This is a genomic window from Thiohalorhabdus denitrificans, assembly GCF_001399755.1.
Lineage (GTDB): Bacteria > Pseudomonadota > Gammaproteobacteria > Thiohalorhabdales > Thiohalorhabdaceae > Thiohalorhabdus > Thiohalorhabdus denitrificans.
Genome location: NZ_LJCP01000014.1, coordinates 225268 through 336570, shown reverse-complemented (window position 1 = coordinate 336570; position 111303 = coordinate 225268). Strand labels below are relative to the sequence as shown.

General features: G+C 69.2%; 105 protein-coding genes, 2 tRNA genes and 1 other RNA gene (2 of these 108 cut by a window edge). 71 read left to right on the top strand and 37 right to left on the bottom strand.

The annotated features are described in order from the left end of the window. The 3 genes from AN478_RS13305 to AN478_RS13300 all read right to left on the bottom strand — a co-directional run. Positions 1–410 carry the 5' end (the start) of an NADH-quinone oxidoreductase subunit 5 family protein gene (locus AN478_RS13305; RefSeq protein WP_054967128.1) on the bottom strand. The gene continues 1270 nt to the left of window position 1, outside the view, so the window shows 410 of its 1680 coding nt (coding positions 1–410); its start codon is at positions 408–410; its stop codon lies off the left edge, out of view. A gap of 434 nt (positions 411–844) precedes the next feature. Beyond that, positions 845–1360, bottom strand: a complete 516-nt coding sequence (locus tag AN478_RS14035; protein ID WP_143004015.1) for a hypothetical protein — start codon at positions 1358–1360, stop codon at positions 845–847. A gap of 60 nt (positions 1361–1420) precedes the next feature. After that, positions 1421–2563, bottom strand: coding sequence for a class II fructose-bisphosphate aldolase (locus AN478_RS13300; RefSeq protein WP_197289215.1), 1143 nt, complete (start codon positions 2561–2563; stop codon positions 1421–1423). A gap of 215 nt (positions 2564–2778) precedes the next feature. Between AN478_RS13300 and AN478_RS13295 the strand changes: the two genes are divergently transcribed. The 15 genes from AN478_RS13295 to AN478_RS13225 all read left to right on the top strand — a co-directional run bounded on the left by AN478_RS13295 (position 2779) and on the right by AN478_RS13225 (position 18861). Further along, positions 2779–3789 (top strand): LysR family transcriptional regulator, encoded by a 1011-nt coding sequence (locus AN478_RS13295; protein WP_054967093.1) that lies wholly within the window; start codon positions 2779–2781, stop codon positions 3787–3789. A 246-nt stretch (positions 3790–4035) separates the two neighbouring features. Further along, a complete protein-coding gene (locus AN478_RS13290; RefSeq protein ID WP_054967092.1) occupies positions 4036–5451 on the top strand; it encodes a form I ribulose bisphosphate carboxylase large subunit in 1416 nt (471 codons plus the stop codon). A gap of 51 nt (positions 5452–5502) precedes the next feature. Beyond that, positions 5503–5847, top strand: coding sequence for a ribulose bisphosphate carboxylase small subunit (locus AN478_RS13285; RefSeq protein WP_054967091.1), 345 nt, complete (start codon positions 5503–5505; stop codon positions 5845–5847). A 45-nt stretch (positions 5848–5892) separates the two neighbouring features. Continuing rightward, positions 5893–8235, top strand: a complete 2343-nt coding sequence (locus AN478_RS13280) for a CsoS2 family carboxysome shell protein (protein ID WP_231627423.1) — start codon at positions 5893–5895, stop codon at positions 8233–8235. 15 nt (positions 8236–8250) lie between these two features. Then, positions 8251–9786: a carboxysome shell carbonic anhydrase gene (locus tag AN478_RS13275; protein WP_074471166.1), complete on the top strand. Its 1536-nt coding sequence runs from the start codon at positions 8251–8253 to the stop codon at positions 9784–9786. Then, positions 9786–10034 (top strand): carboxysome peptide A, encoded by a 249-nt coding sequence (locus AN478_RS13270; RefSeq protein ID WP_054967090.1) that lies wholly within the window; start codon positions 9786–9788, stop codon positions 10032–10034. The genes AN478_RS13275 and AN478_RS13270 overlap by 1 nt, the downstream gene beginning before the upstream one ends. Further along, the gene (locus AN478_RS13265) at positions 10034–10321 is read left to right on the top strand and encodes a carboxysome peptide B (RefSeq protein WP_054967089.1); all 288 of its coding nucleotides are present in this window, start codon (positions 10034–10036) and stop codon (positions 10319–10321) included. Before AN478_RS13270 ends, AN478_RS13265 begins: the two co-directional genes overlap by 1 nt. Positions 10322–10384: 63 nt before the next feature. Beyond that, positions 10385–10699, top strand: a complete 315-nt coding sequence (locus AN478_RS13260) for a BMC domain-containing protein (RefSeq protein ID WP_054967088.1) — start codon at positions 10385–10387, stop codon at positions 10697–10699. A 152-nt stretch (positions 10700–10851) separates the two neighbouring features. Further along, positions 10852–11163 (top strand): BMC domain-containing protein, encoded by a 312-nt coding sequence (locus AN478_RS13255; protein ID WP_054967087.1) that lies wholly within the window; start codon positions 10852–10854, stop codon positions 11161–11163. Positions 11164–11237: 74 nt separating this feature from the next. Continuing rightward, the gene (locus AN478_RS13250; protein ID WP_054967086.1) at positions 11238–11714 is read left to right on the top strand and encodes a ferritin-like domain-containing protein; all 477 of its coding nucleotides are present in this window, start codon (positions 11238–11240) and stop codon (positions 11712–11714) included. Positions 11715–11718: 4 nt separating this feature from the next. Beyond that, positions 11719–11988 (top strand): hypothetical protein, encoded by a 270-nt coding sequence (locus AN478_RS13245; protein ID WP_054967085.1) that lies wholly within the window; start codon positions 11719–11721, stop codon positions 11986–11988. A gap of 85 nt (positions 11989–12073) precedes the next feature. Next, positions 12074–12400 (top strand): hypothetical protein, encoded by a 327-nt coding sequence (locus AN478_RS14030; protein ID WP_054967084.1) that lies wholly within the window; start codon positions 12074–12076, stop codon positions 12398–12400. 149 nt (positions 12401–12549) lie between these two features. Then, the gene (locus AN478_RS13235) at positions 12550–14118 is read left to right on the top strand and encodes a proton-conducting transporter transmembrane domain-containing protein (protein ID WP_054967083.1); all 1569 of its coding nucleotides are present in this window, start codon (positions 12550–12552) and stop codon (positions 14116–14118) included. A 29-nt stretch (positions 14119–14147) separates the two neighbouring features. Next, positions 14148–16685 carry a YbcC family protein gene (locus tag AN478_RS13230; protein ID WP_054967082.1) on the top strand — a complete coding sequence of 846 codons (2538 nt, stop codon included), beginning with the start codon at positions 14148–14150 and terminating at the stop codon, positions 16683–16685. A 115-nt stretch (positions 16686–16800) separates the two neighbouring features. Beyond that, on the top strand, positions 16801–18861 hold the full coding sequence (locus AN478_RS13225; protein WP_054967081.1) for a SulP family inorganic anion transporter: 2061 nt from the start codon (positions 16801–16803) through the stop codon (positions 18859–18861). Between the two features lie 130 nt (positions 18862–18991). On the opposite strand, the gene AN478_RS13220 is transcribed toward AN478_RS13225, so the two are convergent. The 5 genes from AN478_RS13220 to AN478_RS13200 form a co-directional block, all read right to left on the bottom strand. Continuing rightward, positions 18992–21322, bottom strand: a complete 2331-nt coding sequence (locus AN478_RS13220; protein ID WP_054967080.1) for a nitric oxide reductase activation protein NorD — start codon at positions 21320–21322, stop codon at positions 18992–18994. Between the two features lie 62 nt (positions 21323–21384). Further along, positions 21385–21768: a GxxExxY protein gene (locus AN478_RS13215; protein WP_054967079.1), complete on the bottom strand. Its 384-nt coding sequence runs from the start codon at positions 21766–21768 to the stop codon at positions 21385–21387. A gap of 53 nt (positions 21769–21821) precedes the next feature. Then, complete coding sequence (locus AN478_RS13210; protein ID WP_054967078.1) at positions 21822–22643, bottom strand: CbbQ/NirQ/NorQ/GpvN family protein; 822 nt, start codon at positions 22641–22643, stop codon at positions 21822–21824. A 190-nt stretch (positions 22644–22833) separates the two neighbouring features. Next, positions 22834–23190: a ribulose bisphosphate carboxylase small subunit gene (locus AN478_RS13205; RefSeq protein WP_054967077.1), complete on the bottom strand. Its 357-nt coding sequence runs from the start codon at positions 23188–23190 to the stop codon at positions 22834–22836. 80 nt (positions 23191–23270) lie between these two features. Further along, on the bottom strand, positions 23271–24689 hold the full coding sequence (locus AN478_RS13200) for a form I ribulose bisphosphate carboxylase large subunit (protein WP_054967076.1): 1419 nt from the start codon (positions 24687–24689) through the stop codon (positions 23271–23273). Between the two features lie 191 nt (positions 24690–24880). Here AN478_RS13200 and AN478_RS13195 point away from each other — a divergent pair, with 191 nt between their 5' ends. Together AN478_RS13195 and AN478_RS13190 are read left to right on the top strand one after the other, a co-directional pair. After that, on the top strand, positions 24881–25831 hold the full coding sequence (locus AN478_RS13195) for a LysR family transcriptional regulator (protein WP_054967075.1): 951 nt from the start codon (positions 24881–24883) through the stop codon (positions 25829–25831). A gap of 340 nt (positions 25832–26171) precedes the next feature. Beyond that, a complete protein-coding gene (locus AN478_RS13190) occupies positions 26172–26510 on the top strand; it encodes a hypothetical protein (protein WP_143004016.1) in 339 nt (112 codons plus the stop codon). 58 nt (positions 26511–26568) lie between these two features. Here AN478_RS13190 and AN478_RS13185 read toward each other — a convergent pair whose 3' ends face one another. Together AN478_RS13185 and AN478_RS13180 are read right to left on the bottom strand one after the other, a co-directional pair. Continuing rightward, the gene (locus tag AN478_RS13185) at positions 26569–27132 is read right to left on the bottom strand and encodes an NUDIX hydrolase (RefSeq protein WP_054967073.1); all 564 of its coding nucleotides are present in this window, start codon (positions 27130–27132) and stop codon (positions 26569–26571) included. 16 nt (positions 27133–27148) lie between these two features. Then, a complete protein-coding gene (locus AN478_RS13180; protein WP_054967072.1) occupies positions 27149–27763 on the bottom strand; it encodes a hypothetical protein in 615 nt (204 codons plus the stop codon). A gap of 360 nt (positions 27764–28123) precedes the next feature. Here AN478_RS13180 and AN478_RS13175 point away from each other — a divergent pair, with 360 nt between their 5' ends. Together AN478_RS13175 and rnz are read left to right on the top strand one after the other, a co-directional pair. After that, the gene (locus tag AN478_RS13175) at positions 28124–28597 is read left to right on the top strand and encodes a CopD family protein (protein WP_054967071.1); all 474 of its coding nucleotides are present in this window, start codon (positions 28124–28126) and stop codon (positions 28595–28597) included. A gap of 7 nt (positions 28598–28604) precedes the next feature. After that, complete coding sequence (gene rnz / locus AN478_RS13170) at positions 28605–29531, top strand: ribonuclease Z (protein ID WP_054967070.1); 927 nt, start codon at positions 28605–28607, stop codon at positions 29529–29531. A gap of 48 nt (positions 29532–29579) precedes the next feature. Here rnz and AN478_RS13165 read toward each other — a convergent pair whose 3' ends face one another. The 5 genes from AN478_RS13165 to AN478_RS14785 form a co-directional block, all read right to left on the bottom strand. Then, complete coding sequence (locus tag AN478_RS13165; RefSeq protein ID WP_082433105.1) at positions 29580–30572, bottom strand: alpha-L-glutamate ligase-like protein; 993 nt, start codon at positions 30570–30572, stop codon at positions 29580–29582. Position 30573: 1 nt separating this feature from the next. Further along, positions 30574–32088, bottom strand: a complete 1515-nt coding sequence (locus AN478_RS13160; protein WP_054967069.1) for an inactive transglutaminase family protein — start codon at positions 32086–32088, stop codon at positions 30574–30576. An 11-nt stretch (positions 32089–32099) separates the two neighbouring features. After that, positions 32100–32966, bottom strand: a complete 867-nt coding sequence (locus AN478_RS13155) for an ATP-dependent zinc protease family protein (RefSeq protein ID WP_054967068.1) — start codon at positions 32964–32966, stop codon at positions 32100–32102. 458 nt (positions 32967–33424) lie between these two features. Then, complete coding sequence (locus AN478_RS13145; RefSeq protein ID WP_054967066.1) at positions 33425–34204, bottom strand: slipin family protein; 780 nt, start codon at positions 34202–34204, stop codon at positions 33425–33427. A gap of 3 nt (positions 34205–34207) precedes the next feature. Beyond that, positions 34208–35611 (bottom strand): NfeD family protein, encoded by a 1404-nt coding sequence (locus AN478_RS14785; RefSeq protein ID WP_269434450.1) that lies wholly within the window; start codon positions 35609–35611, stop codon positions 34208–34210. A gap of 182 nt (positions 35612–35793) precedes the next feature. Here AN478_RS14785 and AN478_RS13135 point away from each other — a divergent pair. The 5 genes from AN478_RS13135 to recR all read left to right on the top strand — a co-directional run bounded on the left by AN478_RS13135 (position 35794) and on the right by recR (position 39040). Further along, a tRNA-Ser gene (locus tag AN478_RS13135) sits at positions 35794–35883 on the top strand. A gap of 71 nt (positions 35884–35954) precedes the next feature. Continuing rightward, positions 35955–36051, top strand: an RNA gene (ffs, locus tag AN478_RS13765) — signal recognition particle sRNA small type. 83 nt (positions 36052–36134) lie between these two features. Then, positions 36135–37856: a DNA polymerase III subunit gamma/tau gene (gene dnaX, locus AN478_RS13130; RefSeq protein WP_054967065.1), complete on the top strand. Its 1722-nt coding sequence runs from the start codon at positions 36135–36137 to the stop codon at positions 37854–37856. 23 nt (positions 37857–37879) lie between these two features. Continuing rightward, positions 37880–38209 carry a YbaB/EbfC family nucleoid-associated protein gene (locus AN478_RS13125; protein ID WP_054967064.1) on the top strand — a complete coding sequence of 110 codons (330 nt, stop codon included), beginning with the start codon at positions 37880–37882 and terminating at the stop codon, positions 38207–38209. Positions 38210–38434: 225 nt separating this feature from the next. Next, positions 38435–39040 carry a recombination mediator RecR gene (gene recR / locus AN478_RS13120; RefSeq protein WP_054967063.1) on the top strand — a complete coding sequence of 202 codons (606 nt, stop codon included), beginning with the start codon at positions 38435–38437 and terminating at the stop codon, positions 39038–39040. A gap of 118 nt (positions 39041–39158) precedes the next feature. Here recR and AN478_RS13115 read toward each other — a convergent pair whose 3' ends face one another. From AN478_RS13115 to AN478_RS13090, 6 genes are all read right to left on the bottom strand, one after another. Continuing rightward, positions 39159–39524 (bottom strand): YkvA family protein, encoded by a 366-nt coding sequence (locus AN478_RS13115; protein WP_054967062.1) that lies wholly within the window; start codon positions 39522–39524, stop codon positions 39159–39161. 11 nt (positions 39525–39535) lie between these two features. Continuing rightward, positions 39536–39745, bottom strand: a complete 210-nt coding sequence (locus AN478_RS13110; RefSeq protein WP_054967061.1) for a dodecin — start codon at positions 39743–39745, stop codon at positions 39536–39538. A 52-nt stretch (positions 39746–39797) separates the two neighbouring features. Next, positions 39798–40448, bottom strand: a complete 651-nt coding sequence (locus AN478_RS13105; RefSeq protein ID WP_054967060.1) for a vWA domain-containing protein — start codon at positions 40446–40448, stop codon at positions 39798–39800. Then, positions 40445–41953: a hypothetical protein gene (locus AN478_RS13100; RefSeq protein WP_176758703.1), complete on the bottom strand. Its 1509-nt coding sequence runs from the start codon at positions 41951–41953 to the stop codon at positions 40445–40447. Before AN478_RS13100 ends, AN478_RS13105 begins: the two co-directional genes overlap by 4 nt. Positions 41954–42352: 399 nt before the next feature. Then, complete coding sequence (locus AN478_RS13095) at positions 42353–43195, bottom strand: universal stress protein (protein ID WP_054967058.1); 843 nt, start codon at positions 43193–43195, stop codon at positions 42353–42355. After that, on the bottom strand, positions 43188–45611 hold the full coding sequence (locus AN478_RS13090) for a Lon protease family protein (protein WP_054967057.1): 2424 nt from the start codon (positions 45609–45611) through the stop codon (positions 43188–43190). Before AN478_RS13090 ends, AN478_RS13095 begins: the two co-directional genes overlap by 8 nt. 167 nt (positions 45612–45778) lie before the next feature. Between AN478_RS13090 and AN478_RS13085 the strand changes: the two genes are divergently transcribed. Continuing rightward, positions 45779–47773 carry a cation:proton antiporter gene (locus AN478_RS13085; protein WP_231627422.1) on the top strand — a complete coding sequence of 665 codons (1995 nt, stop codon included), beginning with the start codon at positions 45779–45781 and terminating at the stop codon, positions 47771–47773. An 86-nt stretch (positions 47774–47859) separates the two neighbouring features. Beyond that, positions 47860–48567, top strand: a complete 708-nt coding sequence (locus AN478_RS13080) for a rhodanese-like domain-containing protein (RefSeq protein WP_176758704.1) — start codon at positions 47860–47862, stop codon at positions 48565–48567. Positions 48568–48600: 33 nt separating this feature from the next. Here AN478_RS13080 and AN478_RS13075 read toward each other — a convergent pair whose 3' ends face one another. From AN478_RS13075 to AN478_RS13065, 3 genes are read right to left on the bottom strand one after another with little or no spacing between them, the layout of a single operon-like run. Next, positions 48601–50952, bottom strand: coding sequence for a Tex family protein (locus AN478_RS13075; protein ID WP_054967055.1), 2352 nt, complete (start codon positions 50950–50952; stop codon positions 48601–48603). 22 nt (positions 50953–50974) lie between these two features. Further along, entirely contained in the window at positions 50975–52360 is a 1386-nt protein-coding gene (locus AN478_RS13070; RefSeq protein WP_054967054.1) for a sigma-54-dependent transcriptional regulator, read from the bottom strand. Beyond that, positions 52353–53828, bottom strand: coding sequence for a sensor histidine kinase (locus AN478_RS13065; RefSeq protein WP_054967053.1), 1476 nt, complete (start codon positions 53826–53828; stop codon positions 52353–52355). Before AN478_RS13065 ends, AN478_RS13070 begins: the two co-directional genes overlap by 8 nt. Before the next feature lie 202 nt (positions 53829–54030). On the opposite strand from AN478_RS13065, the gene AN478_RS14175 reads away from it, so the two are divergent. From AN478_RS14175 to trxA, 6 genes are all read left to right on the top strand, one after another. Beyond that, the gene (locus AN478_RS14175) at positions 54031–54465 is read left to right on the top strand and encodes a hypothetical protein (RefSeq protein ID WP_176758705.1); all 435 of its coding nucleotides are present in this window, start codon (positions 54031–54033) and stop codon (positions 54463–54465) included. 36 nt (positions 54466–54501) lie between these two features. Further along, positions 54502–54948, top strand: coding sequence for a DUF4168 domain-containing protein (locus AN478_RS13055; protein ID WP_143004017.1), 447 nt, complete (start codon positions 54502–54504; stop codon positions 54946–54948). A 39-nt stretch (positions 54949–54987) separates the two neighbouring features. Next, the gene (locus tag AN478_RS13050; protein ID WP_054967050.1) at positions 54988–55224 is read left to right on the top strand and encodes a hypothetical protein; all 237 of its coding nucleotides are present in this window, start codon (positions 54988–54990) and stop codon (positions 55222–55224) included. Between the two features lie 260 nt (positions 55225–55484). Further along, complete coding sequence (locus AN478_RS13045; protein ID WP_054967049.1) at positions 55485–56324, top strand: M48 family metallopeptidase; 840 nt, start codon at positions 55485–55487, stop codon at positions 56322–56324. A gap of 98 nt (positions 56325–56422) precedes the next feature. Next, positions 56423–56911: a cytochrome c gene (locus AN478_RS13040; protein ID WP_054967048.1), complete on the top strand. Its 489-nt coding sequence runs from the start codon at positions 56423–56425 to the stop codon at positions 56909–56911. Between the two features lie 203 nt (positions 56912–57114). Further along, complete coding sequence (gene trxA / locus AN478_RS13035; protein ID WP_054967047.1) at positions 57115–57495, top strand: thioredoxin; 381 nt, start codon at positions 57115–57117, stop codon at positions 57493–57495. A 218-nt stretch (positions 57496–57713) separates the two neighbouring features. Here the strand turns inward: trxA and nadA are convergent, their stop codons facing one another. Further along, positions 57714–58790: a quinolinate synthase NadA gene (gene nadA / locus AN478_RS13030; RefSeq protein WP_054967046.1), complete on the bottom strand. Its 1077-nt coding sequence runs from the start codon at positions 58788–58790 to the stop codon at positions 57714–57716. Between the two features lie 126 nt (positions 58791–58916). Between nadA and AN478_RS13025 the strand changes: the two genes are divergently transcribed. The 4 genes from AN478_RS13025 (at position 58917) to AN478_RS13010 (ending at position 62000) form a co-directional block, all read left to right on the top strand. Beyond that, the gene (locus AN478_RS13025; RefSeq protein ID WP_054967045.1) at positions 58917–59900 is read left to right on the top strand and encodes a glutathione S-transferase family protein; all 984 of its coding nucleotides are present in this window, start codon (positions 58917–58919) and stop codon (positions 59898–59900) included. A gap of 118 nt (positions 59901–60018) precedes the next feature. Further along, positions 60019–60453 (top strand): BON domain-containing protein, encoded by a 435-nt coding sequence (locus AN478_RS13020; protein WP_054967044.1) that lies wholly within the window; start codon positions 60019–60021, stop codon positions 60451–60453. A 13-nt stretch (positions 60454–60466) separates the two neighbouring features. After that, positions 60467–61453, top strand: a complete 987-nt coding sequence (locus tag AN478_RS13015) for an alpha/beta hydrolase (protein WP_143004018.1) — start codon at positions 60467–60469, stop codon at positions 61451–61453. A gap of 58 nt (positions 61454–61511) precedes the next feature. Continuing rightward, complete coding sequence (locus tag AN478_RS13010) at positions 61512–62000, top strand: DUF3015 domain-containing protein (protein ID WP_054967042.1); 489 nt, start codon at positions 61512–61514, stop codon at positions 61998–62000. 160 nt (positions 62001–62160) lie between these two features. On the opposite strand, the gene purB is transcribed toward AN478_RS13010, so the two are convergent. Continuing rightward, positions 62161–63528, bottom strand: a complete 1368-nt coding sequence (gene purB, locus AN478_RS13005) for an adenylosuccinate lyase (RefSeq protein ID WP_054967041.1) — start codon at positions 63526–63528, stop codon at positions 62161–62163. A 100-nt stretch (positions 63529–63628) separates the two neighbouring features. On the opposite strand from purB, the gene AN478_RS13000 reads away from it, so the two are divergent. Together AN478_RS13000 and AN478_RS12995 are read left to right on the top strand one after the other, a co-directional pair. Then, positions 63629–64993: an alanine/glycine:cation symporter family protein gene (locus tag AN478_RS13000; protein WP_054967040.1), complete on the top strand. Its 1365-nt coding sequence runs from the start codon at positions 63629–63631 to the stop codon at positions 64991–64993. A gap of 220 nt (positions 64994–65213) precedes the next feature. Further along, the gene (locus AN478_RS12995; protein ID WP_054967039.1) at positions 65214–66854 is read left to right on the top strand and encodes an alpha-D-glucose phosphate-specific phosphoglucomutase; all 1641 of its coding nucleotides are present in this window, start codon (positions 65214–65216) and stop codon (positions 66852–66854) included. Between the two features lie 99 nt (positions 66855–66953). Here AN478_RS12995 and AN478_RS12990 read toward each other — a convergent pair whose 3' ends face one another. Both AN478_RS12990 and AN478_RS12985 read right to left on the bottom strand, forming a co-directional pair. Then, a complete protein-coding gene (locus tag AN478_RS12990; protein WP_054967038.1) occupies positions 66954–67466 on the bottom strand; it encodes a hypothetical protein in 513 nt (170 codons plus the stop codon). Between the two features lie 220 nt (positions 67467–67686). Then, positions 67687–69903, bottom strand: coding sequence for a PAS domain S-box protein (locus tag AN478_RS12985; protein WP_054967037.1), 2217 nt, complete (start codon positions 69901–69903; stop codon positions 67687–67689). Positions 69904–70555: 652 nt separating this feature from the next. On the opposite strand from AN478_RS12985, the gene AN478_RS12980 reads away from it, so the two are divergent. Both AN478_RS12980 and AN478_RS12975 read left to right on the top strand, forming a co-directional pair. Further along, positions 70556–70972: a hypothetical protein gene (locus AN478_RS12980; protein ID WP_054967036.1), complete on the top strand. Its 417-nt coding sequence runs from the start codon at positions 70556–70558 to the stop codon at positions 70970–70972. A 152-nt stretch (positions 70973–71124) separates the two neighbouring features. Next, complete coding sequence (locus AN478_RS12975; RefSeq protein ID WP_054967035.1) at positions 71125–73617, top strand: molybdopterin cofactor-binding domain-containing protein; 2493 nt, start codon at positions 71125–71127, stop codon at positions 73615–73617. A 33-nt stretch (positions 73618–73650) separates the two neighbouring features. Here the strand turns inward: AN478_RS12975 and AN478_RS12970 are convergent, their stop codons facing one another. Continuing rightward, complete coding sequence (locus tag AN478_RS12970; protein ID WP_054967034.1) at positions 73651–73929, bottom strand: transcriptional regulator; 279 nt, start codon at positions 73927–73929, stop codon at positions 73651–73653. 24 nt (positions 73930–73953) lie between these two features. Continuing rightward, on the bottom strand, positions 73954–74301 hold the full coding sequence (locus AN478_RS12965; RefSeq protein ID WP_054967033.1) for a TraR/DksA family transcriptional regulator: 348 nt from the start codon (positions 74299–74301) through the stop codon (positions 73954–73956). A 167-nt stretch (positions 74302–74468) separates the two neighbouring features. Between AN478_RS12965 and AN478_RS12960 the strand changes: the two genes are divergently transcribed. The 8 genes from AN478_RS12960 (at position 74469) to AN478_RS12930 (ending at position 85368) form a co-directional block, all read left to right on the top strand. Continuing rightward, on the top strand, positions 74469–74969 hold the full coding sequence (locus AN478_RS12960) for a DsrE family protein (protein ID WP_054967032.1): 501 nt from the start codon (positions 74469–74471) through the stop codon (positions 74967–74969). A 114-nt stretch (positions 74970–75083) separates the two neighbouring features. After that, positions 75084–75668, top strand: coding sequence for a flavodoxin domain-containing protein (locus AN478_RS12955; protein WP_074471169.1), 585 nt, complete (start codon positions 75084–75086; stop codon positions 75666–75668). Between the two features lie 146 nt (positions 75669–75814). Then, entirely contained in the window at positions 75815–76009 is a 195-nt protein-coding gene (locus tag AN478_RS14020) for a hypothetical protein (RefSeq protein ID WP_143004019.1), read from the top strand. A gap of 743 nt (positions 76010–76752) precedes the next feature. Beyond that, entirely contained in the window at positions 76753–78186 is a 1434-nt protein-coding gene (locus AN478_RS12950; RefSeq protein WP_054967031.1) for a phospholipase D family protein, read from the top strand. Positions 78187–78533: 347 nt separating this feature from the next. Beyond that, positions 78534–79154 carry a porin family protein gene (locus AN478_RS12945; protein WP_054967030.1) on the top strand — a complete coding sequence of 207 codons (621 nt, stop codon included), beginning with the start codon at positions 78534–78536 and terminating at the stop codon, positions 79152–79154. A gap of 335 nt (positions 79155–79489) precedes the next feature. Beyond that, positions 79490–80581: an efflux RND transporter periplasmic adaptor subunit gene (locus tag AN478_RS12940; RefSeq protein WP_074471171.1), complete on the top strand. Its 1092-nt coding sequence runs from the start codon at positions 79490–79492 to the stop codon at positions 80579–80581. A gap of 111 nt (positions 80582–80692) precedes the next feature. Further along, positions 80693–83869, top strand: coding sequence for an efflux RND transporter permease subunit (locus tag AN478_RS12935; protein WP_054967028.1), 3177 nt, complete (start codon positions 80693–80695; stop codon positions 83867–83869). After that, entirely contained in the window at positions 83866–85368 is a 1503-nt protein-coding gene (locus tag AN478_RS12930) for a BCCT family transporter (protein WP_054967027.1), read from the top strand. The genes AN478_RS12935 and AN478_RS12930 overlap by 4 nt, the downstream gene beginning before the upstream one ends. A 326-nt stretch (positions 85369–85694) precedes the next feature. Here AN478_RS12930 and AN478_RS12925 read toward each other — a convergent pair whose 3' ends face one another. Further along, positions 85695–86378 carry a zinc metallopeptidase gene (locus AN478_RS12925; RefSeq protein WP_054967026.1) on the bottom strand — a complete coding sequence of 228 codons (684 nt, stop codon included), beginning with the start codon at positions 86376–86378 and terminating at the stop codon, positions 85695–85697. A 141-nt stretch (positions 86379–86519) separates the two neighbouring features. Here AN478_RS12925 and AN478_RS12920 point away from each other — a divergent pair, with 141 nt between their 5' ends. The 6 genes from AN478_RS12920 to AN478_RS12895 all read left to right on the top strand — a co-directional run bounded on the left by AN478_RS12920 (position 86520) and on the right by AN478_RS12895 (position 91052). Next, complete coding sequence (locus tag AN478_RS12920; RefSeq protein WP_399354628.1) at positions 86520–86948, top strand: MOSC domain-containing protein; 429 nt, start codon at positions 86520–86522, stop codon at positions 86946–86948. Between the two features lie 84 nt (positions 86949–87032). After that, positions 87033–87743 (top strand): 2,3-diphosphoglycerate-dependent phosphoglycerate mutase, encoded by a 711-nt coding sequence (gpmA, locus tag AN478_RS12915; protein ID WP_054967024.1) that lies wholly within the window; start codon positions 87033–87035, stop codon positions 87741–87743. Positions 87744–87817: 74 nt separating this feature from the next. Continuing rightward, a complete protein-coding gene (arsC, locus tag AN478_RS12910; RefSeq protein WP_054967023.1) occupies positions 87818–88171 on the top strand; it encodes an arsenate reductase (glutaredoxin) in 354 nt (117 codons plus the stop codon). Between the two features lie 320 nt (positions 88172–88491). Then, positions 88492–88788, top strand: coding sequence for a hypothetical protein (locus AN478_RS12905; RefSeq protein WP_054967022.1), 297 nt, complete (start codon positions 88492–88494; stop codon positions 88786–88788). A gap of 78 nt (positions 88789–88866) precedes the next feature. Then, complete coding sequence (locus AN478_RS12900) at positions 88867–89541, top strand: LON peptidase substrate-binding domain-containing protein (RefSeq protein WP_054967123.1); 675 nt, start codon at positions 88867–88869, stop codon at positions 89539–89541. A gap of 11 nt (positions 89542–89552) precedes the next feature. Then, positions 89553–91052: a carboxypeptidase M32 gene (locus tag AN478_RS12895; RefSeq protein ID WP_054967021.1), complete on the top strand. Its 1500-nt coding sequence runs from the start codon at positions 89553–89555 to the stop codon at positions 91050–91052. Positions 91053–91108: 56 nt separating this feature from the next. Here AN478_RS12895 and AN478_RS12890 read toward each other — a convergent pair whose 3' ends face one another. After that, positions 91109–91663, bottom strand: coding sequence for a hypothetical protein (locus AN478_RS12890; RefSeq protein ID WP_054967020.1), 555 nt, complete (start codon positions 91661–91663; stop codon positions 91109–91111). Between the two features lie 189 nt (positions 91664–91852). Here AN478_RS12890 and icd point away from each other — a divergent pair, with 189 nt between their 5' ends. The 7 genes from icd (at position 91853) to AN478_RS12855 (ending at position 99324) form a co-directional block, all read left to right on the top strand. Beyond that, entirely contained in the window at positions 91853–93148 is a 1296-nt protein-coding gene (gene icd, locus AN478_RS12885) for an NADP-dependent isocitrate dehydrogenase (protein ID WP_054967019.1), read from the top strand. An 18-nt stretch (positions 93149–93166) separates the two neighbouring features. Then, positions 93167–93817, top strand: coding sequence for a hypothetical protein (locus AN478_RS12880; protein ID WP_054967018.1), 651 nt, complete (start codon positions 93167–93169; stop codon positions 93815–93817). 12 nt (positions 93818–93829) lie between these two features. Then, positions 93830–94771, top strand: coding sequence for a malate dehydrogenase (gene mdh, locus AN478_RS12875; RefSeq protein ID WP_054967017.1), 942 nt, complete (start codon positions 93830–93832; stop codon positions 94769–94771). An 18-nt stretch (positions 94772–94789) separates the two neighbouring features. Then, positions 94790–95959 carry an ADP-forming succinate--CoA ligase subunit beta gene (gene sucC, locus AN478_RS12870; RefSeq protein ID WP_054967016.1) on the top strand — a complete coding sequence of 390 codons (1170 nt, stop codon included), beginning with the start codon at positions 94790–94792 and terminating at the stop codon, positions 95957–95959. Continuing rightward, on the top strand, positions 95956–96834 hold the full coding sequence (gene sucD / locus AN478_RS12865; protein ID WP_054967015.1) for a succinate--CoA ligase subunit alpha: 879 nt from the start codon (positions 95956–95958) through the stop codon (positions 96832–96834). Before sucC ends, sucD begins: the two co-directional genes overlap by 4 nt. 99 nt (positions 96835–96933) lie before the next feature. Then, positions 96934–98628 carry an NAD+ synthase gene (locus AN478_RS12860; protein ID WP_082433096.1) on the top strand — a complete coding sequence of 565 codons (1695 nt, stop codon included), beginning with the start codon at positions 96934–96936 and terminating at the stop codon, positions 98626–98628. A 357-nt stretch (positions 98629–98985) separates the two neighbouring features. Then, the gene (locus AN478_RS12855; protein WP_054967013.1) at positions 98986–99324 is read left to right on the top strand and encodes a P-II family nitrogen regulator; all 339 of its coding nucleotides are present in this window, start codon (positions 98986–98988) and stop codon (positions 99322–99324) included. Between the two features lie 234 nt (positions 99325–99558). Here AN478_RS12855 and AN478_RS12850 read toward each other — a convergent pair whose 3' ends face one another. Both AN478_RS12850 and AN478_RS12845 read right to left on the bottom strand, forming a co-directional pair. Then, entirely contained in the window at positions 99559–100077 is a 519-nt protein-coding gene (locus AN478_RS12850; protein WP_054967012.1) for a nitroreductase family protein, read from the bottom strand. A 34-nt stretch (positions 100078–100111) separates the two neighbouring features. Next, positions 100112–100882 (bottom strand): outer membrane protein assembly factor BamD, encoded by a 771-nt coding sequence (locus AN478_RS12845; protein ID WP_054967011.1) that lies wholly within the window; start codon positions 100880–100882, stop codon positions 100112–100114. A gap of 76 nt (positions 100883–100958) precedes the next feature. On the opposite strand from AN478_RS12845, the gene AN478_RS12840 reads away from it, so the two are divergent. From AN478_RS12840 to AN478_RS12825, 4 genes are all read left to right on the top strand, one after another. Further along, positions 100959–101948, top strand: a complete 990-nt coding sequence (locus tag AN478_RS12840) for an RluA family pseudouridine synthase (protein ID WP_054967010.1) — start codon at positions 100959–100961, stop codon at positions 101946–101948. Beyond that, on the top strand, positions 101945–102691 hold the full coding sequence (gene pgeF / locus AN478_RS12835; RefSeq protein WP_054967009.1) for a peptidoglycan editing factor PgeF: 747 nt from the start codon (positions 101945–101947) through the stop codon (positions 102689–102691). The genes AN478_RS12840 and pgeF overlap by 4 nt, the downstream gene beginning before the upstream one ends. Positions 102692–102762: 71 nt before the next feature. Beyond that, entirely contained in the window at positions 102763–103137 is a 375-nt protein-coding gene (gene crcB / locus AN478_RS12830) for a fluoride efflux transporter CrcB (protein WP_054967008.1), read from the top strand. Further along, positions 103134–103439, top strand: coding sequence for a DUF190 domain-containing protein (locus AN478_RS12825; RefSeq protein WP_054967007.1), 306 nt, complete (start codon positions 103134–103136; stop codon positions 103437–103439). The genes crcB and AN478_RS12825 overlap by 4 nt, the downstream gene beginning before the upstream one ends. 48 nt (positions 103440–103487) lie before the next feature. Here the strand turns inward: AN478_RS12825 and AN478_RS12820 are convergent, their stop codons facing one another. Both AN478_RS12820 and AN478_RS14015 read right to left on the bottom strand, forming a co-directional pair. Beyond that, positions 103488–104156 (bottom strand): class I SAM-dependent methyltransferase, encoded by a 669-nt coding sequence (locus AN478_RS12820; RefSeq protein WP_054967006.1) that lies wholly within the window; start codon positions 104154–104156, stop codon positions 103488–103490. Between the two features lie 96 nt (positions 104157–104252). Continuing rightward, a complete protein-coding gene (locus AN478_RS14015; RefSeq protein WP_156344098.1) occupies positions 104253–104414 on the bottom strand; it encodes a hypothetical protein in 162 nt (53 codons plus the stop codon). A 99-nt stretch (positions 104415–104513) separates the two neighbouring features. Between AN478_RS14015 and AN478_RS12815 the strand changes: the two genes are divergently transcribed. Further along, a complete protein-coding gene (locus AN478_RS12815; RefSeq protein WP_054967005.1) occupies positions 104514–105134 on the top strand; it encodes a hypothetical protein in 621 nt (206 codons plus the stop codon). Positions 105135–105167: 33 nt separating this feature from the next. On the opposite strand, the gene AN478_RS12810 is transcribed toward AN478_RS12815, so the two are convergent. Beyond that, the gene (locus AN478_RS12810; RefSeq protein ID WP_074471172.1) at positions 105168–107396 is read right to left on the bottom strand and encodes a CHASE2 domain-containing protein; all 2229 of its coding nucleotides are present in this window, start codon (positions 107394–107396) and stop codon (positions 105168–105170) included. Between the two features lie 136 nt (positions 107397–107532). Here AN478_RS12810 and AN478_RS12805 point away from each other — a divergent pair, with 136 nt between their 5' ends. The 5 genes from AN478_RS12805 to tig all read left to right on the top strand — a co-directional run. Continuing rightward, positions 107533–108414, top strand: coding sequence for a PfkB family carbohydrate kinase (locus tag AN478_RS12805; protein WP_054967003.1), 882 nt, complete (start codon positions 107533–107535; stop codon positions 108412–108414). A 2-nt stretch (positions 108415–108416) separates the two neighbouring features. Continuing rightward, positions 108417–109349, top strand: coding sequence for a bile acid:sodium symporter family protein (locus AN478_RS12800; RefSeq protein WP_399354689.1), 933 nt, complete (start codon positions 108417–108419; stop codon positions 109347–109349). 113 nt (positions 109350–109462) lie between these two features. After that, positions 109463–109717, top strand: a complete 255-nt coding sequence (locus AN478_RS12795; RefSeq protein WP_054967002.1) for a hypothetical protein — start codon at positions 109463–109465, stop codon at positions 109715–109717. An 83-nt stretch (positions 109718–109800) separates the two neighbouring features. After that, positions 109801–109885 (top strand) — tRNA-Leu (locus tag AN478_RS12790). A 447-nt stretch (positions 109886–110332) separates the two neighbouring features. Beyond that, a protein-coding gene (tig, locus tag AN478_RS12785; RefSeq protein WP_054967001.1) for a trigger factor crosses the window boundary here: on the top strand, positions 110333–111303 show its 5' portion. 370 nt of this gene lie beyond the right edge of the window; 971 of the gene's 1341 nt are visible here — the first part of the coding sequence; its start codon is at positions 110333–110335; its stop codon lies off the right edge, out of view.

Here is a 111303-nt window from a genome sequence, read left to right as displayed (position 1 = left end):
ACCAGGTGCCAGGCCACCAGGAGGGTTACCAGATCGCCGGCGGCGACCATGACGATCAGCGCCGCGGTCATCAGATCCAGCAGCACGAAAAAGCGGATATAGCCCGCTTCGTCGGCCATGTAGCGCAGGGAATAGACATGGACGATGAGGCTGATCCCGGCGATCACCACGGCCATCAGGGTGCTCAGGGGATCGAACAGCAGCGTGCCCCAGGCGCTGCCCAGGGTGACCTGCTTGGCTTCCATGCCGCTCCAAGCGAGGCCGAGGGCAACGGCGGCCAGCCCGAAGGTGGCTACAACGAACGCGGTGCTCAATCGTGCACCGCCTCGGCCCAGGCGTGCGGAAAGCACTTGGATCAGTCCGGCTGAGAGGAGCGGCAGGGCCGCGGCTGCGGTAATGAGCGCTTCCATGGTTCCGGACCAGCCCCCGGTGTGCGGCATTGGCCCTCCAGGCGACTGGAGGCAAATTTCAGCCATGCCGGATCGTCTTGTTGGCTCGCCTGCCGCCCCCCCGTTGGGTTAAGGATTCGGATGCGGCCAGCGAGGGCGTCGGGGCAAGTCTACGAAGAGGGGGGGATTAGAGAACAATCGATAAATCGAATGGAGTGTATTGCAAAAAGGCTATTCTTCCGGCGTTGCGGTAGCTCCTTCGGATCCCGGCGTTCGAGTGGGGCGCCCCATTTTTTGTCGGAGCGAACCAGACTCGGTCCAGCTCGCTTCCCCGCGAACCTCCCTGGCCCGGAAAAGCCGCCCTTCTCCGGACCAAGCAGGCACCGATGGGAAGATTGCACCGCGCGTCGGGCCGCCACCGGCTGCACCGGAAAAGCGGGTTTGCGCCTGCGCGGCTATGTGGGGTTGGCGCGCAGGTAAGGCTGGGGTATCAGGCGCTTATCCGCCGGGTCCTGGGTGACGGCCATGGTGAGGACGTCCGGGTATCGGCGGGAGAAGTGCTTTAAAACATCAAGGATGTGCTGGTCGGGAGTGGCGGAAGAAAAACATGGCGCGAAAGCCCGCTTGGGATCTCCCCCCGCCCCGCGCTTCTCCAGAAGCAGGTTGAGCAGGCTTTCCAGGGTTTGTTCATCCCCTTGGGGGCCCAGATTGGCAGCTAGCCGGCAGACGTACCAGTCTCCCTCGTAGCCAAAACTTTCCTGCACCCAAGGGCCTCGAACCGGATCCCCGTTCCCCATCTCACTAAGCGAAGTAACGGTATCCAATGGCGAGGGGTCCAGCCATAGCCCGAGGAGGGGGGCATCCGGCTGCCCCGATTGGGATTGGCGCTGGCGGTACGTTAAAAACAGACTCGCAACCTGAAAAATCCGGGCCAGGGGATTATCCGTATGGGCGACCACAAGCAGGCTCATGGCTGCGCTACCGAGCCGGGGACAACCGTGGGGACACAACTAGCTGCAGAAAGGTCGCCATCACGCCAGCTTTCTCGGGGTGCGCGCCGCCACATGCTCGAGATCGGCTGTGGACGATCCCTCGGCGAAAGGCCGTTCCTGCGGATCCCGTTGTGTGCCACCGTCCCTGCCGCCGCACCGGTAATGGATCCAGATGCAGTCCTCCGCGGAGGAATGGGTACCCCCATGGGTGAAAGCGTGCCGCTCGGGGTGCTGCTGAAAGTGGCTTAGGGCTTTGGGGTGGCACAAACGCACGCGCCAGGCATAGCGGTAGGGAGCCTCCTCCGCCGCCTTGCCCCCAACCACGTCCCGAACCCCGGGAATCCCGGCCAGGGTTAGCTCGCCTTGGCTGAGCCTCTCATCCATTTCGTTTTCAGACGCCCCCGGGAAATTGCACAGAAGGATCTGCTCGGCGGCCTCCCAGGGAGCGCACTGTGCCCGCACCTCGGCGGCCCGTCCGGCGGCTCCCCAAATGCGGAGGGCTTGTTCCGCCTGGGCGGACACGGATTCGGCCACCGGGTCTTCATCCTTGGTTGGGGCTCGAAACTCGAAAACGGCCACGCCGTGCCGGATCAACCGAAGGTACTGGTCTTCGGAGAGGCCGTTCCCCGCATCGATCCCCAGGGGTGCGTTCAACTCCTTGTGGATTCGCTTGACGCGGTCGTAATCGGGCCGCCCCTTGCCGGAGCGCTCGGAATCCCGCACGCCCAGGTCCAGCCACAATCCCTCAACCCCGCTGCCCTCGACAAACCTCTTGGCCTCGGCGGGAGTGGTGACCACGTTGGTCCCTGGCTCGGCCTCCACGGAGAGACCGCAAGCGTGGGCGAGCGCGGCTATCTCCTGGGCTTGCTGGACGCTCTGGGGAAAGCTTCCTCCCGTTTCCCGCACCCGTAGCCCATTGCATCCGAGGCGGATCGCGCTGGATGCAGCCTCCCTGTCGCCGGCCACCGCGGCCTGGATGCCTACCGGCACCTGGGCATCGCGGGCGGCCGCTTCCACGGCTGGTAAGAGCAGCTTCCGTCGGTGTTCGTCCGCCGCCTCGGGGACCAGTAGCACGGGGGCCCGGTAGGCCTCCGCGGCCGCGATCACACCAACCAAGGACTCGAGGTCCGGTATGGCGAATGCGCCCAGGGCGTATCCGTGCCGGTACGCATGGGTGCGCATGTCGTTTATGTCCGTAAGGGCCATGGTCAGCCATCTCCTTGCTGGGCTGGCCGTGTCTATCCAGGGGGATGTTGGCCAGTATCCACGTTCCGGAGCCGGTCGCCGCGCCGGGGAAAGTGAGGGCTTGCAATCCCGGTCGATATGGTCAAGTATTTTGGCTCGCCCGAGGCATAAATAAAATTCGTTCTGTCGATAGATGGCATAGGTAAATATCGATGCAATCAGTCGGAAAGGACCTAGCCCGCCGGGTAACCCTGCGCCAGCTCAAGATCTTCGAGGCGCTTGCCCGCAACCAGAGCGTGACCCGAGCCGCCGAGGAGCTGTATTTGACGCAGCCCACCGCCTCCATGCAGGTGAAGAAGCTGGCGGATGCGGTGGGTATGGCGCTGTTCGAGCAGGTCGGCCGCCAGGTCCACCTGACCGAGGCGGGGAGGGAGCTCTACGAGACCTGCATCGAGGTGTTCGGCAGCCTGGAGCGGCTGGAGATGCGGGTGGCGGATATGGAGGGGCTGAAGCGGGGCACCCTGAAGGTGGCGGTGGTGACCACCGCCAAGTACTTTGCCCCACACGTGCTGGGCCACTTCAAGCAGCGGTATCCCGGCATCGACGTCTCCCTGAAGGTCTCCAACCGGGAGCGGGTGCTGGAGCGCCTGGCCATCAACGAGGACGACCTCTACATCATGGGGCAGAAGCCCCTGGAAGGGCTGGAAGTGGAGGCCGTGCCCATCGCGCCGAATCCGCTGGTGGTCATGGCTCCCCACGGCCACGCCCTGGACGGGGAGCAGGCCATTCCCCTTGAGCGCTTGGCCGAGGAGCCCTTCATCGCCCGGGAGCCGGGGTCCGGGATCCGGGAGGTGACCCAGCGGCTGTTCGAGTCCGCCGGACTGCGACCGAATGTCATCATGGAACTGAGCAGCAACGAGGCCATCAAGCACGCCGTGGCCAGTGGCCTGGGACTCTCCGTCCTGTCCTTGCACAGCCTGAGCCTGGAGGGGACCGAGGGCCCGGTGACCGTCCTGGATGTGGAGGGCTTCCCCCTGGATCGCTATTGGTACGCGGTCTATCCCCGGGGCAAGAAGCTGTCGGTGATCGCCGAATCCTTCCTGGATTTCATGGTGGAAGACGGTGCGCGGGTGGCCAGGCAAATGGAGGACCTCCTGAGCTCTCTGCCCCACGCCTCCCCCGATACAGCTCCCCGGAAGCCCGACCTGGAAGGGGGCCGGTAGGCCCGCACTTAGCCGGGCCGTCCCATCGGGGCGGCCCGTTCTTGTCCCGCCCCGTTACTGCCGCCCTTAACGCGGTCCTCCTCCCCCCTATCCCGCTGGATGCCCGCCAGCCCGCATCTCCCGTGGCTGCGGGAAATTTTTGACCCCTCTATGCGTTTCATCGACGCAATCGATTGGAATCTATTTCGGCCGATCGGCTAGCTTCCTCGTCCGGCAACCAAACCGTGGCAAGCGAGGAGTATTCCGATGGCAAGCAAAACCTACGACGCTGGGGTCAAGGACTACGCCCAGATGTACTGGACCCCGGATTACGTCCCGCTAGACACCGACCTGCTGGCCTGCTTCAAGGTCACCCCCCAGCAGGGTGTGCCGCGGGAAGAGGCTGCAGCGGCGGTTGCGGCCGAGTCCTCCACGGGTACCTGGACCACGGTGTGGTCGGACCTGCTGACCGACATCGGGTACTACAAGGGCCGCGCCTACCGCATCGAGGACGTCCCCGGCGACGACGAGGCCTTCTACGCCTTCATCGCCTACCCCATCGACCTGTTCGAGGAGGGCTCGGTGGTGAACGTGCTCACCTCGCTGGTGGGCAACGTGTTCGGCTTCAAGGCCATTCAGGCCCTGCGCCTGGAAGACCTGCGCTTCCCCATCGCCTACATCAAGACCTGCATGGGCCCTCCGTTCGGCATTCAGGTCGAGCGCGACAAGATCAACAAGTACGGCCGGCCGATGCTCGGCGGCACCCTCAAGCCCAAGCTCGGCTTGTCCGCCAAGAACTACGGTCGGGTCTGCTACGAGGCGCTCCGCGGCGGCCTGGACTTCACCAAGGACGACGAGAACGTCAACAGCCAGCCCTTCATGCGCTGGCAGGATCGTTTCGAGTTCGTCGCCGAGGCGGTGCACAAGGCCCAGGCCAAGACCGGCGAGCGCAAGGGCCACTACCTCAACGTGACCGCCCCCGACCCGGACCAGATGATCGAGCGGGCCGAGTTCGCCAAAGAGCTGGGCATGCCCATCGTCATGCACGACTTCCTGACCGGCGGCTTCTGCGCGAACACCGGTCTGGCCAAGTGGTGCCGCAAAAACGGCATGCTCCTGCACATCCACCGCGCCATGCACGCCGTGATCGACCGCAGCCCCAAGCACGGCATCCACTTCCGTGTGCTCGTTAAGTGCCTGCGCCTGTCCGGCGGCGACCACCTGCACACCGGCACCGTGGTGGGCAAGCTCGAGGGCGACCGCGCCTCCACCCTCGGCTTCGTGGACCAGCTGCGCGAATCCTTCGTGCCCGAGGACCGCTCCCGCGGCGTGTTCTTCGACCAGGACTGGGGCTCCATGCCCGGCGCCATGGCCGTGGCCTCCGGCGGCATCCACGTGTGGCACATCCCGTCCCTGGTGACCATCTTCGGCGATGACTCCGTGCTGCAGTTCGGCGGCGGCACCCTCGGCCACCCCTGGGGCAACGCGGCCGGCGCCGCGGCCAACCGCGCGGCGGTGGATGCCTGCGTCGAGGCCCGCAACCAGGGCCGCGACGTGGAGAAGGAGGCCCGCGAGATCATGACCGAGGCCGCCCGCAACAGCCCCGAGCTGGCCGCGGCCATGGAGACCTGGGAGGAGATCAAGTTCGACTACGAGACGGTGGACAAGCTGGACACCAACTAGGCCCACCGCCGGCTCGACCCGAACCCCCCGTAGCAACGAGAGGAATTCGTCATGGCGATTTCGGACGAGATGCGGGACTACCGCACCAAGCAGACCATGGAGACCTTCGGCTTCCTGGGCTCCTTTTCCCAGGAGCAGGTCTACGATCAGATCGCGTACGCCCTGGAACAGGGCTGGACCCCGGCCATCGAGCACGAGCATCCCAGCGAGGCCTTCGATCGCTACTGGACCCTGTGGAAGCTGCCCCTGTTCGGGGTGCAGAGCCTCGACGAGGTGGTGGAGGAGCTCGAGGCCTGCCACCGGGCCTATCCGGACCACCATGTGCGCCTTGTCGCGTTCGACGACTACACCCAGAGCCTCGGCACGTTCTTCGTGGTCTACGAGGCCCGCGGCTGAAAGGCCGCCCAGCTAGCGCAATCCACTCGAAGGCAGGGGTGAACCATGGCCGACCCTGAAAAGCAAACCAGCCGGAGCGGGCGCGAGGCCGCCCGCGCCCGCCGCCGGGCCCAGGCCAACCGGGGCAAGGCGGACCTGGGGCAGCCCGCGGGACGCACCGCGAGCGGGGCCGCCGCCGGCAATCCGTCGACCGCCGGGGCGCGTTCCGCCAGCGGCGGTGGTGCCGCCACGGGCGGGGCCTCCGGCACCAGTGGCAAGGAGGCGGCCAAGGCGCGGCGGCGGGCCATGGCCGAGGGCGGCAAGGCCGCTTTGAAGGAGCAGGACCGCACCCGCATCGGATCCGCTGCGGGCGGGACCTCTGAGAGCGGGGGGGCGCCCGAGGGCGGCGCCGGCAAGGAAGACTGCGGCTGCGGCTGCAAGCGGGAAGCGGAGGCCGACGGCGAGCAGGCCCCTGCCGGGGCGATCGGCAAGGAGCGCGAATCCCGCTCCGGGGGCCGGGGCGGAAGCCGCTCCCGCGGTCGGAGCCGGCGGCCGGCGGCCCAGGCCCAGGAGTCGGCCGCCCGCACCATGGCCAAGGCCAAGCGCAAGGCGCAGGCGGAACGCGGCAAGGCCGCGCAGACGCAGGGCGCCCTGTCCCCGGCCCAGGCCGCCCGGAAGGCCAACCCGGAGATGTCCGGCCGCGAGGTGGCGCGCAAGGTGCGCGAAAAGCGCGCCAAGCAGGGCGGGGCCGGCGAGAAGCCCGGGTCCAGCCGTCCCTGCGCCAAGGTCCGCAAATCCGCCTCCGCCCGGACCGGCGGGGCGGAGGATGCCTCCTGGAAGGTGGGGGCCAGCGAGACCAGCCACGGCCAGTCCGTGACCGGCACCCAGACCGGCTGGTCGGAGCACCTGACCGGCGAGGAGCCCGGCAGCTGCCGCGCCGTCACCGGTACCGAGTACCTCGGCGCGGACATCTTCCGGGAGTTCTGCCACACCGGCCCCCAGCCTTCGGTGGCCAAGGTCGGCGTCAGCCAGACTGGCCACGGTCGCCAGATCACCGGCAACGAGGTGGGCCGGGGCGAGCGGGTGACCGGCAACGAGCCGGGGACCTGCAAGCAGGTGACGGGCACCGAGTACCTCTCGCCCGAGCAGTACCAAAGTTACTGCAACACCCAGCCGGCCCCCGCGCCGTCGGTGATGTCCCATGCGCAAACCGACCATGGCCTGGGGGTTACCGGGGACCTCCCCGGGCAGTCCGCACGGGTCACGGGCGGCGAGCCCGGCGCGGATCGGGCCGTTACCGGCACCCAGTACATGCAGCGCGGTCGGGATGACGCCCCGGACAAGGTCGGCAGCAGCCAGAACCTGGGCGGTGGCGGCATCACCGGCAGCCAGGTGGGGCGCAGCGAGCGGGTCACCGGCGACGAGCCCGGCTCCTGCCGCAACGTCACCGGGGACGATTACATCGGCCGCGAGCAGTACCGCGATTTCTGCGGCACCGAGCCCGGTCGCCCGAGCGAGGAGAAGGTCGGGGTGTCGGGCACCCTGGGCGGCCACCAGGTGTCCGGCACCATGACCGGCCGCAACGCCCGCGTGACCGGGGACGAGCCGGGTACCTGCCAGGCCGTGACCGGGACCCCCTACGCCGGTGCCGAGCAGTACCGCAGCTACTGCGATCCCCGGGAGACGCAGATGGCCGCGGCGCGCCAGGCCCAGGGCGGCGGCACCCCGGGGCCGAGCGCGACCGGGGATCAGCCGGGGCTTAACGGCAAGCTCACCGGCGCGGAGGACGGCGCCTGCCAGACCCCGACCGGAACGCCGTATGTGGGCGGGGACCAGTACGCCGAGGCCTGCCCGGTGCAGGCGGCCGAGCCCCACAGCCCGGACTACCCGCAGCCACTGGATGCGCCCTGGACGGATTTCAGTGTCCAGCCGCCGGCCCATGCCGCCGACGCGGAGCCGCAGTCTTCGCGAGTGACGGGGACGAGCTACGAGCAGGGCCAGATCACGGGCGCCTTCAGCATGGCCGAAGGCAAGGTGACGGGTACCGAGGGCTTCCGCCACGGCGGGTCGGGCGGCGCCGTGCAGCCCGCCAGCCAACGGTACGCCCAGCCGCAGCCCCCGCAGGGCCCGGCGGCCCGTGAGGAGGGCCGCGTGACCGGCGAGGGCATGGACGTGGGTCCCGCCATCACCGGCGACGACTGGGACCGCGGCGAGCGGGTGACCGGCACCGAGGGCACGGCGGCCCGCCGCAACCCCAGCCGGCGCGGCCAGGCCGGTACCGCCATGCCCATGGACTGGGCCCAGAAGCGCAACGAGGACGTGCCCCTGCCCGAGAGCCCGGTTACCGGCGGTGCCGGAAACACGGAGAAGGGCGCCGGGGTGACCTACTCGGGCGGTGCCCGGGGTTAGGCGAGGGAACGGGTGATGCCCACAGGCCGAAACCGCCACAACCGGTCCTCCACCCGCCGCCCCGACGCGGGCTACGGCCGCCCCATGGAGCTGCGGCCGGAACGGGGCGAGCCCCGGGCCGCCCCGGACCGCCGAGCCCGGGTCGGCGCCCGGGTCGCCGGACACGCCCTGGTGCCGGCGGGGGACAACGAGCGGCTGCTGGCCCACGAGGCCCAGGTGAAAGAGGCCTTCGACCGCATCGAGCCCTTCCTGCGGCGGCTGTCGGCCTTGCAGCACGAGGCGGATTTCACCGACCGGGCCCAGGCCATGGCCCGCGCCGAGCTCGGCTTCGAGCTGCCGCGGCGGATCCTCGACAACGCCTGGATCCAGCAGCTGGACATCCGCCACCTGTACGCCTGGTGCGTGTTCGAGACCTACCGGGCCTACGCCGATGACTTCTACCGGCACCAGCCGCTGGCGCCGGACCCGGCGGAGGCGGACCGCTTCCAGGCCTGGCTGCAGGAGTGTGGCTTTCACACGGTGGACGTGTCGCCCTGCTCGGACGGCCGGCTGGCCCATGTAATCCGGTACGTGCTGCGCCTGCCCCACGGCCTCGTGCGGCGCAAGTCCTTCGCGGGGGCCAACTTCGACGTGGAGACGAGCCTGCGGCGCTGGGTGGAGACCGAGCTGAGCCGGTACCGGGAAGGGGCGCCCAACACGGCCGACGCGCCCACCCGTTATCTGAAGATCGCCGTGTACCACTTCAGCTCGGGCGAGCCCGCCACCCAGGGGTGCGCCGCCCACGGCTCGGACACGGCGGTGGCGGCGGCCGCCGCCCGGGACCGGCTGCGGGACTTCCAGGAGGCCATCGAGAACAGCTTCTGCTGCGGCGCCTCCATCGACCTCCTGCTGGTGGGGCTGGACACGGACACGGACGCCATCCGGGTGCATCCCCCCGACGCCGAGGGGGAGCCCGACCCGGCGCGGTACGTGGAGAGCGAGGCCCTGTTCGACCGGACCCAGGGGCTGGGCGCCGAGGCGGTGCGGGAGCGCGTCGGCGAGGAGGTGGCGGCGGTGGCCGGCGGCAGCGAGCCGGGCATGCAGCGCTTCGTCGCCGGCCTGCTGGAGAACAATTTCGCCCAGATCGCCTACGTCCGGGCCAACCACGGCGGGCGCTACGGCGACATCGGCCACAACGAGCGCTTCATGGGCGTGGGCATGGGGTTCGAGGAGGTGCAGCTGCGCAACCTCACCTATTTCGCCTACCTGCAGACGGTGGAGGAGGGCGCGCCCGACCTGGATGTGGGCGTCAAGATCTTCTCCGGGCTGAATGTCGAGCGGGGTCTGCCGGTGCCGGTGGTGCTGCGCTTCGACTACCACGGCCAGGTGCCGGGGGCGCGGGAACGGGCGGAGGCCCGCACCCGCCGGGTGGCGGAGGCCCTGCGCGGTCGCTTCCCGCGCCTGGCGGAGCAGGGCCTGCTGCACACCCTGCTGGCCGTCCGTGACTGCGCCAGAAACGGAACGCTTGAGGTGATCGGCTCCTCGCTGGAGCCCACGGGGGAGACGCACTGATGAAGATCTGCCAGGTGGAGAAGCCGCTGGTGGCCACCCACCGCATCGCCGGCCTCGAGCACCGCCACCTGCAGGTGGTCCGGGACGGCGGCTCCCAGCTGGTGGCGGTGGACGCCATCGGCTGCACCCCCGGCGACTGGGTCATCTGCGTGGGCAGCTCGGCCGCGCGGGAGGCCGCCGGGAGCAAGGAGTACCCGAGCGACCTGACCATCGTCGGGATCATCGATTACTGGGAAGAGGGCGCCTGATGGACATCCTTCGGGTGGAGTCCTCCCTGGTTTGCACCCGCCGCATCGATGGTCTTCAGAAGACCAGTCTGCGGGTGCTGGCCAACGCGCGAGGCAAGCGCATGGTCGCCGTGGACCCGGTCGGGGCCCGCCCCGGCAACTGGGTCTTTGTCGTAGAAGGTTCCGCGGCCCGGTATGCCGCGGGGGATTTCAGCGTCCTTACCGACCTGACCATCGGCGGGATCATCGACTACTGGGACACCGAGCAGGCCGACACCTCCGGCGCTCCCAAGCAAAAGGTCGGCTGACACTCGGCGTTCGGCGAGGGTATCGGGACGGGATCTTCACCAAAGCCACAGGAGAGAAGAGCGATGGCGAGCGAAACCTACGGTATTGCGTTGGGCATGATCGAGACCCGCGGTCTGGTGCCGGCCATCGAAGCGGCCGACGCCATGACCAAGGCCTCGGAGGTCCGTCTGATCGGCCGCGAGTTCGTCGGCGGCGGCTACGTCAGCGTGCTGGTGCGCGGCGAGACGGGCGCGGTGAACGCGGCGGTGCGCGCCGGCGCGGACGCCTGCGAGCGGGTCGGCGACGGCCTGGTGGCGGCGCACATCATCGCCCGTCCGCACCGCGAGGTGGAGCCGGTGCTGCCCGCCGGCGGCGGCAAGGCCCTGGAGGAAAGCTGAACGCGCCCCCAGGCGCTTGCCACGGGCTGCTGTCCCCAGCGGGGGCGCCGGTGCACCCGGCGTCTCCCAAACGGGGGGCGGTGGTTCAGGGGCAGGGAGTATGACTTGCAGCGGGTGCCCGAAGGCGCCCGAACCAACGGGAGTGGAAAGAGATGGCTAGCGAACAATACGGCATTGCCCTGGGCATGATCGAGACCCGTGGCCTGGTCCCCGCCATCGAGGCGGCCGACGCCATGACCAAGGCCTCGGAGGTTCGGCTGATCGGCCGCGAGTTCGTCGGCGGCGGCTACGTCAGCGTGCTGGTGCGCGGCGAGACGGGCGCGGTGAACGCGGCGGTGCGCGCCGGCGCGGACGCCTGCGAGCGGGTCGGCGACGGCCTGGTGGCGGCGCACATCATCGCCCGTCCGCACCGCGAGGTGGAGCCGGTGCTGGGCCAGGGCGCCAAGGCCCTGGAGGCGTCCTAAGCCCGCATCGGATCCCCGGATTGGTCTTGCCGGAAGGCAAGTCGGCGTAGGGAAACCATGGGACGGAACCAGCCATGACCAACAGCGATCCCCGCGTTCCGGGCTTCCTGGGCCGCGCCTTGAGCTTCGAACTCTCGGCCGTGCAGCAGTACATGACCCACGCCCGCCTCTCGGAGGGCTGGGGGCTGGCCCAGGCCGCCTCCACGCTGCGCCAGGAGGCCCAGGAGGAGATGGGGCATGTGGACCGCATCGTGGCGAGGATGCTCGCGCTCGGTCTCGCCCCCAATGCCTCCTTCCTGCGTCCTGTGGCCGCCGGGCGGGACCTGGCGGAGCTCCTCCGCGCCAATGTGCGCCTCGAAGGGGAGATCGTGGGGCTGTACGAGCAGGCCTACAACCATTGCGCCCGTGTCCGGGATGCGGACGGGCGGGCCTTCTTTGGCGAGCTTCTCCGGGAGGAGCAGGAGCACGCCCGCAAGCTGGAAGGCTGGCTGAACGGTCTGTTCGATTCCGCCGGGGGTCGGCGGGCGGGCTCGGGAACAACAAGGAGGTGAAGCCATGAACGAGTACTGGAGCGAAATCCAGCGGCCTCCCCGCCTGGAGGCCCGGTTCGATTTCCCGGACTACGGGACCCTGCGGGCCTTTCTCGACGAGGCCGCCGATTTCTCCGAGGAGCGGGAACTCTTCGCCGATATGAGCTTCGATCGGCATTCGGTACGGATGAAGATCCACCCGTCCTCGGACACGAGCGAGCTGACCGAGGCCGAGCGGGCCTTCGCCGCCGGCCTGGAGCAGCTGGCCCGGGATCGGCTGGCCATCGAGGGCTGAGCCCCGGCGCTCCGGGCGAGGGCACGGAACCGGGAGGCCTGTGGCCCCCTGGGGTTCAACCACGCAGTAGCGAGGGCTGCAAACCATGAGCGAGCAGGACAGCAACAAGAAAAAGCCGGCCGGCGCCTCCCCGCAGGGAGGCGGCGGCAAGGGGGGTGGATCCGGATCCGGCGGGGCCTCCAAGGGCGGGGCCGCCCAGAGCGGAGAGGCGCCCCAGGAGACCCGCAAGGCCGCCGGTGGCGGCGGGAAGGGCGCTTCCCGCGCTCGGGGACGGACCTCCGGGCAGCGGGCCGGGCAGGCAGATCCCTACCAGTCCATGCGCCGGATCCCCGTCCCGGACGCCTTCCAGGTCCACGACCGCGTGATGGCTCGGGACGCCTATCAGGTGGCTCCGCGGGTTTGGCCGGACTGATCACCAGCATCGAAAAACGTCGATGCCAGGCATGCAAAGGATCGATTAGCCAGCATACCCCCGGCCGGCCCTAGACTCCCTGCCTGGAATTCTCGGAGCCACGCATCGAGGTTCACCTCTTGCGGTAGCACCTTTCGGGGGTTGCGGAAATGACCTACAGCGCGTTGCAGGCCCCGGAGCTATGGCTCCTGCTGGCCCCATTGCAGATGGCCCTGGTCGGGCTGGTGTCGAGCCGCGTGGCCAACCGCATCCCACTGGGGATGGGACGCGCGGTGCAAGGGTCCGCCGCGCTGGTTCTGGTTTTCTGGATGGCGGCGGTTGGTACCGCCGCCAGTCCAGGTGGTGCCCCCGGCCTCCTTACCGGAGTGGTGCAGGCCGACCGGGTAACCCTGGTCATCCTGCCCCTCGTGGCCACGCTGGTGGCCATTGCCGGAGGGTTTAGCATCCGTTATCTGGCCGGTGAGGCCGAGCAGGGACGGTTTTTCCGTTGGTTGGCCCTGACCGCCGGCGGCTTCCTGCTTGCCGTGGTGGCGGGCAACATCCTGCTGTTCATGCTCGCCATGCTGGTAACCAGCACCTACCTGTACCGGCTGCTGACCTTCTACCACCAGCGCATCCGCGCCCAGATGGTGGCCCACAAGAAACTGCTGTTCAGCCGGACGGCGGACGCCTGCTTGCTGTCGGCCTCGGTGCTGCTCGCCTTCGGCCTGGGCACCCTGTCCTTCGACGGCATCGCCGCCGAGGCGCGCGCTGCCTCCGAGCTGCCGTGGCAGGCCACGCTTTCGGCCTGGCTGATCGTGGCCTACGCGGTGCTCAAGAGCGGTCAGTTCCCCTTCCACGGCTGGCTGCTGCAGGTGATGGAGGCGCCCACCCCGGTTTCGGCCATGTTGCACGCCGGCATCGTCTACAGCGGCGCCATCCTGGTGCTACGCACCCACGAGCTGCTGCTGGCCGAGGGCGCCGCGCTCACCCTGCTGGTGCTGGTGGGCCTGGTTACGGCGGTCATCGCCTCGCTGGCCATGCTGACCCAGACCGCCATCAAGAGCTCCCTGGCCTGGTCCACCGCCGGCCAGCTGGGCTTCATGCTGATGGAGCTGGGCCTCGGTCTGTTCGTCCTGGGCCTGCTGCACCTGCTTACCCACTCTCTGTACAAGGCGCATGCCTTCCTCTCGGCCGGAAGCATTGTCGATCAGCTGCGGGCCCCGGCCGCTCCGGCCAAAGGCAAGCCGGGCGCCGGTGCCTGGCTTTTGACCGTGGCCGGGGGGGCGGTCATCGCCTTCGGCATGGCGGCCATATGGGGGGTGACTCCGGCCAACGAGCCGGCGCTGATCGCCCTCGGCGTCATCCTGACTGTGGCCTCCGCCCAGCTCCTGCTGCCGGCCGGCAGCGGCCAGGTGGATGGCGGCTTCCTGGCGCGCCTGATCGGCCTGACGGTGATGGTCAGCGGCGCCTATTTCGCCCTGCACAAGGGGTTTGCGCACGCCTTCGCCGAGGCCTTGCGGCCCATCCCGGAGGCCGCCTCGACCGGGCAGTACCTGCTGCTGATCCTGGTGGCCGCGGCGTTCCTGGGGCTGTCCTTCTTCCAGAACGTGCTGATCCACCGGGACGGCCAGCCCTGGCTGCGGCGGCTGTACGTCCACTTCTACAACGGCCTGTACACCGACCAGCCGGTGGAGCGCTTGGTGTACCGGGTGTGGCCCGCCCGTTTCCGGAAATGAAGGCCAGTGATGGCAGCGGAGGGTGATCCATGACGATTCAAGAGGCGGGGCGCCCGACGGGGACCGAAACGGAATTTGACCGCGCGGTGGACGCGGTGTGCGACCGCATTCCGCCGTTCTGGCCGCTGGATGCCATGGTGGCCACCAACCCGTACCTCGGTTTCGTGGATTGGCCGTTCGACGATGCCGCCGAGTACCAGCTGCGGGTGCTGGGTCGGCCCCTGACCATGGACCGGCGGTGGCTGGCGCGGCAGCTGGACAACGGGCGCATCACCGACACGGATCTCGCCGAGGCCGGCAAGCGGATGGGCAGCGACCTGGAGCCGGCGGACGTGCGCGCGGCGGCCGCCAATCCGGCGCCGCCCGCGACCCGCTTCATGCTGTACTCGGACCTGCTGGACGAGCGCTACCGGCCGCGCTACTCGCGCTACGTCATCCAGCAGATCAGCTCCTTTTGCGCGGCCTATTACGACCTCGGCCAGGCCCAGTGGCCCATGCCCCGCTTCGGGGACTCCCTGTACGAGGCCTGGCTAGGCTATACCCGTATCGACCGCACCCCGGGCGAGATGGAGATCCGCACCGCGGCCTCTCTGGCGAAGCTGCCGGAGGCGCCGCGCGACGCCATCCGTTTCGTCCTGGAGCGCTTCGGCGTGCCGGCCGATCGCATCGAGGACTTCCTCTACCTGGCCCTGACCCGGGTGGGCGGCTGGGCCAGTTACCTGCGCCACCTGCGCTGGGAGGCGGAGCTGGCGGGCGGCCGCAACGACGACCTCGTCGACCTGCTGGCGGTCCGCGTGGCCTGGGAGTTCATCCTGGTGGACACCTGCGACCGCCCCGCCCGCACCTCCCTGTGGCTGCAGTCCCTGCACTGCCTGCCCCGGAAGCTGCGGCCCGCCCAGGCCCGGGCGCTGGAGGTGGATTGCATCCTGCAGCGGGCCCTGGAGATCGGCTATCAGCGCCGGCTGGTGGCCGGGCTGCGCGCCAGCCCGTCGCGGTCCCCGGCCCAGGCGGCCATGCCGGAGCGTCCGTTGGCGCAGGCGGCTTTCTGCATCGACGTGCGCTCCGAGGTCTTCCGCCGCTCGCTGGAAACGGTCACCAGCGAGGTACAGACGCAGGGCTTCGCCGGCTTCTTCGGGATCATGGCCGAGTACCAGCCCCTGGGCGCCGAACGGCCCAGGGCCCACCTGCCGGTGCTTCTGCCGGCGAGCTACCGGGTGTGCGAGGGGGCCGCGGGAGGGGGACCGGAGGCCTCCGACGGCCTGCTGAGCCGCCGGCGCGCGGCCGTGGCCCTGGGCAAGGCCTGGAAGCAGTTCAAGCTCTCCAGCGCCTCCTGCTTCTCCTTCGTGGAATCGGCCGGCCTCATGTATGCCCCCAAGCTGATTACCGACCACCTGGGTTTGACCCGGCCGGTGCCCGATCCCGAGGCCAAGGGCCTGAGCCGGGACGAGGCCGCCACCCTCGGTCCCGACCTGGACGGCCAATCCTGCCCCGGTGACAACGGCGCGGCGGGCCCGGCCGCCGGGATCCCGGAATCGGACCGGCCCCGGGTGGCGGCGTTCATCCTTAACGCCATGGGCCTGACCGAAGGGTTCGGGCGCTTGGTGGTGCTGACCGGCCACGGCAGCTCCACCGTCAACAACCCGCACCGTGCCGGCCTGGACTGCGGGGCCTGCGCCGGCCAGACGGGGGAGGCCAGCGTGCGCATTGCTTGCGCCCTGCTTAACGACCAGGGGGTCCGCGCCGCCCTGGCCTCCGAGCAGGACATCCAGGTCCCCGCCGAGACCTGGTTCGTGCCGGCACTGCACGACACCACCACCGACGAGGTGACCCTGCTGGACACTGGCCGGGTGCCGGCGGAGCGGGCCGAGGACCTGCACCACCTGCGCGGCCTGCTTGCGCAGGCGGGGGACCTGGCCCGCAGCGAGCGTCTGGGGCTGCTCCAGGACCGGCCGCCGGCTTCCTCCGAGGAGGCGCTCAAGGCGGTTCGCCGCCGCGGCGGCGACTGGGCCCAGGTTCGCCCCGAGTGGGGATTGGCGGGCAACGCCGCTTTCATTGCGGCGCCGCGCTGGCGCACCGCGCACCTGGCCCTCGACGGTCGGGCCTTCCTGCACGAGTACGACTGGCGGGGCGACGACGGCTTCGAGGTGCTCAACCTGATCATGACCGCGCCCATGGTGGTGGCCAACTGGATCAACCTCCAGTACTACGGCTCCACCGTGGATCCGGAGCACCTGAGTGCCGGAAGCAAGGTCCTGCACAACGTGGTCGGCGGCCGCCTGGGCGTCCTGGAAGGCAATGGCGGCGACCTGCGGGTCGGCCTGGCCAAGCAGTCCCTGCACGACGGTACCGACTGGGTGCACGAGCCGCTGCGCCTGAGCGTCTTCATCGAGGCCCCGCAGGCGGAGATGGATCGGGTCATCGCAGCCAATCGGACCGTCCACGACCTGGTGACCAACGAGTGGCTCCACCTGTTCCAGATCGCCGATGACGGCGAGGTGAGCCGGCACCTGCCCGAGGGTGGCTGGGAGCCCGCCCCGGCGCTGGGGGAAGAGGCCCCAGCCATCTAGCCAAACCCCCTACCGGTCGCCGAGCAGCCTTCCGCTACCCCGCCGGGTCGCGCCGGGGGCGAGCTGTGTGCGATGACCTGAACTTCAATGGATGACCAAGCCGCTGAGAGGACCCATGAAAGATCGTCTGGCAGGGATCCTGCCCTTTTTGAATTGGTTCCCCATGACCCGGGACAGCCTTCGCGGGGACCTGATCGCCGGCATCACCGTCGCCCTGGTGCTGGTTCCGCAGAGCATGGCCTATGCCCAGCTGGCCGGGCTGCCGGTGGTCTACGGGCTGTACGCGTCCTTCGTGCCCGTGATCGTGGCCTCCCTGTGGGGATCCTCCAGCCAGCTCCATACCGGCCCGGTGGCCATGCTGTCGCTGATGTCGGCGGCGGCGTTGATCCCGTTCGCCTCGCCGGGCAGCCCGCACTTCATTGAGCTGTCGGTGATGCTGGCCCTGATGGTGGGCGTGCTGCGGCTCGCCCTGGGCCTGTTCCGGATGGGGGTGATCGTAAACTTCCTGTCCAGCCCGGTGATCGTGGGCTTCACCAACGCTGCGGCATTGATCATCGGACTTTCCCAGCTCAGCAAGATCCTGGGTGTGCCCTTCCCGCGCACCGACTTCTACCTGCGGGATCTCTGGAACGTCTTTGCCCAGATCCCGGAAACCCACTGGGCCACCCTGGCCTTCGCCCTGGGGGCGTGGGCCGTGATCCATTTCGGGCGCCGCCTGTCGCCGAGCTTTCCCGGGGTGCTGGCCGCGGTGGTCTTGGCCACCGTGGCGAGCGCCTGGTGGGGGTTTGAGCAGAAGCGCACCGTGGCCCTGGAGCGGGTCGAGGCCCCCGAATTCGGGGCCGCGGTACAGCGCTATGCACAGCAGGAAGAACGGATACAGGCCTTTACCGACCGCCTGTCCCAGCTCAACAGTCAGCTCCGCAAGGAAACGGGCATGGTGGGGGCCGAGGGCCAGGCCAGCCGCTCCGCCCTGGAGGCGGAGGTCAGCCGGCTCAACCGCGAGCTGGCGGCGCTTAAATCCGCCAACAACGCCCTGCGCATCCGCCTGCACGAGTTCCAGCTGAGCCCGTCAGAGGCTGGTGGGGATACGGTGTTCCGGACGGTTGGCTCCGGTACGGAGGGTGGCTCCTGGCGCTTCGCCGGGGTCGAGGCGGGGGAGGTGACCCTGTCCGCCGGGGGCGCGGTGGTGGGAGAGATACCGCAAGGGCTGCCTGCACCGTCCATGCCGTCCCTGCAGTGGGATCTGATCCCGGCTCTGCTCCCTGCGGCTTTCGTCATGGCCCTGATCGGCTTCATGGAGGCCACCTCCATCTCCAAGGCCATTGCCGCGCGTACGGGAGAGCGCATCGACACCAGCAAGGAGCTGGTGGGCCAGGGCCTGGCCAATATCGCCGGGAGCTTCTTCGGCTCCTACACCGTTAGCGGCTCCTTCTCGCGGTCCGCGGTGGCGTCCCGAACGGGGGCCACCACCGGTCTGTTTGCCATCATCAGCGCCCTTGGGGTGGTCCTGGTCCTGCTGTATCTCACGCCCTATCTCTACCACCTGCCCCAGGCCGTGCTGGCGGTGATCGTGATGACCGCGGTGTTCGGTCTCATCCGGGTGAAGCCGTTGGTGCAGGCCTGGAAGGTGGAGCGCCCGTCTGCCGTCATCGGCCTGCTGACCTTCGTGGCCACCCTGTACATGGCGCCCGATCTTGCCAACGGCATCCTGCTCGGCGTGGTTCTGACCATCCTCTGGTACCTGGTCCGCACCATGCGGCCCCGCACAGAGATCGTCGCCCGCCAGCCCGATGGCACCCTGGGGGGCATCGAAGCCCACCAATTGGAGCCCCTCAGTCAGCATTTCGTGCCGGTCCGCTTCGACGGTTCACTGACCTTCGTCAATGTGGCCTATTTCGAGGACATGCTCCTCGAGGCCCTGGCGGATTACCCGGATGCCCGCGCCATCCTGGTTATCGGCAGCGGCATCAACGAGATCGACGCCACCGGTGAGGAAACCATTCGGGAGCTGGCCAAGCGCCTTCAGGACCGGGGGGTGCAGCTCACCTTCAGCAGCTTGAAGCAGCAGGTGCGCCAGGTGTTCGAGCGCAGCGGCCTGACCGAGCTCATCGGACCAGATAACTTCTTTACCGATAAGGAATCCGCGCTTAAAAATCTGCGCACAACCTATGCATGAGAAGCGGCGGCTTGTTATCCAGGGGCGGGAAGGGGCCCGTTCAGGCTCCCCATTTCAATAACGGGTAAACGGGAAAAGAAAAGCCCGGCACCTCGCGGTACCGGGCTCCTTACCGGGCCGGCGCTCCCGGTCAGGTGGTGAGGCCGGCGAACAGATCCGGCAGGCGCTCCGGCAGGCGATCCACGTGGTCCAGAACCGTGTAGCCGCCGGGGCCGAAGATCTTGCCCACGTAGTCGTCGGCCTCGCTGTCGAGGGTCAGGTTGTAGGTGAAGATCCCGCGCGCGGCCAGCTCCTCCACCGCCTTCTTGGTGTCGAAGCGCAGGTACTGCGGGTCGCGCTCGTCGATGTCGGCGGGCTCGCCGTCGCTGACCATGAGTACCAGCTTCTTGGACTGCGGCATGCGGCTCAGGTACTCCGCGGCGTGGCGCAGGGCGCCGCCCATGCGGGTGGAATAGCTGCCCTTCATGCCGGCGATGCGGGCCTTTACCTCGTCGTCGTAGGGCTCGTAGAAGTCCTTGAAGCGCTGGTACTGCACGTCGTGGCGCCCGTCCGAGGAGAAGCCGTGCACGGCGAAGGGGTCGCCGATGCCGTCGATAGCCCAGGACAGCAGGGCCGTGGCCTCCTGCGTCAGCTCGATTACCGGCCGGTCGGTGCCCGGCAGGGCCTCGTTGGTGGACTCGGAGAGGTCGAGCAGCACCAGCACCGCCAGGTCGCGGGTGTGGCGTTCCATGCGCAAGTTCACCCGGTTGTCGGGCGAGGCGCCCATGCGCAGGTCCACCATGGCCTCGATGGCCGCGTCCAGGTCGATGTCGTGGCCCTCCTCCTGGCGCTTCTTGCGCACCATCCCCTCGGGCTGCAGGCCGTCGATCATGTAGCGGATGTGGCTGGCCAGCCCCTTGTTCTCCTCGAGGATGGCGTCGAGGGCCTCGCCGTCGCCCAGGGCCGGCTTGCGCTCCAGGACGGTGACCCAGTCCGGCCGGTGGAGCTGGATCTGGTAGTCCCACTCCTGGTAGTGGTAGGGCCGGCTGATCTGCTCGCGGCCTTCTTGGTCGTTGATGCTGGTGTACTCGCTGTCCCGGAGGAACTCCGTCTCCAGGATGAGGATCTCCTCGGCGTCGTCGCCGGCGGTGGGCACGTCCAGCTCGTTCACCATCTCCATCACGCTGACCACCCGGCGCTCCTGGTGGTCGGCCGACTCGTAGCCCTTGGCCGCGCCCTCGTCGGAGCCTTCCTCGGCGAACTCCCAGCACCACTGGTTATCGTCCCGGTAAAAGGGCAGCAGTGCCTCGAGCTCGCTGGTGGACGGCGGCGTGAAGCGCTTGAACAGGCGCTTGTGCAGCTCCAGGCCTACCTCCCAACCGAGCTCCGCATGGTTGGGGTTGCGCTCCATGCGCTCCCGGAAGTTGGCCACCACCGCGGCCACGTCCTCGTCGGCCGGGTCGAACTCCGGGTCCAGGAAGGCGCGGATGGCCCTTTTGATTACCCCGGTCACCGTGTCGTCGCCGGCGTCGGCCTCGGCGAAGGGTAGCCACAGCTCATGCAGGCCCGGGAACTCCGTCGCCGCCCGGTGTTCCACCCGCGCGTCCTCGGCCAGGCCGATGAAGAAGCGCTGGGAGGTGCTGAGCTCCTGCGGCGACAGGCGCGTCGGCGTGTAGACCAGGTGCGCCGCCGCGTGGCTGGCCGCGGCCCGGTACACCAGATTGCCCTCCAGGCCCGCCACGGCGTCGTAGGCGTCCGGCAGGTGAATCACATGCTCGTCGATGTAGGGTCGGTAGCCCTCCCGGGTCTCGAAGTCCCCGGAGGTGGGGCGCATGAAGAAATCCCGTCCCCACAGCGCCCGCAGGTAGAAGTTCAGGCGGCGCTGCTGGTCGACGAACAGCACCCCGCGGCGCTCCTGCTGCAGCACCGCCTGGGAGTCGGAGGACTCCAGGGCGAAGTACTGCTGCTGGCCCTGGAAGTCCCGGGCGTAGGCCTCGGCGCCCCAGTTGGCCCAGCGCCGCAGGCCGCCCAGGGTCAGCCTGCCGAGCAGCACGTCCAGGTGCTCGAGCATGGGACGGAGGCCGCGCGGAGCCTTGCTGGACAGGCGGTGGATGAGCTGGAGGTAATCGCCCAACAGGGCGGCGTCGCCCAGGCGGCGGGCGGCCACCGGCAGGGTGGCGAACAGCAGGGAGATCACCTGCCCGGAGGCCATGGAGGAGAGCTTCATGGCCTCCTCCACGGCCTTGGGGATGATGTCCTCGCCCACCTCCTTGGCCACCGCGGGCGCCTCCTGGAGGTAGGTCTCCACCAGCTCGGAGCCCCGGCCCAGATTCTTCAGGGCCTTGGCGCCCTCCAGGTAGGCCCGCAGCCCCCCCGGCGACATGACCTGGGCGGCTTCGTGGTAGCTCGCCTCCAGGGTGTCCCGGATGTGGCTGTCCTCGGCCTCCAGAAGCTCCTGGTATTCGTCTAGATTCACGGTCATGGTTAGACCTCGGGTTCTTCAGTGGGAACCGCCAAGGACGCCAAGAACGCCAAGGCAGGCCCTTAAGAAAGCACGACCCTTTGCAGGCCCTCTTTCAGCGTTCGGGCATTGAAATTGATCAAAAGCCCTAGGCAAAGATCCATGGCTTTCAAGTAAGAAATCACTTGGGCTTTATGGATGGGGAGTAGCTTCTCCACGGCTTTCAGCTCCACGATTAGCTCTCCACCAACCAGAAGATCCAGGCGTCCTTGGCCGATACCATGGTTCTTATAACGGACCTCGAAGGCTTCCTGACGTCCGAACGGAACGCCCCGTTCGGTTAGTTCAATAGCGAGGGCCTCTTCGTACACCCCTTCCAGGAAGCCCGGACCGAGCCGCGAATGCACCTCTACCGCGGCTCCGATGGTTTCCCGGGCAAGGAAGTCGGCGCGCTCGCTGGGCTCCATACCCCGCCTTTGTCGTTCTTGGCGCTCTTGGCGTCCTTGGCGGTTGGCCCCGCCTAGAAGTAAGTCGTCACCGCCGCGTCGAGGGTATCCCGCATGTCGGCATCATCCGTGATGGGCCGCACCAGGGCCATCCGGCAGGCGTTCACCGGGTCCACGCCCTTGGTGATGAGCTGGCCGGCGTACACCAGCAGGCGGGTGGACATGCCTTCGTCGAGGCCGTGGCCGCGCAGGTTGCGGGAGCGCTCGGCGATGGAGACCAGCTTGCTCGCGGTGTCCTTGTCCACCCCGGTCTCGTGGGCCACCACCTCGGCCTCCACCTCCGCGTCCGGATAGTCGAAGTCCATGGCGCCGAAGCGCTGCTTGGTGGACTGCTTGAGGTCCTTCATGAGGCTCTGGTAGCCGGGGTTGTAGGAGATCACCAGCTGGAAGTCCGGGTGGGCCTCCACCACCTCGCCCTTCTTCTCCAGCGGCAGGGTGCGCCGGTGGTCGGTGAGCGGGTGGATCATCACCGTGGTGTCGGTGCGGGCCTCCACCACCTCGTCCAGGTAGCAGATGGCGCCGATGCGGGCGGCCACGGTGAGCGGGCCGTCGTGCCAGCGGGTGCCGTCGGCGTCGAGGAGGTAGCGGCCCACCAGGTCGGAGGCGGTCATGTCCTCGTTACAGGCCACGGTTACCAGCGGCCGGCCCAGCTTGTAGGCCATGTGCTCGACGAAGCGGGACTTGCCGCAGCCCGTGGGGCCTTTGAGCATCACCGGCATGCGGGCGCTGTAGGCGGCCTCGTAGAGCTCCTGCTCCTCGCCCACGGGGCGGTAGTAGGGTTCTTCGGTGATCTTGTACTGCTCGGCGTCGATCTCGTAGCGAGTCTCGTCGGTCATGGTCGGTTTCCTCGCTTCCGTTCCGGCGAATGGAAAGGATTGGGAGTTGTCTGCAGACGGACAGGGATGAGCACCCATTCCGTGCGCATCCGTGTCGGTCCGGTGGACCCTGTCCCCCTCCTGCTGGTCAAAAAAAGGCCCCTGGCCGGGCGGGCCGGGCACAGGGGCCTAATTACCGCGGGACATCCGCTTACTTCATCGGGCCCCGGTACACCACGAAAGCCGTGCCCTGGCTCTGCGCGAAGGGATCGTAGCCGACCACCTTCACGTGGTGCTCGGGATAGGCCTCATGGGCCTTCTTGGCCTCGCCCAGGACGGCGTCCACGTCGGTTTCGCCGAACATGGGGAGCTTCCACATGTACCAGAAGTGGTCCATGGCGTTTTCCGGCTCGGTGTGCTCGATGGCCGGCTGCCAGCCATTGTTGACGATGTACTGCACCTGGGTGCGGATCTCCTCGTCGCTCATCTCCGGCAGATAGGAGAAAGTCTCCATCTTGCGGCTGGAGGGGTCGGAGACCCGGGAGTCGTAGTTCTGCATCTCAGACATGGTTCAAACCTCGATTTCGGTAGCGTTCGAGAGTTGGGTGCGACGGGCCCTGATGGTGGGCCCGTGCCGCCCGGGCCGTCTTACTTGTGCTGGGCGTCCAGCTTGTCGACGGTGTCGAACTCGAACTTGATCTCCTGCCAGGTCTCCATGGCCGCCTTGAGCTCGGGGCTGTGCTTGGAGGCCTCGGTGAGGATCTCTTTGGCTTCCTTCTCCAGCTCCCGGCCTTCGTTGCGGGCCTTGACGCAGGCCTCGAGGGAGACCCGGTTGGCCGCGGCGCCGGCCGCGTTGCCCCAGGGGTGGCCCAGGGTGCCGCCGCCGAACTGCAGCACGGAGTCGTCGCCGAAGATGTTGACCAGGGCGGGCATGTGCCACACGTGGATGCCGCCGGAGGCCACCGGGAACACGCCGGGCAGGGAGCCCCAGTCCTGGTCGAAGAAGATGCCGCGGCTGCGGTCTTCCTCGACGAAGGAATCGCGCATGATGTCGATCCAGCCCAGGGTGGCCGCGCGGTCGCCCTCGAGCTTGCCCACCACGGTGCCGCTGTGGAGGTGGTCACCGCCGGACAGGCGCAGGATCTTGGCCAGCACGCGGAAGTGGATGCCGTGCTTGGGATGGCGGTCGATCACGGCGTGCATGGCGCGGTGGATGTGCAGCAGCATGCCGTTGTCGCGGCACCAGTTGGCCAGGCCGGTGTTGGCCGTGAAGCCGCCGGTGATGTAGTCGTGCATGATGATGGGCATGTCCAGCTCTTTTGCCCGCTCGGCACGCTTGTACATCTCTTCCGGGGTGGGCGCGGTCACGTTCAGGTAGTGGCCCTTGCGCTCACCGGTCTCGGCCTCGGCCTTGTGGATGGCCTCGGCGATGTAGCCGAAGCGATCCCGCCAGCGCATGAAGGGCTGGCTGTTGACGTTCTCGTCGTCCTTGGTGAAGTCCAGGCCGCCACGGAGCACCTCGTAGCAGGCGCGGCCGTAGTTCTTGGCGGACAGGCCGAGCTTGGGCTTGAGGGTGCAGCCCAGCATGGGGCGGCCGTACTTGTTGAGCAGGTCGCGCTCCACCTGGATGCCGTTCGGCGGGCCACCGCAGGTCTTGGTGAAGGCCAGCGGCACGCGCACGTCTTCCAGGCGCAGGGTGCGCACGGCCTTGAAGCCGAACACGTTGCCCACCAGGGAGGTGAACACGTTCACCACCGAGCCTTCCTCGAACAGGTCGATGGGGTAGGCGATGAAGGCGTAGAACGCTTCGTCGTCGCCGGGGACGTCCTCGACCTTGTAGGCGCGACCCTTGTAGTAGTCCAGGTCGGTCAGCAGATCGGTCCACACGGTGGTCCAGGTACCGGTGGAGGACTCGGCGGCCACGGCCGCGGCGGCCTCTTCACGCGGCACGCCGGGCTGGGGCGTCACCTTGAAGCAGGCGAGAAAGTCGCTTTCCTTGATGGGGTAATCCGGTTCCCAATAGGTTTCCCGGTAGTCCTTTACCCCGGCCTCGAACTTCTTACCCATGGCGCTTCTCCTATCATGGGGTATGTGGATTCGGTCGGGCGCCGTTGGCGCCCGTTTCGGGGGTGCCGGCCCGATAACTGCGGATAAGTCTAGGGCGGCGGAAGAATAATTTGAAATCGGGATTTTTTCGGGTAACCATAACTCTAAGGTTATCCAAATCCCCGCTGCCCTATCCCGGGTCAAAAATCAATATGCACCTTACTCTTCGCCAGTTACAGGTCTTCGAGGCGGTGGCCCGCCACCTCAACTACACCCGGGCCGCCGAGGAGCTGTTCATGACCCAGCCGGCGGTTTCCGGCCACATCCGGCAGATGGAGGAGGAGGCCGGGCTGCCCCTGATCGAGCACGTGGGCAAGCGCCTCTACCTGACCGACGCCGGGGCCGAGGTGCAGCGGGCGGCCCTGGACGTGCGCCATCGCCTCGAGGATCTGGAGATGGCGGTGGCGGACCTGGCGGGCATGGTCCGCGGCCATCTGCGCCTGGCGGTGACCACCACCGCCAAGTACTTCGCCCCCCACCTGCTGGGGGGCTTCTCGCGGCGCTATCCGGGGGTGGAGATCCGCCTAGAGGTGAGCAACCGGGAGAACGTCCTGGAGCGCCTGGCGGCCAACGAGGACGAACTGGCCATCATGGGCCGCGTGCCCAAGGGCATGAACGTCACCGGCACCGCCTTCACCGAGAACCCCCTGGTGGTGGTGGCCCCGCCGGAGCACCCGCTGGTGGGGGAAGGGGAGATCACTCCCGAGCGCCTGGCCGAGGAGCCCTTCGTGGTCCGGGAGGCTGGCTCGGGTACCCGACTGGCCATGGAGCAGTACTTCGCCGAGCGCGGTCTGTCGCTGAAGGGCAGCATGGAGCTGGGCAGCAACGAGACCATCAAGCAGGCCGTGATGGCCGGGCTGGGGCTGTCGGTGCTCTCCTGGCACACCCTCTCCCTGGAGCGCACCACGGGCCGTCTGGTGGTGCTGGACGTGGCGGGCTTTCCCCTGAAGCGCCACTGGTACGCCGTGCACCTCAAGGAGAAGAAGCTTTCCGTGGTGGCGCGGACCTTCCTGGACTTCCTCACCGAAGAGGGAGGGGATCTGGTGCAGCAGGTGGCCTCCGGGGAGGTTGTCCCCGAGGCCACCTATGAGGCTGGGAGGTAGGGCGGCCAGGCTTGGTGCGCCCCGTATTGCCGCAAGGAGTACCTGCCCGCATGGGGGCGGGAGTGCATAACCGCCGTGGCTTAGGTCAAAGAATAAGGCGTTGGGTGTTCGCGCAGTGCGAGAAGGACTACGGCCGTCCAAGGAGAAACACGGTATGGGCAACGTCGTTGAAGGACCCTGGACCCGTGGGTGGCGCTGCCCCACTTGTGCACGTCCGGCCCCCCTGCTCCTGCCCAATGGTGCCTGGAACCGGACTCGCCTGCAGACAAAGGCCTACGTACTGGATGATCCTTGGGTGCTTTCCGAAGCGGAGCGGGAAGGAGCGCTAGGGGAGGTCGAAGTGTGTCTGTCGTGTGGGGAATCCATTCCCTATCTGGTTGGGAGCCTCGTGGTCCCTTATGGGCAGCAGGGGGTGGTCCTGGGTGGGGAGGGGAAAAAGGATACCCAGATCATAGGCGGCATCCTGCCTTCGGCCCGTGTCAACCGTTCGGGCATCATCCTCTTTTTCGGGGATGCCGGGGACGGCCCCTACCTGGTCAGCCGCCAGGCGCTGGCCGCCTTCACTACCGGACGCCTTACATCGCCGGATCGCCGAGGCGACATTGCCGAGGGCATGTGGCGGCTTTACCAGGATCGCCTCCGGTGGCTGAATCGCTTCGGGGGCGACCAGACCAATTAGAAGCCCTCACCGGCGCCAGCCAGGGCTGCGGGGCAGGGCGTTGCGGAGGCCTTCCGGGTTACAGAGGCAGGCTGGTCCGCAGGCGGCGGGTCTTTTCCAGCATGCGCCAAGTGGAGCGGTTGTTGTTCAGGCGCGGCACCTCGTTCAGGGGGAGCCAAAGCACCTCGTGGGACTCCACGCTCCCGGGCACGGGAAGCCGATCGTCGATCTCCACGAGGAAGCGCACGTCGAAATGGAAGTGCTCGGGGAAGTGCGCCTGGGCGGGGATGACGTGGTGGTCGAGGTCGAAGACGGTGCCGTCCACCAGGCGGATCCGGTCCGGTTCCAGGCCGGTCTCCTCGGCCGTCTCCCGCAGGGCCACCCGCAGGATGTCGGCGTCCCCGTCGGCGTGGCCGCCGGGCTGGAACCACCGGTCATGCTTGCCGTGATGCAGCATGAGCGCCCGGTCGCGGGCCGGGTTGACCACCCAGGCGGACCCGGTCACGTGGCCGGGCAGGAGGTCCCGGTGGAAGCAGTCGGGGTGGTCGAGAACGAAGCGCCGGGCGCGGTCCACGAAGCCGGCCTCTTCCGGGAAGTGGGTACGGTGGCTGTCCAGCAGCGTAAGCAGCTCGCGACGATGCATTGGATCCCTATCCCGGTCAGGTCCCCGCCGGCCGTTCCACGGCGGCTATGGCGGCCGCCGCGGCTTCGTCCACGTCGGCCTCGCTGCCGGCCAGGGTCAATCGGCCGAAGGCGCCGACGGCCCGGACGTCTATGAGGGTAATGCTGGCCGCCTTCTCGGCCTGGTTGGCGGCGTAGACGATGTAGCCGGCGGGCTCCGTTTCCAGGATGAACATGCTCTGCTCCGGAAGGATCATGGAGCCGCGCCGGTCCTGGCGGTTGATGAGCACCGTGTGGTCGGGGGTCATACCGCGGATGGTCTCGCTCCAGGCCACCTCGCATTTCTGGCGCTCGGCCTGCTGCGCCGCGAGGCGCTGCAGGAGGGTGCGCCCGGCCTCCTGGACGTCGCTCTGGTCCGGATGGTGGATCACCAGGGAGCCGTATTCCCGCTCGATCACCTGCTGGGCCAGGCGGACGCGTGTGGCCTTGAGGGCGACGTCCGTGAGGCGGTGCACGGCCATGCCCGGGGAGACCTCCACCCACAGGCACGAATCCCCCGGCACCGGAAGGAAGCCCTGGGACACCGTGGCCATGTACTCGGCCAGCTGCGGTTGGAGGGAGTCGATGTAGACGTAGGTTCGGAGCTGGATCATGGCCCGGCGGCTTGGTTCCTGGAGATGGAAATGCGCGGATCGGGTGCGCGGGTCCGGGGCGCAAGGCGCCTGCCCGCGTCGGCTGCGTGGCAACGGATGCGGCACGGATTCTACCGGTCCCCATGGGGCTCCAGAAGAAGGGATTTCTTCTGGGTTGCATAGAGAAAGATCTATGGGTCGGCGCGGTGGCGGAGGCGGCGGGCTTCCGTTACGCTGCCCCCGGAAAAACCGACCAGTACGCTCACCCGGCCGGTTTAGTCCTCGCCCTCCGCGGGTTCCGGGTCCGGTCCATGCGGGGGCTTCCCGGCGGAGGCGCGAGGACCGGCCCCGGGGCGCGGAAACGCAATCATAGGAGCCGCCATGTACGCCTTTCTCGTCGCCGTCCACGTGGTCTTTGTGGTGCTCTGGGTGGGGGGCATGATCTTCGCCTGGTCCTTCCAGCGCCCCGCCGCCGCCACCGAGCTGGAGGGTCCCCAGCGCCTGCGCCTGTGGGTGGCCACCTTCCGGGGCTTCTTCCCCTGGGTCTGGGCGTCGGTGATCCTGCTCCTGGTCACCGGCTACGGGGTCATCTTCGGCTACATGGGAGGAATGGGCGCGGCCCCGCTGTACGTGCACCTCATGAACGGCCTGGGCCTGCTCATGATCGCCCTCTACCTGCACGTCTTCTTCGCGCCCTACCGCAAGCTCCGGCGGGCCGTGGAGGCCGAGGAATGGCAGGAAGGCGGTCGCCAGCTCGGCCGCATTCGTCGGATGGTGGGCGCCAACTTCTCCATCGGGATCGTGGTGATCGTCATCGCCGTCGCCGGCGCGCGGGGCCTGCCGATCCTGCAGTAGGGCGGCCATGGACCTGCGCCTGACCTTCCTCGGCACCGGGGCCGGCTACCCCACGCCGCAGCGCAACGTCACCGCCCTCGCCGTGGAGCGGGGGCGGCGGCTCTACCTGCTCGACTGCGGCGAGGGCACCCTGCGGGCGCTGCAGGCCGCCGGGGTGGGCTACGGCCGGCTGCGGGCCGTCTTCTTCTCCCATTTCCACGCCGACCACTGCCTGGGGCTGCCCGGGCTGCTGCAGACCTTCCAGCTCATGGGCCGCGAGCGGCGGCTGGACATCTACGGGCCGCCGGGGGTGAAGGAGTTCGTGCGCCGGGCGGTGAACTTGGCGCCGTTCTCGCCCACCTTCTGCACCATCGCCCATGAGATCGGCCCGGAGGCGCCGGTGACGCTGGACGGCCTCACGGTCACCAGCGCCTGGATGGACCACTCCGTGCCGGTGCTCGGCTACCGGCTCCAGGAGCCGGATCAGCCGGGCCATCTGGATGTGGAGCGCGCCCGCCGGCTCGGCGTTCCGGAGGGCCCGGCCCTGGGGCGGCTGAAAGCGGGGGAGACGGTGGAGGGGGAGGGCGGCCGGATGGTGCGCCCGGAGGAGGTGGTGGGCCCGGGCCGGTCGGGACGCAGCCTGGTGTTCTCCTCGGATACCCGCCCCAATCGCAACGTCGTGGCCCTGGCCGCCGGGGCGGATCTTCTGGTGCACGACAGCACCTTCACCGAGGCGCACCTTGCACGGGCGGGAGAGACCGGCCACAGCACCGCCGCCCAGGCCGCCGCCACCGCCCGGGACGCCGGCGCCGACACGCTCTATCTCTGGCACTTCTCCCAGCGCTACGCCGACCCGGACACCCACTTGGCGGAGGCGCGGGCGGTGTTCCCCGCCACCGAGGCCGCCGCCGATGGCCTTTCCCTGGAGCTCCCGGGTAAGCCGGCGGCTTCGTGATCCCGCCGGGGCGGCCGGGGACCGCTTCCGCAAAGACACCCCTTCCGTTCAGCCCGGGACCGCTTCCGGGGCCCCGGCCCGCCGTTCCGGGGCGGGCACGGGGGCGTGGCCCAGCCGCTCGCGGCTGAAGGCGACGCGCTCGTGGACCGGCCGGCCCTCCGGCAGGCCCTCCACCAGATCCAGTGGCCCCCGCAGCCCCTGGCCGTTGGCCACCTGGATGGCCAGGCCGGGCCGGGCGTTGAGCTCGAGCAGCATGGGGCCGTGGTGGCGGTCCAGGACCAGATCCGTGCCCAGGAAGCCCAGCCCGGTGAATTCGTAGCAGCCCGCCGCCAGGTTCAGCAGTGTTTCCCAGTAGGGGACCTTCAAGTCGTCCAGCCCGCGCCCGGTATCGGGGTGGTCGGTGCGCGGCCGACCGAACTGGACGCCCCGCAGGGCCCGTCCGTCGGTGAGGTCCAGCCCCACTCCCACCGCACCCTGGTGGAGGTTGGCCTTGCCGTCGGAGGCGGCGGTGGGCAGGCGCATCATGGCCATCACCGGGTAGCCCCGGAAGACGATCACACGGATGTCCGGCACCCCTTCGTAGGTGAAATCGGCGAAGCCGTGATCGAAGCGGATCAGCTCCTCGATCACGGCCGCGTCCGGCGCGCCGCCCAGGCTGTAGAGGCCGGAGAGGATGTTGGAGAGGTGGCGCTGGAGGTCCTTCCGGGTGACCTCGGCGCCGCTGGGCTTCAGGTACCGGCCGTCCTCCTGGCGATCGATCACCAGCAGGCCCTTGCCGCCGCTGCCCTTGGCGGGCTTCACCGCGAAGCCGGATCGGCCCGCCACCCGGTCGGCCACCTGCTTGACCTCGAACTGGGAGCGCACCACCCCGATCAGCTCGGGCGTGGTGACGCCGTGCTCCCGGGCCAACAGCTTGGTGCGCAGCTTGTCGTCAACCAGGGGATACAGCCGCCGGTCGTTGTAGCGGCCCACGTAGTGGACGTTGCGCCGGTTCATGCCGATTACGCCGCGGGCCAGCAGCCGGCGGGGCCGCACCAGCATCTCAGCCCCGCTCCTCGCCGAGGTGCCGGAAGCGGTGCAGCTCGGACAGCCGGTAGCCCGTGTAGCTGCCGAGCAGGAGCACCACGGCCATGAGGATCAGCTGCACGCCGAGGAAATTGAAGCTCAGGTGGCGCACCAGGGGCTCGCTCATGGCCAGGTAGGCGAGCACGGCGGTGAGCAGGCTGCCGCTGCCCTGGATCAGGACCTCCCAGGCGCCCTCCTCCTCCCACAGGATGGACATGCGCTCGATGGTCCAGGAGAGGATGATGGTGGGGAAGAAGGTGATCACCAGCCCCTGGTTGACCCCGAGGCGGTATGCCAGGAGGGAATAGAGGGAGATGATCAGGATCACGGTGATGATCACCGCCGACACCCGGGCCACAAGAAGCAGGTTCAGGCGCGACAGGTAGTTGCGGATCAGCAGGCCGGTGCCGACGATGAGGACGAAGGCGATCAGGCCCGTGGTCAGGGTGGTCTGCATGAAGGCCAGGGCGATCAGGACCGGCATGAAGGTGCCGGAGGTCTGGATGCCCACCAGGATCCGCAGCAGCACCACCATCAGGGCCCCCACCGGGATCAGCAGGATGTTCTTGAACAGGGCCTGCTCGCCCAGGGGCAGCGAGTGGATGGAGAAGTCCAGCAGGCTCTCCTCGCGGAGCTGGTCCTGCATGGCCGAGGAGGCGGGGATGCTGCGCTGGATCATGGAATACAGGACGCGCGAGTCCTTCCCGCCTTCCACCTCCAGCAGCGGCGCGTGCCCCGTGCCCCAGAGGAGGAGGTCCTCGGGCCGGCCCGTGCTGCCGTCGCGGGGGTTGATCAGCAGCCGCCCCGCTTCCGCGTCGTGCACGGTCACCCAGGTCTCCGTGCTCTGCCGCCGGCGGCTGTCCCGCAGGCGCAGCCCTTCCACCGTCCGGGCGCTGATCCCGGCCTGGTGGAGCAGCCGCACCAGGAGGTCGGGGGCATCGAAGCGCTTGGCCAAAAGCTGGACGTTCTCGTCGTCGCCGGGGTCGGCCAGACGGCTGGCGAGCTCGCGGGCGAGGCTCAAGGGGTCCGCGGAGCGCTGCCGGGCCTGGTCGAGCACCTCCTTGGCGGCCGCCCCCAGGGGGCTCTCCCAGACCACGGTGCGGGGTGGCCGGGGCGGGATGGGCGGGGGCGGCGGATCCCCGGGCGCCACCAGGAACTGGGCGGCGTAGTACAGCTGCTGAGTGCCGGTTGCCCGGCGTTTCGTCCACTGGGCGCGACGGCCGCCTTCCTCGTCGAGGTAGTTGAGGCCGTAGCCCGTGGAGGCGGTGCTCTCGGTCAGCAGGCGGAATCCGGGCGGGCTGGCGGGGATGGCGAGGGAGGCCTTCACGGGGTCCCCCTGGGCCTGGAAGGTGACCACGGCCTCCACTTCCCAGACCTCCCGCTCCTCACCCGGCAGGAGAGGCACCTCCATCACCAAGTGGCGGTGGAGGGTCATGGCCAGGCCCACCGCAAGCAGGACGCCCACAAGAACGTAAAAACTAGTGCGGGGCATGGGAATCCGCGCTAGGAGCCATTGTCCTCTCCGTTCTCCTCTTCGGCGGCCCCCGGGTACTCGGGTCGGTCGTGAATCATCTCCCGGCTGACGTCGATGACGGCGAGGTCACGGATGAAGTCCCGCCCCAGCAGGACGGGATAGGACAGCCGGGTACGATCCTCCAGGGTGAACTCGGCCCGCTGGGTGATGGGCCCCACGCGCACGGGCAGCCGGATCACCGGCCGCGTGGTGGTGCCGGAGGCCTGGATGATCCGTACCCGGCGGACGATGGGGGCCTCCAGCTCCCGGCCCCGGGCCCGTTCCGGGAATTCGTGCTCCTCGTCGCTCAGGGCCAGTCGGAAGCGGATCCATTCCTCGCCCTCCCGCTCGAACTCCTGCATCTGCGTGGCGGACAGGGAGGCGGTCTCGGCCCCGGAGTCGATGCGAGCCTGCAGGGCGAAGTCCAGGGTGGGGAAGCCCACCCACTCGGTTCGCCCCAGGGTGATCAGGTGGGGGCCGGCCGCCTTGTCCAGCTCCACCACCTCCGGACTGTTCGGATCCTCCGAGCCAGGATTGGGGCCGTGGACGGCTTCCAGCATGGTCTCCACGCGGCGCAGCCGTATCCCCTGCCGGGTCAGCTCCCCGTCGATGGCCTCCAGGTGGTCCCGGGTCGCCGCCATGCGGGCCTGCACTTGCCTGGCCCGGCGCCGCTCCGTCTTGGTGGCCGTCTCATGCCGCTGGTGCTCCTCCAAAAGGCGCTCTTCCAGGGCTTCCATGCGCTGCTCGAAGCGAGTTTGGCTGACCGGGGGGTCCGAGCGCTCGCCAAGGAGCGCGCACCCGGAAAGGGGGGTGACCGCCAGGCAGACCGCCAGTATGCCGAGGGTGGGTGCCTTCATGGGGTAAGGCGGCGGGGATGGGCGCTTGAATGCATCGTCATGGACATGATGCTTCCGGTGTGTGGACTTCCCTTTGCGGATTGGCGTGGAGTCTATCACGGTGAGGGGCCTGCCGTGGGTCAGTGCTTACCGAGCGAGAGGCCTGGGACAAGGGTTCGGAGAAAGTGAGCAGTACACCAAGCCGCTACCGGCCCCTGGCGGGAGCAAGGCAAAGGAGGGCTGCCGGCCGGGGCTCGTGTTGGACGCGTTCGGGATCGTGGTGGCTCGGGACGGGAACCTGCTCGAGTTCAGCGGGGGTCTTCACCGCTCGTAGCGGTACGGACCCGCGGCCTGGAGGGGGTTACGGCGGAGACGCGCTTGGTGCACGCCCGATGGTCCCGGGCCTAGTAACAGGCCCGGTCCCGGAACTTCCAGAAGTCGGTTCGGCAAGCCTCGGCGGGGACTAGGGCGGGCTCTACTCAGGAATCCTTGGTGCCCTCCCCGTAGCCCCCTTGGAAGAAGGGCTTCATCAGGTCGATGGGGATGGGGAACAGGGTGGTGGAGTTGTTCTCGGTGGCTATGTCGGTGAGGGTCTGCAGGTAGCGCAGCTGCAGGGCGCCGGGGTGCTCCTCCATGCGCGCCGCCGTCTCCACCAGCTTCTCCGCCGCCTGCAGCTCGCCTTCGGCGTGGATGACCTTGGCGCGCCGTTCGCGCTCCGCCTCGGCCTGGCGGGCGATGGCCCGAACCATGGAGTCCGGGATCTCCACGTGCTTGATCTCCACGTTGGTCACTTTGATGCCCCAGGCGTCGGTCTGGGAGTCCAGGATCTCCTGGATGTCGGCGTTCAATTCGTCGCGCTTGGCCAGGAGTTCGTCGAAGTCGTGCTTGCCGAGCACCGAGCGCAGGGTGGTCTGGCCCAGCTCGCGGGTGGCGTCGCGGTAGAACTCCACCTGGATCACCGCCCGCTCCGGGTCGAGCACCCGGTAGTAGAGCACGGCGTTCACCGAGGCGGTGACGTTGTCCCGGGTGATGATCTCCTGGGAAGGGATGTCCAGGACCACCGTGCGCAGGTCGATCCGGACCGCCTGTTGGACGATCGGGATGACGATGATCAGGCCCGGGCCCTTTACCTTCCAGAAGCGCCCCAGCAGGAAGATCACGGCGCGCTCGTACTCGCGCGTGATGCGCAGCGCGGCGATCAGGAACAGGACAACGAGGATCCCCGCTATCACCAGCGGGTTGGTAATCAGGTCTTCCATCGCTCATTCCTCCCAGTGGGCCGAGTCCAGTTTGGTGACTTCCAGCGTCAGCCCCTTCACCGCCGTGATGCGGACGTCCTCGCCGGCCGCTACCGGCTCCGCGGCGCGGGCCTGCCAGCGCTCGCCCTCGAAGCGCACCCAGCCTTCGGGGTCGAGGTCGTCGATGGCCCGGGCCGTCCGGCCGATCAGATGGCCGGTGCCGCTCACCGATTGCCGGTGGTGGCTCCGGGCCGCCATGGTGGCCACCGTGAGCATGAAGCCCCCGGTGATCACCGCCGCGGTGATGATCACCGGCCAGGCCACCTCCAGGGCGGGGGTATCCGTGTCCATGAGCATGATGGAGCCCAGCACGAAGGCGATGAGGCCGCCGATGCCCAGGGCGCCGAAGCTCGGCACCAGGGCCTCGGCGATGAAGAACAGGATGCCCAGGCCCATGAGCGCCAGCCCGGCGTAGTTCACCGGCAGGGCCTGGAAGGCGTACAGGGCCAGCAGCAGGCTGATTCCCCCGAGCACCCCCGGTACGATCCCGCCGGGACTGGCCAGCTCGAAGATGAGCCCGTAGATGCCGATGAGCATGAGGATGTAGGCCACGTTGGGATTGGCCAGGATCTGCAAAAGGCGGATGCGCCAGCCCGGCTCGATCTCCTCCACCGGGGCGCCCTCCAGGTCCAGCGTGACCTCGCCGGCGGCGGTCTCCACGGTCCGGCCGTCCGCCGCCTCCAGGAGGGCCTCCAGGGTGGGGGCCAGGAAGTCCGCCACGTCCGTCTCCGCCGCCTCTTGGGCCGGTAGGCTGGCCCCCTCACGCACGGCCCGCTCCGCCCAGTCCCGGTTGCGCCCGCGCAGGTCGGCGAGGCTCTGCAGATAGGCCACGGCGTCCTCCACCATCTTGCGCTTGGCGGGGTCGCCGGAGCCTTCCTTCTGTTCCTCCGCCTGGTCCCCGCCTTCCTGGCCCTCTTCGGGCTCTTCCCCGGGGCTGCCGGGCGTGCCCCCGCCGCCCATCTGGATGGGGGTGGCCGCGCCTAGGTTGGTGCCGGGGGCCATGGCGGCCACGTGGGATGCGTAGAAGATGTAGGTGCCGGCGCTGGCGGCCCGGCTGCCGCTGGGCGCCACCCAGGTGATCACGGGGATGGGGGAGGAGAGCACGGTCTGGATGATGTCGCGCATGGCGTCCGACAGCCCCCCCGGGGTGTTCAGGCGCAGCACCAGGGCGCGGGCGTCCAGAGTGGTGGCTTGCTCCAGGCTCTGCCGCATCCAGTCCGCCTGCGGAGGCCCGATCACGCCCTCCATGGCGCTGACCACCACCGGACGCTCCGCAGGCCGCGGGCCCTCCTGAGGGGCGGCGGGGCTCCCCAGCAGCATCACGGCGCCGGCCACCACCAGCAGGAGGTAGGTCCCCGTTCGCAGCACGCCCTGCTCCTCGGTTGGGTGCCCCTCTATCGACCATACCCCCTTCTCCGGCAGGCTGCCAAAAATTCCCGGGGGCGAAGGACTTGGGCGGTTCCCGGTGCGCCTTTCCGGTGTCCGGAGGTGGCCGCCCGCGCCCCGTTGTCAAAGGGGCCCGGGATCCGTAAAATCCCCGATTTCCTGATGGAGAGGTGACCGAGCGGCCGAAGGTGCACGCCTGGAAAGCGTGTGTGCCCTTACGGGCACCGAGGGTTCGAATCCCTCCCTCTCCGCCATCCATCTTCACCCCGGCGGACGCGCCGCCGACCAGGGCGGCCGGGGTACCCCGATCGATGGCGGCGCTGAAGGCAGGCCCCCACGCAACGGTAAGCTGTGAACCCCGTCAGGCCCGGAAGGGAGCAGCGGTAGCAGTGATCCCGTGTGCCGTGGTGTGGCTTGCTGGAGCCGCCTCCAGCTTTCCCCGAGGGGGAGGGCCGGCACCCGTCCGGCCTTGCCGCCCCTTCTTCCCGCGCTCGCAGGCCCGCCCATGAGCTATCTGGTCCTAGCCCGCAAATGGCGTCCGCAGCGGTTCCCCGACCTAGTGGGCCAGGAGCATGTGGTCCGCGCCCTGACCAACGCACTGGACAGCGGCCGGGTGGGCCACGCCTTCCTGTTCTCCGGCTCCCGCGGGGTGGGCAAGACCACCGTGGGCCGCCTGCTCGCCAAGGGGCTCAACTGCGATACGGGCGTCACCGCCGAGCCCTGCGGCGTGTGCGACAGCTGCCGGGCCATCGAGGAGAACCGCTTCGTCGACCTGATCGAGGTGGACGCCGCCTCCCGCACCAAGGTGGACGACACCCGCGACCTGCTGGACAACGTCCAGTACATGCCCTCGGTGGGCCGCTACAAGGTGTACCTCATCGACGAGGTGCACATGCTCTCCAACCACAGCTTCAACGCCCTTTTGAAGACGCTCGAGGAGCCCCCCGAGCACGTCAAGTTCATCTTCGCCACCACCGAGCCGGCGCGCATCCCGGTAACCATCCTGTCGCGCTGCCTGCAGTTCGAGCTCAAGCGCATCGGCGCCGAGCGCATCCGCGAGCGCATGGGCACCATCCTGGAGGCGGAGGGGGTGGCCGCGGAGGCGGAGGCCCTCGACCTGCTGGCCCGGGCCGCCGACGGCAGCCTGCGGGACGGCCTCTCCCTGCTGGACCAGGCCCTCAATTTCGGCGAGGGGCGGGTGGCCGACGCGGTGGTCCGCGACATGCTCGGCACCGTCAGCCGGGACCGCGTCCTGGCCCTGCTGGAGGCGGTGGCGGAGCGGGACGGACTGGCGGCCCTGGAGCGGGTGGCCGAGGTGGCCGACAGCGGCATGGACCTGGACGCCGCCCTGGCCGACCTGCTGGGGCTGCTGCACCGGGTGGCGGTGATGCAGGCGGTCCCCGGGCGCGAGGCCGAGGACGAGACCCTGGTAGCCGACGAGCGCCGGCGGCTGGAGGCCCTGGCCGCGGCTACCGCGCCGGAGGACGTGCAGCTCTTCTACCAGATCGGCCTGCAGGGGCGGCGCGATCTGGCGGCGGCCCCCGACCCGCGGGTGGGCCTGGAGATGGCCGTGCTGCGCATGGTGGCCTTCGATCCTTTCGAGGCGGGCGGCGGGGAGCCGCCCGCCCAAACCGCCGCCGGCGCACAGGGCGCGGCCCCGTCCGGAAGGGCGGCGGGAGAGGCCGAGGGCTCCCGCCCGGCCCGGCAGGCCGCGGGGCGCGCCTCGTCGGGGGCCGAGCCCGCGGCGGCCGCTCCCGGGAGCGGCACCCCGGCGCCCGAGGCGGGGTCCGGCGCCTCCCCGGGGGCGGGAACCTCGCAGGGTGGCCCGGCCTCTGATTGGGAGGGCATCCTGGGTACACTGGAGGTTCCGCCGTCGTGGCGGGCGGTGCTGGAGTTCGCCGTGCCCAGGGAGTTCACCGCCGAGCGGGTACGCCTGGCCTTCCCCTCCGAGCAGCTGCTCTCGGCGGGCAGCGAGCGCTTCCGCGCCGCCCTGGAATCGGCGCTGAGCGCCCATTTCGGCGCCACGCCGCGGATCGCCATCGAGGAGCTCGGGGAGGGGGCCGAGGCGGAGAGCCCGGCGGCGGCCCGGGAGCGGCGTCAGCGGGAGCGCCAGGAAGCGGCGGAGCAGGCGGTGGCGAAGGACTCCAACATGCAGGTCCTGCAGGAGCAGTTCGGCGCCCGGGTGGAATCGGTGCGACCCGACGAGCAGGACCCCACCTCCAACTGAACGGCTACACGCAGGAGACAGCGATGAAAGGCGGCATGGGCGGCCTGATGAAGCAGGCCAAGCAGATGCAGGAACAGATGCAGAAGGCCCAGGAGCAGCTCGCTGACGAGGAGGTGATCGGTCAGGCGGGCGGCGGCATGGTGCAGGTGACCGTGACCTGCAAGTACTCCGTGCGCAAGGTAACCATCGATCCCTCGCTCATGGAGGACAACGACGCCGAGATGCTCGAGGACCTGATGGCCGCGGCCATGAACGACGCCCTGGGCAAGGTGGAGACCCGCACCCAGGAGCTCATGGGCGACATCACCGGCGGCCTGGGCAACATCCCCGGCCTGGGGGACATGCTCAAATAGGCCAAGACCTAATAACCGCCAAGGACGCCAAGAAGGCAAAAAGCGGAATTGGGTAGTCGGCTCATGCAGGGTGCCTGTAGGAGCGGCTATCAGCCGCGACAACCCTCAAAGGGACTCGTTTGTCGCGGCCACTGGCCGCTCCCACAACGTGCTGGTATGGGGGTTAGCCGTTTCCTGCGGGGCGTACTTGGCGGTTCCTATACCGTATAGGAGAGAAGCGAAACGGTGAGTGAGCGCGTACCCTCGCTGGACGCCCTGTCCGAGGCCCTGCAGCGCCTGCCCGGGGTAGGGCCCAAGAGCGCCCGGCGCATGGTCTTCCACCTGCTGGAGCGGGACCGGGAGGGCGGCCGGGTATTGGCGCGCGCCCTGGACCGGGCGCTGGAGGAGGTGCGCCACTGCCGGCGGTGCAACAACCTTACCGATACCGAGCTCTGCCCCATCTGCGCCTCTTCCCGGCGCGACCAGTCCTTCCTGTGCGTGGTGGAAAGCCCCTCGGATATCCCGGCCGTGGAGCAGGCGGCCTCCTTCAACGGTACCTACTACGTGCTCATGGGCCGGCTCTCCCCCCTGGACGGCATCGGACCCGAGGACCTGCCCTTTGACGGCCTGGACCGGCGTATCGCGGAGGGGGTCACCGAGGTAGTGGTGGCCACCAACGCCACGGTGGAGGGGGAGGCGACCGCCCATTACATCTACGACCGTCTGGAGCCGCAGGGGGTGCGGGTGACCCGCCTGGCTCACGGCGTGCCCCTGGGGGGCGAGCTGGAGTTCGTGGACGGCTCCACCATCGATCGGGCCCTTACACGGCGGTATTCGCTGGAGGAGGACTGAGCTCCCGCCGGTGCGGCGTCCTAACGACCAAAAAAAGGCCCTCGGCATCGCCGAGGGCCTTTTCTGTTCGCGGAGCGCCGTTTCCGGCGGTGCCGGGTTGAGCCGGAGCGGGTCCCTGCTACCCCAACCAGCGGTCCAGCTGTTCCCGCGCCCGTCGCCGGGCCTCGGGGGTGACGTGGACCGCCACCGTGGCCAGGGCCGCGGTGAGCACGCCGAGGTCGTCGGCGTAGCCCACTCCCGGGATGAAGTCCGGGGCCGCGTCCCACGGCGCCAGGAAGTAGCCCAGTGCCCCGTAGATCACCGAGCGGGCCCAGGCGGGCAGCTCGGGCTCATCCAGGGTGTAGTAGAGGAAGAGCACCTTCTCGCCCACCTCACGGCCGGCGCGGCGGAGGTAGCCCCGGGCCCGGCTGCGGAAGCCCCGCTCGGAGAAGTGCCCGGCGTAGGCGGCCCCCGGGGCCTGGGTTCCGCTGGTTGAATCGCTCATGCGCCCCTCGCTCACTCGTCCAGGGTGAAGTTCACCTTCACGGTTACCTGCCAGTGGACGATTCTACCCTCTTCGATGTGCCCGCGGGTATCCACCACCTCGAACCAGCGGAGATTGTGCAGGGTCTTGTGGGCCCGGGCGATGGCGTTGGAGACCGCCTCCTCCATGGAGTTGGGCGAGGATCCGGTCAGCTCGATAGCCTTGTAGACGTGGTCGCTCATGCCGCTTCCTCCCGATGGACCGTGGCTTCTGGGTCCATTATTGGCGTGCGGCTCAACCGGAAAACAACCCCGTTAGATTGTCCAAATCGTTGATCATCCGCCACTCGCCCCCGGCGTCCTCGACCTGTTTCCGCCAGTTGTCCACGCGGGACATGTACTTGCGGGGGTCGACGATGTCGCTCCGGAGCTTGGTCACGTTCAGGGCCGCCACCTCGATCCCGGACAGCTCCAGGGACACGTCCCGCACGTAGTTGTCCGGCAGGTCCTCCTTCATGTCCGAGAACACCAGGATCACCTTCTGGGACGGACCCACCTCGTTGAGCCACTCGATGCCCTGCAGCATGCCCCCGGTGATGTCCGTGTACCTGGAGGACTCCACCCCTTCCACGTATTCCTTGATCTGTTCCCGGAATTGGCGTTTCTGCTGGTTGGTCTTGCTCGGGCGGTCGTCGAAGGTGGTCCGGGCAATGATGTCCTTCTCGCTGAAGCTGCCCGTGTCGATGCGGGCGACCGCGAAGTTGTCCCCCGGGTTCATGCGCGACAGCACGTAACTGATGATCCGCTGGGCCTTGTCGAGTTCCTGGGTGTAGGTCCCGGAGGTGTCGAGCAGCAGGTAGACCCCGCGGTCCGGAGGCGCCGAGCGGGGGCAGCCGGTCAGCACCAGGACGGCGGGGACGAGGAGTAGGAGTAGCAGGCGTTTCATGCGGGCTCCTCCTTGGCGGTCTCGGTCTTGCCGGCGGATTTCGCGGCCTTGGGCCCGGAGGTTGGGCGCTTCCGCGGCGTCTGGCCTTGCTCCCCGTCGCCGCCGTCACCCCGCTCCATCAGCCGATGCTCGACCCAGAGCGGGGCGAAGATGAGGAGGTCATAGAGGTCCACCAGGAGTTGGCCGGCGTAGCGCGCGCCGCTGCCCAGGACCCGGAGGAGGAAGGCCGCCACGCGCAGGATGCCCATGGCCGCGATGCCCAGCACGGTGCGCAGGGACTGCACGAAGGTTTCCAGGGGGATGGCCACGAACACCAGGGCGAAAGGCAGGATGAAGCCCAGGCCCATCTGGGAGGCCGTGGTGATCCAGCGGACGCTGTCGGCGGAGGATTCCGCGCTCGCTTCCGCGCCCCCGCTCAGGATGGCCTGGGTGGCCATCTCCTGCTCCATGAGGATCTCGCGCATGTAGGCCAGACCGGCCTCCACCGAGGCCAGGGCGAACAGGATGGTGAAGGTGATCCAGGCCATGCGGTGGCGCTGCTTGTCGCTCAGGGAGCCGATCACCGGGAACAGCCGCGTGACCCGCATGGACTCCATGAGGAACAGTCCCATGGAGACCTCCACGAAGATGATTACCATGGCCGCGATGTCGGCGGTGCGGAATCCGGCCAGGTCGTTGGTGCCGCCCACCATCTCCGCCATGGGCCGGGCGATCAGGTTGAAGTTGATGATGGCCCCGCCGATGGCGATCAGCATCACGAACAGGGAGATGAAGAACTGGGTCAGGGTGGAGGACGAGAGCCGGCGCACCGCCCGGTCCGTGCCACGGACCGTCTCCTCGTACTCCTCCATCTGCCGGTCGATGGCGCGGCTGCGGTCCAGCAGGCTGTTGATGGTCTTGTCCACATCGGACACCTGCTGCTGCAGGCTCCGCCAGTGGGGACGCATGCGCTCCAGCAGCTTGTGGCGCTCCGCCGTGGCCCGGCGATATTCGGAGGTGGCCTTCTCGTGGGCCTTCTCCAGGGATTTGCGGATGTCGTCCAGGACGTTGCCCACCATCGGGTCGCCGTTGGCGGGGATCCGGGCCACAGCGTCCACGGCCTCGGTCCAGCCCGGCGGGGAGGGCGGGACCTCCTGGCTGTTCTTGTGCTCCTCCTCGATGGCCGTGATTTCCTCGGTCATCCGGCGGTGGAGCTCCGGATAGCCGGCCAGCTCGCGGTGGACGGTCTGGTCCACCCGGTCGAACTCGCGCTCGATCTGGCGCTCGGCGGCCTCGCGGCCCTGGGCCAGCAGCACCTCCCGGTTGCGGTCGGCGATGCGCTTCTCGGCCCGCAGCACGGAGAAGGCCGACAGGCGGAGGACCCGGTACAGGCCGCGGCTGGCGGAGAGGAATACGCGGTGCACCGGTGTCCGCGCCAGGTAGAGCAGAACGGCGAGGACAACGATCCAGATCAGCGCCGACAGGATCGGGCTGGGTACGATCATGAAGACATTGGCTAATGACATAGCGGCCCCGTTCGGTTTCCTGGTGGGGCCCTGCAAAGGGGCTTCTGTCCCCGTTTGCGCGGCCCGGTTCCATCTGATGGGGAACTATCGCCTTAAATCTGTCCATACGCAATAAGCCCGCCGGGATTGACGTCTATAGGCGACACCTTTGTTTTTGCGGATCAGGACACCCAAAAAAGGAAAGGATCCGTAAACCGGGCATAAAGGGACGAGCAGGGACGGCCGGGGAATACGCACCGCCCTGTCTTCTACGCTGGGGGAAGCGGCTACGGGGAACGGGAAGGCAGGAGGGGCGACGGTAGCATCCGCCGGCCAACCACCGGGGAGGAACGGGCAGGCGGGAAAACGGAAGGCCGCGGACTGGACGCCCCGCAATCCCCGTCCGGCGGGCGGGGTCGGTCAGGGCACGAGTACGACCGGGACGTCCAGGGATTCCAGGAGCCGCTGGCGGACCTCCCCGGCGATCAGGGGGCTGTTCCGATGGATCACCAGGGCTTGCAGACGCTCGCGGGACAGGGTGTTGGTCAGGGCCTCGGGGTCCCGGGCTTGTAGGAGCTTGAGGGAGGCGTCCACTCCCCGCCCCGCCAGCCACCGCCGCACCTCCGGGACCAGCCGTTCCGCCTCCGCCTCGGGGATGAGCACCGTCAGGGTATCTGCCTCGGTATGGGCGATGTAGGCCGCCAGGGCCAGGGTAGGGGGCCCGCTTTGCGGGTCGTCGAACACGGCGACGATGGGGTGGCGTCGGGGGGTTGGCGGGGGCGCGTAGACCATTACCGAGACGTTGGCCTTCCGGACCAGGTCGCGGGGGGTGGAGCCCAGGCGCTTGTAGGGCAGGCGCGACCATCCCGTCTTCCCCACCACGAGCAGGTCCCCGGGGGTGGCCCAAGCCAGGGCCACGGCGTCCGCCCGGCCCCGCGCCACCTGGAGCGACCAGCGGATGCGGTGCCGGGCCGCCAGGGCCTGCAGGCGCTGGCGCACCTCGGCGGCCTGCCCCTTGAGGCGCCGCTCCAGCTGCTCGGAGCTGAGCGGGCGGCTGACTCCGGAGGTGGTGCCCACCTCCCGGGCGAAGGGCAGGCCCGCCAGCCGTAGGAGATCCGTTTCTTCCACGTAGAGGGTGGCCAGCTCCGCATCGTGGCGGGCGGCCAGTTCCGCGGCTGCCTCCAGGGCGGCCTGGCTGGTGCGGGAGGCGTCCACCAGCACCAGGATGCGTCGGATGTCGCCGCTGCTTTCGGGCTCAGCCATCCTCCTGGCCGTCCCCGGACAGATCGTCACCGTCCGCGTGCTCCTGGCGATAGACCTGGGCGTAGTGCTCCAGCCGCCGCTCCACCAGGCGATTGACCGTGCCGTAGGGGAAGCGCCCGGTTTCGGGGTCGCGCGCTCCCGCTTCCCTGTCCATGAACAGCTCCACGGCCTCGTCCACGCGGGAGACCGGGTAGATGGCGAAGGTGCCCGCCTCGGCGGCCTGGCGTACGTCGGCGCGCAGCATCAGGTGGTCCACATTGGTCCGGGGGATGACCACCCCCTGCTCCCCGGTGAGGCCCCGCTGGCTGCAGACGTCGAAAAAGCCCTCGATTTTCTCGTTGACGCCGCCGATGGGCTGCACCTCGCCGTGCTGGTTCACGGAGCCGGTTACCGCCAGGGACTGGCGGAGGGGCGCGTCCGCCAGCACCGACAGCAGGGCGCACAGCTCGGCCACCGAGGCGGAGTCGCCCTCCACCATTCCGTAGGACTGCTCGAAGGTGAGACTTGCGGACAGGGACAGGCGGTGCTCGGGGGAATAGCGGGCGGCCAGGAAATTGGACAGGATCATCACCCCTTTGGAGTGGATGCTGCCGCCCAGCTCCGCTTCCCGCTCGATGTCCACCACCTGGCCGTCCCCCAGGCGGGCGGTGGCGGTGATGCGGTTGGGGCGGCCGAAGGCGAAATCGCCGAGCTGCAGCACGGCGAGGCCGTTGATCTGCCCCACCTTGCTCCCCGCCGTGTCGATCATCAGCACGTCGTTCCGGATGGCGCGCTGCAGGCGCTCCCGGATGCGGGCGGAGCGGTAGGTCTGCTTGTCGATGGCGGTCTGCACGTCCTCGGCCCGGACTACCTCCTGCCCGGCCTCCCGGGCCCAGAAGTTGGACTCGCGGAGCAGGTCCGCGAGGTTTCCGCTGTGCAGGGAGAGGCGCTCGGCGTCCTCCACCAGGCGGGCGGCGTGCTCGATGACCCGGGCTACGCCGGTGCGGTCGAGGGGTAGGAGGCCCTCGCGCCTGGCCAGGGTGGCGATAAGCTGGGCGTACAAGGCGTTGTTCTCGGTGCTGCGCTCGAAGTCCTCCTCGAAATCCGCCTGCACCTTGAAGAGCTCCCGGAAGTCCGGGTCGTACTCGGACAGCAGGTAGTAGAGGAAGCGGTCGCCGAGCAGCACCACCTTGATGTTCAGGGGCACCGGCTCGGGCTCCAGGGTGACGGTGGCGAGGAAGCTGTAGAGCTGCTCCAGGGACTCGATGCGGATCTCATTGGCGTAGAGGGCGCGCTTCAGGCTCTCCCAGGCGAAGGGCTGCATGAGCAGCTTGCGCATGTCCAGGATCAGGTAGCCGCCGTTGGCGCGGTGCAGGGCGCCCTCGCGGATGAGCCGGAAGTCGGTGAACAGGGCGCCCTGCTCGGCGCGGTGCTCCACACGCCCCACCAGATGGTGGTGGGTGGGCAGGTCCTCGTAATGGACCGGGGCCCCCTGCTGGCCGCCGTTGTCCACCAGGACATTGAGCCGGTAGCGCCGCAGGAGCGCCTCGTAGCCCCCGTCCTCCTCGCTCTCCTCCTGGGCGGAGTCCCGGCGGAAGGTGTTCACGTGGTCGATCACATCCTGCTTGATGGCGTCCAGGTGGGCCCGCACGTCCGGTAGATCGGCGTATTCGCTCTTGAAGCCCTCGATCAGGTGCCCCACGGCGAAGTCCGCCATCTGCCTGTTCACCTCCTGGGCCTTCTCCTGGCTCTCCTTGCGCCATTTGGGCACCTGGCGCAGGACCCATTGCAGGCGCTCCTGCAGGTGGGCGATGTCCGCCTCGATGCGGTGGCGCTCCTCCTCGTCCAGCTTCTGGAACTCCTCGGGGCCCAGGACCTCGCCGTCGCGCACCGGGGCGAAGGTGAACCCGGCGGGGGTCTGGAGGAGGGTGATTCCGCGTTCCTCGGCCTCCTGCTGGACCTCCTGGAAGGCCTCCTCCTGGCGCTGATTGAACTCCTGCTGGATCTCGTGGATGCGGCTCTGGTTCTCCTCGCTCTCGAAGGTGGCCGGGATGGCGGTACGCAGCTCCTCGATCAGCTGGTCCAGGTCGTCGCGCAGCTGCACCCCCTTGCCGGGGGGAAGCTCCAGGAGGAGGGGGCGGTTGGACTGTTCGAAGTTGTGCACGTAGCACCGGTCCGGGGGCACGGGCTCGCGCGCGGCCCGGTCTTCCAGGAAATGCTGGACCACCGTGTGCTTGCCCATGCCGTTGGGGCCGAGCACGAACAGGTTGAAGCCCTCGCTGCGGATGCCCGCCCCGAAATGCAGGGCGTCGAGGGCGCGGTCCTGGCCGATGATCCGTTCCAGGTCCTCCAGCTCCGCGGTGGTCTGGAAGGATAGCTCCTGGGGATCGCACCGCTGGTACAGGGATGCCGGTGGCAGGGGCTGGGGTCCGGGCATGAGGGCTCCTGGCGTTGCTTGGTGGCAGAATGGGCCCGCCCAAGGGGGTATTCCCACCATAAAAGGCCCGGGGCCGGGGGCAAAGGCCGGTATGCGCAAACCCGTTCTCGCCCTGTAAGCTGGGCGCCGATGGTGTCCGGAAATGTCCGGACGGTTACCCCGAACCCATGGATGAGCTTCGCATGCAGATCCACCCCTTGCAGGATTTCCTGGTCCTCCTGGCGCTGGCCGTGGTGGCGGTGGCGCTCCTGCGGCGCGCCCACCTGCCCCCGGTGCTGGGCTATTTGCTGGCGGGGGTCCTGGCGGGCCCCCACGGCCTGGGTTGGATCCATGAGAGTGCGGCCCTGGAGCTCCTTGCGGAGATCGGCGTGGTGTTCCTGCTGTTCACCATCGGCCTAGAGTTCTCCCTGCCTCAGTTCCTGGCCATGCGCCGGACCGTGGTGGGGCTGGGCGGGGCGCAGGTGGTGCTGGGGACCGCGGCCGGGACCGGGATCGCCCTGCTCTACGGCGTCTCCTGGGAGGGGGCGGTGGTGGTGGGCGGGGCATTGGCCCTGTCCTCCACGGCCATCGTGGTGAAGCAGCTGGCCGACCAGCTGGAGCTGCAGTCCCGGCACGGCCGCACCGCGGTGGGCATCCTGCTGTTCCAGGACCTGGCGGTGGTGCCGTTCCTGGTGCTGATCCCGATCCTGGCCGGGAACGGCGCCGAATCCATGTGGTGGCCCATCCTCCTGGCCCTGCTTAAGGGGGTGCTGGCCCTGGCCGTCATGTTCGCCCTGGGCCGCTACGCCTTGCGGCCCCTGTTCCGCGAGGTGACCCGTACCCACTCGGCGGAGCTGTTCACCCTCACCGTACTCATGGTGGCCCTCGCCGCCGCCTGGATTACCCACGAGCTGGGCCTGTCCCTGGCCCTGGGGGCCTTCCTGGCGGGGCTGATGCTCGGCGAGACGGAGTTCCGCCACCAGATCGAGGCGGACATCCGGCCCTTCCGCGACGTCCTGCTCGGCCTGTTCTTCATCACCATCGGCGCGCGGCTGGACATCTTCCAGCTCCCCGACATCTGGCCCCAGGTGGTCGCCTTGGTGGGCTTCCTGGTGCTGGGCAAGGGACTCCTCGTGGCGGCCTTGACCCGGGTGGCGGGCAACGAGGCCGGGGTGGCGGTGCGCACCGGCATGGTGCTGGCGCAGGGGGGCGAGTTCGGCTTCGCCCTGCTGGCCCTGGCCATGAAGCACGAGCTGTTCGACCCCGCCACCAGCCAGGTCGTGCTTACCGCGGTGGTGGTCTCCATGGCCCTGACCCCCTTCCTGGTGCGCTACAACGGCGTGGTGGCCAAGGGCCTCCTGCACCGCAGCTACCTGCAGCGGCGAACCGAGCGCCAGCGGGAGGTGGCGGAGGCCACCCACCAGCTTCAGGACCACATCATCCTGTGCGGCTACGGGCGGGTGGGCCAGAACCTGGCCAAGTTCCTGCGCGACGAGGCCCAGGAGTACGTGGCCCTGGACCTGGACCCCATCCGCATCCGCGATGCCCGGGACGCGGGGGAGCGGGTCTTCTACGGCGACGCCACGCACCGCGACCTGCTGGAGGCGGCCGGGCTCGGGCGGGCCCGGGCCCTGGTGGTGACCTTCGACGAGGTGAACGCCGCCCTCCGCATCCTGGGCCGGGTGCGCGCCGAGTACCCGGACCTCCCCATCCTGGTGCGCACCCGGGACGACACCTACATGGAGGAGCTCTCCGAGGCCGGGGCCACGGAGGTCCTGCCCGAGAGCCTGGAGGCCAGCCTCATGCTCGCCACGGAGCTGCTTCTGACCCTGGGGGTGCCCACGGGGGAGGTGATGCGGCTCCTGGAGAACGCCCGCTCCAGCGGCTACCGGCAGCTGCGGGGGCTGTTCACGGGGGCGGAGCTGGATGCGGGGGAGCGGGCCCCGGCCGGCGGCGAGCGGCTTCACACTGTGCTCCTGCCGGCGGATGCCCCCAGCGTGGGTTGGCGGCTGGCCGAGCTGGGTCTGGAGGAGCAGGGGGTGCAGGTGAGCGCCGTGCGCCGGGGCGGCATCCGCGGCGAGGAGCCCACCCCGGACCTAGAGCTGCGGGAGGGCGACGCCCTGGTCCTACGGGGGCCTTCCGAGCGGCTGGAATGGGCGGAGAAGCGGCTGCTCGGGGGGTAGTCGGGCGCCTAAACCCCTATGCATGTTGCGGGAATTCCGGTAGCTTACCAGGCTGGGGAACAAAAAGGGGCAACGAGGAGCCAGCCATGGGAAAGTCTTTACCGGGGATGGGCGGCCTCGCCGCCCTGGCTGTATGGGCCTGGGCCGTGTCTACATCGGGCGTGGCCGACCGTTTGGACGCCCCCTTCCAGCCGGCCTCCGACTACGTCAGTCCCGAGCGGGTGGAGGGGGCCACCACCATTTCGGTGGAACGGGCCTACGAGCTTTGGCAGGAGGGGGTGCCCTTCGTGGATCCCAGGACGAAGGCGGACTACCTGGTGGGGCACATCCCCGGGTCCACGCGCCTGAGGAACGATCCTGACGAAAACTGGGTTCGGGCCGGGGAGGTCGCGGGCCAGCAGCTCGAGGAGCTCACGGAGGAGTCCCTGCGGGAGGTGGCGGCCCAGGACGAGCCGGTGGTGTTCTACTGCAACGGGGTGGACTGCCCCCGCTCCAGCGGCTCGGCGGCCCTGGCGGTGCACTGGGGGTGGCAGGAGGTCTACTACCTCCGGCACGGTTTCCCGGCCTGGCAGGACGCCGGTTACCGGGTGGCCTCCGGGGACGACTGGCCCGATTCCCCCCATGGGCCGGGGTACTACCGGGAGCGGCCCGAGAAGGCCCGTTGGATCAACAATGTCTGCGACGGCATCAGCATGACGGCCTGGACCCCGGCTCAGGAGAAGACCTGCAAGGCGGCCAAGATGGGCCTTCTGCAGTATCTGCAGGAGCGGTCCCTGGGCGGGGAGGAGGGGTAGCCCAGGGCCCCGTCTTGGGGCCACCGCCAGGGGCTATTCCTCGTTATTCCGAGCTCGGCGGAAGGCCTCTGCCAGGGCGCCCTGGGGCTCGTTCTGGGGCTTTTGCTTGCCTCCCCCCTGGCCTTTCTGGTTCTTGCCGCCGCCCCTGGGCTTGCCCTTGCCGGAGGCCTGGCCGGTCTTTTTCCCGGCCGGCTTCTCCTCGCCGGCCTCCGTTTGCATCTTCATGGACAGGCCGATGCGCTTGCGCTCGATGTCCACCTCCAGCACCCGCACCTTGACCACATCGCCGGGCTTGGCCACCTCGCGGGGGTCCTCCACGTAGCGGTTGGCCAGCTGCGAGATGTGCACCAAGCCATCCTGGTGGACGCCCACGTCCACGAAGGCGCCGAAGTTGGTGACGTTGGTGACCACCCCCTCCAGGATCATGCCGGCCTCCAGGTCCTCGAGCTTCTCCACCCCTTCGCGGAAGCTGGCCGTCTCGAACTCCGGGCGCGGGTCGCGGCCCGGCTTTTCCAGCTCCCGGAGGATGTCGGTGACCGTGGGCACGCCGAAGCGGTCGTCCGTGTAGGTATCGGGCTTCAGGGACTTCAGTAGCTTGGAATCGCCCACCACCTGGTCGATGGGGCGGCCGGCGTCGGCCAGGATGCGCTCCACCACCGGGTAGGCCTCGGGGTGCACCGCCGAGGCGTCCAGCGGGTTGTCGCCCCCCTGGATGCGCAGAAAGCCCGCCGCCTGCTCGAAGGTCTTGTCGCCGAGCCGCGGCACCGCCTTGAGGGCCTGGCGGTCCGGGAAGGCGCCGTGGGTGTTGCGGTGCTCCACCAGCCGCTCCGCGAGGCTGGCGTTCAGGCCGGATACCCGGGCGAGCAGGGGCACGGAGGCCGTGTTGGCGTCCACGCCCACGGCGTTCACGCAGTCTTCCACCACCGCGTCCAGGGCCTTGGCCAGGCGGCTCTGGGAGACGTCGTGCTGGTACTGGCCCACGCCGATGGAGCCGGGATCGATCTTCACCAGCTCCGCCAGCGGGTCCTGCAGGCGCCGGGCGATGGAGACCGCGCCGCGCAGGGAGACGTCCAGCTCGGGCAGCTCCCGGGAGGCCTGCTCGGAGGCGGAGTACACCGAGGCCCCCGCCTCGGAGACCATCACCTTCTGCAGCCCCAGCTCGGGGTGAGCCTTGAGCAGGTCCAGGGCCAGGCGATCGGTCTCGCGGCTGGCGGTGCCGTTGCCGACGGCCACCAGGGCGGCGTCGTGCTTCTTCGCCAGCTCGGCGAGAGCCGCGATGGAGGCGTCCCACTGCTTCTTGGGCTCATGAGGGTAGATGGTCGCCGTGTCCACCACCTTGCCGGTGGCGTCCACCACCGCAACCTTGCAGCCGGTGCGCAGCCCCGGGTCGATGCCGATCACCGGGCGGGTGCCGGCGGGGGCGGCCAGGAGCAGGTCGTGCAGGTTGCCGGCGAACACCCGGATCGCCTCCTCCTCGGCGCGCTCGCGCAGGCGGCCGGTGAGCTCGGTCTCCAGCTTGGTGAGCACCTTCACTCGCCAGGTGTAGCGCACCACCTCCGCCAGCCAGGCGTCGGCGGGGCGCCCCTGGACGCGGATGCCGAAGCGCGCCGCGATGTGGCTCTCGCCGGGCCCGTAGGCGCGCGGATTGGCCGGCTCCTCGTCGCCGACGATCAGGTCGAGCCGGAGCACTCCTTCCTTGCGGCCGCGGAACAGGGCCAGGGCGCGGTGGGAGGGGATGTCCTTGATGGGCTCGCGGTAGTCGAAGTAGTCGGAGAACTTGGCCCCCGCCTGGCGCTGCTCCTCCACCACCTGCGAGCGCAGCACGCCGTGCTCCCAGGCGTACTCGCGCAGCTCGCCCACTAGCTCGGGGTCCTCGGCCCACTCCTCCATGAGGATGGCGCGGGCGCCCTCCAGGGCCGCCTTGGTGTCGCTGACCTCGTGCTCGGGGTTGAGGTATTCCGCCGCCAGGGCTTCGGGGTCCTGGGTGGGATCCTCGAACAGGGTGCGGGCCAGGGGCTCCAGGCCCGCCTCGATGGCCTTCTGCCCCTTGGTGCGCCGCTTGGGCTTGTAGGGGGCGTAGAGGTCCTCGAGACGGGTCTTGGTGTCCGCGGCCGCGATCTGCGCCGCCAGCTCGTCGGTGAGCTTGCCCTGCTCGCGAATGGTATCGAGCACCGTCTGGCGGCGCTCCTCCAGCTCGCGCAGGTAGCCGAGCCGCTCATGCAGGGTGCGCAGCTGGCTGTCGTCGAGGCCGCCGGTGGCTTCCTTGCGGTAGCGGGCGATGAAGGGAACGGTGGCGCCGTCGTCCAGGAGGCGGACGGCGGCTTCCACCTGGTTCGTCCGGACGCCGAGCTCTTCGGCGATGCGGTCAGCGATGTTCGTCTGCATGGGCTGTCGGACTCGTCCTTGGCTACTTGTTCTCGGGCTCCGCGCGCTCCAGGTAACGATACAGGGTGCGGCGGCTCACGCCGAGGATCTCGGCGGCGCGCCGCTTGTTGCCCCCGGTCTCCGTCAGGACCCGGTCCACGTACCGGTACTGGACCTCCTCCAGCGGGGGCAGCTCGGCGGGGCCGAGCAGGGGATCCCCCTCCCCGGCGGTATTGGGAGGCGGAGCCGGGGAGGCCTCCTGGATCCGGTCGGGGAGGTCGCGGACCTGGATCCAGCCGTCCCGGCAGAAGGTGACCGCCCGTTCCATGGCATTGCGCAGCTCGCGAACGTTGCCTGGAAAGCTGTAGCTCTTCAAGCACCGCAGGGCCTCCTCCGCGATGCCCACGTCCCCCCGTCCCAGCTCCTGGCTGAACTGGGCGATGAAGCGTCCGGCCAGGATCTCCAGGTCGTCCTCGCGTTCCCGCAGCGGCGGGATGGTAAGGGCGAAGGTCTCCAGCCGGTAGAAGAGGTCCGCGCGGAAGATGCCTTCGTTGACCTTCTCCCCCAGGGGCTGGTTGGTGGCAGTGAGGACACGGACGTCCACGGTCTGCTCCGTCTCGCCCCCCACCGGCCGGATCTTGCCGTCCTGGAGCACCCGCAAGAGGGTGGCCTGCAGGGGCAGGGGCATGTCCGCCACCTCGTCAAGAAAGAGGGTGCCGCCGTCGGCCTGGGCCAGCAGGCCCTTGCGGCTTCCCACGGCGCCGGTGAAGGCCCCGGCCTGGTGGCCGAACAGCTCGCTCTCCATGAGCTCGGCGGGGATGGCGGCGCAGTTTACCGCGATGAAGGGCCCGGCGGCCCGCCGGCTCTCGGCGTGGATCGCCCGGGCCAGCAGCTCCTTGCCGGTGCCGCTCTCGCCTTCGACGAGCACGGGGCCGCCGGCCTGGGCCAGCTGCACGGTCTTCTCGAACAGGGCCCGCATGGACGGGCTCTGTCCGATGATGCCGTGGAAATCGGTGGCGTCCCGGGCCTTGCGGTAGCCCACCACCTCCTGACGCAGGCGGCGGCCCTCCATGGTGCGCCGGACCCGGATCAGGAGGTGGTCCAGGTCCAGGGGCTTGGTGAGGAAGTCGTCAGCGCCGGCCTTGAGGGCCTCCACCGCCTGGGGAATGGTCCCGAATGCGGTGATGAGGATGAAGGCCGGCGGCTCCTGGCGCCCGGTAACCTCCCGCAGGAAGGTCACCCCGTCGGTCCCCGGCAGCCAGAGGTCGCACAGGATCAGGTCCGGCGGGTCCCGGTCCAGGTGCTGCCGGGCGGATTCGGCCTCCTGGACCGCCTCCGTCTCGTAGCCGGCCTCGGTGAGCTCGTCGGCCAGAAGGGCGGCCAAGTCCGCATCGTCCTCGACCACGAGGATGCGGCCGGGATTATCCATCGTTTTCCCCCGTTTCGGGCTCGGCAGAAGGGTGGGCCCTGGGGAGGCGCAAGACGAAGGCCGCGCCGCCCAGGGGGCTGTGCTCGATGTGGATGGTTCCGCCGTGCTCCTCCGCCACACCGTGGACCAGGGCCAGCCCCAGGCCGCTTCCCTGCCCGGGCGGCTTGGTGGTGGAGAAGGGGTCGAAGACCCATTCCCGGCGTTCCAGGGGGATCCCGGGGCCGTCGTCCTCCACGGTCAGGACGGCCTCGTCCCCCTGGATTTCCCAGCGCAGGCCCACCCGGCCGCCCGGGGTGGCCTGCGCGGCGTTGGTGAGCAGGTGGGTGAGGGCCTGCTCCCCCCGCACCGGATCGATCTCCACCATGGGCGGGGGCTGGGGCGTGTGCCATTCGAGCTCGACGCCGGTCTCCGCATACAGGTCCCGGACCGAATGGATGGCGGCCCGGGTCAGCTGCTCCGTGGAAATTGGGCGGGGCGCCCCCCCGGGCTGCCGGCCGAAGGCCAAGAGCTGCTCCACGATCTGGGTCATCCGCCCGGCCTGATCGCGGATGCGCTCCAGCCGTTTCCGCTGGCCCGCATCCAGACGCTCGTCGCGCAGGAGGCGCTGAGCGGTGCCGTCCACCACGCTCAGGGGGGTGCCCAGCTCGTGGGCCACGCCCGCCGACAGGCGGCCGACGGCGGCCATCTTCTCCGACTGCTGGAGCTCCCGCTGGAGGCGCTCCTCGCTGATGCGGCGCTCCCGGATCTCCGCCTGGTCCTGCTGCATGCGCCGGAGCATGCCGTTGAAGGTCCGGCTGAGGTCGGCGATCTCCCGGGGCCCGGTCTCGGAAGACCGGTGGTCCCGGTCGCCCGCCGCCACCCGGTTCATGCTCTGGGCCAGGCGGGTGAGAGGCCGGCCCACGGCGAAGTGGTGGCCCAGAAGCGTTACCAGCATCAGGATCACGGCCAGCCCCGCCAGGCCCGCCAGGCCGTAGCCGCGGAGCTGCTGGAGGTACCCCTGGATCTCGCTGGCCCGCCGGGTGATCTGGACCAGGCCGTTGTTGCGACCGGAGCCGTCGGTCAGGGGAACGAAGTAGCTGTAGACCTCCCGACCTCCCATCTCCCCGTAGGTCCCGCCTTCCTGGCCCGCTTCGGCCCGCTCGGCGATGTCCTCCCGGTCGGGCTCCTTGGCGTAGGCCGCGGCCCCGGCCGCCGCCACCCGCTCGCCCGACTCGTCGTACAGGTAGGCGCCGTAGACCCGCCCGAAGCTGAAGGCCGATTCCAGGGCGTTCTCCAGAGTGCCCTCCCGGCCCCGCTCCATGGCCCGTCCCAGGGGCTTCTGCAGGGTCCGGCCGATCAGCTCCAGGTCCTCCTTGAGCCGCTTCTCGCTGAGCTCCTCGAGCGCGCCGACGCTCACGGAGCCCACGGTGCCGATCAGCAGGAGGAGGGGGAGGGCGACGTAGAGGAGGAAGGCGAGGCGAAGATCCATGGGATTTCCTGTGCCAGTTATGACGCATGTGAAATTCTGGCACATAAGGTGCGCCCCTTGAAGCCGGGTCACGGGGGCGCCGGGTTAGGGGAAATTCATTTTTAAAACAGATCCTTGGTTTTTGTGAGGGGGGTGGTTTTCGGGTTGGCATGCCCGTTGCTCCGGGGAGGGTGGCCATTAACCCGAAACGGAGGTGATCCGTATGCAGGAAGAGAAACGGTTCCGCCCGGGAGCGATGCTCGTGACCGGTCTGGCCACCGCCATGCTGGCGGGAGGCGCCCTGGCCCAGCCGGGCATGGGCGGCGGCCAAGAGCGCGCCGAGGAGGAAGGACCCGCCGCTCCGGGGGCCGGTGGCGCCGGCGGTGATGCCCCGGTGGAGGGGGCGCCCGGAGCCGGGCAGGGCCCCGGTGGTGGGCAGGCCCCGGGCGGTGGACAGGCCCCGGGCGGTGGACAGGCCCCGGGCGGTGGACAGGCCCCGGGCGGTGGACAGGCCCCGGGCGGTGGACAGGCCCCTGGTGGCGGACAGGCCCCGGGCGGCGGCCAAGCCCCCGGCGGCGGCCAGCAGGGTGGTGCCGGTAACTCCGGCGACGTCTACGGGGACGACCAGGAAAGCGATGGCGGCTCCACCTGGGAATAAGCCCTTTCCGAACCAAAGGATACCTTCATGATTCCGATGCCGAACCGTAAAACCCTCGTTGTTCTAACGGTCGCCTGCATGGTGGGTGGCTTCTCCTCGGCGGCCGTGGCCCAGCAGCAGGGCCCCGGTACCCAGCAGCCCGGCGGCCAGCAGCAGGGTCCGGCGGGCCAGGGCGCGCCGGGCCAGCAGCCCGCGCCTCCCGCCCAGACCGCCCCGGCCCCGAAGGACGTCAGCGACGCCGACCTGGAGAAGTTCGCCGCCGCCTACGGGGAGCTCCGGCGCATCCAGGAGGAGCACGCCGGCGATCTCGGCCAGGCCGGAAACGAGGAGAAGGCCCGGAAGATCCAACAGGAGATGCAGACCAAGATGGCGGACGCCATCGAGGCCCAGGGCCTCAGCCTGCAGGAGTACAAGGAGATCTTCGACGCCGTCCGCCAGGACCAGGAGCTGACCCAGAAGGTCACCGAGATGGTCGAGGAATAGACCCTCGACGCTATTCCCACAGGACCAAGGAAGCAGAGAATGTCTGATAGCAAGCACCTCCGTGGAACCACCCTGCTGTTCCTCGCCGCCTGCCTCTTCGGCGGGCTCGCACTGGCCGGCTGCGACCAGGCCGGGCAAGGGGGGAATGGAGAGCCCATGGTGAACCCCGACGAGAATGGTGAGGGCCCGGGTGGGGCCGGCTTTGGTCAGGATGGCGAGGACCAGGGCGGCTCCGGAATGGGTCAGGAAGATAATGGAGGCAGCACGGGTCAGTAGGCGGTCCCACGGGTCTTCCGCTGATTCCTTACCCATGGGGCGGGCTACAGGCCCGCCCCGTTTGCGTTTTCCGTTTGGCCATCGTTCAGGGGAAGCCCCCTTTCCGGTCCTTCGGGATACACTTCCGGGCTCTCCTTATGCCGGGTTTTGGCTGTCCGTTTGCCTATGGGTCTGAGAGACGGCACGCTGCCAGGAGAACCAGGAGGCCCCTTATGGGGTGGACGGGGTAGCTAGGCGGAGGGTCAGGGAGGAGGCGAGGCATGCGTTCCTGGGTGAGGAGCAGAGGGTGGAAACCGTGGATCCTGGCCGTTGTGGCGGTTTTGGTGGCGGGCTGCTACACCGTGCCGGAGACCGGGCGGCGCGCCCTGATGCTGGTGCCCCAGGAGCAGATGGTCTCCATGGCCGCCCAGTCCTTCGAGCAGATCAAGGCGGAGGAGCCGGTCTCCGAGGACCCTGCCGCGCGGGGCCGGGTAACGGAGGTGGGCGCACGCATCGCTCGGGTGGCCGCGGAGGATACTCGGCTGGCCCCGGAGGAATGGGAGTTCGTCGCCTTCGCCGACGAGCAGAAGAATGCCTTCGCCCTGCCGGGCGGACAGGTGGGCGCCTACGAGGGGATCCTGGAGGTGGCCGAGACCGACGCCCAGCTGGCCACGGTCATGGGCCATGAGGCGGCCCACGTCGCGGCCCGTCACGGCGGGGAGCGCATGTCCGAGCAGCTGCTCGTGCAGATGGGGGGGATCGCCCTCGCCCAGGCCCTGAACGAGAAGCCGGGCCAGACCCGGCAACTGTTCCTGGCCGCCTATGGGGTCGGCGCCCAGGTGGGCATCCTGCTTCCGCACAACCGCAACCAGGAGCTGGAGGCGGACCGCATCGGCCTGCTCTACATGGCCCGGGCGGGCTACGACCCCCGGGCCGCGGTGGATTTCTGGGAGCGCATGGAAAAGGCCACCGAGGCGGGGGGTGAGCCGCCGGTGTTCCTCTCCACCCATCCGCCCCACGGCAAGCGCATCGAGCGGCTTCGGAAGTGGATGCCCCAGGCCATGGAGGCATACCGGGCAGCCCGGGAGCGGGAGGCACGCCGGTGGGCCGCGTTGCCGTGATCGGTTGCCGGGCCACGGACTGACGGCTCGCCGTTGACCGGAAAAGTTGCAAAAATTATGCTGCTTTTCCCATTAACGATCCAGCCAGGAGTGGTCCAATGACCAAGCCGCGCTCCCAGGGATGTCCCCGTATCGTGCTCCTCGCCCTCCTGATGGTTCTGGGGGCGGCGCCCGTGACCGGCGGGGCCGAGCCGCAGGCGGTGACCGGGGATCTCACCCCCAAGCTGGACCGCCTCCTGCGGGAGGAGATGCAGGCCATCCAGGAGTCCATGGCCACGGCCTTCGCGGCCTTGGTCACCGGGGACCACGACACTGTGGCTGAGGAGGCGCGGGGGATCCATGACAGCTTCATCCTCAAGCGGTCGCTGACCGAGGAGGATCGCCGGGACCTCCGGGCAGCGGTCCCCGAGGGGTTCGTGCGGCTGGACAAGCGGTTTCACGCGGCCGCGGCGGAACTGGCGGAGGCTGCCGAGGAGGGGGACGCTAACCGGCAGCTGGAGGTGTACAACCGCATGACCCGGGACTGCGTCGCCTGCCACAGCCGCTATGTGACGGGGCGCTTCCCCGGCCTGGATGGGGCGGACTGAGGGTGGCTCGGGCCCCTGCGGGAACCGGGGCCGGGGCGTAGGAGCCTAATGGGTTCTCAGGCAATCGTACCGGTCCCCCGAGGTGGTGGCCGCGGGTGCCGACTGGGCACAGGTTACAGGGCACCGCAGACGTGCGATGATCGTAGGTTTTCCCGCGGGCGCCCCGGGCGTCCGTCCGCTGCCGGCAAGTATAGGAGCGCATAGTGGCAACGGTCGACCTTACCAAGGACAATTTCGAGTCCACGATCATGGACAACGACATGGTTTTCGTGGACTTCTGGGCCTCTTGGTGCCAGCCCTGCAAGACCTTCGCGCCCACCTACGAGGAGGTCTCCGAGGACTATCCGGACATCGTCTTCGGCAAGGTGGACACCGAGAACGAGCAGGAGCTGGCCGGCCATTTCGGCATCCGCTCCATCCCCACCCTGATGCTGTTCCGCGAGCAGGTCATCATCTTCCAGGAGTCGGGCGTTCTGCCGCGCGAGGGCCTGGAGAGCATCATCCAGCAGGCCCGCGACCTCGACATGGACCAGGTCCGCAAGGACATCGAGGAGCAGCAGAAGCAGCAGGGCGGCGAGGGCTGAGTCCTCTGCCCGGGGCAGTTCTGCATCCAAACAAAATCGGGCCCCGGGAAGGGGCCCGATTTTGTTTTTGGTTCTCTGTTAAAAGCGGCCATTGCCTGTAGGAGCCCGCTTTAGCGGGCGATCCGGGCTTGGGCGCCGGTGCCTGCTCAAGCGATCGCCCACTAAAGTGGGCTCCCACGGGAAAATGGGCCTTATCTAACCAAGCAGGACTGCCGCCCCTATTTGCCCGCCTCGATACGCCGCTTGCGCTCCTCGTTGAAGTCGAGCATGCGCTTCAGGGGCTGCCAGGCCTTACGCGCGGTCTCGGGGTCCACGTGGATCTCGTTGGAGCCCTGCTCCAGGGTGGTGACGAGGTTGGAGAGCCCGTTCATGGCCATCCAGGGGCAGTGGGCGCAGCTCCGGCAGGTGGCGCCGGCTCCGGCGCTGGGGGCCTCCAGGAAGGTCTTGCTCGGGGCCACCTCCTGCATCTTGTGGAAGATCCCCCGGTCCGTGGCGACGATGAAGGTGTCCGCGTCCAGGTCCTGGACCGCCTGGATGAGCTGGGTGGTGGAGCCCACCACATCGGCCAGCTCGATCACCGGCTCCGGGGATTCCGGGTGTACCAGCACCTTGGCGCCGGGGCGCTCGGCCATGAGGGCCTCCAGCTCCTGGGCCTTGAAGTGGTCGTGCACCACGCAGGAGCCGGGCCACAGCAGCAGCTCGGCGCCGGTGACCCGTTCGATGTAGTGGCCCAGATGCTTGTCGGGGCCGAACAGCACCTTCTCGCCGCGCTCCACCAGGTGCCGGACCACGTCCACGGCGATGGAGGAGGTCACCACCCAGTCCGCCCGGGCCTTTACCGCCGCCGAGGTGTTGGCGTACACCACCACGGTGTGGTCGGGATGGGCATCACAGAATGCCGTAAACTGGTCCGCGGGACAGCCGAGGTCCAGGGAGCATTCCGCCTCCAGGGTGGGCATCAATACCCGCTTCTCGGGGTTCAGGATCTTGGCCGTCTCCCCCATGAACCGGACCCCGGCCACCACCAGGGTGCTGGCGGGGTGGTCGTGTCCGAAGCGGGCCATTTCCAGGGAATCGGCCACGTGCCCGCCGGTCTCCTCGGCCAGGTCCTGCAGGTCCCCGGAGGTGTAGTAGTGGGCCACCAGGACGGCATCCCGCTCGGCGAGGAGCCGCTTGGCCCGCTCCACCAGGTCCTGACGCTCGGACCCGGACAGGGCGCGCTCCCGATCCTCGGTGGACAGCCCCTCCGGGAGCTGGTCGTCGGTCACCTCGGGGATGGTAATCGTGGCATCCATCGGCGTTCTCCTTGCTTCCCCATGGGGGCAGAGCGTGCGATCCCCGCTTGAACCGCAAAAGTCTACCCGTTCCCTTGGACCGGGCCAAAGCCGAAAATTTCCGACTGGATTAATAAGGATAGCATCATGGGTAAGCTCATCGACGGGGTCTGGCAGAAGGAGGCCTTCGCGCCGGAGACCGAGGGCGGGCGCTTCGTCCGCCCGGACAGCCCATTCCGCGGCTGGGTGAGCCGGGACGGATCCACGGGCTTCCCGGCGGAGCCGGGCCGCTACCACCTCTACGTGTCCCTCGCCTGTCCCTGGGCCCACCGGACCCTGATCTTCCGCAAGCTCAAGGGTCTGGAGGAGGCCATCAGCGTCTCCGTGGTGGACCCCATCATGGGCGAGGAGGGCTGGCACTTCTCGGAAGGGCCGGGCTGCATTCCCGACACCGTCAACGGCTGCGCCTACCTCCGCGAGGTGTACGTGCGGGGCGATCCCCACTACACCGGGCGGGTGACCGTGCCGCTGCTGTGGGACAAGCAGGCCGGCACGGCGGTGAGCAACGAGTCCGCCGACATCATCCGCATGCTGAACAGCGCCTTCGACGACTACGCCGATGCCGGGGTGGATTTCTACCCCGAGGAGCTGCGTGCGGAGATCGACGCGGTGAACGCCTGGGTCTACGACGACATCAATAACGGCGTCTACCGCACCGGCTTCGCCCAGACCCAGGAGGCCTACGAGGAGGCCTTTGATTCCCTGTTCGCCGCCCTGGACGCCGTGGAGACCCGACTGGCCGAGTACCGCTACCTGGTGGGCAACCGCCTCACCGAGGCGGACTGGCGCCTGTTCACCACCCTGGTGCGTTTCGACCCCGTCTACTACGGGCACTTCAAGTGCAACCGCCAGCGCGTCACCGACTTCCCCAGTCTGTCGGGCTACCTGCGCGACCTCTATCAGGTGCCCAAGGTGGCGGAGACGGTGAACCTGGACCACATCAAGCGCCACTACTACGGAAGCCACCCCACCCTCAATCCCACCGCCATCGTCCCCAAGGGACCGCTTCTGGACTACGGCGGGTGGCACGACCGGGGCCGCTTCCCCCACGAGGGACCGCCGCTGGGGTGACGGTCGCACCCTTCTGGGGCAGGCTGGCCCTTTGGGCCCGGGTGTCCGGGGAGAAACGGGGCCTCCGGGGGGATCCGGGGGCAGTGGCAGACGGTTGAGGAAGCAGGGGGGCAGGCGCATGCGCTGGAAGACCGGTTTGGCGGTGGCCCTGCTGGTGCCGGTCCTGTCCGGCCCGGCGGGGGCGGCCGGGGAAGACTCGGGCACCGGGGACGACAACGGCGTTGGCAAGGAGCTCGGCGAGCTGGCCCGGGAGATCGAGAAGGAGACCCGGAGGCAGGGGCGCTACCTGGGCGAGAAGCTCGGCGAGTGGGCCGAGGAGGGGGGCTCCTGGGCGGAGGACCGCGCCCTGCAGGCCCGGGTGAAGACCACCCTCTCGGGCGTGCTGGGGGCCGCCAGCATCACCGCGGTGGACGTGGACGTCACCGAGGGGGTGGTCACCCTGCGCGGCGAGCTGGCGGACTGGGAGCAGGTGGCCCGGGCCGTGCGGGCCGTGGAGCAGATCGACGGGGTCCGCCGGGTGATCTCGGAGCTGACCGCCCCCGGCAGCGTCTGAGCGGAGCCGGAGCGTGGCAAGGGGGATGCGGCGTGGTGCCCGGAGGGCTGGCGCGGTTCGGCCGGAACAGGAGCCGGAAGCTTCAGCCCAGGCCCGGAGCACGCCTCGCGGCACCCCGCTGTGGGTCCTCCTGCTGATCCTGGTGCTGCCCGTCCTCGGCGGCTGCACCCGGTTGTTCTTCTATCCCGACCGGGAGCTGGTCCTGAATCCCGCTACCCTGGGGCTGGAGTTCGAGGAGGTCCGTCTCCGCTCCGGGGACGGGGTGTCCCTGCACGGCTGGTACCTGCCGGCGGAGACGGAGGATGCCGCCGGAAGCGTCCTGTTCCTGCACGGCAACGCGGAGAATATCAGCAACCATCTGCCGGGGGTGGCCTGGCTCCCGGAGCGGGGCTTCAACGTCCTCCTGATCGACTACCGGGGGTACGGCCGTTCCGAAGGTGCCGTGTCGTTGAAGGGCGCCCTGGCCGACGTGGAGGCCGCCCTGGCCTACCTGGCCGAGCGCGAGCCCCCGGAGCGCCCGCTGGCCGTCCTCGGGCAGAGCCTCGGCGGTGCCCTCGCCCCCTACGCCGTCAGCCGTTCCCCCCACCGGGAACGGGTACGGGCCCTGGTGGTGGATAGCGCCTTCGCCAGCTACCAGGGGATCACCCGCGAGAAGCTGGCCTCCACTTGGCTCACCTGGCCCTTCCAGTGGCTGGCCTGGAACGTGCCGGACCGCTACAGCCCGTCCGGGGCCATGGCGGAGCTAGCCCCCATCCCCGTCCTTATCACCCATAACCGGGGCGACCGGATTATTCCCGTCCGCCACGCTTGGGAGCTTTATTGGGCCGCCGAGGAACCCAAGCGGATCTGCCTGTTCCCGGCGGGCGGGCACGGAACCACCTTCCTCCGCCCCGAGGCGCGGGATCTCCTGGCGGGCTACCTGTGGCGCCGCTTTGGACGGCCCGGGGAGCCCCCCCGATCCGAGAACGGGGTGCCCCGTTTCCGTATTGACACCCTATAAGGCCGGTGGTCCTAATGCCTTTGTGAAAGTGAGCACTAACAAATTGAGGGATAGGGCCATGTGGAGAAAGACTTTCCTGATCGCCGGCGTGGCCGCCTTGCCGGCTTTCCCCGCGGCGGCGGAGGAGGACAGCACCGGCTGCGGCGTCGGCACCATGCTGTTCGACGGCAAGCAGGGCATCGCCCCCCAGGTTCTGGCGGTGACCACCAACGGCATCCTCGGGAACCAGACCTTCGGTATCACCTCCGGCACCCTGGGGTGCGAGCAGGACGGGGTGGTCCGCTCGAAGGAGGAGATCGCCAAGTTCATCGACGACAACATGGAGGCCCTGGCCGGAGACATGGCTTCCGGTGGCGGGGAGGCCCTCGCCTCCCTGGCGGATCTTATGGGAGTGGCGGAGGAGGACCGGCCGGCCTTCTACCGCTCCGCCAAGGAGCACTTCGCCCGCATCTACGCCGATGAGGAGGTGGTGGCCGGCGAGGTGATGGAGAACCTGAACGAGGTGCTCGCCGAAAGTCCCCGTCTGTCCGGGTACACCCTGACCTGAACGGGGGCCATCCGGACCGAGCTCAAGCGGCCCCCGGGGCCGCTTTTTTTGCCTGCGCGCCGGGGTTGTGGTGGGCCGATGCCGGGGTTCTCACCCTGACCCAAGTGTTAAGGCGGCCCCTCGGGGCCGCCTTTTTGCTGGGCGGACGGTGGGGCGGGTTTCAGATGGCGCGGGCCTGTTCGGCGGCGTTGCCGAGGTAGTTGGCTGGGGTCAGGCTTTTCAGTTTTTCCTTCTCGCTATCGGGAAGGGGGAGGGTCTCCACGAACTCGGCGAGTTTGTCGGCGTCCACCGCCTTGCCGCGGGTGAGCTCCTTGAGCCGCTCGTAGGGGCGGTCTACGCCGTTGCGGCGCATGACCGTCTGGATGGGCTCGGCGAGCACCTCCCAGGCGCCGTCCAGGTCCTCCGCCAGACGCTCGCGGTTGATCTCCAGCTTATCCAGGCCGCGCAGAGCGGAGCGGTAGGCCAGCAGGCTGTAGCCGAAGCCGGTGCCCATGTTGCGGAGCACCGTGGAGTCGGTGAGGTCGCGCTGGAAGCGGGAGATGGCCAGCTTGCCGGACAGGTGGTCGAGGGTGGCGTTGGCCAGCCCCAGGTTGCCCTCGGCGTTCTCGAAGTCGATGGGGTTGACCTTGTGGGGCATGGTGGAGCTGCCCACCTCCCCGGCAACGGTGCGCTGCTTGAAGTAGCCGAAGCTGACGTAGCCCCACACGTCCCGGCACAGGTCGGTGAGCACGGTGTTGAAGCGGCTCATGGCGCCGAACAGCTCGGCCATGTAGTCGTGGGGCTCGATCTGGGTGGTGTAGGGGCTCCACTCCAGGCCCAGGTCCTCCACGAAGCGCTCGGCCACGTCCGGCCAGTCCACCTCCGGGTAGGCCACCATGTGGGCGTTGAAGTTTCCGGTGGCGCCGTTGATCTTGCCGCGCACGGGGCTCTCCGCCACGGCGGCGCGGGCCTGCATGAGCCGGTGCGCGAGCACCGCCAGCTCCTTGCCCACCGTGGTGGGGGTGGCGGGCTGGCCGTGGGTGCGGCCGAGCATGGGCTCGTCGGCCCAGGCGTGTGCCTGCCCGCGCAGCCGGTCGATGAGGCCGTCCACCACCGGCAGGAGAACCTCGGCGCGGGCCTCCGCCAGGGAAAGGCCGTGGGCGAGGTTGTTGATGTCCTCGGAGGTGCAGGCGAAGTGGAAGAACTCCGCTCCCGCGTCCACCTCGGGCAGCTCCACGGCCCGCTCCTTGAGGTAGTACTCCACCGCCTTGACGTCGTGGTTGGTGGTGGCCTCGATCTCCTTGATGCGCTCCGCGTCCACCAAGCCGAAGTTGGTGACGATGCGGTCCAGGAAGGCCTCGGCCTGCTCGGACAACGGGGGGACCTCCGCCACCGCCGGCTCGGCGGCCAGGGCCTTGAACCAGGCCACCTCGACGCGAACCCGGTTGCGGATCAGCCCGTATTCGCTGAAATAGGGCCGCAGGTCGGCGACCTTGGGCCCGTAGCGTCCGTCCAGGGGGGAAACGGCGGTAAGCGCGGAAAGCTCCATTCCGACGACCTTCTTCGTGAACAAAGGCATGATACTTTACCATGCCCGGCGGCTCGGCTCAGGGGGCGGCGGCCCGGTACGCGACAAAAGGGGAAACCGCATGGAACAACTGAACACCTTCCTGGAGTCCGTCGGCGGGGTCCTCTGGACCCCGGTGATGCTGGTGCTCCTGCTCGGCACGGGGATCTTCCTGACCATCGGGCTCCAGCTGCTGCCCCTGCGCAAGCTGGGCTACGGCTTTCGCCTGCTCTGGGCCGGGATCCGCCCTGGGGCCCAGAAGGGGGAGGGCGAGATCACGCCCTTCGGCGCCCTGATGACCAGCCTCTCCGCCACCATCGGCACCGGCAACATCGCCGGGGTGGGGACCGCCATCCACCTGGGCGGGCCCGGGGCCGTGTTCTGGATGTGGATGACCGCCCTGGTGGGCATGGCCACCAAATACGCCGAGGCGGTGCTGGCGGTGCGCTACCGGGAGGTGGACAGCCGCAACATGCACGTGGGCGGGCCCATGTACTACATCAAGAACGGCCTGGGCGCCCGCTGGCAATGGCTGGGGGCGGCCTTCGCCCTGTTCGGCCTGGTGGCCGCCTTCGGCATCGGCAACACCGTGCAGTCCAACTCCGTGGCCGACTCGATGCACCAGGCCCTGGCGGTCCCCCATTGGCTCACCGGCACGGTCATGGCGGCGGTGGCCTTCGCCGTCATCGTCGGCGGCATCGGCCGCATCGCCCGGGTGGCGGAGGCCCTCGTCCCCATCATGGGGGTCATCTACGTGCTCGGGGCCCTGGCCATCCTGGGCTACCACTACACCGAAATCCCTCAGGGCCTGGCGCGGATCGTCACCGACGCCTTCACCGGAACCGCCGCCGTGGGCGGTTTCGCCGGGGCGGGGGTGATGGCGGCCATCCAGTTCGGCGTGGCCCGGGGCCTGTTCTCCAACGAGGCGGGCCTGGGTTCGGCGCCCATGGCCCACGCCTCCGCCCGCACCGACGATCCCGTGCGCCAGGGGATGGTGGGTATGCTGGGCACCTTCATCGACACCATCGTGGTCTGCACCATGACCGCCCTGGTGATTGTCACCACGGGCGTCTGGGACAGCGGCGAGACCGGGGCCGGCCTCACCACCACCGCCTTCAGCCAGGGCCTGCCGGGCCCGGGCGATTTCGTGGTGGCCTTCGGGCTCGTGGTCTTCGCCTTCACCACCACCCTTACCTGGGCCTTCTACGGCGAGCGCTGCCTGGAGTTCCTGGCGGGCGTGAAGCCCCTGAAGGCCTTCCGCCTGATCTGGGTGGTGGGGATCCTGAGCGGGTCGGTGGCCAGCCTGGAGCTCATCTGGAACCTGGCGGATATCACCATGGCCCTTATGGCCTTCCCCAACCTGGTGGCGCTGGTGCTGCTGTCGCCGGTGGTGTTCCGCATCAGCCGGGACTATTTCCGGGGGACCGAGGCCAAGGCGGTGGGCTAGGCCCCGCCCGGGCGGTTGCACCGGCCCGATGGGGCCCACCCCCACCACCTTGGAGGTTCAGGGCCCGGGCACGTTGCGCTACCCTTGAGCATCTAGGGTTTGGAGCCCCCCGGCGCCCCCGGGCCTTCCCCATTCCCCCGCAAGGATGATGGGATCATGAGAGGGGCCCGGGGACGCCGGCCTCCCACCCCGCCGACCCCGACCGCCACCGGGAGTTATCATGGCCATCATCGAGGAAGTCTCCTCCCCCTTCGAGGACCAGCGCCCCGGTACCTCGGGCCTGCGCAAGACGGTGGAGCAGTTCTCCCAGCCCCGCTACCTGGAGAACTTCATCCAGGCGGTGCTCGATACCTGCACGGAGCTTCAGGGCGGCACCCTCATCCTTGGGGGCGACGGCCGCTACTACACCGAGACGGCCATCGACACCATCCTGCGCATGGCCGCGGCCAACGGGGTGGGGCGGGTCCTGGTGGGGCGCGACGGCCTGTTCTCCACGCCGGCGGTCTCCGCCACCATCCGGCGACGGGGGGCCGCCGGGGGTCTCCTACTAACCGCCAGCCACAATCCGGGCGGACCGGACGGGGACTTCGGCGTGAAGTACAACATCGCCAACGGCGGCCCCGCCCCGGAGCCGGTGACGGAGGCCATCTACGCCCGCTCCCTGGAAGTCCACGGCTACCACATTACCCAGGAGCACGCCGAAGTGGACCTCTCCCGGGAAGGGGCCGCCGAGGTGGAGGGCATGCCCGTGGAGGTCATCGACCCGGTGGCCGACTACCGGGCGCTCATGGCCGAGCTGTTTGATTTCGAAGCCCTGCGGGACCTGCTCGGCTCCGGGAGCTTCTCCATGGTCTTCGACGCCATGCACGGCGTCACCGGCCCCTACGCCAAGGCCCTCCTGGAGGAGGACCTGGGCGCGCCGCGGGGGACGGTCATCAACGGCGAGCCCAAGCCGGATTTCGCGGGGTGCCAGCCCGATCCCAATCCCACCCACGCCCGGGACCTCATGGAGCGCATGTTCCGGCACGACGCCCCGGACTTCGGCGCCGCCTCCGACGGTGACGGCGACCGCAACATGATCCTGGGCCGGCATTTCTTCGTGAATCCCTCCGACAGCCTGGCGGTCATCGCCGACCACCTGGACGCCATCCCCGGGTACCGGGGCCGGGTCTCCGGCGTGGCCCGCTCCATGCCCACCAGCCGGGCGGTGGACCGGGTGGCCGAGGCCCGGGGCTACGAGTGCTTCGAGACCCCAACGGGGTGGAAGTTCTTCGGTAACCTCCTCGATGCCGACCGCGTCCAGCTGTGCGGGGAGGAGTCCTTCGGTACCTCCTCCGACCACGTGCGGGAGAAGGACGGCCTGTGGGCCGTGCTGGCGTGGCTTTCCATCCTCGCCGCCAGCCGGGAGTCGGTGGAGGCGGTGGTGCGCGGCCACTGGTCCCGGTACGGGCGCGACTTCTACAGCCGCCACGACTACGAGGGGCTGACCAGGGACCAGGGCGAGCGCCTCATGGCCCACCTCCGCGACCGGCTCGCCGGTCTGGCGGGGACCCCCACCGGGGCCGGCCCCCGCGTCACCGAAGCCGACGAGTTCAGCTACACCGATCCCATCGACGGCCACACCACCACGGGCCAGGGCGTCCGCCTCTGGTTCGACAACGGCGCCCGGGCCGTCCTGCGCCTGTCCGGGACGGGAACCGACGGTGCCACCCTGCGGATCTACCTGGAGACGTGGGAGGCCGAGCCGCTGCGGCAAAACGACGAATGCCGGGACGTGCTGCGGGACGTCGCCGAGGCGGTACGGGAGGTGGCGGAGGTGAAGGCCATCACCGGCCGCAGGGAGCCGAGCCTGGTGGTCTGAGAGGGGAAAGTCGAGGGAGGAGGACCGGCCGCGGGCTGCGGGCCCCGCAGCCACCCCGGGCCGGGCGGCCCAGGGGTAACGGGCGAGGCTAATGCCGGCCTATTCCAGGAGCGTCAGCGGGTTCAGCATGCCCACGAAGGTCAGCAGGTTGGCCTGGGAGAAGCGGGTGACGTCCACGATCATGTACTCGGTCTCCACGATCAGCTCTTCGGTGTAGACGATCCGGTCCGCCATCTCCCCGATGCGGTCGGCCATGACGCCGATCTGTCCCTCCGTGTAGAGCACCCCCTCCAGGCTGGCGATGTAGACCCGCTCGCCCGTGGACAGGGTGGAGGTGTAGATGTTCTCCCCGCTCTCGATGGTGTCGGAGAAATAGCTCAGAAGCTCCGGCTCGATCACGGCCACGAGGATGTCGATGTTGCAGCAGCCGTCGAAGAAGGGGAGCAGCAGGACCTCCCCGCCGAAGGTCAGGTCCGCGTAGACGAAGTTCTCGTCCTCGCTGGTCTCGGCGTACTCGAAGGTGTCCCCGGAATACAGCTCCAGGTCCATGGCCTGTGCCGGGGCTGCGAGGAAGGCGAGGGCCAGGACGGCGGACAGCAAAATCTTCCGCATGAATTCCCCTTTTGGATTAAGTAGATTAGAACCCTCTAAAATACAGGAGCCCCGCACCCCCTGAAATCTCGCCCGGAAAGGGGTGGGTGCTGTCCGTTTGTTTCGCTGTCCTGGGAGGTGAAACGAGGGGTCTACGGGGGTGGACAAACCGGGACGTCCCGGGACACGAACGCGTGGCGTTCGGGGGCCTTGCCTTGGGGGCGGTAGGTTGTCCGGCGGGCTACGCGGCCGCGGGAAGGGCGATCCGGAAGGTGGCGCCCGGCCCCTCGGGGTTGTTCCAGGCCTCCAGCCGGCCGCCGTGGCTCTGGACGATGGACTTGACGATCCAGAGGCCCAGGCCCAGTCCCTTCTCCTTGGTGGTGAAGAAGGGCTCCAGGGCCTCCAGGTCGAGGCCCTCGGGCAGGCCCGTGCCGTGGTCGATGACGCGGATCTCCGCCCCTTCCTCGGTCCTCCGGGTGCGCAGGATCAAAGGCCCGGGGCTTTCGGGGTTCCGCTCCCGGCAGGATTCGATTCCGTTGCGGGCCAGGTTGAAGACGGCCTCCTGCAGCTGGATGCCGTCCGCCTCCACCGGGGGCAGGTCCTGGTCAAGGTCCAGCTCGATGGGGGGGACCTTCCCCGCGTGGCCGGTGCAGATGAAGGGCACCAGCTCCCGGATGAGGGGATTAACCTCCAGGGGCCGGAGATCGGGACTCTGTCCCTTCAGGAAGTTGCGGATCTGGGTCAGTATCCCCGAGGCCTTCTGGGCCTCGCTCCCCATCCCCTCCAGGAGCTCCTGGATCTGGGAGGGCATGGCGCTCTTCTGGGCGAGCAGCTGGGTGCCGGCGGTGGCGTAGTTGCTCAGGGCGGTGAGCGGTTGGTTGAGCTGATGGCTGAGGACGGAGACCAGCTCGCCCATGGAGATCAGGCGGCTCATGCGGTTCAGCTGCTCCAGGTAATGCTTCTCCCGCGCCTCGGCCTCCTTCTGGGGGGCGATGTCCACCCCTACCGCGGAAAGCCGCTCCACTTGCCCGTCGGATTCGGAGTGGGCCAGCACGGTCATCAGGAAGGGCCGCTCCTTTCCCGTGACGTCCACCAGGGGGACCTCCCCCGTCCAGGACCCTTCCTCCCGGGCTGCGGGCACGGCCTCCCGCTGCATGACCTCCTTGAAGGTGTGGTCCCCCGTGAGCGCGCTGACCGGGGTGGCCCCGGGCTGGTAGTCCCCCAGGGTCTCCCGGGCGAAGCGGTTCTGGTAGAGGACCTTGAAATCGGTGCTGCACAGCACCACCGGCCCGGGGAAGGCCTCCAGGATGTCGGCGACCCGCTGCAGGGAGCGCTCCGTCTCCTTGAGGTGGGTGACGTCGGTGACGAAGGCCACCGAGTGCTGCGGGGCGCCCTCCGGATCGTAGGAGGTGCTCACGTTCGCCACCACCGGTACCCGCTCCCCCGCCCGGGTGAGCAGGCTGATCTCGTACCGCCGCGTTTTCGCCTCCCGGCGCCGGGTGGCTTCCTCCCAGAAGGTGGGTCGGTCCGCCGGGTCGATCCATTCGTCGGGGCGGGTGCCCAGCAGATCCTCCCGGGACCGTCCCAGCATCTCGCACAGGGCGCCGTTCACCTCCACGGTTTCCAGGGTCTCGAAGTCGCCCATCCATAGCCCCTCGGGAGAGGCCTCCAGGATCTCGCGGAGCTGGTGCTCGCTGGTTCGGAGACGCCGCTCCGTGTGGTGGCGTTCGGTCACGTCCCGGCACACGCCGATCACCCCGTGCAGGTGGCCGTCGGTGTCCCGGTGAGGGAGCTTGAGGATCTGCAGCAGGACCCATTCGCCCGAGTCCCGCTGCAGCCAGCGCTCGGTGACCTGGGGGCGCTCTTCCGTGAGCACCTTGCGGTCGGTGGCCGTGCAGTGCTCCGCGAGCTCCGGGGGGATCACCTCCCGGTCCCGGACGCCCAGGACCTCGTCGCGTCCCTTGCCCACCCGCCGCAGGAACTCCGTGTTGCAGGTTTCGTACACCCCCTGCCGGTCCTTCAGGAAAACCGCGTCGGGGAAATGCTCCACCAGGGATTCCCGGAACCCGCGGGCGGCGTTCAGCTCCGTCTCGGCGGAGACGTCCCGCAGGGCGATGTGGGCCCAGGGCCCCTCCTCGGTCTCCAGGGCCGTGGCTTGCAGCTCGAGGACCCGGGAAGGGGAGGTCCGGGCGCGCAGGGAGGCCGACCGCTCCCGGGTGAGCCGGTCCAGGAACTCGTTCAGGTCTCCTTCGGGCTCCGGAAAGAGGTCGGCCAGCGGGGCGCCTTCCAGGGCCTCCCGGGACTCCTCCAGGAGGTCGCAGGCGGCGGGACTGACCCGGAGGACGGTGCCTTGGTCCGGGTCGGCCAGAACCTGGGGCAGGGGGGCGTGCCGGAAAAGCTGGTCGAAAAGGGAGGTCCCTGTGGACGTATGGGACTCGGTTCCACTAGCGCTCTTCATGGTTCCCCCCTTTATTCCGAACAACTGTTGGCCGGGGCGCCGGCCCCTTGCCCCCGGAGAAGGTCGGCCCACGAGAGCTCCGGGGGCCGGCATCGAGGGCCATGCCCTCCTTATAGCCTGTTATAAAACCGATTGAAACACCAAACCCCTGGTTGAAATTCGGGGCGAGGGCCGCGCCGGGGCGGTGGGGGGCTTTGTATGGCACCGGAATCCTCCGGTTCCTTCCAGGGCTCGAGGTGGGCCCGGACGCGTGGGGGATGACGCGTGGGGGATAGCGCGAACGATCCCCGGCCGGGCCCCTCCTTCGTACCCCGTGAGAGAAGGGAATTAGGGACTTCTCCCTTCAGCTTACCCGCAAGGGCCGCCCCCCCTTCAATGACCGTGTCCAGGTTCCCGGGCCGTGGGCTAGGCCCGCGGGGGGTCTTCCTTCGGCCCCCCGGCTGTCGCCTCCGGCCCTGGGCAGTTTCCCTTACGCATTCAGGCATCTGCCGTACACGGGGCGTGCGGGGCGTCGCCGTCCGGCGCCAGTGCGACCGGAGAGCACCCAGGTCCCTTGGTGCCTTCTCCAGGGGATTCAGCCCTCTACGAGGTTGGCCCGCCTTTTGCTCTACCCCGTCCCGAGTGCAAATCCCCGCTCGGGAGGTTGAGTGCCATGCGCACGATTTTCGCTTTTCTGGTCAGTCCATTGGCGGGCGTTACCGTATTCTTCATGGTCTGGCTGGCCTCGGGCCTGGCCATGAATTGGACGGACGGGGGCGGAAGCTCCCTGGCCCCCGAGGATCCGGTGCCGGCTTGGGCGCTGGGGGCCTATCCCGTGGTCCTGCTGTTGAGCGTGCCCCTGTTCCTGGAGATCCGGGCCGCCATTGGCTGGACCTTCTGGAGCCTGTTCGTGGCGGCTGTCGCCGTCTATCCCTCTGTGCTGTTGCTGCTCGGCTACGCCGGGGTGGAGTTCCACAGCCTCATGCGGGGCTGGCCCGATTGGCTGGGGGTGGTGGTGGCGGCCCTGGTGCACGCCGAGCTGTTCCTGGGGATCATCCATTCGCGGGAGAAACGGTATTTCTACCGGTGATGCCCGGTACGGCTCGGGGTGCGCCCCTGGACCTGCGCCCGGAGCCGGATCGGCCCCGCCCTCGCGGCCCCATGGGAAGGCCCGCCCACGGCTGACGCCGACTCCCGCCGGTGCGATGGTGGAAGAAGCGACCACCGCTCCGGGGGCCCGTCATGATCGAGCTGACCGTAAACGGCCGGCCGTGCCGCGTGGAGGCCGGGGACAGCCGGGCCCTACTCTGGGCCCTGCGCCACGATCTGGGGCTGAAGGGCACCAAGTACGGTTGCGGGGTGGGGGTGTGCGGGGCTTGCGTGGTCCAGCTGGACGGTCGCCCGGTGCATGCCTGCACCACAACCCTCGCCGAGGCCCGGGGCCGCGCGGTGACCACCATCGAGGGGCTGGCCGCGGAGCCCGACCACCCCGTGCTCCGGGCCTGGCTGGATGAGCAGGTGCCCCAGTGCGGCTTCTGCCAGCCGGCCCAGGAGGTGGCCGCCGCCGCCCTGCTCGCCCGGCATCCCGAGCCCACCGAGGCCGAGGTGGATGCGGCCCTGGGGCCGGTGCTCTGCCGCTGCGGTACCTACCCCCGCATCCGCCGGGCCGTGCACCGCGCCGCCCGCTACCTCCGGGAGGGCGTTCCCGCCCCTTCCGGCCACGGGCCTGCGCTGCAGCGGCCGGGGCCCGCTCCCGACCCCGGGGTAGTCCTGAACCCCTGGGTGCGGGTCCACGAGGACGACACGGTGACGCTGACCGTGGGATGCGCGGAGATGGGGCAGGGGGCGCTTACCGGGCAGGCCCTGCTGCTGGCGGAGGAGCTGGAGGTGGATCCCGCCCGGGTGCGGGTGGTGCTGGCCCCGGCCCATCCCGACTACACCAACCCGCTCCTGGGGCGGCAGGTGACCGGCGGCAGCACCTCCATCCGCGGGGCCTGGGGGCCCCTGCGGCGGGCCGGCGCCGCGGCGCGGGAGGTGCTGGTCCGCGCGGCGGCGGAGCGGTGGGAGGTTGCCCCCAACCAGTGCCGGGCGGAGTCGGGCGCGGTCCTCCATCCCGACACGGGGCGCCGGGTCGGTTACGGCGAGCTCGCGCACCGCGCCGTCCGCCTGCGCGCGCCCCGGGACCCCGTCCTCAAGTCCCCGGAGCGGCTCCGCCTGGTGGGTCGCCCCGTCCCCCGCTTCGACGCCCCCGACATGGTGACCGGCCGCACGGTCTACGGTCAGGACGTGGACCTCCCCGGCATGCGGGTGGCGGTGGTGCGGCGCAGCCCCGCCCACGGCGGGCGGCTGTGGGACTACGACGATGCCGATGCGGCCGAGGTGCCGGGCTTCCATCGGGCCGTGCCCCTGGACTATGGGGTGGCCGTGGTGGCCGCCGATTTCCCCGCCGCCGAGGCCGCCCGGGACCGTCTCCGCGTGGACTGGGATCCCGGCCCGCTGGCCGGGCTGGGGAGCGCGGCGGTCCACCGACGGCTTCGGGAGGGACTGGAGCGGTCCGGGGAGGCCCGGGGGCTCCTCGGGCGGGCCGAGGAGGCGCTGGGGATGGCCTCCCGGGTGGTGGAGGCGGATTACGCCACCCCCTACCTCGCCCACATGCCGCTGGAGCCCATGAACTGCACCGCGCGGGTGGAGCAGGAGCGCTGCGAGGTGTGGGTGGGCAGCCAGGCCCCGGGGGACGCCCGGCAGGCCGCCGCAGAGGCGGCGGGTTTGCCCCCGGAGCGGGTCCAGGTGCACAGCGCCTTCCTGGGCGGCGGCTTCGGCCGGCGGCTGCAGACGGACTTCGTGCGCGAGGCGGTGGCGGTGGCCCGGCACGTGGAGGGTCCGGTGCAGGTGCTGTGGACTCGGGCCGACGACACCCGCCACGATTTCTACCGCCCGGGGCACGCCGCCCGCCTGCGCGCGGCCGTGGACGACGAGGACCGGCTGGACGCCTGGTGGATGCGCATCGCCGGCCCCCGCATGGCGCTCGGGGGGATCTCGGTGCCCTACGACCTCCACCACTACCGCGAGGAGCGGGTGGAGGCGGACCCCGGCATCCCCACGGGGCCCTGGCGCTCCGTGGAGGCCTCCAACAACGCCTTTGCCATCGAATCCTTCGTGGACGAGCTCGCTGCCGCGGCGGGCCAGGACCCCCTGACCTTCCGCCTCGACCACCTGACCGAGGCCCCCCGCCACCGCGCCGTGCTGGAGGAGGCGGCCCAGCGGGCCGGCTGGGGCCGGGCGGCGGCGGGCCGCCACCAGGGGCTGGCGGTGTACCGCTCCTTCGGCAGCATCGTGGCCGAGGTGGTGGAGCTGGCGGTGGACGCGGCCGACCGGGCGACGGTGTACCGGGTGACCGTCGCCATCGACTGCGGACGGGCGGTGCAGCCGGACGGCGTCCGGGCCCAGATGGAGGGCGCCGTGGCCTTCGCCCTCTCCGCCACCCTCCACGGCGGGATCACCTTCGCCGACGGCGCCACCGTGGAGGCTACCTACGCGGACCAGCCCATCCTCACCCTGCCGGAGATGCCGGCGGTGGAGGTCGCCATCCTGGAGGGCGGCGGGGACCTGGGCGGCGTGGGCGAGCCCGGTGTGCCGCCCTTGGCCCCCGCGGTGGCCAATGCCCTCCATGCGGCCACCGGCCGGCGCCTGCGGGAGTTGCCCGTGCTGGACCGGGAGGGTCGCCTCCGATCGTAGGGGGCGGGGGCGGTTCCCGCTGAAGCACCGGACTCAGTCTTCTTCCACCAGTACCCGCGGCTCCTGGATCCAGGTGCCCCGGCAGCGGGGGCATTTGCCGGGCTTGGTGAGCTTGTCGGCGTCGAAGGTGAAGCCGCATTTGCGGCAGGTGGCCGGTATGATCACCAGCCGGAAAGGCTCGTTGCGCAGGCTCTGGCGCAGGTGCTCCAGCTCCCCGGCCAGATCGCGCGGCCGCATGCCCACGGCCTGGGCCAGCTCGCCGACCCCCATGGGGTTATCCCGCAGCATCAGGATCAGGTCCTTGCGGTACATGGCCGGGGCTCCTGGGGGCTCGGGTCAGTCCGTGTCGCTGGCGCATTCGATGCAGAGGGTGGCCGAGGGGTCCGCCTCCAAGCGCCCCGCCCCGATGGGCTCCTGGCAGCGGACGCAGTAGCCGTAGTCTCCGGACTCGATCCGCTGCAGGGCGCCGCGGATGCGCTGCTTCTCCAGCTGCGCGCGCCGGTTGCTCTCCTGGGCCATGGCCTGCTGCTGGAGGGCGTCCATGCGCGTCAGGCGTCCGGTGCGGGCCTGGTCCAGGTCCACGGTCCGGGAGGCCTCCGTGCGGGCCTCGTGGCCGGCCTCGAGCTCGGCGAGGCGGGCGCGCAGCCGTTCCCTCAGGGCGTCGATGTCGAGATCCTTGCGCATCCTTCCAAGATACAACGCGGGCGCCGGCTCCGCCTACGACCCTCCTCCCGGGACCGTCCCTCCCCATGGGGCCCACGAGTCCGGAGTCCGTGTGTCCCCTTTCCCCAGCAGAAAAATTCCGGTATGAATGCACCGAACGTACATTCGGATCCATACAGGAGGACACGATGGGGACATTGGTTCGGGCGCTTCTGGCGGGGATCCTGGTCCTGACCGTTCCGGCCGCCCAGGCGGCGGACTACGATGACGCCGCCGCCCTGCAGGGGGTGGAGGAGGGCAAGGGGGTCTTCCTCGTCGACATCGGGGATCCGGCCAAGCTGGGGCTCTACCTCAACCTGATTCCGGGCACCTACCGGAGTCTCGAGGAGCAGGGGGTGGAGCCCGACTTCGTCCTCACCTTCATCGGTCCCTCGGTGAAGTTCCTCACTCGGGAGGATCCGGACAGTCTGGAGGCCCTGGAGCACGCCGAGGCCCTGGAGAAGGTCCGCGAGGGCATCGACAAACTGCGGTCCCTGGACAACGTCCGCCTGGAGGTATGCAACGTGGCGCTCGAGGTCACCGGCACCGACGCCGACCGCCTCCTTTCCGGCCTGGAGGTGGTGGGGGATGGCTTCGTCTCCGTGATCGGCTACCAGGAGCAGGGCTACCACCTCGTGCCCGTTTATTGACCTGTACGGGTATCCCCGCATGCCTCTCCCGCCCAACCTCTGCTAATGGTTTTCCCAGGGCCTCCGAAAAGCCCCGGTTGCCAGGGGAACAGGGTTCGAGGGGGGGAGGGCGGCATGCGCATCCTGATCGTGTACGGCACCGGCGAGGGACAGACCCGCAAGATCGCCGAAACCCTCGGCGGGCAAATCCGGCGCGCCGACCACCATGTGGAGGTGCACCGGGGGGACCAGCTCCCCGAGGGCCTGTCCCCGGCCGCCTGTGACGGTGTCCTGGTGGGTGCCTCCCTCCATGCCGGCCACCACCAGGCCTACATACGGCGTTTCATCCGCCGGCATCGCCCGGAGCTGCGCGCCGTCCCATCCGCCTTTTTCTCGGTGAGCGGGTCGGCGGCCAGCCCCGACCCCGCCGCCCAGGCCCAGATCCGTGAGCTGGTGGAGGTCTTCCTCGCCGAGGAGGGCTGGCAGCCGGACCGGTGGGCTACCTTCGCCGGGGCCATCCCGTACACCCGGTACGGAAGGCTCAAGCGCTGGGTGATGCGCCGCATCATCGCCCGGGCCGGCGGCCCCACCGACACCAGCCGGGACTGGGAGCTCACGGACTGGGAGGAGGTGGAGCGTTTCGGAGCGGGCTTCCTGGAGCTGGTGGAAGGGAAGGTCCCGAAGGGCCGGCGGCATGTCGGCCAGGAGCTGCTGTCCTGAGACGTCCGGAGCCTGTTCCCTAGGCGCCCTCCCCTATACCCGGAACTCCCCCCTCGGGCGCATTCTCTCAATGAATGAAGGCCTGGAAGGACCCTCCACCCCTACCCGGGGTGCGCGGCCGTCCGGCAACCATAGGGGGAAGGACCATGAAAGAACGCAGCAGGATGCCCCGCTATGCCTACCTGGGGTCCATCGGGGTCGCCCTGGTCTCCGCCATCGCCATTCCCGTGTATATGTCCCGCCGGTCGCGGAAGGCGCAGAAGGGCCTCTTCCTGCGCCGGAAGGGGCACCACCACTTGAACCGGAAGGGCCAGCTGCGGCGGGGGCACCTCTTCCACTGAGAGGGTGGCCGAGGGACAGCAGATTAATCCCTCCCGCGGGGCGGCTTTCCGGTCCTCCCCGCGTGGCCCCGCCTGTTCTGGTCAAGTCACGGCGGACAGCCGGTTCGATAGACCTCCCCAATTCCCATTCCCGGTGAGGATGGTGGTCCAGAGTGGAATGTGGCCGGCGGCTGTCGTGGTCAATCGCGATGCACGGGATCCCGTACGGTCGAACTTTTGGCTGCGTCTCATAGGTCGGGCTGCCCACCCACTCGCTTTTCAGGGCTCCGAAGCGGGGGTCCGCCACCGCATTAATCTCAGCACCCTCCCTTGCGGCCATAAGTGCGCATGGGGCCCCCCCGCAAGCGCTTCCCCGCCAGGCGTAAGGCGATCTTCTGCAGCGCGGCTGTGAATCCTAAGCTTTCCCTTTCTCCAAGGATCCGGTTTTGCCTAAGGAAAAGGGGAGCCTAAGGAGAGCAGTCCGCCCAATCCAGCGGTGATTCCCGACAGGGTTTTTGGCCGGGTTCGTTAGGGAGCCAGTGATGAGTCCCATTCCTCGTTCAAGAGGGGGGCCGAAAGCCCGGGTACCCGAGCTATGGCTTTTCTTGTTGGCGGCGATCGCCATGGTCGGGTGCGCCACGCTTCCAACGGATTACGAGCGCAAGGCCTCTCAGGCGATTGAAAGCACGGGAGACACGCGGCTCGGGAAGTGGTTTGAGCCCCGGGTTGCCGCCCATGGCGGCAACCGCTCGGGGATCTATCCCTTGCGTTACGGCATGGATGCCCTGGCGGCGCGCATTGGCCTCGCCAACGCCGCGGATCGCAGCATCGATGCCCAGTACTACATCTGGAGCGGCGACCTCACCGGCAGGTTGATGCTAGCTGCACTGATGCGGGCCGCCGACCGGGGCGTACGCGTGCGCCTACTGCTCGACGATCTCCCGGCGGGCGGCCATGACCGGGCGCTCAAGGCCTTCGATCTCCATCCCAGGGTGGAGGTGCGCCTTTTCAACCCCTTCGCCGAGCGCCGCTTCCGCGGCTTGGAAATGGTGCGGCAGTTCAGCCGCCTCAACCGGCGCATGCACAACAAGGCCTTCGTGGCCGACAACCAGGCCGCCATCGTCGGCGGGCGCAATATCGGCAACGAATACTTCGAGGCCAAGCCCGAGATCGACTACCGCGACTTCGATGTCTTAACGGTGGGTCCGGTGGTGCGGGACGTTTCCGACTCCTTCGACGCCTACTGGAATAGCCCCTTCGCCGTTCCGGTGGCGGCGCTGACAGCGGAGGAGCCGCTCACCGGGGCCGATCTGCGGGAGCTGCGTGGGCGCTTGGCGGCCCATGTCCGCAAGGTCGGGCGGTCGGAGTATGCGGCGGCCATGCGCGGCAGCGATTTCGTGCAACAGGCCCGGCGCCATGAGCTGCCCTTGCTGTGGGCGGAGGCCTACGCGGTCTATGACGAACCGGAAAAGTTTGTTACCGCCCCCGAGGAGCGCTCGGGCCAGCTCGGACCGCAGCTTCGCAAGCTGGTGGAGGAGCTGGACCGCGAGCTGTTCATCGTCTCCCCCTATTTCGTCCCGGAGGAATCCGGGGTGGAGCTGTTCGCGGAGCTGGAGGAGCGCGGCGTGGAGGTGCGCATCCTGACCAATTCCCTGGCCTCCACCGACTCGCCGGCATTCGCCGGCTATGCCAATTATCGCGTGCCGCTGTTGCAGGCCGGTGTGGATCTCTACGAGCTCAAGCCCTCGGGGCGGTATCCCGAGGAACGGCACAAGGGCAGCCCGCTGGGTTCCTCAGGCTCCTCGGGGGGTAGCCTGCATGCCAAGGTATTCATCTTCGACCGGGAAACCACCTTCGTTGGCTCCATGAACCTGGATCCGCGCTCGCTGCGGCTCAACAGCGAGCTGGGCGTGGTCATCGAGAGCGCGGCGTTCGCCCGCAAACTGGTCAATCTGGTGCAGGAGGGGCTGCCCACGGAGGCCTACCGGCTCGGCCTGCACTACGAGCCACCACGGGTTGTTCCGCCCCTGCTGCGGCGTAGGGGGGTACGGGAGGAGGGCGGCGGTCCCCGCCTAGTGTGGACGACGGTTGACGAGCAGGGCGAGCGGCAGCGGTTCGATACCGATCCGGAGGCAACCTGGTGGCGCCGTTTCATGATGGGCGTCTTCTCCATCTTCGCCCCGGAGGGCCAGCTCTAGTCGATGCCCCTCGGCTCCGATCCAAGCGCTCCACCCCGGTGGGATGCTGCCACGATCAAGAACCCCCGTATTGCCCACCAAGTGCCCGGCCGAACGCGGGTCGACCTTTTCATTGGGGTGTCCCTGGTCCCTCCTGGCCAATCTCGCCTTTGACAGCTTCGTGAAGCTGCATCCGTCGCGAGGGGCGGGGGCCGCCTGCCCCCTTTCCTTCTCGATCCCCTCTACTGGCTCCTTTGGTGGCTAGTCTCCCGTATAGCGGGGGGAGCTGTCCGCATCGCAAGCCCTTCACCGGCGGCCTATTCTTTATGAATGATTCTTCCTATTTGCCGGCGTATGAGGAAACCACCATGGGCTACCACAAGCACCTCACCGCGATGGGAACGGGCCTCCTACTGGCCGCCGGTCCCGTGGGCCTTCAGGCGGCCGAGGACACGGGCCCCGGCTGGCGGGGCATCTACTTCGGTGCTGGAGTGGGCCAGTTCAGCTACGAGCAGGAAGGGGAGGTAGGCGGCATCGATTACTCTTTCGACGAGTCGGATACCGCGTACAAGGCTTTCCTCGGCTACCGCTTGACCCCCTACTTCAGCATTGAGGGTGCCTACGCGGACCTTGGCAACCCGGCGGGCAACCTGACCGATGAGCTGGGCGGCAATCGTCTCAAGGCCGATACCGAGGCCTGGTATGGGTATTTGGTGGGATATCTGCCCGTGGCGAATGCCTTCGACTTCTTCGCCAAGGTGGGCGTGGCCGACTGGAGCGTGAACGCCAGGCTTCAGGGGGACGGCTTCGAGAACGAAATCGACAACACCCCCAACGGCACGGATTTCGCCTGGGGGCTGGGCGCGGAGGTGAACCTGCCGCTGAACTTCTCGCTCCGGGGCGAGTACGAGCGGATCGAGATGGACGAAGGGCCGCTGAAAAACCTGGACAACGAGCTGATCAGCGCTTCCTTGCTGTGGCAATTCTGAGTCCTGTCCAGGACCCTCTCCAGCCCGAGTGGCCCGGCGTCCATCGGGCTGGAAGTTTTTTCCAAAATAATTTCAGGCCTCCTTCTCCTTTTTGCATTGCTGCCGGGGTCCACTCCCTCTTCCGGCCTCTCCCGGGTCTTACCGCATCAGCCAGGGTTACCTTGCGGCACGGTAGGGTGGTTACCACCTTGCTGTGGAAGGGGATCTGTGCCTATAGGAGATTGATAGTCAATTCCATTTACCCCGTTGGTCGGCGCGTCCGGCACTTCGGTGAACCCATTTGTCAGCAACCAGACCGGTTATAAAACCCCTTGGTTGAGGCGGTAAAACCATCCATGGCGAATCCCCGCGGAATCCTGATAAATGCGCTTATCCTCGTCCTGATGGCGGGCTTGGGCGCCTGTGAGCGGGGGGAGGAGCAGGATGCACAGCGGGAGGAGACGGTCCGGCCGGTCAAGACCGTGGTGCTCACCGGGGCGGATGTGGCGGGCAGCCGGCAGTTTCCGGCCACGGTACGGGCGGCCCAGCGGGTGGATCTTGCCTTCCAGGTCTCCGGACAGGTGGTGGATCTTCCGGTTCAAGAAGGGGAGGCCATCAATAAGGGCGGCCTTGTGGCCCGCCTGGACGACGAGCGCTACCGGTCCGAACTGCGGTCCACCCGCGCGGAATACCAGGAGGCCCGCGCCAGTTTTCGGCGCGCCCAAGAGCTGGTGCAGGAAGGATTCGTTTCGCAAACGGAATTCGAGCAAGCGCGGGCCCGCATGGAGCAGACCGAGGCGGCCCTGGAACAGGCCCGGAAGAATGTCGAGGACACCGTGCTTCGGGCGCCCTTCAAGGGGGTGGTGGCCAGGGTGATGGTGGACCAGTTCCAGGAGGTGCAGGCCAAGGAGCCGGTGGCCAGCATCCAGGACGTCTCCACCATCGAGCTGGTGGTGGACGCCCCTGAACGGATCGTGGCCCGCCGGGGCCAGGAGCCGCGGGCGGAGATGGTGGCGGTGTTCGAGTCTCTGCCGGAGCGGGAATTCCCTATCACGCTCAAAGAGTTCGCCACCGAGGCGGATCCGCAGACCCAGACCTTCGAATACGTCTTCGCGCTCCCCCAGCCGGAGAATGCAAATCTACTGCCCGGCATGACCGCCTCGCTGATTGCCCGGCCCAAGGAAGGAAAGGATCAGACCGGTAGGAAGGGCTTTGTCCTCCCCGCCGAGGCGGTTTTCGCCGCCGAATCCGGGGCCCCCTCGGTGTGGGTGGTGGACCCCGAAACCAACAAAGTGCATCGCCGGAAGGTGGAAACGGGGGAGCTCACGGGGACCGATAGCATCCGCGTGCTGGAAGGGGTAAAGCGGGGGGACCGCGTGGCCGTTGCCGGGGCAACCCAGCTGGAGGAGGGGATGAAGGTGAATCCGGTGGAGGGAATTGATTATTAGGCCCCAAGCCAGGCCGATAGCTGGAGGGCGGCGCCTAGCCGACTTTGCCCCCAGGGTCGCGGCGTGGACGCCGCTCCTAGAGGGCCTTCTTTCCGCAGGACAGCCTCCCCGATGAACCTCGCTGAATGGAGCCTTCGCAACAACGTCACGGTCTGGGTGCTGACCGTGCTCATGGTGGTGGTAGGGGCCAGCTCCTTCTTTAACCTCTCCTGGCTCGAGGACCCCGAGTTCACCATCAAGGAGGCGGTGGTCATTACCCCCTATCCGGGGGCCTCGGCCAGCGAGGTGGAGGAGGAGGTCACCAATGTTATCGAGCGCGCCGTCCAGGAGTTGGGGCAGCTCAAGTTCGTCCAATCCCGATCCTCCCGGGGGCGTTCGGAAGTCAACGTCACCATAAAAGACCAGTACGACAAATCCTCCCTGCCGCAGGTCTGGGACGAGCTGCGCCGGAAGGTGAACGACGCCCAGCGCAACCTGCCTCCGGGGGCCGGACCGTCCGTGGTCAACGACGACTTCGGCGACGTCTACGGGGTCTACGTGGCCCTCACCGGGAAGGGCTACACCCCCAAGGAGCGCTACGAGGTTGCCAAATTCCTCCAGCGCGAGCTTCTGGGCGCCGAGGACGTCAAGCGCATCACCCTCTACGGGGCGCTCCCCGAGACCATCTACGTGGAGATGCAGCGGGACCAGATGAGCCGGTTCGGCGTCTCGCCCGAGGCCATCTTCGCCGCGCTCGAGGCCAGGAACATCGCCGTGCCGGCCGGCAACCTCACTGTCGGCGACGAGCTCGTCGCCGTGAACCCCACCGGGGGGTTCCGTTCCGAGGAGCAGTTCGGCGACCTGCTTATCCGCGGCGGCGGGGAAGGCGGCAATCTGGTCCAGCTGGGCGACGTGGCGGAGATCAAGCGCGGCTACCAGGATCCCCCGGATACCATCCTGCGGGTGGACGGTCAGCGGGCCATCGGCCTGGGCATCTCCACGGTGGAAGGCGGCAATGTGGTCACCATGGGCCAAGCCCTGAAGGAGCGCTTCGAGGCACTCCAGGACCAGCTGCCCATCGGCATGGAGACGCACCCCATCGCCGTGCAGAGCGACGCCGTGGTGGAGTCCGTCCGGGGGTTCCTGGTCAACCTGATCGAGGCGGTGGTCATCGTGGTGCTGGTCCTGCTGCTGTTCATGGGCCTGCGCAGCGGCCTGATCATCGGGGCGGTGCTGCTGGTGACCATCTGCGGGACCTTCCTCTTCATGGACCTGTTGGACATCACCCTGCAGAGGATTTCGCTCGGGGCCCTGGTGATCGCCCTGGGCATGCTGGTGGACAATGCCATCGTGGTCACCGATGGCATGCGTGTGCGGATGCAGCGGGGCCAGGACGCAGAAACCGCCGCCCGGGACGTGGTGGGCCAGACGGGGATCCCGCTGCTCGGCGCCACGGTCATCGCGGTACTCGCTTTCGCCGCCATAGGCACCTCCCAGGACTCCACCGGGGAGTACACCCGCACCCTGTTTCAGGTGGTGATGATCTCCCTGCTGCTCAGCTGGGTCACGGCCGTCACCACTACCCCCCTGCTGTGCAAAACCCTGTTGAAGCGGGACACCCCCGGGGGCGACCAGGCCGGACGGGATCCCTATAGCGGGGGGCTCTTCCAGGGCTACCGGCGGTTCCTGATCCTGGCCATCCGCCACCGGGGCATCACCCTGCTGGGGGTGCTCGTCCTGTTCCTGGCCGCGCTCGCCGCCTTCGGCGCGGTGCCCAAGAGCTTCTTCCCCGACTCCACCCGGCCGCAGTTCTATGTGGACTTCTGGTTCCCGCAGGGCACCCGGATCGAGGAGGCCGCCGAGCGCATGCGTCCGGTGGAGCAGTATCTGCGCAAGCAAGAAGGAGTGACCCAGGTGGCCACACAGGTGGGCGGCAGCCAGGTGCGCTTCCTCCTCACCTACCCGGTGGAGAAGCTCGATCCCCGCTTCGCCCAGGCGCTGGTGAGCGTGGACGACTACCGCGAGATCCCGGAAATGATCCAACGCCTCCAGCGCGAGCTGCCGGATAAGGTCCCCGATGCGGTGGTCAATGCCCGGCAGTTCATACTCGGGCCCTCCACCGGCGGCAAGCTCCAGCTCCGCATCAGCGGCCCGGATCCCCGGGTCCTGCGACGGCTTGCCGAGGAGGCCCAGGGGGTCATGGAAGAGGACCCCGCCTCCAAGGGGGTGCGCAACGAGTGGGGCAACATGGCCAAGGTGGTCCGGCCCGAGCTGGCGGAAACCCAGGCCAGCCGGGCGGGGATCGACCGCACCGATCTGGGCCAGGCCATGGAGATGGCCGTGGAGGGCTCGCAGGTGGGGGTCTATCGCGAGGAGGACGAATTGTTGCCCATCGTCGCCCGCCTGCCTTCGGCGGAGCGCTTCGACCTCGACAACCTCGGCTCCATCCCGGTGTGGAGCGAGGTGGCCGGGGAGATGATCGCCGCCGACCAGGTGGTCACCGGATTCCGCCCCGAGTTCGAGAACACCGACCTCTGGCGCCGCGACCGCACCACCATGCTGCGGCTCCATGCGGACGTGGACCAGGGGCTGCCGGCCGAGATGCTGAACCGCATTAAGGCGCCCATCGAGAAGGCCCTGGGGGTGGATACGGAGGCGGTGCTGGGCCACCCCGTGCCCCTGGAGGAGTGGGGGCCGGAGACCCTCCCGGTGGAGGACATGGGCCGGCTGCCGCTGAAGGGCATGCCGGGCTATTCCATCGCCTGGGGCGGCGAGGCGGAGGACTCCGCCCGCGCCAATGCCTCCCTGGCGGGCTATGTGCCCATCTTCTTCGGGCTGATGGTGCTGATGGTCATCATCCTGTTCAACTCCATCAAGAAAACCCTGGTGATCTGGCTAACGGTGCCCCTCTCCATCATCGGCGTGACGGTGGGGCTTCTGCTGTTCGGCCAGCCCTTCGGCTTCATGGCCTTGCTCGGACTCATGAGCCTTACCGGCATGCTCATCAAGAACGCCGTGGTCCTCATCGACCAGATCGGTGCGGAGCTGGGCGGCGGTAAGCCCCCCTTCCAGGCGGTGGTCCACGCGGGACTGAGCCGCCTGATCCCCGTATCCATGGCGGCGCTCACCACCATCCTCGGCATGGCCCCGCTGGTCACCGACGCCTTCTTCGTGGCCATGGCGGTGACCATCATGTTCGGCCTCGGCTTCGCCACCTTGCTGACCCTGGTTATCGTTCCGGTTCTTTATTCCGTTTTGTTCAGGGTCCCGAGCCCCGCCAACAACGAATCCGGGGAGGAGCAAGGGTGAGCGGTCCCCCCCGCAACCTCGTGTCCCTGCTCGCCTTGCTGCTCACCACCGCGGTGGCGGTGTGGGGCATCGTCGATACAGCCGGGCTGGCCGGCCTCGCCGAGCGCCATGTGGCCCTGGTGTTCCGCAGCCGGGGCTGGTTCGTCATGCTTACTACCAGCATCCTCCTCATCGTGGCGGTGGTCTTGGCGCTTTCCCGGTACGGGAAGATACGGCTGGGACGGGACGACGACCGCCCGGAGTTCTCCACGCCCAGCTGGCTCACCATGATGTTCGCGGCGGGCATGGGCGTGGGCCTGCTCTTCTACGGCACCGCCGAGCCCGTAACCCATTACCTGTTCCTGCGCCAGGAATTTGACCCGGCCCGGGCCTCCGCCAATGCCCTGTTCATAACCGATTTCCACTGGGGCCTGCACGCCTGGGCCATCTACGGCATGGTGGGGATGGTCATCGCCTACTTCAGCTTCCGGCGGGGCGGTCCGCAGCTGGTGGGCGCCCCCCTGGCGCAGGTGTATGGGGAAAACCGCTGGACCCGGGGCACCGGGGGCGTGATCGACCTGCTGAGTATCTACGCCACCGCCATCGGTCTGGCGGGCTCGGTGGCAATGGGAGTGTTCCAGGTCTCCGACGGGGTGGCGGGGATGCTAGGGATGGAGCCCGGCGGCATGGGCCTGGCGCTGGCTGTGTTCGCCGTGCTGTTCGCCGCTTACATGTTCCCGTTGACGGTGGATCTGAGCCGGGGCATGGCCCTTCTCTCCAATGCGGCCATCGCCATCACCATCGGCCTCATGGTCTACATTCTGCTGGTCGGTCCCACGGGAACCCTGATGGGCTCCATAGTGGATTCCATCGGCAACTACCTGAGCCAGGTGGGCCACCAGGGGTTCCGCACCTACGCCTTTTTCGATCGTTCCGTGGAGGACTGGTTCGCGCAGTGGACCCTGAACTACATGGTCTGGTGGCTGGCGTGGTCGCCGTTCGTGGGGGTGTTCATCGCCCGCATATCCCGGGGGCGGACCATCCGCGAGTTCGTGGTGGGCGTGCTGGTGGTCCCCACCGCCTTCTCCATCTTCTGGTTCGGCGTGCTGGGCAGCGCCGGATTCTTCCAGGGCAGGGCGGACCTGCTGGACCTGGAGGTGGTACGTGACGACGTCAATCGGGCCACCTTCCTCCTCCTAGACAATCTTCCCCTGTCGCCGCTGACCACCATCGCCACCATCGTTGCCGCCTTCCTGTTCATCATTACCAGCGTGGTGAGCGCCGCCTACGTGCTGGCCATGTTCTCCAGCCACGGCGACACGAACCCCAGGGTGCGGGTCAAGCTTACATGGGGGGTAATCCTCGGCGTGCTGGGTCTGGCCATGATCCTGTCCCGCAGCGCCGAGGCGGTGCGCCAGATCATCGCCCTGAGCGCCGGCCCCTTTGTCTTCATCGTCCTGCTGCTTGTGGTGACCTTCTTACGGGCCCTGGGTCAAGAACGTCCCGGGAGGGCGGATTGATGGACAAGATCCTGAACGTCATGGTCTTCGCTTATCTGGGGGTTCTCATCTGGCTCTATGTGAAACGGATACCCGGAGAAGGCGACGACTGACAAGGTAAGGGAAATCCCCTTGATGCGGGGTGCATTGAATGATCTGCGTCTGGCGGTGGAATGGCGCCTTTGCAGCACGTGCACTTCGGCCTGGGGACCAACCGCTTTACCCTGAATGGCCGGGTGGATGATCCAGACTGGCGCGGCCAGTTGGATAACTCCTACCGGGGGTTTCTGGGGTATGCCGGGATCCGGTTCTGAGGCACCCTTCGTTTCATCAGCCTCTTCCCTTCCTTACCGCCGCAGCATCCGCAGCCAGTACCAGAGATTGAGCATGCCGGACAGGGAGGCGGCCACGTAGGTGAGGGCCGCCGCCGACAGGATGCGCCGGGCCGGCCGGTGGTCGGCCTCGGGAAGGTAGCCGCCCTGCTCGAGGACGGGCAGTGCGCGCTTGAAGCTGGCGTCCAACTCCACGGGCAGGGTGACCAGGTGCACCAGCGCCGCGGCACCGATGCTGACCACCCCTGCAAGCAGGGGCAGGATCAGGCCCGAAGGAGAGCGGCTGGCGATCAGCAGGAGGGGGGCAGCCATCATCACCACGGTGCCGGTGCGCTGCAGCCCCTGGGCGATGCGCACCAGCCGGCTGCGCAAATGCAGGGGCCGGTAGCCGGCCTGGTCCTGCAGGGCGTGGCCGATCTCGTGGGCGGCCACCGCCACGGCGGTCAGGGAACGGCCGTGGTAGTGATTGGGCAGGAGGGCCACCACCTTGCGCTCGGGGTCGTAGTGGTCGCCTTTCTCCGTTACCTCCACCTGTACGCCGCGTAGGTCCAGCCGGTCCCGCAGGTGCGCCGCCAACTCCCCGCCGGTGCCGGGGTAATCGGGCCGTTCCTCGCCGTAACGGGCCATCACGCTCCGGACCCAGAACTGGGGGCCGAGAAGCAGGGTCAGCAGGACGACCGCGGCGAGGAGAAAATGCATGGAAGCGCTCTACGCGATGGTTGAAACCCCAAATTATAGGACATCCGCAGGCGAAGAGGGTTGCCAGCGGTGAGCAAGGGGCCCCACGGCCTCAGGCGTATTCTGAGGAGGGGTGGTCCCGCGGTTCTGGAGGAAATCCATGTGGCGCCGCAGGCCGGGGCGCCCATGCACCGGGTGGACAAGGTCGAGGTGGGGGGCTCCGGCCTGGCGGGGGACCGCTACGCCACGGGGCAGGGGTATTGGCGGGCCACCGATGCCTGCCCGGTTACCCTGATCCGCGCCGAGGACCTGGAGCGTATCCAGCGTCGCACGGGGCTCTCCCTGGGGCTCGGTGAGCACCGCCGCAATCTGGTGGTACGCGGCCTGCGCGGGCGTGATCTGGAGGCGGGGCGGCTGCGGATCGGCACGGCCCTGTTCGCGCTTCAGGGCGCCCGTCCTCCCTGCGGCCACCTGGAGCAGCTCACCGAGCCGGGGATGGCCCGGGCCCTGCGCGGCCACAGCGGGGTGTGTCTGGGGGTGCTGCAACCCGGGGAGATCGGCCCCGGGGATGTGGTGAAAGTGGAGGGGTGAGCGCTTAGCACTGAGGGGGCCTGGCAAGCCCTGGAGCAATGGGGGAGAGTGGGAAAGTACCACCCTCCATGGAGCGTTGCCGATATGCCCTACCTCGCCCTGATCCGCCACGGCGAGAGCCAGTGGAACCTGGAGAATCGGTTTACCGGCTGGACGGATGTGGATCTCTCCGAGAAAGGGGTGCAGCAATCCCGGGAAGCCGGCCGCCGGCTGCACGGCGGCGGCTACACCTTCGACCTCGCCTTTACCTCTTACCTGCGGCGGGCCATCCGCACCCTCTGGCTGGTCCAGGACCACATGGACCGCATGTGGATACCGGATTTGAAGGACTGGCGCCTCAACGAGCGCCACTACGGGGCCCTGCAGGGGGAGAACAAGGCGGCCTTCGAGCAGCTCTACGGGGCCGAGCAGCTCCACCAGTGGCGGCGCTCCTACGCCGTGCGGCCCCCCTTGCTGGAGCCCGACGATCCCCGCCATGCCCGCTTCGAGGCCAAGTACGCACACCTCGATGTCGGGCAGATCCCCGCCTCCGAATCCCTGGCCGATACCGTCCACCGGGTGCTGCCCTGCTGGCGGGAGCGGATCCGGCCGCGCCTGCTGGCCGGCGACGACGTGCTGGTGGCCGCCCACGGCAACAGCCTGCGCGGGCTGGTGAAGTACCTGGAGGGCATCTCCGACGAGGACATCCCGCACCTTAATATCCCTCTGGCCGTGCCGCGGGTCTATGAGCTTGCCGAGGACGGGGCCATCCGGCGCCGTTTCTACCTGCGTCCGGAGGGCGAGGAGGCGGTTTGAGGGGTTGGGGCCGTTCGGCGGTCCGGTCCGGGATGCTATAGTTCCGGACACCGGAGATTGGCCAGGGAGGTGACATGACGGACATAACCATCTACCACAACTCCCGCTGCACCAAGAGCCGCCAGACCCTGGAGCTGCTCGGGGAGGAGGGCGTGGAGCCGGTGGTGGTCGACTACCAGAAGACCCCGCCCCCGGCGGAGGAGCTGGACCGGATCTGCGCCATGCTGGGGAAGGAGCCCCTGGAGATCACCCGCACCCAGGAGAAGCTCTTCAAGGAGCTCGGGCTGTCCAAGCAGGACGACCGCTCCCGCGAGGAATGGCTCCGGATCCTCACCGAGAACCCCAAGCTCATCGAGCGGCCCATCGTGGTCCACGGGGAGCGCGCGGCCATCGGCCGCCCGCCCGAAAGCGTCCGGTCGATTCTCTAGCGGCCCGGTGCCCGGAACCGGTGCCCGGAAGGGGCGTCAGCCGATGAGGTTGGCGATGATGATCAGGGCGATGGCGATTCCGATGAGGCCGCCCAGGACGGCGGCCAGGTTCTTGACCATTTGGCGGTCCTCGAAATGCATCATGGCTGGCTCCTCCCCGGTGCGGTGGCGGGGCTCCGGGCCGCCTGGGCCCGGGGTGCGGGTGTGGTTCTCCCTCTAAAGATTCAGATTTAATGCAACAAAAGCAGTTCCCCGAGCGGATAGGGACCGCGGGTGCTCAAGGTGCACTGTTCAGGATAAGGAATTCGCAGGGAGGAAGCATGGATCTCGAAGGCTTCAAGGCCACCCTGGCGGACGATGGCCCCCCGGAAGAGGTGGGGCGTCCCTTGCAGGCCCTCTGGTGGGAGGCCCAGGGGGATTGGGAGGGCGCCCATCGGCTGGCCCAGGCCGAACCCAACCGCGACGGGGCCTGGGTCCACGCCTACCTGCACCGCAAGGAGGGCGACCTGGGTAACGCCCAGTACTGGTACAGCCGGGCGGCCCGGACCATGGCCGGCGAATCCCTGGACCGGGAATGGGAGGAGATCGCCGCCGCCCTGCTGGGCGAGCGTGGCTAGCCGCCCGGCCTGCCCGGATCCCGGACCGGGGGCGGGAACGGACCGTTCCGGGCCCGCCTCCCCCCAGCGAGGATGACCATGAGCACTCGGGGCTCCTACCCCAACGTCGACGCCCTGCCGGAGGTGGTCCCGGTCTTTCCCCTGACCGGCGTGATCCTGCTGCCCGGCGTGCGGCTCCCCCTCAACGTCTTCGAGCCCCGCTACCTGGCCATGGTGGACGCCGCCCTCGCCGGGGACCGGGTGATCGGCATGATCCAGCCCGCCGTCACCGGGGCGGAGGAAGAAGCCACCAATCCCGACCTGTCGCGGGTGGGCTGCCTGGGTCGCCTCACCGCCTTCAACGAGACCGAGGACGGGCGCTACCTCATCACCCTGGCCGGGGTGTGCCGCTTCGCCGTGTCGGAGGAGGCGGAGGTGGGCACGCCTTTCCGGCAGGTACACCCCGACTGGGCCCACTATGCCGGGGACCTGGAGGCCGCGCCGGAGCCGGATCTGGACCGGCGGCGCCTGTTCGGCGCCCTGGAGACCTACCTGGAGCGGAAATCCCTGGAGGTGGACTGGGAGACCCTGGAGGACGCGGGGGCCGAGGCCCTGGTCAACACCCTGGCGGTGATGCTGCCCATGGGCGCCCGGGAGAAGCAGGGGCTGCTCCTGGCGGAGACCCTCAACCAGCGGGCGCAGCTGCTGCTCACCCTGCTGGAGATGGACCGCGCGCGGGGTGGGGAGGACGATTCCGACACACCCTTGCAGTAGGGGATACGGTCGTGGACGCCTACTTGGGCCTTGCAGGACATTTCGAGGAACTGGCCGCACTGGATCATATTCACGGCGTCCTCGACTGGGACCGGCGGGTGGTAATGCCGGCCGGCGCGGCGGAGGAGCGCGCCCGGGCCCAGGCGGCAGTGGCCCGGTGGCGGCGGGCGCGGCTCGCCGACCCGCGCGTAGCCGCGTGGCTGGCCGCCGTGGAGCCCGCCTCCCTGGAGCCGGATCAGGCGGCCAACCTTCGGGAGATGAAGCGGCTCCACCGCAGGGCGGCGGCGGTATCGGAGGAGCAGACCGGCGCCCTGGCGGATGCTGCCGCCCGGAGTGAATCGGCCTGGGAGGCCTGTCGTCCGGCGGGCGACTGGGCCGCCTTCCGGCCGTACCTGGAGGAGGTGGTGGCCCGGGTGCAGGAGCAGGCCGCCGCCCTGGCTGAAGCAGAGGAAAGCACCCCCTACGGCGCCCTGCTAGCCGGCTTCCAGCCGGGCCTGACCGCCGAACGGGCGGAGGCGCTTCTGAGGGAGGTGGACAGCTTCCTGCCGGATTTGGTGGCGCGGGCGCGGACGGCCGGGGGCGGGGAAGAGGCGCCGGCAGCCGGCGGCCCCTTCCCGCAGGCCGCCCAGGAGCGGCTGGCCCGTAAGGCCGCCGAGCTGCTCGGCTACGATTTCCAGCATGGCCGGCTGGATACGGCGGCCCATCCTTTCACGGGCGGCGCGCCGGGCGATGTGCGCATCACTACCCGCTACGAGGAGCGGGATTTTGCTCCCGGCCTGCTGGCGGCGGTCCACGAGGCCGGTCACGCCCTCTACGAGCAGCACCTGCCCGCGGCGTGGCGCCGGCAGCCGGCGGGCCGGGCGCGGGGCATGGCGGTCCACGAGGGCCAGAGCCTGTTCATGGAGAAGCAGGTGGGTCTGCACCCTGGCTTCCTCGGCCTCGTGGCTGGCTGGCTCGACGAGGCCTTTCCCGGGGCGGAAGAGCGCCCGGCATGGGCGGGGCCGGCCCTGTACCGGCGCCTGACCCGCGTGGAGCCAGGTCTGATCCGGGTCGATGCCGACGAGGGCACCTACCCCCTCCATATCCGCCTGCGCCACGAGCTGGAACAGGCCCTCATCGGCAGGGAGCTGGCGGTGTCCGATCTGCCCGAGGCCTGGGAGGCCGGCATGCAGGAGCGACTCGGGGTGCGTCCCCAGGGCGATCACCGCAACGGTGTAATGCAGGATCCGCACTGGGCGGCGGGGCTATTCGGCTATTTCCCCTGCTATACCCTAGGCGCCTTGATTGCGGCGCAGCTCATGGAAGCCTTGCGGACTGACCTGCCCGGACTGGATGAGCAGTTGGCCGAGGGTGAGCCGGGGCCGTTGCGGAATTGGCTGGAGCAGCGGGTCTGGCTCCGGGGAAGCCTCCCGGAGTTCGAGGGGCTGCTCCGGGAGGCTACGGGCAAGCCGCTGGGTGTCGAGGCCTTCCGAACACATCTGGAGGGCCGGTACCTGCGGGAAGCGTTGTAGGCACTCGGGGCGGAGGAGGCCGTCGCTCCTACCGGGCAATGGGGCCTCGGCCGCTCCTACTGCTCTTCGAGCTTGGCCAGCTCCTCCAGGATGCCGTCCACCAGCTGGCGGCCCTGCTCCCCCATGCCGCGGGTGAGCCGGCCGCGGTCCCGTTCGCCGTTGATCATGGGGCGGATGATGGCGGAGAGGCGGGTCATGTCGCCGCCGGCCTGGTACATCTGCTCGGCCATCTGCGCCGCCCACTGCAAAGCCTCGCTCTGGCCCGTGCCCGCGGCGTGGATGATGGAAGCCAGGCCGCTCGCGGCCATGGCGGGATCCGCGCCCGCCTGCGGGTCGGGCAGGGTGGAGGGGTCCTGGATGCCCCGCAGGATGGCGTCCACCACCACCCGGTCCTCGTCATCGAGGCCGTGCATGAGGTCCTCGCCGCGGGCGCCGGCGAGGATGCGACGGACGGCCACCACGAGCTGGACCCAGCCGTTGTTCTCGGCCTGGTCCAGCACCTCTTCCAGATCCGGCACCTGGCCGCGGTCGTGGCTGGCCAGGACAACGCGGTGGATCAGGCCCGCGTGGGCGTGGACGATCTGCTCATCGCGTTCGGGCAGGGAAGCCATGGCGTCTCCTTTGGCGAAAACCGATTATTCTACACCGCGCCGGCCCCGGCGAGCCCGGCGCAAATTGCGCCCGTCGCCAGTTCGAGTTAGCCTTTTCCCCCTGATTGCCGCGCGAATACAGCCGCCGCCCCGGTGTAGCCCACGCCGGGGCGGCGGGTCATGGTGAAAGCAGACGGGGTGCGAGGCTCGATGGCGTACGACAAGATCCAGGTACCGGAAGACGGCGAACCCATTACCCGGGGCGGGGACGGGCAGTGGCACATCCCCGACACGCCCATCCTGCCCTACATCGAGGGCGACGGCATCGGCGCGGACATCACGCCGGCCATGCGCCAGGTGGTGGACGGGGCCGTGGAGCGGGCCTACGGCGGCCAGCGGCAGATCCGCTGGATGGAGATCTTCGCCGGTGAGAAGGCGGTGGCCACCTACGGCAACAATACCTGGCTGCCCGACGAGACCCTGCAGGTCCTCCGCGACTATCGGGTCGCCATCAAAGGCCCCCTGACCACCCCGGTGGGCGGCGGCTTCCGCAGCCTGAACGTCACCCTGCGCCAGGAGCTCGACCTCTACGTCTGCCTGCGCCCGGTGCGCTACTTCAACGGCACCCCCTCGCCGCTGAAGAAGCCCGAGACGGTGGACATGGTCATCTTCCGCGAGAACTCCGAGGACATCTACGCCGGCATCGAATGGCCGGCAGGCTCCCCGGACGCGCGCAAGCTGATCAAGTTCCTGCGCGAGGAGATGGGCGTCAAGAGCATCCGCTTCCCCGAGACCTCCGGCATCGGCATCAAGCCCGTGTCCGAGGAGGGCACCAAGCGTCTGGTGCGCAAGGCCATCGAGTACGCCCTGGACAACAACCGCCAGTCGGTGACCCTGGTGCACAAGGGCAACATCATGAAGTTCACCGAGGGCGCCTTCAAACAGTGGGGCTACGAGGTGGCGGAGGAGGAGTTCGGCGACCGCACCTTCACCTGGCGGGAGTACGAGGCCATCCGCGACCGGGACGGCGCCGAGGCCGCCGACGCCGCCTGGGACGCCGCTGAGGAGGAAGGGCGCATCCTGATCAAGGACGCCATCGCCGACAACTTCCTGCAGCAGATCCTGCTGCGGCCGGCGGAGTACGACGTCATCGCCACCATGAACCTCAACGGCGACTACATCTCCGACGCCCTGGCGGCGGAGGTGGGGGGCATCGGCATCGCGCCGGGCGGCAACCTCTCCGACGACTACGCCATGTTCGAGGCCACCCACGGCACGGCCCCCAGCCACGCCGGCCAGGACAAGGCCAATCCCGGCTCGCTGATCCTGTCCGCCGAGATGATGCTGCGCTTCCTCGGCTGGACCGATGCCGCCGACCTGATCATCAAGGGCATGGAGGGGGCCATCTCCAACAAGACGGTCACCTACGACTTCGAGCGGCAGATGCCCGAGGCCACCCTGCTGTCCACCTCCGAGTTCGGCCGGGCGGTGGTGGACAACATGTAGCGGCGTTCCGGGCCGCGCGTGGCGGAGGATCTGGGCACCCGGGTGCTCGGCCGGCGCCTGCGCCTGCGGCGCGTGGTGGGCTGGGTGCGCGCCGGTGAGGGCGCCCCGGAGGGGGGCTTCCTGCTGGACACCGGCTCCCGCCACCTGCCGGTCCGGGCTCCCGATGCCGTCCCCCGGGAGGGACAGCGCCTGACCCTGGTGGCGGCCTACCGCGGCGGGCGTCGCGCCTGGGCCCTATGGCACGACCCCGGTTCCGGGCACCATGGCTGGATGGACCGCCCCCTTGCCTTGGTCCGCCGGCTGGGTCTGGCCTGGCGCTTCGGAACCGTCGCGGACCTGGTGGTGGCGGCCGTCCTGGTCTGGGCGGTGGCCGTGCGGTCCCTGCGCTTTCCCACCCTCTACGACGGGGGCGCCGCCCTGCTGGGGGAGGGGCCCGTGGAGGCGGTGCTGGGAGCGGTGTTCGGGTTCTTCCACGGGATCGATCGCCTCCTGGTGCGGCTCGAATGGATGAGGGCCTACGATCGGGTGTTCGATTACCCGGTATGGCTGGGGGCCGGCGTGGTCCTGGCCTACGCCGCGGTCAAGCTCGGCCTGGTGGGTCTGTCCCTGCTATACGCCGCCCTGCGGCTCCGCCGTTCCGCCCGCCGGCTCGTCGGGGCGGCGCGCTAATGGAGCAAGCCGATGCATCTCCCCAAGATCGCCATGATCGGCGCCGGGCAGGTGGGCTCCACCGCCGCCCACCTGATCGCCAAGAAGGAGCTGGGCAACCTGGTGCTCCTGGACATCGACGCCGGCATGGCCCAGGGCAAGGCCCTGGACATCGCCGAGGCGGGGCCGGTGGACGGCTTCGACGTGGCCGTCACCGGCACCGACGACTACGCCGAGATCGCTGGTTCGGAAGTGGTGGTGATCACCGCCGGCCTGGCGCGCAAGCCCGGCATGGACCGCGCCGAGCTCCTGCGCAATAACGTGGAGATCGTGGCCGGCATCGCCCGTGAGGTGGCCCGGCACGCCCCCGAGGCCTACGTCATCGTGGTCACCAACCCCCTAGACGCCATGGTGTGCACGGTGAAGGAGGTCACGGGCTTCCCCGCCCACCGCGTAATGGGCATGGCCGGGGTGCTGGACTCGGCCCGCATGCGCCGCTTCATCGCCGAGGAACTGGGGGTCTCCGGCAAGGACGTCACCGCCATGGTGCTGGGCGGGCACGGCGACCGCATGGTGCCGGTGCGCGGCAGCTCCACGGTGGGCGGCATCCCCATCACCGAGCTGCTGCCCGCCGACCGGCTGGACGCCATCGTCGAGCGCACCCGCCACGGCGGCGGCGAGGTGGTGGAGCTGCTCAAGACCGGCTCCGCCTACTACGCGCCGGGCGCGAGCATCACCGAGATGGTGGAGTCCATCGTCCGCGACCAGGGCCGCATCCGGCCGGTGGCCGCCCACCTCCAGGGGGAGTACGGCGTGTCCGACCTCTACATCGGCGTGCCCGCGATTATCGGCGCCGGCGGCGTGGAGCGCGTTGTGGAGATCCGCCTCACCCAGGCGGAGCGGGAGCAGTTCGACGCCTCGGTGGAGGCGGTGCGCAACCTGATCGCCGAGGCCCGCGCGGCGAGACAGTCCTAGGAAAGGGCCGACCCGGTTATGCTGATCCATGAGTACCAAGCCAAGGCCATCCTGGAGGAGCACGGCGTGCCCGTGCCCGCGGGGCGGCCCGCATTCACCGTGGCGGAGGCGGTGGACGCCGCCGAGCACCTGGGCGGCGAGCGCTGGGCGGTGAAGGCCCAGATCCACGCCGGCGGCCGGGGCAAGGCGGGCGGCGTGCAGCTCGCCGATTCCATGGACGAGGTGCGCGACCGGGCCGAGGGCCTGCTGGAGCAGACCCTGGTCACCGAGCAGACGGGGAGCAAGGGTCGCCTGGTGCGCCGGCTGCTGGTGGAGAAGGCCTACGGCTTCACCCAGGAGTTCTACGTGGGCGCGGTGGTGGACCGCCACGTGGATTCCATCGTCTTCATGGCCTCCAGCGAGGGCGGGGTGGAGATCGAAGAGGTGGCCCGCACCCACCCCGAGAAGATCCTCAAGGTGGCCGTGGATCCCGCCGTGGGCCTGCAGCCCTTCCAGGCGCGCAAGCTGGGCTTCGGCCTGGGCATGGACTGGGCCCAGGTGCGGCAGTTCACCAAGATTCTCATGGCCCTGTACCGGGCCTTCGTGGAGCGGGACGCCTCGCTGGTGGAGCTCAATCCCCTGGTGGTCACCGACGGCGGCGATCTGCTGGCCCTGGACGCCAAGTTCAACCTCGACGACAACGGCCTGATCCGCCACAAGGACCTGACCGAGCTGCGCGACCCCAACGAGGAGGAGCCCAAGGAGCACGAGGCCACCGCCCACGGGCTCAACTACATCGCCCTGGAGGGCAACATCGGCTGCATGGTCAACGGCGCCGGCCTGGCCATGGCCACCATGGACATCATCAAGCTCTACGGCGGCGAGCCGGCCAACTTCCTGGACGTGGGCGGCGGCACCTCGGTGGAGCGGGTAACGGCGGCCTTCAAGATCCTGCTCTCCGACGAGAACGTGGAGGCGATCCTCATCAACATCTTCGGCGGCATCGTGCGCTGCGATGTGATCGCCGAGGGCATCATCGCCGCCGTGCAGGAGGTGGCCATCAACGTGCCGCTGGTGGTGCGGTTGGAGGGCACCAACGTGGACCAGGGCCGCAAGTTGCTGGAGGACAGCGGTCTGGACCTGATCACCGCCACCACCCTGGCGGACGCGGCGGAGAAGGCGGTGACCGCCGGAAAGGGCGCGGCATGAGCATCCTGGTGGACAAGGACAGCAAGGTCATCTGCCAGGGCTTCACGGGGGAGCAGGGCACCTTCCACTCCCGGCAGGCCCTGGAGTACGGCACCCGCATGGTGGGCGGCGTCACCCCCGGCAAGGGCGGGCAGACGCACCTCGACCTGCCGGTGTTCGACACCGTGGAGCAGGCGGTGCGGGATACGGGAGCGTCCGTCTCCATGCAGTACGTGCCCGCCGCCATGGCCGCTGATGCCGTCATGGAGGCGGCGGACGCCGGCATCGAGCTGGTGGTAACCATCACCGAGGGCATTCCGGTGCTCGACATGATGCGGGTGAAGGCCTACCTCAAGGACCGCCCCACGCGCCTGATCGGCCCCAACTGCCCCGGCGTGATTACCCCCGGGCAGAGCAAGGTGGGCATCATGCCCGCGGCCATCCACACCCCCGGTGGCGTGGGGGTGGTGTCCCGGTCCGGCACGCTCACCTACGAGGCGGTCTACCAGACCACCCAGCTCGGCCTCGGCCAGTCCACCTGCGTGGGCATCGGCGGCGATCCCATCAGCGGCTCCGACTTCGTGGACATGCTGGCCCAGTTCGAGGCCGACCCGCAGACCGAGGCAGTGATCATGGTGGGCGAGATCGGCGGCACCGCCGAGGAGGAGGCCGCCGAGTTCGTGCGCGATCGCATGACCAAGCCGGTGGTGGGCTATATCGCCGGCATGACCGCCCCGCCGGGCCGGCGCATGGGCCACGCCGGGGCGGTGATCTCCGGCGGCAAGGGCACGGCCGAGGAGAAGTTCGCCGCCATGGAGGCCGCCGGCATCACCGTTGCCCGCTCCCCGGCGGAGATCGGCCAGCGGGCCAAGGAGGCCCTGGAGGGCACGGCCTAGGCCGGCTGGGACCCGTTGGAGCCCGCTTCAGCGGGCGAGTGCTTGAGCCGGCTTGGATGCCGGAACCGGATCGCCCGCTAAAGCGGGCTCCTACGGGGGATGTTCCCAGGTCGCGGCGAGGACGCCGCTCCTACAATTGATTTTGTCGTCCGATTGGAGCCACCTGTGACCGACCGTCCCCTGCGCATCGCCCTGGCCCAGATCGACCCCGTGGTGGGCGATCTGGAGGGGAACGTGAACCGCATCTTGGGCGCCGTGGAGGGGGCCCGGGAGGCGGGGGCGGACGTGGTGGTGACCCCCGAGCTCGCCGTAACCGGCTACCCGCCCCAGGACCTGCTGCTGCGCCAGCAGTTCGTGGCGGATTGCGCGGCGGCCCTGGACCGCCTGCTGGGCCAGGTGCAGGACGTGGACCTGGTGGTGGGCCATCCCGAGCCGGCGGACGAGGGGCTGTTCAACAGCGCCAGCTGGGTCCGGAACGGAGCGGTGGTGGCCCGCTACCGCAAGCGCCTGCTGCCCAACTACGGGGTCTTCGACGAGAAGCGCTACTTCCACACCGGCACCGCGCCCTGCGTGGTGGAGGTGGCCGGGGTGCCGGTGGGGGTCACCATCTGCGAGGACGCCTGGGCGAAGGACGGCCCCATGTCCGAGGCCGTCGGGGCCGGGGCCCGCATCCTGGTGAACCTCAACGCCTCCCCCTACGACTACACCAAGCTGCACCGCCGGGAGCGGGAGATCGGGGACCGCGCCCGGGAGGTGGGCGTGCCCATCGCCTACGTGAACCTGGTGGGCGGCCAGGACGAGCTGGTGTTCGACGGCGCTTCCTTCGCGGTAGACGCCGGGGGGGACGTGGTGGACCGTGCCCCGACCTTCGAGCCCGGGCTGCGGATCACCGAGTGGAACCGCACGGACCACGCCCTGCAGCCCGCCGCCCGGGCGGTGCTCCCCTCGGAGGGGCTGGAGGAGGGGGTCCACGGGGCCCTGACCACGGGCATCCGGGACTATGTGGACAAGAACGGCTTCCCCGGGGTGGTGGTGGGCCTGTCCGGGGGCATCGACTCCGCCCTCACCCTGTCCCTGGCGGTGGAGGCCCTGGGCCCCGAGCGGGTGGAGGCGGTGTTCATGCCCTCGCGCTACACCGCGGACATGTCCGGACAGGATTCCCGCAAGCTCGCCGCCAACCTGGGCATCCCCCTGCACGAGCTGCCCATCGACGGCATCCATCAGTCCTTTTTCGAAACCCTGCGGCAGGAGTTCGCCTCCGAGCCCCACGGGGTCACTGCCGAGAACATCCAGGCACGCTCCCGGGGCATCCTGCTCATGGCCATCTCCAACGAGAAGGGGCTCATGGTGCTCGCCACGGGCAACAAGAGCGAGATGTCCATGGGCTACGCCACCCTCTACGGGGACATGGTGGGCGGTTTCTCGGCCCTCAAGGATGTGCCCAAGACCCTGGTCTACCGGATTGCCCGGCACATCAACCGGGACGGCGAGGTGATTCCCTGGCGCATCATCGAGCGCCCGCCCTCCGCCGAGCTGGCCCCCGACCAGAAGGATTCCGACACCCTGCCGCCCTACGAGGTGCTCGACGACATCCTCTACGCCTACGTGGAGGAGGACCTTTCCCCGGCGACCATCGCCGCGCGCGGCTACGACGAGACCCTGGTGCGCCAGGTGCTGAACCGGGTGGAGAACAACGAGTACAAGCGGCGCCAGGCGCCGCCCGGGGTGCGCATCAGCCCGCGGGGCCTCGGAACCGACCGGCGCTACCCGATCACGAACAAGTATCGGTTCTGAACAGCGGGGGAACCGCCAAGGATGCCAAGGACGCCAAGAAGACCAAAAAGAAGAAGACCTCTTATGACTGGGCACAGAGAAGTAAAGCCTCTCCCGGCGGATGCCGGTGCATCTGTAGGAACGGCTACCAGCCGCGACCGGCGGCCCGGCAATGGCGTCGCGGTCTCGGACCGCTCCCACAAAATCCCTCCGGGAGGCCTTGGCGACTTTACCTCTGATTATCTTAGAAAATGAGCGAATTGCGGTTGGAAAGCATGTTCTAGACCGCGGCTTCCGGGTTAAGGTTCTGGATACGTATGCCGTTCTTGGCGCTCTTGGCGTTCTTGGCGGTTCGATACTTCAACAAGGGAACTACCGATGAAGAAGATCGAGGCCATCATCAAGCCGTTCAAGCTCGACGATGTGCGCGAGGCGCTCTCGGAGATGGGCATCGCCGGACTGACGGTTACCGAGGTCAAGGGCTTCGGCCGCCAGAAGGGCCATACCGAGCTCTACCGCGGGGCGGAGTACGTGGTGGACTTCCTGCCCAAGGTGAAGATCGAGGTGGTGCTGGGGGACGACATGGTGGAGCGGGCCATCGAGGCCATCATGGAGTCCGCCCGCAGCGGCAAGATCGGTGACGGCAAGATCTTCGTCAGCCCGGTGGAGCGGATCGTGCGCATCCGCACGGGCGAGGAGGACGAGCAGGCGATCTGAGGAGTCCCTGTGTATAGAGGGAGGGGGCTTCTGTAGGAGCCGCTTCAGGGGGCGGGCCGCCTGTGGCCCTCCAGGGCTATGGGCAATCGCCCACTAAAGTGGGCCCCTACGAGCGAGCCCCGTAGAAGCGACGTCCACGTCGCGGATTATCGAAGGAAGGCACCCCGGTCGCGGCGAGGACGCCGCTCCTACAAGGGCTGTAACCGGCTGCGTGGTGGGGGCCGGCCGGGCACTTTACCGGTAGGTGACCAGCTCGTTGAGCTTCCGGCGCGGCGTGGGCTCCGGGATCTCGGCGGGATAGCCGAGGGCCAGCACCGCCACCGGCCGGAGGTGGTCCTCCAGCTGCAGCAGCTCGCGCAGGGCGTCCTCCTCGAAACCGCCCGCCCAGGCCGAGCCCAGCCCCTCGGCCACGGCCGCCAGCTGGATGTAGGTGGCGGCGATGGTGGCGTCCTGGAGGGCGAACAGCGCGCGGCCCCGCTCCCCGAAGCGGGCGGCGGAGTGCTCGGGGTCCGCGCAGACCACGATGTTGACGGGGGCCTCGGCCAGGAAGCCCTCCCCGGAATGCTCCGCCAGCCGGCCGCGCAGATCGCCGTCCCGCACCACCACCAGGTGGTAGGCCTGGAGGTCGCCGGCGGAGGGCCCCGCCAGGGCCATCTCCAGCACGCCGTGCAGGGCCTCGGGCTCGATGGCGACGTCGCTCTGGTAGCGGCGGACACTGTGGCGGTGGCGGACGGTCTGGAAGAAGTCCCACATGGTGCCGGGCGTCTCCTCGTTGGCCCCGGAGGGCTCAGTTTTCCTCGGCGTCGGCGCCGAAGCGGTCGGCCACCATGGCCCGCGCCGCGGGCAGGTGGTCGCTGTCGGGAAAGTTATGGGCCAGAATGGCCAGGGTCTGCCGGGCCAGCTCCTCCAGGCGCAGCTCCGTGTAGCCGCGGGTCATCAGGCCCAGGGCCGGCTCCACCGTGGGGGTGGTGGGGTGCTCGGTCAGAACGGTGCGGGCCCGATTGGCCGCCGCCAGGAAGGCCTCCCGGTCCATGTAGAAGCGGGCCACGTGCAGGTGGTGCTCGGCCAGGACCTCATGGGCCTTGCGGATGCGGGCGTGGGCGTCGGCCACGTACTCCGATTCCGGGTACTGCCGGATGAGCTGGGTCAAGGCCTCGATGGCCTTGCGGGCGGGCTCCGGGTCGCGGTCGGCCTTGCCGATCTTCTGGTATTCGGCGATGCCCTGGAGGTAGAGGGCGTAGTCCACGTGCGGATTGCTGGGGTGCAGGCGGACGAAGCGCTCCGCCGCGTTCACCGCCGCCAGGGAGTCGCCCTTCAGGTAGTAGGCGTAGGCGGTCATGATCTGCGCCTGGAGGGCCTGCCGGCTGTAGGGATAGAGCGACTCCAGGCGCTGGTAGCTGTCCACGGCCCGGGAGTAGAGGCCCTGCTCCATGGCCGCCCGGGCCTTGGTCAGGATCTCCTCGGGAGTGTCGTCCTCCGCCACCTCCAGAATGGTGCAGCCGCCGGCGAGCAGCACTGCGGCGAGGAGGGCGGGCAGGATTCGCTTGAAACGGCGCATGGCGTACTCGTGCGACCTTGTGGGAAAGGGCGCCGCCAAGGGCGGCGGAAGCGGTCAGTTTACGAGAATCCGGTACATGGAAAAAGTGGATACCCCTGAATTCCCGGAGCAGCCGGCCCGGTCTCCGCACCGCATCCAGCTCCCCCCGGCCTGGCGCGGGGAGCGCCTGGACCGGGCCCTCACCCGCCTGTTCGGCGGCCATTCCCGGGCCGAGATCCAGGAATGGCTGGGCAGCGGGCGGGTGGAGCTGGACGGCCGCCGTCCCGCCGCCAAGACCAAGGTGGTGGGTGGCGAGTGGGTGATCGTGGACCCGCCGGAGCCCGAGCCCGACACGGAGCAGTGGCTGGCTCGTCCGGTGCCGCTGGACATCCGGCACTGCGACGACGACCTGATCGTCCTGGCCAAGGGTCCGGGCCGGGTGGTCCATCCGGCCGCGGGCCACCACGAGGACACCCTGGTGAACGGCCTGCTGTACCGCTTCCCCGAGCTGGCGGAGGTGGAGCGCGCCGGGATCGTCCACCGCCTGGACCGGGACACCTCCGGGCTGCTGGTGGTGGCCCGCACCCCCCGGGCCCGGGAGCTCCTGGTGAAGCAGTTCAAGGCCCACGCCGTGGACCGGCGCTACCTGGCCGTGGTGCAGGGGGAGATCACCAGCGGCGGCCGGGTGGACGCGCCCCTGGGCCGCCATCCCCGCCACCGCACCAAGTTCGCCGTGGTGGAGGGGGGCAAGCGGGCGGTCACCCACTATCGGGTGGAGGGCCGCTATCGGGGCGCCACCCGCATCGAGGCCCGGCTGGAGACCGGCCGCACCCACCAGGTGCGGGTGCACATGGCCCACATTGGCCATCCGGTTCTGGGCGACCCCCTGTACGGCGGCAAGCCGCGCCTTCCCCCTGGTCTGGACGAGGAAGGACGGGCCGTGGTGGCCGCCTTTCGCCGCCAGGCCCTGCACGCCGGCCGCCTTACCCTCATCCACCCCATCAGCGGACAGGAGCTCACCTGGGAGGAGCCCCCGCCCGAGGACCTGCAACGGCTCCTGACCATCCTGGAGGCCACCGCCCCATGACCACCGTCCCCGGTTTCGAGCCCCACTGGACCGCGCCCGGCAACGTGCGCACCTTCGTCACCACCCGAAGGGGCGGGGTCAGCCGGCCGCCGTACGACACCTTCAACCTGGCCCGGCACGTGGGCGACGACGCCGCGGCGGTGGCCGAGAACCGCCGGCGCCTGCGGGCGGGGCTGGATCTGCCCGCCGAGCCCGCCTGGACCACCCAGGTGCACGGCGTCCACTGCACCCGGGCCCGGGGGGAGGGGGCCGAGGACGGCGAGGCGGACGCCGGGATGGTAGCGGAGCCGGAGGCGGTCGCCGTGGTGCTCACGGCGGACTGCCTGCCGGTGGTGCTGGCCCGCGACGACGGCACCGCCGCGGCGGTGGCGCACGCCGGCTGGCGGGGGCTGGCCGGCGGCGTGGTGGAGGCGGCGGTGGGGGCCCTGGGATCCGCCGCGGATCTGCACGCCTACCTCGGCCCGGCCATCGGTCCGGAGGCCTTCGCGGTGGGGGAGGAGGTGCGCGCCGCCTTCGTGGACCAGGCGGAGGAGGACCGGCACGCCTTCCACGCCCACGGCGACCGCTGGCTCGCCAATCTGTACATCCTCGCCAGCCAGCGGCTCAAGCGCCTCGGTGTGGGCCCCCACCGCATCTCCGGGGGCGGTTTCTGCACCTTCTCCGACGCGGAACGTTTCTTCAGCCATCGCCGCGACGGCGAGACGGGCCGCATGGCCACCCTGGTCTGGCTGGAGGAGGCCTGACCCGGGCAGCCGGCCCTCCTAAGACCTGGATTCGGAGCCCGGAGCAACGGCTACCAAGGAAAGGACACCTCTTGGCCCAAACCCTGGCAATTGCCGCCGGCGGGGCATTGGGCGCCCTGCTGCGCTACTGGGTGGTGACCGGCGTCCACGGCCTGCTGGGCGCCGGCTTCCCCTACGGCACCCTGGCGGTGAACACCCTCGGCAGCCTGCTCATGGGCTTCCTGTCCGTGGTGCTGCTGGAGCGGGCGGGGATCGGCCCCGAGCTGCGGGCCGCCCTGCTGGTCGGGCTGCTGGGGTCCTTCACCACCTTCTCGAGCTTCTCCATGGAGACCCTGAACCTCCTGGAGGGCGGTGCGCGGAGCAAGGCGGCGGCCAGCGTGGCCGCCAACCTGGCCTTCTGCCTCCTCGCCGTGTGGGCCGGGGTAATCGCGGGGCGCAAGCTATGACCTACACCGACGTCACCATGGTGCGGATCTACCTCACCGAGGGCGACCGGCTCCTCCACCGCCTGCTGGGCCATCTCCACGACACCGAGCGGGTCATGGGGGTGACCGTCTTTCGGGGCACCGCCGGCTTCGGGCGCTCCGGGAAGATCCACGGCGAGGGCATCGTGGACATCGCCTTCGATCTGCCGCTGGTGGTGGAGTTCTTCGATACCCCGGAGCGGGTGGAAGAGGTGCTCGGCGGCATCGAGGGATGGCTCGGCCCGGGACATGTGGTGCAGTGGCCCGCCCGGGTGAATGCCTGAGGGGCCCGGGGGACGCCGCGGTGGGTGACCCCCGGGTTGGCGGCGTGCCTACCGCTTCACGGCCAGGGTGAGGCCGTCGGCCACGGGCAGCATGGCGAAGTCCACCCGTTCATCGGCCCTGGCCTTGTCGTTGAAGCGGCGGATGGCCTCGGTGGTGGGATCGCCGTCCCATTCGGGGTCGGCCACCCGGCCATAGCGGAGCACATTGTCCACCGCGATCAGGCCGCCCGGACGCACCAGCTCCAGACAGTATTCCCAATAGACCGGGTAGTTCTCCTTGTCGGCGTCGATGAAGGCGTAATCGAAGGTGCCCGAGCGCCCCTCGGTGGCTACCAGGGTGTCCAGGCTGCGATCCGCCTCGTCCAGGTACAGGTGCGTCTTGTGGTCCACGCCGGCCTCGGCCCAGTAGCGGCGGGCCACGTCGGTCCACTCGGGGCTGTTGTCGAGGGCCACCACCTCGCCGTCCTCGGGCAGTGCCCGGGCCACCGCCAGGGCGCTGTAGCCGGTGTAGACGCCGATCTCCAGGTATCGCCGGGCGCCGATCAGGCGGGCGAGCAGGGCCATGAAGTGGCCCTGCTCCGGGGCGATCTGCATGTTGTGCTTGGGGTCCCGGGCGGTCTCCTCGCGCAGCCGGGCGAGGATCTCCGGCTCGCTGGGGGAGTGGTCCAGCAGATATTGGTAGATTCGTTCATCCAGTCCGAAGGTCCGGTTGGACATTGGGCTTCTCCGTGAAAACTTGCATAAGCGCCCTACCTTACCCGTTCCCCGCGCGGCGAAGGAAGCCGCGGGCCGGGCCTTTCCTGGGGCGGCGTTTCAAGGGGACGGGCCATCGCCGTCCCGGTCGTCCCGATGGGTCTTGCGTCGCTCCGCCTTGTCGCGCTCCAGGAGGGCCAGGTAGCGCAGGGTGGCCACCGGCGCCAGCACGGCGGCCAGGACCACCAGGACGAGGAGGGCGATCCACAGGGATTCGGCCATGACGGCCCCTTTGGCAGGGCGGGCAAAAGGTGCATTCTGGTAAGCGGCCGGCAGCCGGAAAGGCCGCCATCCAGCCGACCTTAGCAAGGGAGGGAGCCCATGGACACATCGTTCCTGCACAAAGCCGCCGACCTTCTGCGCGGGCAGTACGGGGAGCGCACGGAATCCGGGGCGGAGATCCCGGTGCGCACCCGCGTGAGCGACGAGGAGGACATGCCCGGGGCGGCGCCCGTGGAGCCCCTCTACCCCGACCAGGCCGAGACCATCGCCGAGCTCCTCGATCAGCGCCTCGAGGCCATGGCCCAGGGGCAGCTGTACGCCTACCAGGGCCAGCCGCCCGAGGAGCTGGGCAACGCCCTCAACCTGGACGCCGGCCTCCTCCTTATCGCCCTCGACGAGACCCTCAACAGCGGGGATTCCGGCATCGAGCACCTGCGTGCGGTGATGGAGCAGTGGGGCGAGCTGCGCGGCGAGGCGCTGCCGGAGGAGGAACTGGAGGACTTCCTGGGCATGGCCTCCGAATACCTCTCGGCCTGGAAGGACTTCCCCAACCAGGAGGTCTTCCCTTTTATCCTCGCCATCGGCGCCACGGACACCTACATGCTCGCCGAGGAGGAAGAGGCCCCCGATCCGGAGCATGTGGCGGGCATCGCCGGCGCCATGATGGAGGATGCCGTGCGCTTCTACGGCGAGGTGACCCGGATCGTCGGCGCGCGCTGAGGCGCCGGCCAACCGCGCGCGGCTACGAAGCTGTCAACAGCCGCGGGCATGCTCACCCGCGGCGGGCCGGTAGGCGCCGTCCCAGTCCGCCGGCATCTCCGTGGGGTCGATGGCCTGGATGCGGTCCAGGTAGAGGTGGTACAGGGGCTCCTCGGGACTGGCCCCCAGGAGCTCCGAGAAGCGTTCCTCGGCCTCCGCCCATTCCCGCCGCCAGAAGGCTGCCAGGGCCTCCTCCAGGCGCTCCACCTCCGCCAGCAGGAGGCCGCTCGCCTCCGCGCGTGGGCAGAGCGGCTCGAAGATGGTCAGCGGGTCCTCCCGCCCCGGGACCCGGATTCGGTCCAGGCGGCGGAACAGGATTTCCCCCTCCAGCCCTTCCCGTGCCACGTCGCTGGCCACGATGGACGCCCCGTAGAGCCCGCTGAGCCCCTCCAGCCGCTCGCCGAGGTCGACCGCCTCGCCGAGCACCGTGTAGGCCGGCCGCAGCGTCGAGCCGAGGCCGCCCACCACCACGGGTCCGGAATGGAGGCCAATGCCGATCTCCAGGTCCGGCAGCCCCTTCCTCTGGAGCTGGAACTCCAGGCGCCGCGCTTCCTCCCGCATGGCCAGGGCGGCCCGGACGGCGTTGCCGGCGTGGTGGGGATCCTCCAGGGGGGCGCCCCAGAAGGCCAGGATGCGCTCCCCCAGGTACGTATCCAAGGTGCCGTGGTGGGCGAGGATCTCGCGGGTCATGGGGGTGAAAAGCTCGTCCACCAGCTCCTGCAGCTCGCTCGGGGGGAGGGTCTCCGAGAGGGGGGTGAGCCCCCGGAAACGGGCGAACAGTACCGTCAGGTCCTGGTGTTCGGCCGCCCGCCTGCGGGTGCTTCCCGGCCTCCGAACCGGGTCGTGTCGCCCCCCCAAAGTCCGCAGGCGGAGGAGGGCGGGCAGCGCGGATCCCAGGCCGGGAGCCACATTGATCAAGCCGAGGCTCACCACCAGCGCCAGGGGCAGGGCCACGGGGACGGTCCATTGCCATTGGGCCCACAGGAACAGGTTGCCGGCCACGAGCACCAGGGCCAGGGCCCCGGTGAGGGCCCATCGGGCCCAGAAACGCAGAAAGGGCAGGGCCAGGGCCAGCAGCAGACCCGCCAGGACCATGAAGGTGAGGCTGGCCCCCTCGGCCCAGCTCGGGCTGCGGGGGAAGGCCCCTTCCAGGAGCCCGCGCAGGACGTTGGCGTGCACCTCCACGCGGGGGAAGGCCGTCTCCACGGGCGTGGCCTGCGGCTCGGCGGGGCCGGGGGCCGTCGCGCCGATGAGCACCATGCGCCCCTCCACCCGCTCGGGGGGCACATCCCCGGAGAGGACCTCCGTGGCGGAGAGGTAGGGGAAGCTCCCCCGCAGCCCGCGGTAGGGGACGGGGACTTCCCCCGCGCGGCCCGTGGGGATGCGCAGGCCGGCCATGCTCAGGTGGTCCACCCTCCGTTCCGCCCCGGCGGGGGCCGTGGCCACCCGCACCTCCTCCGCCATGAGGTAGAGGCGCGCCATCTCCAGCGCCAGGGAGGGGTAGAGGGCGTCTTCCTGGGCCAACAGAAGGTGGTAGCGCCGCAGGACGCCGTCTTTGTCGGGGAAGACGGAGACGAAGCCGCCGGAGGTGGCCGCCTCTTGCAAGGGGGAGGCATTGCCCAGGTGGTGTTCCATGCGGGGGATAGCGGTTCCCGCCGGATCCTCGCGGCCGGTAACGGGCAGCGCCGGCCCGAGCTCCCCGAGGCCCGCGCCCGAGGGCGCCAGGCGGTAGCCCAGGACCGCCTCCTCCTCGGCAAGGACCGCCGCCAGCGTGCGGTCGCCGTCCAGGGCCGGGGCGGCGGCGGAGAGGGTGGCGAGGACCCGGGCCGAGGGATCCACCCCGGGGGCCGCCTCCAGATCGCGGGCGACGGCCCGGGCCGGGTTGCGCTCCGGCTCGGGGAAGGCAAGGTCCAGGCCCACCACCATGGCTCCGGCCTCGGAGAGCCGGGCGACGAGCTCCGCCAGCTTGGCCCGGGGCCAGGGCCAGCTCCCCTCGGCCTCCACGGAGGGCTCGTCGATGGCCACGATCACCACCGGCTCGCCCCCCTGGCGAGCGAAGGGCTGGATCAGGCGGAAGCGCAGGTCGTAGGCGACATGCTCCAGCCGGTCGCGCAGCTCGCGGACTTCCGGGGCCTCCGTTTGCTGGGCCCACAGGGACAGGGCGACCAGGGACAGGCCGAGCAGGATGGAAAGGTACGGCGGCTTCCGCGTGTCCCGGGCCATGCTGTCCCCCATCGGGTTTGCCGGGCCAGTATAGGCACAGACGGAGGCCGCCCAGTAGGGGGGGCGGGCATGCCCCTTGATTTTGGTAACGTTACACTCCGCATCCCCGAGACCGGCGGCGACAAGGGAGGAAACGATGGCGGCGATTCTGGCCGTGGGCGGGGCGGTGCTGGACATTGTCAACGTGGTGGCCGCCTATCCCGCCGAGGACAGCGAGGTGCGCGCGGAGCGCCAGGCGGTGCGGCTCGGCGGCAACGCCGCCAACACCCTGGCGGTGCTGGCGCAGCTCGGCCACCGGTGCGCCTGGTCGGGGGTATGGGCGGACGAGCCGGACGGCCGCCGCATCGTGGCCGACCTGCAGGCGCGGGGGATCCAGACCGGGCCTGCGCGCCGGCTCGCCGGGGGCAAATCGCCCACCAGCTACATCACCCTGAGCCGGGCCACCGGCAGCCGCACCATCGTCCACCACCGCGACCTGCCCGAGCTGAGCGCGGCGGACTTCGAGGCGGTGGACGTGGCCCCCTACGACTGGGTCCACCTGGAGGCCCGGCCCAACGCCGGGGACATCCCGCGCATGATCCGTCATGTGCGGCGGCACAGTCCCCGGGCGCGCATCTCCCTGGAGGTGGAGAAGGCCCGGGAGGGTCTGGAGCACGGCCTCCACGACCCGGATGTGGTGCTGTTCTCCGGGGACTACGCCCGCGGGCAGGGGTACGCGGACCCGGAGGGCTTCCTGCGCGGCCTGGATCCGGCCACGGTGCCCGGCATCAAGGTCTGCACCTGGGGATCCGCCGGGGCCGCGGCCGTGGACAACGCCGGGCGCCTGCACCGCACCCCGGCCTTCCCGCCCGCGCGGGTGGTGGACACCGTGGGGGCCGGCGACACCTTCAACGCGGGCCTCATCGATGCCCTGGCCCGGGCGCGGTCGCTGGCAGAGGCCCTGGAGGCCGCGGCGCGCCTGGCCGGGCGCAAGTGCGGGCGGGAGGGGCTGGACGGCCTGACGGGGGCCGGAGGGTGATCCTGCGCCGCGTTACCGGGCTCTTCCCCCTCTGGGCCCTGCTCGGGGCGCTGGCCGCCTACGCCGCGCCGGGGGTCTTCGCCCCCGCCGCCCCGGCCATCCTGCCGCTTCTGGGGCTGGTCATGTTCGGCATGGGCATGACCCTCACCCCCGCCGATTTCGGCGCCGTTCTGCGCCGCCCCGGCCAAGTGGGGCTCGGCGTGGGCCTGCAGTACGCCGTCATGCCCGCCGCCGCCTACGGGGTGGGCACGGCCCTGGGCCTGCCGCCGGCCCTGGTGGCCGGGCTGGTGCTGGTGGGCAGCGCCCCGGGCGGCACCGCCTCCAACGTGATCTGCTACCTCGGCCGGGGCGACGTGGCCCTTTCCATCACCCTCACCGCCGTCTCCACCCTGCTGGCGGTGCTGCTCACCCCCGCGCTCACCTGGGCCTACGTGGGGCGGACGGTGCCCGTGCCCGTGGTCGACATGCTGGTGACCATTGCGGAGGTGGTGCTGTTGCCGGTGGCGCTGGGTGTGGCAGTCAACACGCTGGCCGGCGGGCGGCTGCGCCCCCTGAAGCGGGCCTTGCCCCTAGTTTCCGTGGCGGCCATCGTGGTCATCATCGCCATCGTGGTGGCCCTGAACCGGGGCAGCTTGGCGGATCTGGCCCCGGCCCTGGTGGCGGCCGTGGCGCTGCACAACCTGATCGGGCTGGGCGCCGGCTACGGCGTCGCCCGCCTGCTGGGATTGGACATCCGCCGGGCCCGGACCCTGGCCATCGAGGTGGGCATGCAGAACTCCGGGCTGGGGGTGGCCCTGGCGGCCAAGTACCTGCCGGCGGCGGCCGCCCTGCCGGGCGCGGTGTTCAGCGTCTGGCACAACCTGTCGGGCTCCGCCCTGGCCGCCCACTGGTCCCGGAGGGCGACGGGCGGGGAGCCCGGGGGGGAGTCGGGATAGGCGCTGGCCTGCACACCGCGGTATGGCCGGAGTTTTTCCGGGGGCATTGCGTTTGCCGAAATGCCGCGGTATGAAGGGGGGTGCGTCTCCAGGCAGCCGGAGGGGGTGAGGCCATGCAGCGCATGATCCGGACGCACTGCGGCTGCCGTTTTGTGTGCGATTGTCCCGACACCGCCGAATGGGACCGCTGGCACGACGCCGACGCCGTGGCCTTCTACTGCCGGATGGTGGCCTACCGCGACCGCGAGGGCCACTGGTTCGACCGCGAAGGGCGGCCGGTGGACGGCCACCAGTTCGACCACGTCTCCAGCGCGGGCGTCACCCTGTTCGAATGCGTGCGGATGGCCCCCGGCGTGCCCATCTCCTGAGCCGGCCCGGCCCCAGACCCTTGCGTTTTGGTGGTCTAGGCAGGTATGGGGCCATGTGGTAGCCTTCGCCGCTCGACCGCCGTGCGAAAGTGGCGGAATCGGTAGACGCGCTGGATTTAGGATCCAGTGCCTTCGGGCGTGGGGGTTCGAGTCCCCCCTTTCGCACCACAAGTGTCCTGGCTCAGGAATTCGTTACATTTCTGAGCTTCCTGCGCCGGTTCGGAGCAAGGCGCGCCTTTGAGGCGGGCTGCTTGCCCGCGGAGGAGGCGCAACGCGGCGCCGGGCCGGCGCAGGAGCTCCCTGCGGGCGATCCGGGAGGGCGGACGGCGCGGCGTCGCCGGCCCTTGACGGGCAGGCAGCCCGCCTGCGGCCCGGCTCCGAGCTCGCGCCCGCCCTCCCGGCTCGCAGAATTGCAACGAATTCCTGAGCCAGGACACTCGGACCCGCAATCCCTCCCGCGATTATCCCGCTTGAGCTCCCCCGCCATGCATAGGGCCCGTTCGCTGTCGTCGCCGCGACCCAGCGCCGGCCCCCGATCCGAACCGGCGCGGGCAAGCGGGCTCGGGAGGGCCCGGACCGATTTGCAACCAGGAAATAGCCAACGAGGGGCAGAACATGGAAGTTTCGGTAAACGAGGGTTCCGGGCTGCAGCGCCAGGTGACCGTGACCGTGCCCGCCGAGCGGGTGAACCGGGAGCTCGACCAGCGGCTGCGCCAGCTCGCCAAGAACGTCAAGCTTCCGGGCTTCCGGCCCGGCAAGGTGCCCCTGTCCGTGGTGGAGAGCAAATACCGGGACGAGGTCTACGGCGAGGTGCTTAACGCCCTGGTGTCCGAGACCTATCCCAACGCCCTGGAGGAGCATTCCCTGAACCCCGTGGCCCAGCCCCAGCTGGAGCCCGGGGAGCTGCAGCGGGATCAGGACTTTTCCTACACCGCCACCTTCGACATCTACCCGGAGATCGAGCCCACCGGCTACAAGGGCATGGAGCTCGACAAGCGCACCGCCGAGGTGAGCGAGTCCGACATCGACGACACCGTCGAGCGCCTGCGCCAGATGCGCGCCGATTACGAGAAGGTGGAGCGCGCCGCCGCCGAGGGCGACCAGGTGCTCATCGACTTCGTCGGCCGCATCGACGGCGAGCCCTTCGAAGGCGGCGAGGCCACCGACTACACCATGGAGGTGGGCGAGGGCCGCCACCTGAAGGAGATGGAAGAGGGCCTGGTGGGCGCCACCGCCGGCGAGACCCGCACCATTGACGTGCCCTTCCCGGAGGACTACCCGCGCGAGGAGCTGGCCGGCAAGACGGCGCAGTTCGAGGTGACCGTCAAGGAGGTGCGCGAGAAGAAGCTGCCGGAGCTGGACGAGGACTTCATGAAGTCCTTCGGCGTGGAGGACGGCAAGCTGGAGACCCTGCGCTCCGACATTCAAGAGGGCCTGGAGAAGGAGGTGACCGAGCGCACCCGCGAGGGGCTGCGCAGCCAGATCTTCGAGAAGCTGGCCGAGGCCAACGACTTCCAGGTCCCCGACCAGCTGGTGGAGCGCCAGCTGGACCGCTTGGTGGAATCCCACAAGAACCAGTACCGCCA

What these genes read in the sequence shown, in the direction of transcription:
- AN478_RS14035 (WP_143004015.1), bottom strand. Translation starts at nt 1,360, where the DNA reads ATGAGCCTGCTTGTGGTCGCCCATACGGATAATCCCCTGGCCCGGATT.
- AN478_RS13300 (WP_197289215.1), bottom strand. Translation starts at nt 2,563, where the DNA reads ATGCGCACCCATGCGTACCGGCACGGATACGCCCTGGGCGCATTCGCC.
- AN478_RS13295 (WP_054967093.1), top strand. Translation starts at nt 2,779, where the DNA reads ATGCAATCAGTCGGAAAGGACCTAGCCCGCCGGGTAACCCTGCGCCAG.
- AN478_RS13290 (WP_054967092.1), top strand. Translation starts at nt 4,036, where the DNA reads ATGGCAAGCAAAACCTACGACGCTGGGGTCAAGGACTACGCCCAGATG.
- AN478_RS13285 (WP_054967091.1), top strand. Translation starts at nt 5,503, where the DNA reads ATGGCGATTTCGGACGAGATGCGGGACTACCGCACCAAGCAGACCATG.
- AN478_RS13280 (WP_231627423.1), top strand. Translation starts at nt 5,893, where the DNA reads ATGGCCGACCCTGAAAAGCAAACCAGCCGGAGCGGGCGCGAGGCCGCC.
- AN478_RS13275 (WP_074471166.1), top strand. Translation starts at nt 8,251, where the DNA reads ATGCCCACAGGCCGAAACCGCCACAACCGGTCCTCCACCCGCCGCCCC.
- AN478_RS13270 (WP_054967090.1), top strand. Translation starts at nt 9,786, where the DNA reads ATGAAGATCTGCCAGGTGGAGAAGCCGCTGGTGGCCACCCACCGCATC.
- AN478_RS13265 (WP_054967089.1), top strand. Translation starts at nt 10,034, where the DNA reads ATGGACATCCTTCGGGTGGAGTCCTCCCTGGTTTGCACCCGCCGCATC.
- AN478_RS13260 (WP_054967088.1), top strand. Translation starts at nt 10,385, where the DNA reads ATGGCGAGCGAAACCTACGGTATTGCGTTGGGCATGATCGAGACCCGC.
- AN478_RS13255 (WP_054967087.1), top strand. Translation starts at nt 10,852, where the DNA reads ATGGCTAGCGAACAATACGGCATTGCCCTGGGCATGATCGAGACCCGT.
- AN478_RS13250 (WP_054967086.1), top strand. Translation starts at nt 11,238, where the DNA reads ATGACCAACAGCGATCCCCGCGTTCCGGGCTTCCTGGGCCGCGCCTTG.
- AN478_RS13245 (WP_054967085.1), top strand. Translation starts at nt 11,719, where the DNA reads ATGAACGAGTACTGGAGCGAAATCCAGCGGCCTCCCCGCCTGGAGGCC.
- AN478_RS14030 (WP_054967084.1), top strand. Translation starts at nt 12,074, where the DNA reads ATGAGCGAGCAGGACAGCAACAAGAAAAAGCCGGCCGGCGCCTCCCCG.
- AN478_RS13235 (WP_054967083.1), top strand. Translation starts at nt 12,550, where the DNA reads ATGACCTACAGCGCGTTGCAGGCCCCGGAGCTATGGCTCCTGCTGGCC.
- AN478_RS13230 (WP_054967082.1), top strand. Translation starts at nt 14,148, where the DNA reads ATGACGATTCAAGAGGCGGGGCGCCCGACGGGGACCGAAACGGAATTT.
- AN478_RS13225 (WP_054967081.1), top strand. Translation starts at nt 16,801, where the DNA reads ATGAAAGATCGTCTGGCAGGGATCCTGCCCTTTTTGAATTGGTTCCCC.
- AN478_RS13220 (WP_054967080.1), bottom strand. Translation starts at nt 21,322, where the DNA reads ATGACCGTGAATCTAGACGAATACCAGGAGCTTCTGGAGGCCGAGGAC.
- AN478_RS13215 (WP_054967079.1), bottom strand. Translation starts at nt 21,768, where the DNA reads ATGGAGCCCAGCGAGCGCGCCGACTTCCTTGCCCGGGAAACCATCGGA.
- AN478_RS13210 (WP_054967078.1), bottom strand. Translation starts at nt 22,643, where the DNA reads ATGACCGACGAGACTCGCTACGAGATCGACGCCGAGCAGTACAAGATC.
- AN478_RS13205 (WP_054967077.1), bottom strand. Translation starts at nt 23,190, where the DNA reads ATGTCTGAGATGCAGAACTACGACTCCCGGGTCTCCGACCCCTCCAGC.
- AN478_RS13200 (WP_054967076.1), bottom strand. Translation starts at nt 24,689, where the DNA reads ATGGGTAAGAAGTTCGAGGCCGGGGTAAAGGACTACCGGGAAACCTAT.
- AN478_RS13195 (WP_054967075.1), top strand. Translation starts at nt 24,881, where the DNA reads ATGCACCTTACTCTTCGCCAGTTACAGGTCTTCGAGGCGGTGGCCCGC.
- AN478_RS13185 (WP_054967073.1), bottom strand. Translation starts at nt 27,132, where the DNA reads ATGCATCGTCGCGAGCTGCTTACGCTGCTGGACAGCCACCGTACCCAC.
- AN478_RS13180 (WP_054967072.1), bottom strand. Translation starts at nt 27,763, where the DNA reads ATGATCCAGCTCCGAACCTACGTCTACATCGACTCCCTCCAACCGCAG.
- AN478_RS13175 (WP_054967071.1), top strand. Translation starts at nt 28,124, where the DNA reads ATGTACGCCTTTCTCGTCGCCGTCCACGTGGTCTTTGTGGTGCTCTGG.
- rnz (WP_054967070.1), top strand. Translation starts at nt 28,605, where the DNA reads ATGGACCTGCGCCTGACCTTCCTCGGCACCGGGGCCGGCTACCCCACG.
- AN478_RS13165 (WP_082433105.1), bottom strand. Translation starts at nt 30,572, where the DNA reads ATGCTGGTGCGGCCCCGCCGGCTGCTGGCCCGCGGCGTAATCGGCATG.
- AN478_RS13160 (WP_054967069.1), bottom strand. Translation starts at nt 32,088, where the DNA reads ATGCCCCGCACTAGTTTTTACGTTCTTGTGGGCGTCCTGCTTGCGGTG.
- AN478_RS13155 (WP_054967068.1), bottom strand. Translation starts at nt 32,966, where the DNA reads ATGAAGGCACCCACCCTCGGCATACTGGCGGTCTGCCTGGCGGTCACC.
- AN478_RS13145 (WP_054967066.1), bottom strand. Translation starts at nt 34,204, where the DNA reads ATGGAAGACCTGATTACCAACCCGCTGGTGATAGCGGGGATCCTCGTT.
- dnaX (WP_054967065.1), top strand. Translation starts at nt 36,135, where the DNA reads ATGAGCTATCTGGTCCTAGCCCGCAAATGGCGTCCGCAGCGGTTCCCC.
- AN478_RS13125 (WP_054967064.1), top strand. Translation starts at nt 37,880, where the DNA reads ATGAAAGGCGGCATGGGCGGCCTGATGAAGCAGGCCAAGCAGATGCAG.
- AN478_RS13115 (WP_054967062.1), bottom strand. Translation starts at nt 39,524, where the DNA reads ATGAGCGATTCAACCAGCGGAACCCAGGCCCCGGGGGCCGCCTACGCC.
- AN478_RS13110 (WP_054967061.1), bottom strand. Translation starts at nt 39,745, where the DNA reads ATGAGCGACCACGTCTACAAGGCTATCGAGCTGACCGGATCCTCGCCC.
- AN478_RS13105 (WP_054967060.1), bottom strand. Translation starts at nt 40,448, where the DNA reads ATGAAACGCCTGCTACTCCTACTCCTCGTCCCCGCCGTCCTGGTGCTG.
- AN478_RS13100 (WP_176758703.1), bottom strand. Translation starts at nt 41,953, where the DNA reads ATGTCATTAGCCAATGTCTTCATGATCGTACCCAGCCCGATCCTGTCG.
- AN478_RS13095 (WP_054967058.1), bottom strand. Translation starts at nt 43,195, where the DNA reads ATGGCTGAGCCCGAAAGCAGCGGCGACATCCGACGCATCCTGGTGCTG.
- AN478_RS13090 (WP_054967057.1), bottom strand. Translation starts at nt 45,611, where the DNA reads ATGCCCGGACCCCAGCCCCTGCCACCGGCATCCCTGTACCAGCGGTGC.
- AN478_RS13085 (WP_231627422.1), top strand. Translation starts at nt 45,779, where the DNA reads ATGGATGAGCTTCGCATGCAGATCCACCCCTTGCAGGATTTCCTGGTC.
- AN478_RS13080 (WP_176758704.1), top strand. Translation starts at nt 47,860, where the DNA reads ATGGGAAAGTCTTTACCGGGGATGGGCGGCCTCGCCGCCCTGGCTGTA.
- AN478_RS13075 (WP_054967055.1), bottom strand. Translation starts at nt 50,952, where the DNA reads ATGCAGACGAACATCGCTGACCGCATCGCCGAAGAGCTCGGCGTCCGG.
- AN478_RS13070 (WP_054967054.1), bottom strand. Translation starts at nt 52,360, where the DNA reads ATGGATAATCCCGGCCGCATCCTCGTGGTCGAGGACGATGCGGACTTG.
- AN478_RS13065 (WP_054967053.1), bottom strand. Translation starts at nt 53,828, where the DNA reads ATGGATCTTCGCCTCGCCTTCCTCCTCTACGTCGCCCTCCCCCTCCTC.
- AN478_RS14175 (WP_176758705.1), top strand. Translation starts at nt 54,031, where the DNA reads ATGCAGGAAGAGAAACGGTTCCGCCCGGGAGCGATGCTCGTGACCGGT.
- AN478_RS13055 (WP_143004017.1), top strand. Translation starts at nt 54,502, where the DNA reads ATGCCGAACCGTAAAACCCTCGTTGTTCTAACGGTCGCCTGCATGGTG.
- AN478_RS13050 (WP_054967050.1), top strand. Translation starts at nt 54,988, where the DNA reads ATGTCTGATAGCAAGCACCTCCGTGGAACCACCCTGCTGTTCCTCGCC.
- AN478_RS13045 (WP_054967049.1), top strand. Translation starts at nt 55,485, where the DNA reads ATGCGTTCCTGGGTGAGGAGCAGAGGGTGGAAACCGTGGATCCTGGCC.
- AN478_RS13040 (WP_054967048.1), top strand. Translation starts at nt 56,423, where the DNA reads ATGACCAAGCCGCGCTCCCAGGGATGTCCCCGTATCGTGCTCCTCGCC.
- nadA (WP_054967046.1), bottom strand. Translation starts at nt 58,790, where the DNA reads ATGGATGCCACGATTACCATCCCCGAGGTGACCGACGACCAGCTCCCG.
- AN478_RS13025 (WP_054967045.1), top strand. Translation starts at nt 58,917, where the DNA reads ATGGGTAAGCTCATCGACGGGGTCTGGCAGAAGGAGGCCTTCGCGCCG.
- AN478_RS13020 (WP_054967044.1), top strand. Translation starts at nt 60,019, where the DNA reads ATGCGCTGGAAGACCGGTTTGGCGGTGGCCCTGCTGGTGCCGGTCCTG.
- AN478_RS13010 (WP_054967042.1), top strand. Translation starts at nt 61,512, where the DNA reads ATGTGGAGAAAGACTTTCCTGATCGCCGGCGTGGCCGCCTTGCCGGCT.
- purB (WP_054967041.1), bottom strand. Translation starts at nt 63,528, where the DNA reads ATGGAGCTTTCCGCGCTTACCGCCGTTTCCCCCCTGGACGGACGCTAC.
- AN478_RS13000 (WP_054967040.1), top strand. Translation starts at nt 63,629, where the DNA reads ATGGAACAACTGAACACCTTCCTGGAGTCCGTCGGCGGGGTCCTCTGG.
- AN478_RS12995 (WP_054967039.1), top strand. Translation starts at nt 65,214, where the DNA reads ATGGCCATCATCGAGGAAGTCTCCTCCCCCTTCGAGGACCAGCGCCCC.
- AN478_RS12990 (WP_054967038.1), bottom strand. Translation starts at nt 67,466, where the DNA reads ATGCGGAAGATTTTGCTGTCCGCCGTCCTGGCCCTCGCCTTCCTCGCA.
- AN478_RS12985 (WP_054967037.1), bottom strand. Translation starts at nt 69,903, where the DNA reads ATGAAGAGCGCTAGTGGAACCGAGTCCCATACGTCCACAGGGACCTCC.
- AN478_RS12980 (WP_054967036.1), top strand. Translation starts at nt 70,556, where the DNA reads ATGCGCACGATTTTCGCTTTTCTGGTCAGTCCATTGGCGGGCGTTACC.
- AN478_RS12975 (WP_054967035.1), top strand. Translation starts at nt 71,125, where the DNA reads ATGATCGAGCTGACCGTAAACGGCCGGCCGTGCCGCGTGGAGGCCGGG.
- AN478_RS12970 (WP_054967034.1), bottom strand. Translation starts at nt 73,929, where the DNA reads ATGTACCGCAAGGACCTGATCCTGATGCTGCGGGATAACCCCATGGGG.
- AN478_RS12965 (WP_054967033.1), bottom strand. Translation starts at nt 74,301, where the DNA reads ATGCGCAAGGATCTCGACATCGACGCCCTGAGGGAACGGCTGCGCGCC.
- AN478_RS12960 (WP_054967032.1), top strand. Translation starts at nt 74,469, where the DNA reads ATGGGGACATTGGTTCGGGCGCTTCTGGCGGGGATCCTGGTCCTGACC.
- AN478_RS12955 (WP_074471169.1), top strand. Translation starts at nt 75,084, where the DNA reads ATGCGCATCCTGATCGTGTACGGCACCGGCGAGGGACAGACCCGCAAG.
- AN478_RS14020 (WP_143004019.1), top strand. Translation starts at nt 75,815, where the DNA reads ATGAAAGAACGCAGCAGGATGCCCCGCTATGCCTACCTGGGGTCCATC.
- AN478_RS12945 (WP_054967030.1), top strand. Translation starts at nt 78,534, where the DNA reads ATGGGCTACCACAAGCACCTCACCGCGATGGGAACGGGCCTCCTACTG.
- AN478_RS12940 (WP_074471171.1), top strand. Translation starts at nt 79,490, where the DNA reads ATGGCGAATCCCCGCGGAATCCTGATAAATGCGCTTATCCTCGTCCTG.
- AN478_RS12935 (WP_054967028.1), top strand. Translation starts at nt 80,693, where the DNA reads ATGAACCTCGCTGAATGGAGCCTTCGCAACAACGTCACGGTCTGGGTG.
- AN478_RS12925 (WP_054967026.1), bottom strand. Translation starts at nt 86,378, where the DNA reads ATGCATTTTCTCCTCGCCGCGGTCGTCCTGCTGACCCTGCTTCTCGGC.
- gpmA (WP_054967024.1), top strand. Translation starts at nt 87,033, where the DNA reads ATGCCCTACCTCGCCCTGATCCGCCACGGCGAGAGCCAGTGGAACCTG.
- arsC (WP_054967023.1), top strand. Translation starts at nt 87,818, where the DNA reads ATGACGGACATAACCATCTACCACAACTCCCGCTGCACCAAGAGCCGC.
- AN478_RS12905 (WP_054967022.1), top strand. Translation starts at nt 88,492, where the DNA reads ATGGATCTCGAAGGCTTCAAGGCCACCCTGGCGGACGATGGCCCCCCG.
- AN478_RS12900 (WP_054967123.1), top strand. Translation starts at nt 88,867, where the DNA reads ATGAGCACTCGGGGCTCCTACCCCAACGTCGACGCCCTGCCGGAGGTG.
- AN478_RS12890 (WP_054967020.1), bottom strand. Translation starts at nt 91,663, where the DNA reads ATGGCTTCCCTGCCCGAACGCGATGAGCAGATCGTCCACGCCCACGCG.
- icd (WP_054967019.1), top strand. Translation starts at nt 91,853, where the DNA reads ATGGCGTACGACAAGATCCAGGTACCGGAAGACGGCGAACCCATTACC.
- mdh (WP_054967017.1), top strand. Translation starts at nt 93,830, where the DNA reads ATGCATCTCCCCAAGATCGCCATGATCGGCGCCGGGCAGGTGGGCTCC.
- sucC (WP_054967016.1), top strand. Translation starts at nt 94,790, where the DNA reads ATGCTGATCCATGAGTACCAAGCCAAGGCCATCCTGGAGGAGCACGGC.
- sucD (WP_054967015.1), top strand. Translation starts at nt 95,956, where the DNA reads ATGAGCATCCTGGTGGACAAGGACAGCAAGGTCATCTGCCAGGGCTTC.
- AN478_RS12860 (WP_082433096.1), top strand. Translation starts at nt 96,934, where the DNA reads ATGTTCCCAGGTCGCGGCGAGGACGCCGCTCCTACAATTGATTTTGTC.
- AN478_RS12855 (WP_054967013.1), top strand. Translation starts at nt 98,986, where the DNA reads ATGAAGAAGATCGAGGCCATCATCAAGCCGTTCAAGCTCGACGATGTG.
- AN478_RS12850 (WP_054967012.1), bottom strand. Translation starts at nt 100,077, where the DNA reads ATGTGGGACTTCTTCCAGACCGTCCGCCACCGCCACAGTGTCCGCCGC.
- AN478_RS12845 (WP_054967011.1), bottom strand. Translation starts at nt 100,882, where the DNA reads ATGCGCCGTTTCAAGCGAATCCTGCCCGCCCTCCTCGCCGCAGTGCTG.
- AN478_RS12840 (WP_054967010.1), top strand. Translation starts at nt 100,959, where the DNA reads ATGGAAAAAGTGGATACCCCTGAATTCCCGGAGCAGCCGGCCCGGTCT.
- pgeF (WP_054967009.1), top strand. Translation starts at nt 101,945, where the DNA reads ATGACCACCGTCCCCGGTTTCGAGCCCCACTGGACCGCGCCCGGCAAC.
- AN478_RS12825 (WP_054967007.1), top strand. Translation starts at nt 103,134, where the DNA reads ATGACCTACACCGACGTCACCATGGTGCGGATCTACCTCACCGAGGGC.
- AN478_RS12820 (WP_054967006.1), bottom strand. Translation starts at nt 104,156, where the DNA reads ATGTCCAACCGGACCTTCGGACTGGATGAACGAATCTACCAATATCTG.
- AN478_RS14015 (WP_156344098.1), bottom strand. Translation starts at nt 104,414, where the DNA reads ATGGCCGAATCCCTGTGGATCGCCCTCCTCGTCCTGGTGGTCCTGGCC.
- AN478_RS12815 (WP_054967005.1), top strand. Translation starts at nt 104,514, where the DNA reads ATGGACACATCGTTCCTGCACAAAGCCGCCGACCTTCTGCGCGGGCAG.
- AN478_RS12810 (WP_074471172.1), bottom strand. Translation starts at nt 107,396, where the DNA reads ATGGCCCGGGACACGCGGAAGCCGCCGTACCTTTCCATCCTGCTCGGC.
- AN478_RS12805 (WP_054967003.1), top strand. Translation starts at nt 107,533, where the DNA reads ATGGCGGCGATTCTGGCCGTGGGCGGGGCGGTGCTGGACATTGTCAAC.
- AN478_RS12795 (WP_054967002.1), top strand. Translation starts at nt 109,463, where the DNA reads ATGCAGCGCATGATCCGGACGCACTGCGGCTGCCGTTTTGTGTGCGAT.